The organism is Flavobacterium defluvii (assembly GCF_900129555.1).
GTDB classification, from domain to species: Bacteria; Bacteroidota; Bacteroidia; order Flavobacteriales; family Flavobacteriaceae; genus Flavobacterium; species Flavobacterium defluvii.
The window spans coordinates 57,672-173,014 of sequence record NZ_FQWC01000002.1 but is presented as its reverse complement, the minus strand read 5'-3'; the positions used below and the strand labels follow the sequence as shown (position 1 = coordinate 173,014).

Genomic DNA, 115,343 nt, shown 5'->3' with positions numbered 1-115,343 from the left:
CAGGAAGGCGACGTTGCCGGAATAAAAACCGTAACTTTAGAGTTCGAAGGCGATTATTCTTTTGGATATTTAAAAGGTGAAAACGGTGTGCATCGATTGGTGAGAATTTCACCTTTTGATAGTAATGCCAAACGTCATACATCATTCGTTTCTGTATATGTTTATCCGCTCGTAGATGACAGCATCGAAATTGACATTAATCCTGCTGATATTGAAATTACAACTTCAAGATCAAGTGGTGCCGGAGGACAAAACGTAAATAAAGTTGAAACGAAAGTACAATTGGTTCACAAACCAACCGGAATTCAGATTCAATGTTCTGAGACAAGATCCCAGCAAGATAACAGACAACGTGCCATGCAGATGCTTCGTTCTCAGTTATACGAAATTGAATTAAAGAAACAACAAGCGCAGCGTGCTGATATTGAAGCCGGAAAAATGAAAATCGAATGGGGTTCGCAAATTCGTAATTATGTAATGCAGCCTTATAAATTAGTAAAAGATGTTCGTACAGGTTACGAAACCAGTGATGTCGACGGCGTTATGAACGGAAATATTGATCCTTTCTTAAAAGCCTATCTAATGATGATGGGACAGAAAGAGGAAGAATAGTATTCTGTTTTTTTAGTGATCAGTCTCAGTTGACGGTCACAGTAAACCTGAAACCTGAACTTGAAACTTTAAAACAAAAAAGTTATGATAAAATGGGCAGATGTAATTCATTTTACAAATAAAGGAAATCCGGCTCCCGAAAAAAGAGTTGAGAAAACAGAAGAAGAATGGAAACAGCTTCTTACTCCTGAAGAATTTCAGGTAACACGTTTAAAAGGAACTGAAAGATCTTTCAGCTCTGAAATGTGCAGTTTATTCGATCCTGGAATTTACGAATGTAAATGCTGCGGAACGGTTCTTTTTGATGCAAGTGAAAAATTTGAATCAGGAACGGGCTGGCCTTCTTTTACACAGCCAATTAAAGAGAATGCCATTGCTTATCATGCTGACAGATCTTACGGAATGGTTCGTGTTGAGGTTGTATGCAATGTATGTGATGCGCATTTAGGACACGTTTTTCCTGATGGACCACCCCCAACAGGTTTACGTTACTGCATTAATGCCGTTTCATTATCAAAAATCAAAGAATAAATTATAAAAGCGATTCCTTTAAAAAGTAGAATCGCTTTTTTTTATCTTTCTATAAAAAGGCATTAACAAAAAAATGTAAGTTACTGCTTAACAATTAAATAATTTATTTTTAAAGAACAATATTTAAAATTATTTGTCGAAATATATAGCAGCGACATACAAACACATTATAAAAAAATTAAAAATTTAATAATTGAAATGTTAATTTTGTAATATTTAGACTTCTATTTTAAATATTTATTAAGAAACACGAAAAAATTATTAGGTAATTAAAACCTAATTTATTTTATTTGACAAAAAATTAATCCCCAAGTCGATAAAATTTGTCAATGAGATCCTATTCAATTCAAGAAATTAACGAAGTAATTAAAGGTGTAATTTACGGCACTACTTCACAAAGCATTACCGCTACAGAACAATTAGAAAAAGCTACAACTTCAGAGATTTCTTTTATAGGAAATAAAAAATATGAAAAATACTGGTCGACATCAAATGCATCAATTGCTGTTGTAAACGAAGATATTTCTATTGAGCCCGGAGAAAATCGAGCTTTTATTAAAGTTAAAAATGCCGATTTAGCCATGTCGCAGATTCTGGCACTTTTTGCTCCGCCTGCTCCGGTATTTCACAACAATATCCACAAAACGGCAACTATTGACGAAACTGCCATAATTGGCCAGGATGCAAAAATTGGTGCTGGCTGTTATATTGGACCAAAGGTAGAAATTGGTGCCAATGCAATTATTTATCCAAATGTTACAATTCTTGATGAATGTACAATTGGAAAAAACACAATTATCTGGTCAGGAACTGTAGTTCGTGAACGTTGCCATATCGGGAGCGATTGTATCATTCACCCAAACGCAACAATTGGAGCAGATGGTTTTGGTTTTCGTCCTTGTACTGAAAAAGGTTTGATAAAAATTCCACAAATTGGTAATGTGATTATTGGTAACGGAGTTGAAATTGGTGCAAATACATGTGTTGACCGTGGAAAATTTAGTTCGACTATTTTAGGTGATGGCTGCAAAATTGATAACTTAGTACAAATTGGACACAATAGTAAACTTGGAAAGTTCTGTATCATGGCTGGAAACAGTGGTTTAGCAGGTTCTGTAACTTTAGGAAACGGAGTGATTATTGGAGGAAGCGCTTCTATAAAAGATCACACCACAATTGGCGACGGAGCTGTTATTGGTGCAGGATCTGGCGTAACAGGAGATGTTCCTGCAGGAAAAACAATGCTGGGATATCCTGCCGTTGAAGCTCGTGATGCTTTAAAACAATGGGCGATACTAAAACGAATGGTTTGCAGTCCTAAAAAATAAATCATACACATTTTTTTTATAAAAAAACCATTCGCCGCGGTGAATGGTTTTTTCCTTTTATAAAGCTTCACATTCGAAACCAATTACTTTCATTAAAAAAATTACCTTTTCGATAATGTCATCTTTACATTCAAATCGCAGAATATTATCGCAGTCTTCAAGATCAAAATTCCATTTCGAATTGGGGAATAACTGATTCAATTTAGGCGCTGCTTTCTTGACTTTAGAAATGCTGTCAACATTAGTTTTGAATACAAAGACCATAAGTTTTTAATGATTTTGAATTTTGCTTAAAATTTTAGAATCAATATAAAAAGTACCAAACGGAATTACACAGGCCAAAAGCACCTTCCATGTTGTGTCTTTAAATTTCCAGTTCTGTTCTACTCCAACACTTATTGTATTAAAAACAAAAAGCAGAAATAAAGCCCCGTGAATTGTGCCAACAGGTTTAGTTAAAAAAGGCATTTCAAAAATATATTTCATGGGCATTGCAATAAAAAGCAGAATTAGAAGTGAAGTTCCTTCAAGAAATCCAATAATTCGTAATCTGCCGGCATTCGTACTAAGTAAATTTTTCATAATTATCTAAAATAAGGTCGGTTTGCAAGAGGTGAAAACGGCCACGGAATAGCAATAAAAATTATCATTAAAGCGATAGAAAACCATATAAGCATGGTTTTGAATTTCTGTTCGTCAGAAAGTTTTCTTTTGGACAAAGCCGAACCAATTGTAATAAAAACTATTGCTGTTAACATTAAAATGACATGAATAATTCCGAAGAAAGAAGCATCCAGATTTTGAATCGCTTCTTTAAAGTTTTTCCAGAAATATTTTACAATAGGGCTCTGGACATAAACCAATATCCCAAAAATAAGTTGAATATGAGCAATGGTAGCCGTCCAGTGCCGGATAAGATTATCTTTTTTGGTAAAAGAAAGTTTTTGAGAATAACCCTTGTAAGCAATATAAATAGAATATAACAGGCTTACTAATACGAACCATCTTATAAAAGAATGGCCTTCTAAAATAGTTTGATACATTGTTTTTTGATTAAGACAATGCAAATATATTTAAAAACATACTAATTAGTATTTTTTGAGAAAATAATTTTATTTCAAACCATTTAAATAACTTTTAAGTTCTTTTAAATAAACCAGATACGAAGAATTATCGTTTTGAAGTTTTCCAAAATTCCGGATTCCCCAATAGCCCGATAAAATAAAAAAAGCCACTTGTTCGCCAACAACATCTTTACGAATTAAACCAGATTCTTTCCCATTTTCAATTGAATTTATAATCGTGGTTTTCCATAAATCGACCAATTCTGCCAAAGCTTCACTAAACTTATTATTCCACGGTGTCATTTCCTGCGTAAGATTTCCAACCGGACAACCGTATTTTACCTGCAAAAAAGGATCTTCAAGCAATAAATACGAAATCATATTATAAAAATCCTCAACTGGATTTTGGGCAGTTTTGGTAGGTTTTATAAAATTTTCCTGCATTGTCGGTTTTAGAATTTCTTCAATAATAGCAACTCCCATTTCATCTTTGGTCTTAAAATGATAATAAAAAGCACCTTTTGTAACTTGAGTTGTTGCAATAATTTCATCAATGCTTGTGGTTTGATAGCCTTTTGTATAAATCAATTCAAATGCTTTATGAAGAATATTTAATCGGGTGTTTGCAGCTTTAGACATAAAAAATACTAATTAGTATGAAAAAGCAAAATAAAGAAAAATAATTGATTTGTGATTCCTGAAGTAGTTTTGAAAAATCTGAAAAAACATTTATAAACTTTTTTCTTAATTCGTAAAGCAACTCGTTTATTTCAATGGATTTTGTAAATTAGCCAACACTATTTTGTAAAATCAATATTATATCATGGATTTAAACTTCAATAAAAACGAAGATCACAATAAACTATTACTTTCAGAATTAAAACAAAAATTTGCCAAAATAAAACTAGGCGGCGGCGAAAAACGTATCGAAAAACTTCATGCCGAAGGAAAAATGACGGCTCGCGAACGTATCGCTTATTTATTAGACGAAAACTCAGAAAATATTGAAATTGGCGGTTTTGCCGGAGAAGGAATGTATGCTGATCACGGCGGCTGTCCTTCTGGCGGAGTTGTTATTAAAATAGGATATATAAAAGGAAAACAATGCATTGTTGTGGCAAACGACGCTACTGTAAAAGCGGGTGCATGGTTCCCTATTACAGGTAAAAAAAATCTGCGTGCTCAGGAAATTGCTATAGAAAACAGACTTCCAATCATTTATTTAGTAGACAGCGCAGGAGTTTATCTGCCAATGCAGGATGAAATTTTTCCTGATAAAGAACATTTCGGCCGAATCTTTAGAAACAACGCCCAAATGAGCAGTATGGGAATCACTCAAATTGCTGCCGTTATGGGTAGTTGTGTGGCGGGTGGTGCTTATTTACCCATTATGAGCGACGAAGCCTTAATTGTAGATAAAACCGGAAGTATCTTTCTTGCCGGAAGTTATTTAGTAAAAGCCGCAATTGGTGAAACTATTGATAATGAAACTTTAGGAGGAGCAACAACACACTGCGAAATTTCCGGAGTTACTGATTATAAAGCTAAAGATGATAAAGATGCTTTAGACAAAATCAAAAATATAGTAGATAAAATAGGTGATTTTGATAAAGCCGGTTATAGCCGAATTAAAGCACAAAAACCTGCTTTAGATCCAAAAGATATTTACGGAATTCTGCCAAAAGCCAGAACCGATCAATATGATATGATGGAAATCATAAAACGCTTGGTCGATAATTCAGAATTTGAAGCTTATAAAGACGGTTACGGGCAATCACTGATAACAGGTTATGCCAGAATTGACGGCTGGGCAGTTGGTATTGTTGCCAATCAGCGTAAAGTGGTAAAAACCAAAAAAGGAGAAATGCAGTTTGGCGGTGTTATATATTCTGACAGCGCCGATAAAGCAACTCGTTTTATTGCCAATTGTAATCAAAAGAAAATTCCTTTAGTTTTTCTTCAGGACGTTACCGGATTTATGGTTGGTTCAAAATCAGAACATGGCGGAATTATTAAAGATGGTGCCAAAATGGTAAATGCCGTAAGTAATTCTGTTGTACCAAAATTTACTGTCATTGTCGGAAATTCTTATGGTGCAGGAAATTATGCGATGTGCGGAAAGGCATATGATCCAAGATTAATATTTGCCTGGCCAAGTGCAGAACTTGCCGTAATGGGCGGAACGCAGGCAGCAAAAGTTTTAGCACAAATCGAAGCTTCTTCGCTTAAAGCAAAAGGAGAAATAGTAGATGAAACAAAAGAAACCGAACTTTTCAATAAAATAAAAGCAAGATACGACGAGCAGACTTCGCCATATTATGCTGCATCAAGATTATGGACAGATGCTATTATCGATCCGCTTGATACAAGAAAATGGATCTCAATGGGAATTGAAGCTGCGAACCACGCCCCTATTCAAAAACCATTTAATTTAGGAGTAATTCAGGTTTAATATTTTAGAAATTCCAAAAACGTGTTAAATAAATAGTAAAAAACTTATTTCCAAGCACTTAAATTACGTATATCATTAAAAATTAGTAACTTTATATATAATTTTTAATCACGTAGTATCATGGAAAATGTCAAAAGCTTAAATAAGTGGGCAAATGCACATACTTATTTACCAGTAGATTTAGTGCGTATTATATTGGGTGTGTTTTTATTTATGAAAGGAATTTCGTTTGTAACAAACGTTCAGTATTTACATGATTTAATTTCTCCTATCGATAGGTTTGGCGGCGGAATGTTTCTTCTGCATTATATAGCGCCGGCTCACATGATTGGAGGCATAATGATTGTTTTTGGGCTACTTACCCGCTGGGCAATTGCAGCTCAATTACCAATACTATTTGGTGCAGTTCTCGTTAATTTTATGGGACATATGCACTCTGAAAGCTTAGCTTTGGCAATAGTAGTTCTTTTACTTTGCATCTTCTTCTTATTTTATGGAGGAGGAAAACATTCTGCCGATTACTACTTTAAAATGCAGCAATAAATTTTGTTTATCCTCAATCATCAAATTGAGGATAAACTTTTTTAAGAAGTAATTAGCACTATAAATTTCTTTTATTGTGTTTTATGAACTAAATTCGCTGCCATGAATTGGATTCGTAAAGCCATACTTTTTATATCACTTTTGATTATAGGATTTTTTGCCGCTCAGGCAAACGAATTTCCTGTGCAAAAAATCGAAAGTCAAAAAACGGACACCAATTTTTCAAGAGAAACTCCAGATTCTTCAGCATTTATTCAGCCGCAGGGCAGTTATCAATTTGCTGCAAACATTAAAACAGATCATCTTGCTGCGCACAAATGGTTTGATTCTCTGCTTGAAGTTATTCCGCAATACAAAGCGGCAAAATTCACTTTTAACTTTACCAATAAATTTTTTACTCAGAGCAAAAAAATCTCATTATTGCTCTACGCCTTCCATTTTTTCTGGTAATTAAATAATGAAATTTTGATTTGAAGAAGAAATTCTTCATAAACCTTTAAACTGTTTCTATCCTGAAACTGTTTATCATTTCATATTTATTTACCAAATTTTAAAAACATGGAAACAAGTGTAACCATAATTGGTATTGTGATTGCGATCATAGTAGCCATTCCAATTTATTTTTCAGCACGATCGAGCGCTGCAAACAAATCAAGAATTTTAAACATCAAAAAGAAATTCAATCCAAATAATCCGGAACAATTTGATTTGACGGAATCTCAAAACAATAAAACGCTTACCATTGACCACAAAAACAGAAAATTCATTTTAATGAATTTTAATCCAAACCAGCAGGAATCTAATTATGTTGATTTAAAAAGTGTTTCATCCTGCAAATTGGTTTTAACAACCGAAGGAAGTTCTGACACTATTGTAAAAATTGATTTTGAATTTCAGGACAGAGAAACTTCGAGAAAAATAATAATTCCATTCTATGATTTTGATGATGACCGCATTAAGCAAATAAGTGCATATCAAGATCATATGTTTGCGAAAAAATGGCTTAAAATCATTCAGGATTCTATATAATTGTTAGTTATTTAATTCAGCAGAAAGAGGCTCTTTATGAGTCTCTTTTTTTTCTACATGATATTTGTCATTTTATAGCCGGTTTTGAAGAATTAATTTTGATGAAAACTAAATCCGTCTTTATGAAAATTTCATTAACCCAGAAATATAATGTTCCAGGTCCCAGATATACAAGTTATCCAACGGTCCCTTATTGGAATGAAGATAGTTTTACTATAGAAGAATGGAAATTATCTTTTGAAAAAACATTTTCAGAAAGCAATTCTCAAAACGGAATAAGTTTATACATTCATTTGCCTTTTTGCGAAAGCATGTGTACTTTCTGCGGATGCAATAAACGAATTACAAAAAATCATTCTGTTGAGGAAAAATATATTCAGGCGCTTTTAAAAGAATGGAGTTTATACTGTAACTTATTGCCCGAAAAACCAATTATTAAAGAGATCCATTTGGGCGGAGGAACGCCAACTTTTTTTTCATCTGATAATTTAGAGAATCTCATTAATGGTATCTTTAGTTTTTCAAATAAAGCAGAAAATCATGAATTTAGTTTTGAAGGACATCCAAATAATACGACTTACGAACAGCTTAAAAAATTATACAATCTAGGCTTCCGCAGGGTAAGTTTTGGTGTTCAGGATTATTCAGAAAAAGTACAAAAAGCCATCAATCGTATTCAGCCTTTTCATAATGTTGCCAAAGTAACTTTTTGGGCAAAAGAAATTGGTTATACATCTATTGGACACGATATTATATTTGGTCTTCCTTTTCAAACAATTGAAGACGTAATTGATACCGTTGAAAAAACAAATTCTTTAAAACCAGATCGGTTAGCTTTTTACAGTTACGCACATGTACCCTGGATAAAAGGAAACGGACAGCGTGGATTCAATGAAGAAAACCTGCCTAAAGATTCTGAAAAAAGAAAACTTTATGAAACCGGAAAACAATTGCTTTCTGCAAATGGTTACCACGAAATTGGAATGGATCATTTTGCTTTGAAATCTGACAGTTTATTTCTATCTGTAGAAAACAAAACACTTCATAGAAATTTTATGGGCTACAGTGCTTCTAAAACACAGCTTATGATTGGCTTAGGTGTTTCTTCTATTAGTGACAGCTGGTATGGCTTTGCCCAAAACACCAAAAATCTGGAAGATTATTATCAATTATTAGAATGGAATCAGCTGCCGGTTGTAAAAGGACATATTTTAACCGGTGAAGATCTAATTATAAGAAAACACATTTTGAACTTAACCTGCGATCTGGAAACTTCGTGGAATAATGATTTTCTATATTTTAAAGAACTTCCTGAAGTTTTAGCTTCTTTAAAAGAAATTGTAAACGATCAATTAATTGTAATTAAAGAAAATAAAATTAAAATTACTGAAGCCGGAAGACCATTTGTTCGTAACATCTGTATGGCTTTTGATTTGCATTTAAAAAGAAAATCACCAGAAACTAATTTGTTTTCGATGACGGTTTAATGACAGTTAGGAGCTCCCTGAACAAACAAACTCATATTTGAAGGAGATAAATAGGGAATTCCTAATCCTAAACCTCTTAGAATAAATAAGATTCCAATAATTACTGCAACATACGGAATAGCTTTTTGAATCTTATTTCGAAATGGCAGTTTTAATAATGAATGAACATACACTACAATTGTCATTAAAGGAATTGTTCCTAATCCGTATAATAACATATACAAAACTCCAAAGCCTGCACTTTGCATTGCAATTGCTCCAAATAAAGCAACATATACCATTCCGCAAGGTAAAAACCCGTTTAATAATCCAATTGTAAAAAGAGATTTATAGCTTTTCTTTTTAAACTGATTTCCTAAGCCTGATTTTATGTTTGCTATAATTTTATAAACAGGTTTCGAGAAATTGTATTTAGAGAATATTTTTTCGGGAATTAGAACAATTAGTATCATCGCAATTCCAATAAAAATAGACATTTTTTGCTGCATTCCGGCCAAGAAAAATCCTCTTCCTAATAATCCGAAAATCAAACCAATTGTTGAGTAAGCGATTAATCTTCCGAAATGATATGTGATAATCTGAGTTACTTTTTTAGCTTCATTTTGATGATCCACAGGAAGCATCATAGCAATAGGCCCACACATTCCAACGCAATGCAGACTGCTTATAAGACCTAATATGAGAGCTGAAAATAACATTTTTATATTTTTAATTTATCAAATTATTCATCGATATTGTATAGTCCCTACGGGACATTTTTATTTTGCCTCCTAATTTTTCTACCAATATGCTGCTCCTAACGGAACATATTATCGTTATTATAATTTATATTTTCATCAACATTCGTTTTCACCGATATGTTGCCCTAATGAAGCATTTTTATTCTAATTGAAAATTTAATTCGTTTCTATCTAAGTTACTGCTAATAAAACATTTACCAGTCATAAACATTAGCTAATATTGTTTTAGCTTATCTCGTAGAGATTAAATAACGGTAGATACAAAAACCTAAACGCTCTAATGTCCCGTAGGGACTATACGTTTTACACAAAAAAGACTAAATCAATTTACGTAGATAACTTCTTTTGTTAGATATTTTTTACCTTCATACTGCCATTCCATGTTTACATCCCAGCGTCCTTTAATTAGTTTTTTATGTGGAATAACTATTGAAGAATTAGTTAATGCGATTTGTGTATTAAAGTCAAATTTTTTATTTGAAGGTCTGTACAACAAAATATTTCCTTTAATCTTATCACTTTCAAAAGTGGCAGGAAAAGTAACTTTTACGCCTTCTTCTTCAAATTTTATTGAAGGCTTATGCTGTAAATCATGAGCATTTTGAATTCGGGCCATTTCTTCCTGAAAATGTGTATCATGTTTGTAATATTCTTCTACAACCAAATCATTGTCGTATTTGCTGTTTGATTGTACTTCAAAAACAAAATATAAAATAAAGGTCATAAACAATGCAAATGCAATGACGATTCCTGTTCCCCAATTAATTTTCATGATGTATATATTTTAATTAAAACTTCGTGGTCCTAAAAAATTTGTTTTGGTAGTTTCGAGAAGTTCATTTCCATTATAAACACCAATTTTTAAATTGGTTTTATCACTTTCTAACAAAACTTCATCTATTTCTATGAATAATGTTCCTTGAGAAATTCCTTCTTTTGTTATTTTAAAATGTTGTTTTCCAACATTCTTAATTTCTCCTTTTTGGTCGATTAGTTTAAAATGGATATCCTTGTAATCTTTCATTGTCTTGTTGACAATTTTATAGGTATAAACATTGCTGATTTTATCACCTTTATGCTGAAAAAGCTGTCCTGGTAAACGTAAAATTACAGCCTGAACATTTGTTCTTAAAAATAACATTCCAACAAAAATGCTCAACAAAATAAGTAAGACTGCAGAGTAACCTTTCATTCTTGCAGTAAACTTAAAAGGCTCTTTTTTGACAATTTCGTCTTCAGAAGCATAACGAATAAGTCCTTTTGGCAATCCTACGCTTTCCATTATATGATCACATTCGTCAATACAGGCTGTACAATTTGTGCATTCTAGCTGAGTTCCGTTTCTGATGTCAATTCCCATTGGACAGACATGAACACATTGAAGACAATCGATACAATCTCCTTTTCCGGTTAAAGCCCTGTCTTCTTTTTTATTAAATTTTGCTCTTCCCTCTTCTTTTTCTCCTCTAACAAAGTCATAAGCAACGTTAATAGATTTGTTGTCCAAAAGAACGCCTTGTAATCTTCCATAAGGACAGGCAATTATGCAAACCTGTTCACGGAACCATACAAAAACAAAGTAGAAAACCCCGGTAAAAATTAAAAGTGCAATAAAATTACTTGCCTGATTTATTGGTCCTTGTTCGATCATCAACAATAATGCATCACTACCAACTAAATAAGCTAAAAAGATATTTGCGATAGCAAAAGATATTATGAAAAAAATCGTCCATTTAATCAATCTTTTTCTAATTTTCTCGGCATTCCATTCCTGTCTTGCTAAACGTGATTGAGAACCGCGGTCTCCATCGATCCAATATTCTATTCTGCGGAAAACCATTTCTAAAAAAATGGTCTGCGGGCAGATCCATCCACAAAATATCCGGCCAAAAACAACAGTAAATAAAATGATAAATACAACGCCTACAAGCATTGAAATTACGAAGAGGTAAAAATCTTGCGGCCAAAAGGGAAATCCGAAGATATTAAAACGGCGTTCAATAATATTGAACATCATAAACTGGTTTCCGTTTACTTTAATAAACGGATTTATAAATAAAATTGCCAATAAGATGTAGCTGACAATTTTTCTGTAATCATAAAATTTACCAGACGGTTTTTTGGGAAAAATAAATTTCCTTTTACCACCTTCATCTATTGTTCCGATGGTATCTCTAAAAGCTTCGTCTGGTAAATTTGACATGATATTCTAATTATTTTTTAACTTCTGTGGTATCTTTTGCATTTGCAGCGGTATCTTTTTTGGGTGCGCTGTCATCAACCCAAATTTCACCTTCTGGCGCTTTTGGATCTTTTGGATTACTTCCTTGCAGGGACAAAATGTAACTCGCAACTTTCTGAATTTCTTTTGGTTTCATACCATTTGTTTTCCACGAAACCATCCCTTTTCCGTCACGTCCTCCATTTGTTATCGTATGGAATACATTTTTAATTCCTCCTCCTAAAATCCAATGATCATCCGTCAGATTTGGTCCAATTTGTCCTCCGGCATCAGCTCTGTGGCAAGCAGCGCAATTGTTTGCAAAAATTTCTTTTCCTTCGGCTAAACTTGGTGCATCGGTCAACAAAACAACTGTTTTTTCATCCATTAAATCCGGTGCGGTTTTTAGGTATTCTTCAACATCAATTTTTGCCTGAGCCATTTCTTTTTTCAGCTCTGTCTCCTGATTATCGCCACCAAATAATTCGTAGCGGGCTACATAGATTACTCCAAAAATGATACAGATATAGAATAAATATACCCACCATGGTGGTAAATTATTATCAAGCTCTTTAATTCCGTCATAATCATGATCCATTAATAAATCAGCTTCTTTAGACATGGGTTCAGTTTTAGTAAGTCTGTGCATTAACTCTTTGAACCATGCACTTTCTTTTATACTTAAACTATTTTCGTATTCTAATTTTGCCTTTTCTTCTGGTGACATTAATTGATACATCACTCTGTTTACAGCACTTAGCGTAACCTCAATAGCAATTAAAATAAATAAGAAAACGAACAAAAAGACAGATACCATTGGATATTTTATAAAAGCAGGTCTGTCGCCCGAGTCTATAAAAAATTCCATCAAAGCAAATACGATGAAGAAAATCAACGGTACTCTAACATATACTGGGAAAAACTTTTTCATTTTATCTATCTTTTGAAATTATACTAAGTCCTTCATCTAAAGGTATATTACTCATTTCCTTAATTTTATCTTTCTTATATGAAAAGACCCAAAAACCTAATCCGACAAAAAAGAAGAAGAAAATCAAGAGGGAAAGTATCGGGTAAATTTCTACACCCGATATCGTTTCCATATTGTGTTTTATTTGTTCAAACATAATGCTGTTATTTAGAAGTTTCTTTTACTTTAATATCAGTACCAAGTCTTTGTATATAAGCAATCAAAGCAACAATTTCTCTTTCATTCATCGGAACAAATTTTTCTCCTTTTGCAACAGCTTTTTTACGGCTTTCCTCATAACTTTTTACATAATCAGGATCATTTTCTAAGCTTTTTTCGATTTTAAGCGCCTGATTCCTTAATGTTTTTTGTGCATTTTCGACATCTTCTTTTGAGTAAGGAACTCCAAGCGAAATCATTGCGTTCATTTTCTTCTGTGTCAATGAAACATCCAAAGGTTTATTATCAAATAACCATTTGTAACCTGGCATAATTGACCCTGCTGATGTACTTTGAGGATTCCACATATGGTTAAAGTGCCAGTTGTCATTGTATTTACCACCTACTCTTAATAAATCTGGTCCGGTACGTTTTGATCCCCATAAGAATGGATGATCATAAACAAATTCTCCAGCCTTTGACTGAACTCCGTAACGTTCAACTTCACTTCTGAAAGGACGAACTGATTGTGAGTGACACCCTACGCATCCTTCTCTGATATATAAATCACGTCCTTCAAGTTCCAATGGTGTATATGGTTTTACGCTTGAAATAGTTGGGATATTTGATTTTACCATGATCGTTGGTACTATCTGAATAATCCCTCCAATTAGAATAGCAATTGTAGCCAGAATAGTTAACTGAATTGGTTTTCTTTCTAACCATGAATGAAATTTTTCTCCGCTTAATCTATTACTGCTAATTTTTTGTAAAGCCGGAGCCTGCGCTAATTCATCTTCAATTGTTTCCCCGGCTCTAACCGTCATAATGATATTATAAACCAATGTCAGCATTCCAATTAAGTACAAACTACCACCAATAGCTCTCATCCAATACATTGGCATAATAGCCGTTACAGTTTCAAGGAAGTTTCCGTAAGTTAAAGTTCCATCCGGATTAAATTGTTTCCACATTGAGGCTTGTTGAAAACCAGCTACATATAACGGAATTGTATAAATAATAATACCTAAAGTACCAATCCAGAAATGGAAATTTGCCAATTTCTTAGAAAACAAATTCGTTTTTGTCATTCGTGGAATTAACCAATAAATGATAGCAAATGACATAAATCCGTTCCAGGCCAAAGCTCCTACGTGTACGTGAGCTACGATCCAATCAGTGTAGTGCGCAATAGCATTTACGTTTTTAAGAGATAACATTGGTCCTTCAAAGGTCGCCATTCCGTAACCTGTAATTGCTACAACAAAGAATTTTAAAACTGGCTCTTCACGAACTTTATCCCAAGCACCTCTTAAAGTTAAAAGTCCGTTGATCATACCTCCCCAAGATGGAGCAATAAGCATTACTGAAAATGCAACACCTAAATTTTGTGCCCAGTTTGGCAATGCTGAATATAATAAATGGTGTGGTCCAGCCCAGATATATATAAATATTAATGACCAAAAGTGAATTATGGATAATCTATATGAATAAATTGGTCGATTTGCGATTTTAGGAACAAAGTAATACATTAACCCTAAGAATGGGGTTGTTAAGAAAAAAGCAACTGCATTGTGGCCATACCACCATTGTACCAATGCATCCTGAACACCTGCATAAACTGAGTAACTTTTTAATCCTGAAACCGGAATTTCAATATTATTAAAAATATGAAGTACAGCAACGGTAACAAACGTAGCCAGATAAAACCAAATAGCTACATACAAGTGTCGTTCTCTTCTACGAAGCATTGTACCTATCATATTGATTCCCATTACTACCCAAATTAACGCTATGGCAATATCAATCGGCCATTCTAGTTCAGCATATTCCTTTGAAGAAGTATACCCTAATGGTAATGTGATTGCAGCAGCGACAATAATTAGCTGCCAGCCCCAAAAATGCAGATTACTTAAAAAATCACTAAACATTCTTGCTTTTAGTAATCTTTGCATTGAATAATACATTCCTGCAAAAAAAGCATTCCCAACAAAGGCAAAAATAACGGCATTTGTATGCAATGGCCTTAAACGACCATAACTAAGCCATGAAATCCCGTCTGTCATATTGGGAAAAAGGTACATAACCGCTAAGGTCAGTCCCACTAACATACCCACAACTCCAAAAAGAATAGTGGCGTAAATGAATTTTTTTACAATTTTGTTGTCATAATAAAACTGTTCCATTTCCATAATTTAAACTTGTTTTTCTTCAATTGGTGAATTATTATTTTGGGAAGTAATTTTTGTCTCGTCGTCAAAGAGAATTCTGACCGAGGGTGTATAATCGTCATCGTACTGGCCTGTTTTGACAGCAGCGATAAAGGCAATAAAGAAGCATACTGCCACGAAAATACTCACTGAAATTAAAAGATAAATAACACTCATACCGTAAATTTATGTTAACAAAATTACTGGGTCGTCGGCGTTTAAAATATGATAATTATCATGGTTGTAGAAGAATGTTAAAATTAAAAAAAATAATCTTACAATTATTAAAAATTATTTTAAATTATTCTTACTTAAGTAGTTAGACATAAAAGTAACAAAACTCACAATCGTAATTGTGCTCATCGGCATGATGATCGCAGCGACTAAAGGGAGCAGATTTCCGGTAACTGCAAATGTGAGTCCTACTACGTTATAAAGTAGTGATAAACCAAAACTCATTTTAATAATCTGTATTGATTTATGAGAAAGTTTTAAGAAGTAATTTAATCTTGAAAACTCGCCTGCATCCAGAATTGCGTCGCACGCCGGAGAAAACACATTTACGTTTTCAGAAACAGAAACTCCAACATTGCTTTGTGCCAAAGCTCCGGCATCATTTAAACCGTCTCCAACCATCATAACGTTTTTTCCTGTTTGCTGCAGTCTTCTTATAAATTCTAATTTCTGTTCTGGTTTTTGATTAAAAACCAATTCTGTCCCTTTTGGCAGTATTGCTTCAAGATTTTCTCTTTCACCATCATTATCTCCAGAAAGAACTTTTATATCATAATCTTTACTCAATGCCGCAAACAATTTTTGCAAACCTTCACGATATTGATTTTGGAAAACAAATTTTCCGTAATAGATATTGTCAATTTTAATATGAAGCGAAGTTTTTTCTATTTCTGATGAATCTAAAACCGGACTTTCTACAAATGATGAAGAACCAATTTTTATTTCTTTTCCTTCGGCGAAAGCCAAAATACCTTTTCCAGTAATTTCTTGAAAATCAAATATTTTAATTCTATTGTAATCGGGTAAAAAATCATACAGCATTCGGCTTAAAGGATGGTTTGATCCTCTTAGAACACTTTTTATTAAGGCAAAATTTTCGTCTGAAAAGTTAATTCCTTCGTATGTAATATTAGATTTTTTATTGGTTGTAATTGTTCCGGTTTTATCAAAAACAACTGTATCAACCTTGGCTAATTGTTCTATAACCAATGCATTTTTTAGGTACATTTTTTGTTTTCCCATTATCCTTAGAATATTTCCAAAAGTAAATGGAGCTGTTAGAGCAAGTGCACAGGGACACGCAACAATTAAAACTGCAGTAAAAACATTAAATGCTGTATTAGCATCAATAAATATCCAATAACCAAATCCAGCAAAAGCAATAAGCAATAAAATTGGGGTAAAGTAACGGCTTATTGCGTCGGTAATTGTTTTGTGTTTTTGGTCTACTTTTTTCTGAAAAATTTCATTACTCCACAATTGTGTGAGATAACTTTGTGAAACAGAATGCAATACTTCCATTTCGATTACTTTTCCAATTTGCTTTCCTCCTGCAAAAACTTTATCTCCTGATTTTTTGGTAATTGGAACAGCTTCTCCGGTAACAAAACTATAATCGATTTCGGCTTGTTCGCTAATCAAAATTCCATCAACTGGAATTAATTCCTGATTCCTGATTAACAAACGATTACCTTTAAGAACATCGTAAATTGGCACGCTTTCTTCTGATAAATCCTGATTGATTCTTGTTACGGCAATTGGGAAATAAGATTTAAAATCTCTTTCAAAACTCAAAAAACTATATGTTTTGGTTTGAAACATTTTTCCTAAGAGCATAAAGAAAACCAAACTGACTAAACTATCAAAAAATCCCGGTCCATGATCCATTAACATATCATAAGTACTGCGAATAAACATTACGATGATTCCTAAAGCAATTGGAATATCTATGTTTAACATTTTGGTTTTAATACTGTGATATGCAGAAACATAATAACCGCTTGCAGAATATAAAAAACTTGGCAAAGCCAAAAGAAAAATCAAAATTCTAAAGAACGGTTTGTAGCTATCTAACCAAAATTCTTTTATTTCGAAATATTCAGGAAATGACAAGAGCATGATGTTTCCGAAACAGAAAAAAGCAACTCCTATTTTGTAAGTAAGGCTTCTGTCTACTTTATTTTTTCCTGTTTCATAATTTTCTAAACTTATATAAGGTTCATAACCAATTGAACTTAATAAATAAACAATTGATTTTAAAGAGACAGCATCGGAATTGAAGGTAATTCGAACTCTTTTTTGCGGAAAATTAACTTGTGATGTGCTGATTCCGGGTTGCAAACGGTTGAGGTTTTCCAGAATCCAAATACATGAACTACAATGAATATGCGGAATATTTAATGATACTATAGAAGTATTTCCTTCTTGAAATTCAAGAATTTTTGCCAGAATTGTTTCATTGTCTAAGAAGTCATATTTTCCCTGAATATCCTGTGGGGTTGCTCCAGGCGATTTTTCAAAATCATAATAGCAGATTAAATCATTAAGACTAAAAATTTCATAAACGGTTTTACAGCCTGTGCAACAAAATTTTTTCTCATCAAAATTGATTTCTTCATTTTTAGGAATGTTTAACCCGCAATGAAAACAACTCTGCTCGCTCATAATTTGTTTTTTTAATTAGCAAAATTCCAAATAAGCGGTGATTTTAAATATGATATTTATCATGTTAAATAAAATCAATTCTAATTTAATGAAATTAAAATTATCAAAGTACAATAATGGCTTTTTTAGTTATTTTTTAGACATAAAGAGTACTTTTTAACCGCAATAATTCACTAATTTTGCCTCAAATTACTCTTGCCATGAATAAATGTGATCAATGTATTGTTCGTCAGCTTTCTTCTTTAAAAGCCCTAAATAAAGATGAAGTTGTAAAATTGGCTAATAGCAAAACTACCTACACCATTAAAAAAGGTGAAGCTATTTTTGAAGAGGGCGAAGTTACTAACGGTGTTTTTTGTGTGAAAGACGGAGTTGGTAAACTTTCTAAATTAAGTGCCAACGGAAAAGATCAAATCGTTAAGCTTGTAAAATCGGGCGAACTCTTAGGACAGCGTTCTATGATTAGCAATGAACCAGCTAACTTATCTGCAAAAGCTATTGCTGATATGGAAGTCTGCTTTATTCCTAAAAGTGAAATCATTCATTTCTTTAATAACAATAATCAGTTTTCTTTGAACTTGATGCAGTCTGTTTGTGAAGATTTAAAAGAATCTGAAAATGATAAAATCGCCTTAGTTCAAAAAACAGTAAAACAGCGTCTTGCCGAAACTTTACTGCATCTGCATGAAGAGTTTGGTGAAAATCCAGACAAAACATTAAAAGTACAGCTTACAAGAGAAGAACTTGCCGGAATAATTGGAACTGCTACTGAAAGCTGTATTCGTTTATTATCTGATTTTAATAAGCTTGAATTAATTGAGTTAGTGGGAAAAAAAATTATGCTTAAAAATGTAAAAGCTTTAAAACGAATGGCTGAATAAACTATTGCTTTTTTGCTTCGTTCCAAAAAACATCCATTTCTGCCAGCGTCATATCCATTAAAGGTTTTCCTAATTCATTGGCTTTGCTTTCTAAATATTGAAAACGCTTAATAAATTTTTTATTAGTGCGTTCTAATGCATCTTCTGGATTTACATTTAAAAATCGGGCATAATTTATCATTGAGAATAAAACATCTCCAAATTCGGCTTCAATTTTATCCTGATCTCCAACTTTAACTTCTGCCTGAAGTTCTTCTAGTTCTTCCTGAACTTTATCCCAAACCTGGTGCGGTTCTTCCCAATCAAAACCAACGCCTTTTACTTTGTCCTGAATTCGACTTGCTTTTACCAGTGCCGGTAAACTTCTCGGAACTCCTTCAAGAACAGATTTTTTACCTTCCTTTAATTTTAGTTTTTCCCAGTTTTGTTTTACCTCTTCTTCATCTTTTACTACTGTATCAGAATATATATGAGGATGACGGTGAATTAGCTTATCACAGATTTCGTTGCAGACATCTGCAATATCAAAATCGTTGGTTTCAGATCCTATTTTTGCATAAAAAACAATGTGCAATAATAAATCTCCAAGTTCTTTTTTTACTTCGTTTAAATCATTATCAAGAATTGCATCACCTAGTTCATAAGTTTCTTCAATGGTTAAGTGTCTCAATGTCTGCAGGGTCTGTTTTTTATCCCACGGACATTGCTCACGCAATTCATCCATTATAATTAATAATCTTTCGAAGGCTTTAAGCTGAAGTTCTTTGCTCATTTTGGAATTATTTTTTGGATTTTGACCAGATAGTGTAAAAGTAAAAAATCCTGTCAAGAAAACATCTTAACAGGATTAATATATTTTGAATGTAGACAATTACTACTCTTCTTTTTTAGCTGAAGCCTTTTTTGCAGCCGGTGCTTTTTTAGCCGCTGGTGCTTTCTTAGGTTTTTCTGCAGCAACTGGCGCTTCTTCCGGAGTTTCAGCAGCTGCTGGAGCTAAATCAGTAACTAAACCTTTAGTTTGAAGTGTGTTATACCAGTTTAATACTTTTTTAATATCTGAAGGATAAACTCTTTCTTCATCATATTCCGGTAAAATTTCTTTAAAATAAGCACTTAAAGTTGCATTATCTTCTTTATGAGAGATTGCCTGACCTTTGTTTTCTTTAGTTGCAATTTTCTGCATAACTTCAGTCAATGGTTTTTCTCCTTCGTGTGTATAAATTGAAATTTCTGATAGTAAACTTACATTACTTTTTAAGTTAACTGTAATTTTTTTTCCGTCTAATAATGATTCTGCCACAAAACCTGTACGAGTCTGCACTTTCAATACATATAAACCTGGTTTCCCAGAAATGGCTAAAATTTTGTCTAAATTCATGTTTATTAAAATTAGTATTAAGAATTTTTTGTCTTTTGTAAATGTTCTTTAAGAACTGTTATCTGCCTTTTTTAGCAGCAGCAAATTTCATTCTGTACTCCTGAAAAGTCTTGCCTTCGGTTATGTTTTTTAATTTCTTTTGAATCAAACGCTTTTTCAAAGAAGATATTTTATCTGTAAATAAAATCCCTTCGATATGGTCGTATTCGTGTTGAATAACTCGTGCAATCAATCCGTCAAAAACTTCGGTTTTCATTATAAAGTCTTCTTCACAATATTCAATGGTAACGATTGGTTTTCTGTACACATCCTCACGAACGTCAGGAATACTCAGGCATCCTTCATTAAAACTCCACTCCTCACCTTCTTCTTTAACGATTTTAGCATTGATAAAAGTTCTTTTAAAACCTTTTAAATCTTTCTGTTCATCTTCAGGCAGATCATCATCATCACTAAAAGGAGTTGTATCAATAACAAATATGCGAATTGGCAAGCCTACCTGCGGTGCAGCCAGACCAACTCCTAAAGCATTATACATGGTTTCATACATGTTTGCTATTGTTTCTTTTAAGTTTGGATAATCTGGCGTAATTGCCGTTCCTACTTTTCTTAAAACAGGATCACCATATCCTACAATTGGTAAAATCATTTGTATTTATTTAATGTTTTATAGAACGAAAACCCTAAATTGGTTTATCATAATTCAGCTGGCAAAAATAATAAAAAATAGTCAACGATTAGTTCTAAAGCCACATTATAACATAATTTTTATATGCTTTTAAAAACTCAGCTATAATTATGCCAAAATATTTCGTACAATTCTTAACTTTGTTAATAAACCCTTTGATATGCTTGATCGAATCTCAAAATTCACAAACAGTACTTCTTTTTTAAATGCATCAAAAGTTACCATTGCTTCGGTTGTACCAGTTTTGATTTTGAATTTTTTAGGTCATTTTGAAATTGGTTTCACTATTGCGCTTGGTGCTTTTTATACATATCCCAGCGATATTGCAAGTTCTTTAAGTCATAAGATAAAAGGGCTAATCGTTGCTTCTTTAATAGTTTCGGGTGTAAATTTACTGGTAAATCTTGCTTATCCTTTCCCATTTTTGTTTTATCCGTTTTTAGGGTTTTTATTATTTTTATGTTCCATGATTTCGGTTTATGGACAGCGCGCTACTTTAGTATCGTTTTCTGCTTTATTATCCATTTCGTTATCATTTGGACATTTGCATACAGGCTGGGAAGCATTTCAATATTCCGGGTTTATTTTCATTGGAGGAATTTTATATCTGATCGTTTCGCTGGTTTTCCATTTTGTGCAGCCCTATAAATATGTAGAATTACAAATTGCGGAAGGAATAAAACTAACCGCAAAATATTTAAAATTAAGAGGCGATTTATGGAGTCCGGAAGCAAATAGGGAAAAAATTATCGAAAAACAATTAGCAATACAAGTTGATCTTAATTTAATTCATGAAGATTTACGCAAAATGCTTATTGGCAATCAAAATACATCGGGAACTACAAGCCAGAACCGAAAAATGCTTTTGGTTTTTATAACTTTAGTTGAGATTCAGGAACTGGCATTATACACTTCTTTTGATCATAGTAAACTTCATGAAAAATTTGCCAAACATCCAGAAGTATTACGTACATATCAAAATGTGGCTTATAAACTTGCTTCTACTCTTAAAAAATTATCAAAAAACGTACATCATATTGCCGTTTATGTAGATAAAAATGATTTAAAAAATGAGTTGGATGCTCTGGAGTTTGCCATTTTTGATTATGAAAAAAGTTTAGGAAAAGAAGAAGCTGCAGAAGGTGTTTTGATGCTTACCAATATGCTGAAATATGCTAAAAATCAGGTTGGAAAAATTAAAACTATTCAACGTGCTTTGTCTCTTGCCATGCAGTCTTATAAGCTGAAGGATAAAGATAAAGAATTAGAGAAATTTTTAACCCCGCAATATTATCCTATTGGAACTTTGATTGAAAATTTAAGTTATTCATCGTCTATATTCAGGCATTCGCTTCGATTAACGATTACAATTTTGATAGGTTTTATTATTGGAAAATTTCTTCCGTTTCAAAACGTTTACTGGATTTTGTTGACAATTGTCGTAATCATGCGTCCTGGCTACGGTTTAACTAAAGAAAGATCTTACAACAGAATTTTCGGAACTATTTTAGGAGGACTTTTAGCATTTGGAATTGTTTCTGTGGTTCAAAATCACGTTGCTTTGAGTATTTTCTCGATTGTCTGTATGCTTTTGGGAATTTCATTTACGCAGATCAATTATAAAGTAAGTGCAACATTTGTTACGATGTATGTAGTTTTTATTTACGGAATTTTAACACCAAATGTAGTCGAGGTTATCCAGTTTAGAATATTAGATTCGCTTGCCGGAGCTACTCTGGCTTTTATTGCCAATCAATTTTTATGGCCGGCGTGGGAATTTATAAATACGCCAATTCACATAGAAAATTCAATTAGGGCAAATAAAAATTACCTTAAAGAAATTGCCGATTTTTATAATAAAAAAGGCGAAGTGCCAACTTCTTACAGGCTGGCCAGGAAAAATGCTTTTGTTGAAATAGGAAATTTAATGACTTCTTTTCAGCGTATGATGCAGGAACCTAAATCGAAGCAAAAAACAATGCCTTTAGTCAATAAATTGGTAGTTTTAAATCATTCACTTTTATCGGCTTTAGCTTCTTTATCGACTTACATTCAATCGCATCAAACAACAGCAGCTTCAGATTCGTTCAATTATATTATAAAAACTATTTTATTAAACTTAGAACATTCTGTTTCTATTTTAAGAAATGAAACGATTATAACTGATACTTTTTTTGATAAAGAAGATGTTACACTACAGTTTGAAGAACTTAAACGTAAAAACTTTTCACGTCTTGCTTCTGATGATGAATTAGATAAAGAAACTCGTCAGGCAAAAATGCAGGAAGCTTCAATGGTTATAGAACAATTGATCTGGATGAGTAATCTTGCTGAGAAAATTTTAAAAATAACGAAAGAATTAAAAGCTGTAAAAATTGATTAAAACTTTTAATTCTTAATTACATAATTAAAGTAGATTTTGTTTTATAAAACTGGTTGTTACAACACTTGCAAATTCTTCATTTAAGCTGGCAAGCGCAGTATCATGAATTAATTCTGCTGAGAAATTTTGTCCGTCAACACCTTTTTTATTAAATGTTGCCGTTGCATCAGAAACTACAAATACTTCATAACCAAAATTTCCTGCCATTCTTGTCGTTGTCGAAACACAATGATCTGTTGTTAAACCTAAAATTACAAGTGTTTTAATTTTTGCCTGATCTAACTGTTCTTTTAAATTTGTTCCAATAAAAGCACTGTTTACGTTTTTCTTTATAACGGTTTCATCTTCATTTGGTTTAACCAAATCCTTAAATTCATTTCCCGAATTATTTTCATTCAACAATGAATTTGGATTGGAAGAACAATGCTGAATATGAAATATCGGAAAACCATTTTCTCTCCACAGTTTTAAAATTTCAGCTGCATTTTCTTCTGCATTCGGATTATTTCTTTCTCCTCCCCAATAATCAATATTATCAAATCCTTTCTGAATATCAATTAAAATTAAAGCCGGTTTGTCTGTTTTTGAAAATATCATATTGTTTTTATTATAATTAAAAAAGGACCTAGTTAATTATAAACTAAGTCCTTTGGTTTTATATTACATTCGAAATTTGAATTATTTAATTTTTAAAACTTCAGCGGTGTGTTTTCTCATTTCTGCTAATAACTCTGGTTTATCGTTTAGAGTTTTACCATAAGACGGAATCATTTTTTTCATTTTAGCTTCCCATTCCGGCGTTTTAATCTGGTTTGTAAAACATCTGCTTATTAAATCAATCATAATCGCTACAGCAGTTGATGCTCCAGGAGAAGCTCCTAATAATACTGCTAAAGTTCCATCGTGAGTGTTGATTACTTCTGTCCCAAATTCAAGAACTCCACCACCATTTTCACCTTTTTTAATAACCTGAACACGCTGTCCGGCTTTTTCTAATTTCCAGTCTTTAGAACGTGCTGTTGGCAGATATTCACGAAGCGCTTTTATTCTGTCTTTTGGAGACTGACGAACCTGCTCAATTAAATATTTCGTTAATGGAATATTGTGAAATCCGGCAGAAAGCATCGGAATTAAGTTATTTGCTTTAATCGATAATGGTAAATCTAAATAAGAACCATTTTTTAAGAAACGTGTTGAAAATCCGGCAAAAGGCCCAAAAAGAAGCGCTTTCTCTCCATCAATCACACGTGTATCAATATGCGGAACAGACATTGGAGGAGCTCCAACGCTCGCTTTTCCGTAAACTTTAGCCTGATGTTTTGCAATAACTTCCGGGTTTGTACATTTCAGCCATTGTCCGCTAACAGGGAAACCACCATAACCATGACCCTCAGGTACGCCTGCTTTTTCTAATAATGGTAATGAACCACCGCCAGCTCCAATAAATACAAATTTTGTATATGCTTTTCTTTTTTGACCTGTCGATAAATCTGTAATCTTAATTCTCCATGATTTATCCTCACGTTGTCTTAATTTTTTAACCTCGTGATTAAAATATAAAGTTACACCGTCAAGTTTTTCAAGATAATTAAACATGCTTCTGGTTAAGGCTCCAAAATTAACATCGGTACCAATTTCCATATGTGTAGCGGCAAGCTTCTCTCCTTCATCTCTGCCTTCCATAACAAGGGGCATCCATTCTTTCAGCTGATTAAAATCAGTACTAAATGTCATATCTGCAAAAATAGGATTGCTTTGCAGAGCTTCAAATCTCTTTTTTAAATATTCGACATTTTTATCTCCCCAAACAAAACTCATGTGAGGAACACTTTTAATAAAATTTTCCGGAGAAGGAACTTTATTTTCCTGTACAAGATATGACCAGAACTGGCGTGAAATTTCAAAAGATTCTGCTATACTGATTGCTTTTTTTGGATCAATACTTCCATCCGCTTTTTCAGGAGTATAATTTAATTCACAAAAGGCAGAGTGTCCGGTTCCTGCATTATTCCAGGCATCTGAGCTTTCTGCTGCTGCCACATCTAATCTTTCATAAATTTCAATTTTTATATCAGGCTGCAGCTCTTTCAAAATTAATCCTAGAGTTGCACTCATAATTCCAGCTCCAATAAGCACTACTTCACTATTGGAACGTATTGTATTGTCAGGCATAACAGTAATTTGTTTTTAAAATGCAAAGGTACTTTTTTCAATCGCAAAAAAAAACTAATTTTTATATGATAAAAGTTAGGAAATTATAATTTTTTCTAAAAAAGAAAAATTAATCCGAAATAAACTTAAAAACGTCTGGATGAAAGATAATCCTGAAGCATAATTGTGGCAGAAATTTCATCAATCAGCCCTTTATTTTGGCGCTGTTTTTTACTAAGTCCGCTGTCAATCACGGTTTGAAAAGCTATTTTTGAAGTAAAACGTTCGTCAACACGAATAACTTTCATTTCAGGAAAAATATTTGAAAAATGAGTTACAAAACCATTAATTACAGATGCACTTTCTGATGGCTGTCCATTCATTTGTTTCGGTTCGCCAATTAAAACGGCTTCTACTTTTTCTTTTGCAAAATAATCTTTTAGAAAGTCAATTAAAGTATGGGTTGGAATTGTGGTTAATCCTGATGCAATAATCTGCATTTCATCAGTAACTGCAATTCCTGTACGTTTTTGTCCGTAATCTATGGAGAGGATTCTTGGCATTTTAATTTTTTATCAAAGATAACAAGGAAATCTGTAAAACTTAAAGAGAATTTGATATTTAAAACCCAAAAGGCCCGCCCTGAATAATTCAAAACGGACCCGAACCTAAATATTTAACAACTAAAAAATTATTCTTATTTATCTATTAAACAATCTGCTAAAAAAACCTCTGTGTTCTTCTTCTCCTTGTTCTTCTTCATAATTAGCAAACTTTGCCTGATTTTTTTCATGTTCATAAATCAGTTCCTTAATATATTCAACATAACTTCTGTTTTTTTCTTCTAAGAAACCTATCAAATATTTTTCACTGAATTCAACTCCACTTGCGGCTTCAATTTGGAGCAGTTTTTTGTACAAAGGTTCGATATGCATAGCAATAACTTCTTGTGGCACAGATTGTCTTCTTCCAAAATAATTTACAATAACACCATTTTCATCTCTTGCAATATCAAAATCTGTAATTACCCAATAGTATCTTCCTGATTTTGCGAGGTTTTTTACTATTGCATGAAAGTTTTTTCCGTTTTTCAGATTTTCCCAAAGTACTTTAAAAATAACTTTTGGCATATCCGGATGACGGATAATATTATGTGGCTGTCCCATTAATTCGTAATCTTCGTAACCACAAACATCAACAAAAACTTCGTTGGCATATTCGATAATACCAAAAGCATTTGTTTTACTCATAATTACCTGAGTTTTATCCCACGTAACTTCTTTATCAATAACTGTAACTGGAGTTCGGAGTTGGTTTTCTTGATTCATGTTTTGTCAATTTAATATGTTTTGGATTGGATTATTTAATTCCGAGTTCTTCAGAATTAATTCGACAAAAGTAGAGGGAAGAAAAAGTTCAAAATCTGATATTTGTCATATTTTGATATAAAAAAAACTTTTAGTGGCTGATTTTTTCAATTAAGATTTTATTTATCAAATTAAAAACAAAAAGTTATATTTATAACACTTTCAAGTCTCTTTACTTTTTTGCATTTCTACAAATACCTTATCTTTGCCAAAAATTTAAACTATGAATTCTTTACAGACTATAATTGAACAAGCTTGGGAAAACAGAGCTTTACTACAAGAAAAAACTACAACTGATGCTATTAGAGAAGTTATCGAATTAGTTGACGCCGGAAAATTACGTGTTGCAGAACCAGTTGGTGACAAGTGGCAGGTAAACGAATGGGTAAAAAAAGCAGTTGTAATGTATTTCCCAATTCAAAAAATGGAAACATGGGAATCGGGTATTTTCGAATATCACGATAAAATGTTACTAAAAAGAAATTATGCTGAAAAAGGAATTCGTGTAGTACCAAATGCTGTTGCACGTTACGGAGCATATATTTCCAGTGGTGTTATTTTGATGCCAAGTTATGTAAACATCGGTGCTTATGTTGACGAAGGAACTATGGTTGACACTTGGGCAACTGTTGGAAGCTGTGCACAAATTGGTAAAAATGTTCACTTAAGTGGTGGTGTTGGAATTGGCGGTGTTTTAGAACCATTACAGGCTGCTCCGGTAATTATCGAAGACGGTGCTTTTATTGGTTCTCGTTGTATTGTTGTAGAAGGAGTTCACGTTGGCAAAGAAGCTGTTCTTGGTGCTAATGTTTGTTTGACTGCTTCAACAAAAATCATTGATGTTACTGGCGACGAACCAGTTGAAATAAAAGGTTTTGTTCCTGCACGTTCTGTAGTTATTCCAGGAAGCTACACTAAGAAATTTGCTGCCGGAGAATACCAAGTTCCTTGTGCCTTAATCATTGGAACTCGTAAACCATCTACAGATTTAAAAACTTCTTTAAACAATGCACTTCGCGAGTACGACGTTGCTGTGTAATTTAAAAAGTAATAAATTAAAAATCCAAATTCCGATTTAATCATTGGAATTTGGATTTTTTTTACGTCAATTTGTAATTAATTATAAGATTCCGTTTTTAAATGAAGATACTTGTTATCCAACAAAAAATGATTGGAGATGTTTTGGTGAGCAGTATTATTTGCAATAATCTGCGTGCTGCATATCCAGATGCCCAAATCGATTATTTAGTTTACGCTTCTACAACTCCGGTTTTAGAAGGGAATACAAGTATTGATAATATTATTTTATTTGAAGAAAAACATCGAAAAAGCAAAAAGGAGCTTTTGAAACTTGGTTTTCAGCTTCGAAATGAAAAATACGATCTTTTAATTGATGCTTATTCAAAACTTGAAAGCTGGATTTTAGTATTTTTAAGCAATGCAAAAAGAAAAATCTCTTATAAAAAAACTGGAAGAAATTTTCTGTATACCGATAATGTCCCTTTTGCTCCTTTTCCTAAAACTAATTTGGGCTTAGCAATCGAGAGAAGACTTTCTTTATTAGAACCTTTAGATTTAAAAATTAAAATAGATCCAATTCCGAAATTATTTGTTTCAGAAAAAGAAAATCAGGAAGCTTTAGCATTACTTGAAAAAAATAACGTTCGAAAAGACAGAAAAACTATAATGATTAGTCTTTTAGGAAGCGAAAAACTAAAAACATATCCTTTAGAATTCATGTCTAAAGTTGTAGATTTTGTTGCAGATAATGCCGATGTAAATATTCTGTTTAATTATTTCCCAAAACAGTTAGAAGATGCCAAAACAGTATTTAATACCTGCAAACCTTCAACTCAGGAAAAAATATATTTTGATTTATTGGGTGGAGATTTACGTTCGTTTATTGCTCTTATGAATCAATGTGATGCCATTATCGGAAACGATGGCGGTGCCATAAATATGGCAAAAGCTTTAGAAAAACCTTCTTTTATAATTTTTTCTCCATGGATTGAAAAGAAAATATGGGCTACTTTTGAAGATGGAATTCATCATCTTTCTGTTCATTTAAAAGATTATAGATCTGATTTATTTGAACAGAAATCTGAAAAAATGCTAAAAAAAGAAGCTTTGTCTCTATATCAAGAATTTAAACCTGAATTCTTTAAAGATAAAATCGAATCATTTATAGAAAAAAATATCAGCTAAAAATGATTTCGCAAAACCAACTTTTATCTGCTTTATTAATCACTTATAATGAAGAATCAAACATTCGTGAAGTTCTTGATAATTTGGCTTTCGCCGATGAAATAATCGTTGTAGATTCTTTTAGCATCGACAAAACTTTTGAAATAGCATCGACTTACAAAAATGTAAAAATTGTACAGCGATCTTTTGATAATTTTGCCCTTCAGCGTAATTATACTATTGATTTAGCATCAAATTCATGGATTCTTTTTATTGATGCCGACGAGAGGTTGAACACAGATCTTCAGCAGGAAATAAAAACAGTTATTAGTCAGGACAATGCTGCTTCTGCTTATTTTGTAGCACGTGATTTTATTTTTGAGAACAAAAAGCTTCGTTTTAGCGGCTGGCAGAATGATAAAATAATTCGTCTTTTTAAGAAAGAAAATGCGAGTTATAACAACAATAAAATTGTTCACGAAAAATTAATCGTAAACGGAAAAACCGGAATATTAAAAAACAAGCTAACTCATTATTCTTATTCGAATTATGAAGATTATAAGCAAAAAATGATTTTTTACGGCAAGTTAAAAGCGCAGGAAGAGTTTATAAAAAATACCAAACCTCACTTTTTCCATTTCTATATTCGTCCGGCTTATCAATTTCTAAATCAATATTTATTGAGATTGGGCTTTTTAGACGGAAAAAAAGGAGTTATAATTTGTTATTTAAATGCTTTGAGTGTAGCAGTTCGTTTTCAGGAACTTAAAAAGATTAGAGCAAATTAAGATTTCCAGAATTTTAATTTCTTTTTTAATCTTTTCTTTCTTGCAAATTCTTCCTGAAAATCAGAAGTAGCTTTCCACATTTTTTCGAAAATTTCAGTTTCTGATTTCTCGGTATAAAATTTAGAATATTCATTGCTCATAACAGCAATCATTTCTTTTTTAGGCGTTAAACGGCTAAAATTATTCATGCGCTGCTCAAAACTCATACTTTCATGAAAATTCATTCGGTTTAAATCAACTAAAAAGAAACTATAATTTGCATTTTCATTCTTTTTAATCAATGTATTTCCCGGAGAATGATCTAAAAACTCTACACCTTTTTCATGAAGATCAAATGTAAATTTCACAAACTGTCTCAAAATATTGTCGTGATCGGGATAATCCGGAATTTCAACTAATTCTCTATAAGTCAGCTCTGTAACTAGATGTTCGCTGGCATAATAACTGTCTTTTAAACCTGGAAAATTAAAATTTTCAAGAAATGCAATTGGTTCCGGAGTTCCAATTCCTTTTTCTAATAAAATCGTTGCATACTCAAACGAGCGTCTGGCTTTTGATTTTCTAAAATATCGGTAGGCAATTTTGTTAACTATATTTGGAATTTTAAAGGATTTAATATTAATCATTTTCCCATCTAAGTCAAACAATTTGATCTTGTTACGATCTCCATTTCCAAAAAGCTCCCCTGAGGTATTGAAATTTTGGATTTTGTCAAGAATTGACGAAGTTTTATTTTCGAAAGAAGGATTTACTTTAAAATTCATTAGTCGTTTGTTATAAAACGACAAAAATACATATTTAAGACTTCAAATTATTATTGTACTTTCGTAAAAAAAGAAAATAATGTCCCAAAAAAGTATTTTTCTAGAAACACATAATATAAACAACAGAGCATCAGGTTTAGGAACCTTTAATTATGAGCTAATAAAAGGATTGTCTACACTCGATTTTAATGATTACGAATTAACTTTAAACAGTTCTAAACCAGAACTTCTTAAAGAAGAATTTAAAAACAAATTCAAATATCATAAATATAGTAGTCTTTCGAGGCATCCGTTGTTTAGAATTCGAAAAAAATACGATTTATGGCATTCTGTAAATCAAAACATTAAGGTTGAGCCTTTTCATAAAAGTAATTACCTTTTAACTGTTCACGATATTCATTTTGTTGAAGAAGTTTCAGATAGTAAAAGTCCTAAATTAAAAAAGCTTTTTAGAGAAAAATTAGAAAGATCAACTGCTATTACTTACATCTCTGAATTTGCAAAAAAACACACGCACGAACATTTTAATGTACCTAATGTTCCTGAATATGTTATTTATAATGGGAATCCTATTTCAACAATTTTAGATACGTCTGCTTTTGTTTCTAATGTTCCTGTCGACAAGCCATTCTTTTATTGTATTGGGGATTTTATAGAAAGAAAAAATTATAGTTCGATTATTAATATGATGAAATTAATAAAGGATTTTAATTTGATTATTTCCGGGAATAATGATAAAAAGTATGGGGAAGAAATCAAAAAACTTATTTCTGATAATGGTTTGGAAAATCAGGTTTTTTTGACCGGAAAAGTTTCAGACGAAGGAAAACAGTTTTATATGAAAAACTGTACAGCGTTTCTTTTTCCATCAATTCGCGAAGGTTTTGGTCTTCCTCCAATCGAAGCTATGCGTTTTGGAAAACCCGTGTTTTTGTCTGATAAAACCTCATTACCAGAAATTGGCGGCGAAATCTCAAATTACTGGACCAATTTTGATCCTGAATACATGAAAGATGTACTTTTTAACGGATTATCTAATTTTGAAAGCAATAAAACCGAGATCGAAAATCAGCTTAAAAAAAGAGCTGCAAGTTTCGATTGGAAAGTTGCAGCTGCAGAATATTTTAATGTTTATAAAGAAATTCTAAAATAAAACCTCTATAAGTGTTTAAACCATTGTCCCAGATTTTTTTTCCAGATATAGAAATCTGAGGGCAAAACTTTAAAAAAATCAAGGTTATTTTTGATTTCATCAAAAGTAGATCCTTTAACAAACGCCAGTTTTTTCCATTTATGAGGTTCCATGTAAAAGAAGTTTCGCATACTTTTGTAATTGCATTCATTTACAGTTTCCCATTTATTTAAAAACTCTTCCTTATTTATATCAGTATCATGTCCCCAGTTATTAAATTTCATTTCTAGCTCTTCTTTAGTTCTGGAAATACATTCATGCAAAATTGGTCCTCTGTAGTAAATGATTCTTTTACGGGTTTGTCTTCCAATTTTATAACCAGGATAGTTTGTTGCAACCATAATTTTGGTTGGCTTTTTAACATACAGTACTCCGTTATCTACTCTTTTATAAAGATTGATAAGACATGGCGAAATCTGAACCTGATTTTTTTCAGGATTATCAAGAAAATGATTTTTAGATTTTAAAAATTTTACAAACCCTTTAAAATCTAAAAAATATTCATCGGCATCAAGCTGTATAAGCCAGTTGCCAATTCCCATTTTTTCAGCAAGTACTTTTCGTTCTAAAACTTCACACTGCATGCTTGTTAAATCTGGGTGATAAAAATTATCTTCCAGTATTTCTATTTTAGAATCTACATCAATAGACCTTATCCATTGAAAAAAATCATCTTTTATCTCAAAAGATTCTCCTTTCCAGGTCTTTCTTTCTTTATCAATTGCTAAAAAAATTGAGTCAGATTCTTTATATATTTGTGGAATTGCAATTTTGAGCAATTCATAATCATACGACACTAAAAATCCAACCTGAATTTTTTTCATTTAATTAAATTTGTTACGACAAAGATAAAAACATTCCGAAATTATCTACGAAATTTGCTTTTGAATTTTTAAGATAATTTTAACTTAAATCTTATCTTTGCCAAGTAAAACAAAAACCATGCAAATTCTTCAAAATCCTGAAATTTCTGTTATAATTCCTGTGTTTAACGCGGCTTCTTTTTTACATGAAACTATTGAAAGTATACTAAACCAATCATTCTCAGACTTTGAAGTTATAATTTTAAACGACAAATCTACTGACGAAAGTTTACACATTATTAAGAAATTTCAATCTGAAGATAATCGAATCATTATTATAGATAAAGAACACAATGTAGGTCCTGCAAATCTAAGGAATGAAGGAATAAACGCTGCAAAAGGAAAATTTATTGCATTAATGGATGCTGATGACATTGCTATGCCAAGTCGTTTTGAAAAACAGATTGAAATATTAAAAAACAATCCCGAAATAGGCGTTTGCGGTACATGGTTTACTTTCTTCGGATTAAAAAAAAACAAACTTATAAAGCATAATACAGAACCTGATGCTATAAAAGTATCTTTTTTACACAGCTGTAACATTGGGAATCCAACTGTAATGTTTAAAAAAGAAGTTTTAGGAGATTTAAAATTTGATAATGATTATGTTCCTGTTGAAGATTATGACTTATGGAGCAGATTATTGGCAAAAACTAAGTTCTATAACATTCCAGAATCACTGTTAAATTACAGACAGCACAATAACAATATCAGTAAAACTAAAATTGATAACGTTAATCGATCTGTGCGACGAGTAAAAATAAATCAATTGGCTCAACTTGAAATTAACCCTGAAGATCCAAAAATTGATTTTTACTTAAATGCTGTTTCGTTTAAAAAGAGACTTTCGCCAGAAGATATTATTGAAACAATTAATGCTTCTAAAGTCCTGATTTCGCAAAATGAAAAACTAGGATATTTTAATCAGGAAGTTTTTCAAAAACACATTACAAAAAATCTAATACGCATTATTCGAAATGCGGGTTCTTATAATCTTTCATTTTATAAACATTTAAAAAACAACGAAAGTGTATTATTTCAGAAGATAAAATGGATCGATAAAGTGATTTTGTATTTTAAATCTTTAAAAGCGAAATAACAAACTATATATTCGTTTTAATGTAGCGCCATAAATATTTCAGTTTTAAAGAAAAATTGGCTTTTTCTAAAAACTCATTTATAGCAATGTCAGCTTCTTCAATATTTTTATATTGTTCAGATTTACGCAGCTTTAAAGCTTCAAATGCTGATGCTTTTAGCAAAGTCAACATAACTTTTTTCATGTTATGGGTTCGCGCCTGCGGAATGTTTTGAAATATTTCTTTTATATTACGATAAGAAGAATAACGCTGAAAAAAAGGAGATTGCAAAGAGTAAACGCCGCCTGAATGCCATCTGTAAACTGCAGCCTGAAAATTTAAAAATGCACCTTTTCCATGACAAAGTGCTATCGAATAAAGTGTATTATCTTTTCCGTATTTGAACTTTTTGTACTCTAGCGGATCAACAGCATCTTTTCTAAAAAGACTTGTTAAGGTGTAAGTACAGTAAGGTTGAAAAAGAGTATTGAAATCAATTGTATACACATCCGGCAATGTTTCTTTAAAATCGTTTGGCACTAATTCTGTATCTTTTCGAGTAAAAAAATCAGTCCACGTAATTACATACTCTGGATTGTTTTCTAAAAAGTCAACTTGTTTTTGCAGTTTTAATTCATCAATCCAGTAATCATCTCCTTCACATAAAGCTATGTATTTTCCTTGTGCCATAGGAAAAGTTATATCACTCCAAAAATTTATTTTTTGAGAATATTGATTTTCTTTCTGTAAAACAGGTTTTATAATTAATGGATATTGTTCTGCAAAACTTTTAATTATTTCAGTAGTGCCATCTGTTGAGGCATCGTCATGAATAATAATTTCAAATGGAAATGTCGTTTTTTGTTTTAAAAAACCTTCTAATGCCTCTGTAATAAACCTTTCATGATTGTAAGCATCACATAGAATACTTACGACTGGCTGTAAATTTCCTTCCCAATTTAAAATAATATCACTTTGATTTCTCATGAAATAATTACTGTGTAGTTTTAATAAATAGAATTGATTTTAAAAATCTAACTTCTTTGCCGGAACTCCAAAAACAGTTGTATTTTCTTTTACGTTTTTGATAACCATACTGCACGCTCCTACTGTTGCGCCTTTTCGAACCACTACATGCGGAAGAACTGTAGCGCGGGTATTTAGCGTAACTTCTTCTTCAAGAATAACAAAACCTCCTGTAAAAGAGTATGAACTTAAATGAGCCCATTTATGGATTTTTGTATCGTGTCCTAAACCAACATATCCTTGTATGGTAACAAAATCTTCGATAATACAGTCGTTACTTATATTGGCATACATAAAAACCAATAATCCGGTTCCAACAACAGCATTTGTATTTAATTTTGTTGATGGATGAATTAGGTTTATAAATTTTCCTCCTTTTGCCTGAATTAATTCAGCATAATGTTTTTTCCATTTTACTGTACCTAATGCGCAGACAAAAACATCATTTTCTTGAATTTTATAATCTTCCACAGAAGAAATAATTGGCGGATAATTTTCGAAACCATCAAGCGCATCTGCTTTGTCATCAAGAAATCCTTTTATAACATATTCCAGATTAAAACCTGAACATTGTGTGGCAAGATCATAAACCTCACGTCCAAATCCTCTTGCTCCTACTATAATTAAATTTTTCATTATTCTATAATTAAGTTACAAGCTCCCCAGGAATATCCTACACCAAAACCTGCCAATACAATATTTTTAATATTAGATAGTTTTCCTTGTTTTTGAGCATCGTATAAAGCTATCGGAATTGTTGAAGAAACTGTATTACCACAGTGTTCCATAGAAATAAAAAATTTCTCTTCCGGGATTTTTATCTTTTTTCTTAAATGATTGAGCATATATTTATTTGCCTGATGAAAGACAAACAAATCAATGTCTTCCTGAGAAAGATTTGATTTTTCTAAAATTGACTTGGTAAGTTTTGGCACAAACTCTCCCGTAAAATTGAAAATTTCGGTTCCGTTCATGAACAAATTTTTATCATTTCTGATATTTCCAAATTCATCCTGAATATCTTCATTTTCATTTGAAACCGGAAAACGCATTCCGCCTTGTTTTACAATAAGGTTTTCTGCTCCTTTTCCGTCAGTTCCAAAAACAAATTTATCGAGAGAACAAAAACCTTTTTCGGCAGTTATTAAAGTTGCTGCAGCAGCATCGCCGAAAATGGTCTTATTGCTTTTGTCCTTTGGATGAATAAATTTTGAATACGTTTCTGAAGTAATCAGCAAAACATTTTTCGCCATTTCGCCGGCGATTAAACCTTTTGCTAAACTTAATCCGTAAACAAAACCTGAACATCCTAAATTAAAGTCCAAAGCTCCAATCGAAGTATTTAAACCTAATTTATCCTGAAGAATACAAGCTGTTGTTGGCAAAAAATAATCTGGACTTTGTGTACAAAACAATAAATAATCTATTGTAGAACGATCAATATTATGTTCTTCGAATAATTTTTCAGCAGCCTTTACAGCCATATCAGATGAAAACTCATCTTTTGCACTTATATGCCTGGAATTAATTCCGGTTTTGGAACTAATTTTTTCAATATCCCATTCCGGAAAATCCTGATTAATGAGATCATTTGTCAAAATTTCTTCTGGCAGATAATAAGATATGGCTTTAATATTTGCTTTCATTTTAAAATTAAATTGTAGAAGTTCTTCCTCCGTCTAAAACTAAATTTTGTCCCGTAATCCAGCTGCTTGCTTCGGATAACAAAAACACAATTGGATTTGCAACCTGAACCGGATCGCCATATCCTAAAGGATATTTTTTTTCGTCCTGCTGAATAACTTCAAGAGATAAATCTTCAATAGATTTCGAGGTAATTTCTGTTTTTACCATTCCTGGCGAAACGCAGTTTACACGCGTTTTGCTTGATGCAAATTCGTTTGCCCAAACTTTAGAAATAGCAATCAATGCGCCTTTACTTGCAGCATAAATTCCGTTTCCTTTCATTCCGAATAAACCAGCAATTGAAGAAACTAAAACAATTGAGCTTCCCTTATTGATTTTCTTCTTTTTAAAAATTAAATTAACCAGATATGCAATTGAATCAAAATTGATACTTCTCATTTCATTCATTAATTCTTCTGAATAAAATTTTACAGGCGCCAAAGAAACGATTCCTGCTGAATGTACAATTCCATCAATATTTTCGATTGTATCAACAATAGATTTAATATCTTCCATTTTAGACAAATCTGCCGTTATGAAACTATTTTCGTTTCCGCATTCTTCTATTAGTTTCTCCAAAAAATCTCTGCGCCTTGCAATTGCTATAAAACTTCCGCCTTGTCTTGCAATCGCTAAACAAGTTTCATAACCAATTCCCGAAGATGCTCCGGTAACCAAAATTTTTTTTCCTGATAAATCAAATGGATTCATTATATCTCTTTTTGTTCTTTTTGTTTATTGAAATATTCATAGAACTTTAAAATTCTAAATTCTTCATCGCCAAATATTGGAGAATGATCTTTAAAGTTTGACAGATTGGGCTGAATATTTTCTAAGATTTTTTTGTCTTCATTTAAAACCAAATCCAGAGAATCATTAGAACTATTATTTATAAAATCAATAATATTTTGTTCTGATTCGCTTAATTCTTTTTCAAATTTTGTTGAAAAATAACGCACCCTTAAATTGGTTTTTGAAGGAGATTCCGGGAACATAAATCCTAAATAAAATCCTTTCCCTTCTACTGTACTCACAAATGCATTTGGATATAGGTAAAAATGATAATATCCCTGCGTTTTAAAAGTTCTCGCTGCTAATGATTTCTCAATAATTTTATTGGGTTTTACATCTTCTCCTTTTGGAAATTCGCACCAGCTGTGAGCATCAAAAAAATCAAATTTTTCAGGCGGAACGGAACCAAATCCCATTTTGGCAAATGAATTTTCATGAACCGAAGCACAATGATAACACTCTAAAACATTCTCAACCAGGAGTTTCCAGTTGGCTTTATGTTCAATTGAATAATCGATTGTTTTTGATCCAAAATGTAAACTTAATTCTTCAAGCGGCGTAAAAATATTTCCTAAATATTCTGGTAAAGTCTTGTCGAATTTTTCATTTAATTTTAAGAAAACAAAATCACCGCAAAATGCAACTTCATATTCTTTAAGTTTTAGCTCATTTATATGATCTTTTTCAAACGAATTCCGGCACATTAAACCAACAACATTTCCTTTTTTTCCGTAAGTCCAGTTATGATATAAACATGATGAAACCCGGTTTCCAAAAGGTTCTTCGTGTATTGTATTAAATCTGTGAAGGCATACGTTTTGAAATGACTTAATTGTACCGTTAAAATTTTGAATGAAAATCTTATTTCCGTAGTACTCAAAAGTTATAAAATCGTTGTTATTTAATAGTTCATTTTTATGAGCGGCTAATATCCAGGATTCATTAAAAAACAAAGATTTTTCTTTTTGATAAACCGATTCGTCTATGTAATCAAAATTTTTTATCATATTTCAATCAAATCAGAAATCACAACATTATTCAGCTTAATTTTTGCTGTTCCCCATGATAAACCAACTCCAAAACCGCAAACTATTAAATCTTTAGAATTGTTTCTTAAACTCTCCTTCAATTCGGCAATAATTGTTAATGGAATTGTTGTTGAAGATGTATTTCCAAATTCTTTTAATGAATACGGAACTTTTTCAACTGGCAGTTTCAGTTTTTTTACGATCATTTTGTTCATCATCAAATTGGCCTGATGAAATACAAAATGATCTATTTTATCGATATCGATCTCGAATTTTTCAACCAGTTTTTTTACCGTTTTAGGCGCCTGAGAAATTCCGAAACCAAAAACATCCATTCCGTCAAGAACCAAATTGCAGGAATTTCTGCTGATTCCTTCTTCGATAGTAACAACTTTAAGCGAATCTTCGTTTATTCTGTTTCTAGATCCTCCATCCGGAATAATAATAGCTTTATAACCAGAACCATCTGTACCTAAATCAAAATCTATTTTTTCTGCATTCTCATCAAATTCAAATGCCGTTGCGCTCCCTCCGTCTCCAAATAACGGAACGGTACTTTTATCCGTTTTAGAAAGTAATTTACTGCTTGTATCTCCAGCTAAAAGCAAACCTTTTTTAAGTCCCGTCGCTTTCATCATACCGGCAATAATAGACATTCCATAAACATAACCTGAGCATCCCAGCGGAACATCAAAAGCAACACAATTTGTAGATAATCCTAATCTGTTCTGTAGTATGGCAGCAGAAACAGGTAAAATATAATCGGCAGTCTGAGAAACAAAAACCAAAATTTCGATTTCATCTTTCTGCCAATTTAAATCTTTAATTAATTTTTCAGCAGCTTCACAGCATAAATCAGAAGTACAAATATCTTTTGTCGCAATTCGTCGTTCTTCCACTCCGGTTGCTTCAACAAATTTTTGAATCTCTTCCTTTGTCAATATATCCAAATCAACATTTAGTTCCTTATTTTTAGGAACGCTGCAGGAAATACCTCTTATTGCAATATCATGTACTGAAAAAGCTGCCATTTACTTATGCTTTATTTTTAATTATTTCGAAGATGTCGTTTAATGAATTAGAAGATTTTATTTCATCTCCGGTCAATTTTACATCATATTCTTCATCTGCCATCGCAATTAATGATAATGCAGTTAATGAATTCCATTCATCTAAGTCTCTAAAAACAGTTTCCTGTGTAATTAAAGCTGCATCTGTATCGTCTAAAAGATCTGCAAAATTTTTCAAAAAGGCATTGATTTCCATAGTAATCTTAAATTTATTTTGTGTTCATTTTTCACATTAATTGTACCAAATATCAAAAAACATTCTTTTCCTTGCTTTAAAAGTACTAACTCGTTGTTTACCAACAATCTTAACTAAAAGTTTCGTTTTGTAAAATGTTATAATATTCAGTTATATCAAAAATTAAGGTTTCTTTTCCTAATTTTACCCCGCAAATATAACAATAGTTTATCCTTAAAGATAAATTTAAATCCACTAAATCAATAATTAAATGATTCCTGTAACCAAAACTTTTTTGCCCCCGCAAGAAGAATACAATTCTTATGTAAAACGTGCATGGGATAAAGTTTGGCTAACAAACAGAGGCGAACTTACAATAGAACTCGAAGAAAAACTCAAAAATTTCCTTGATGTTTCTAATATAATAATTACAAATAACGGAACGATTCCGATTCAGATTGCTTTAAAACTTTTTGGAAAAGGCGGCGAGATTATTACAACGCCATTTTCTTATGTTGCCACTTCGGCGGCGATTGTTTGGGAAAATTGTACTCCAGTATTTGTAGATATTCACCCGGATTATTTAACAATTGACGAAACCAAAATTGAGGCTGCCATAACACCAAAAACAACTGCAATTTTAGCAACTCACGTTTTTGGAAATCCATGTGATGTTGCTGCAATTGAGAAAATTGCTAAAAAACACAATCTAAAAGTTATTTACGATGCCGCACATTGTTTTGGGGTTACCTACAACAATGAATCTATTTTTAATTTTGGAGATGTGAGCACCTGCAGTTTTCATGCGACTAAATTATTTCATACCGGAGAAGGAGGCGCCATGTTTTGCAATGATGCCGATTATCACCAATTATATTACAGTCATAATTTTGGACATAATGGCCCTTTGGCTTTTCATGGTTTAGGAATTAATGCTAAAATTTCTGAGCTTCAGGCTGCGATGGGTCTGGCTATATTTCCGTACATGAACCATATTATTGACGAAAGAAAAAAAGTGGTTGATTTTTATAATAACAAATTAAATTTCAATACTGTACAAGCTTTAAAAATAAGAGAAAATACGGAATGGAATTATAGTTATTATCCGGTAATTTTAGATTCAGAAGAAACTTTACTGAAGGTTTTGGATGCTCTGGCAATTGAAAATATAATTCCTCGTCGCTATTTTTATCCTTCTTTAAATACGATTGAATATACGAAAGGAGAAAAAATGCCAATTTCAGAATCTATTGCTTCGCGAATTTTATGCTTACCTTTATACGTGGGAATTCCTGAAACTGATCTGGAAAACATTGTTCAAATTATAAATACACAAACATTACAATAAAACCATTTTATTGTTTTCTAATACATTACGTTATGAATCAAGATATTAATACTGAAGTTCACAATGCTTTTGAAGTAATCAAAGAAGGCGGAATTATTCTTTACCCAACTGATACCGTTTGGGGAATTGGATGCGACGCTACTAATCCTGAGGCTGTTGCTAAAATTTACAAACTAAAACAACGTGCCGAAACTCAAAGTATGATTGTTTTAGTAAATGGTGAAAAAATGATTTATAACGTTTTTAAAGATATTCCCGAAGTTGCCTGGCAGATTATAGATTTATCTGAAAAACCAACGACATTAATTTTAGATGATGCCCGAAATGTTGCTCCTAATGTTATTTCTGCCGATAAATCACTTGGCGTTAGATTAGTAAAAGAACCTTTTTGTTACAAATTGATGGAACGAATGAAAAAACCATTGGTTTCGACTTCGGCAAACATTTCAGGTCAGCCAACGCCGCAAAGTTTTAAAGACATTAGTCCGGAAATTATAAACGGGGTTGATTATGTGGTGAAATTAAATCAGGACAAAATCAACGGAAAATCATCTACAATTATCAAATTAACAAAAGATTCGCAGGTTAAAGTTATTCGTAAATAAATTTTAGATTTTAGAATGTAGATTTTAGATTTATAAAAACTTAGAAAATAAGTGGCTTCGACTTCGCTCAGCCTGACAGATTTATGATGTCATCCTGAGCGAAGTCGAAGGACATCGCGAAAAAAACTTAGAGTCTTAGTATCTCAGAACCTTAGCACCTTTAAAACTAAACAACTTTAAGACTCTCAATCAGCCAATCGATATCTTCTTTTGTATTATAATGACTAAATGAAATTCGGAGGTTTGGTAATTTTAAATCATCATCCGAAAGCATTTCTTTTAAAACATGCGAAGGTTTTATACTTCCGGACTGACAGGCGCTTCCTCTTGAAACTGCAATTCCTTTCATATCCAAACTAAACAAAAGCATCGAAGTTTTATCTGAAGAAAAAGGTAATGTAATATTGATAATATTATAGAAATCGTCTTTTTTTCCATTAATCCAATAACCCGGAAAATTGATATCTAATTGTTCTATAAGATATTTTTTTAAGTCAGAAATGTAATTTCTTTCCTCATTTAAATTTTCATAAGAAAGAGACAAAGCTTTTGCCATTCCAGCAATTTGATGTACAGCTTCTGTTCCTGCACGAAGTCCTTTTTCCTGCTCGCCGCCAAAAAGTAAAGGCTGCAATCCGGAATTTTTACGAATAAAAGCAAAACCTGCGCCTTTTGGTCCATGAAATTTGTGTGCACTTGCCAAAATAAAATCAACTGAAGTTTTTTGAAGATCGATTTCTGTTTTACCAACAGACTGAACAGTATCTGAATGAAACAATGCATTGTATTGTTTGCAAATAGCTCCCACTCTATCCAAATCTAAAATAGTTCCCGTTTCGTTGTTTACATGCATCAAACTCACGATAGTTTTTTTCTCTTCAGATAATAAGTTAGAAAGATGCGTTAAATCGATACTTCCGTCCTGATTCACATTTACATAATCAATCTGAACATTATAATCAGCCTGTAAAGCTAAAACACTGTATAAAACAGCATGATGCTCAATTTTTGAAGTAACAATACGTTCAACCTTCAGATCTTCAACTGCCGATCTCAAAATCCAGTTATCAGCTTCAGTTCCGCCCGAAGTGAAAATAATTTCCTGTGCCGAACAATTTAAATGTTTCGCAATACTTTTTCTGGATAGTTCTAAAACCGTTTTTGCGTTTCTGCCAAAACCATGTGTCGAAGATGGATTTCCAAAATCTTCGGTCATAATTTTAGTCATTTCCTGAATAACTTCAGGACGCATAGCTGTAGTTGAGGCGTTGTCGAGATATACTTTTTTCATCGCTGCAAAGTTATGAAATATCAATTGTCTAATCTTAAAGATCATTTGCCAAATTTTTCACTATTTTTGGCACAAATAAAATTACGATGAAAAAATATGCAAGCCTTTTGTTATTGGCGCTTTTCTTAAACGGCTGCGACGACGGCGATTTAACAGTTGATACAATCGATTTTGACTCTGTTACTCCTGTAAGCTGTACTACATTTGACGAAACCAGTACCAGTACTGATCCAACTATAATATATAAACTAAAATCTCAGGAAGCTTTAATTCTTCAATTACCAAAATCTGAAGGTCTTGTAAATGATCCGGGGGAAGTAGAATATGACATCGATAGTGATGGAAATGGACAATATCGTGTTTTATACAGAGCTTATAACGGAACCGTTGCAAAAGATAACATTTGCGGAACAATCCCGCCAAGTACACCGAATGTTACTGAGGAATGGATTGGAACTGACGGAAAGATAAGAATTGTAACAGCACAGGTTACTACAGATCCTGATGAAAACGGTGCAACCCGAATTAAAGCTTATAACCATACTATTGCATTTGAAAATATAACTTTCATGAAACCTTCGGGACCACAAGTTCAGGAGCTTTTTGAATTTGGAACTTATCAGACAACTGTTACGCCTGCAGATCTGACATTTCAAAATGCAGATACTGGCGAAGCATATATATGTGCTGACAAAACAAAAATTTACAATTATAGTGCATCATTTACATTAACTGTTGAAAATTTATCTCAAAATTTAATTGTTAATGAAGCTACGCCGGCCGGACAACCAAGAACAGCTGATATTACCGCAACTGGTAATAATAAAGTTGTTTATCGAAATTTCAGAAGCGGAACAGGAAGTATTACTTCTACCTATGATTTTTGTGCATCACAAGTTCCAACATTACCTGCACTAAATCAAACGTGGATTGGCGGAAATGATACTGTTGCCGGAACACAGGCTAAAATAGAAGTTACTACAGAAAAAGTGGGTAATAGTTTTATACATACAGTTACCCTTAAAAATGTTGTATTAACAAAAGGAGGCAGTTCTTTTAAACTTGGAAATAGTTTCCTTTTAGGAAAAATTACTACATCATAAAAACGAGAAAAAGCTTTAAAAAAAATCATTTTTTTTAAAGCTTTTATTTCCTACAAAAAAGCGTCCGTATTTCATTTGATTTTTATCGAAATCAGTATTGAAAAACGGACGTTTTTTTTATATTTAAAACTGACCAATTTTAGTCTAAAGTAACCTCCTTATTTATTATTTTGACGAATATAAACTTCGGTTGCACCTAAGCCGTATTTTTGATAATTGGCGTCCCGAAAATCAATTCCATCATAACGGCCTAATAAAAAATCTAGTTCGGCTTTTAGAATTCCTTCGCCGACACCGTGAATAAAAACAATTTTTGGGATACGGTTTTTAATCGCAAATTCAATATGTCTTTTTGCCGTTTCGGTCTGTAAAGTCAAAATATCATAATTAGACATTCCGCGTTTATTTTTCACCAGTTTTTCGATATGTAAATCAAATTCCGGAACCGCAACATCGCGTTTATCTTTCTTTTCTTTGACAAAACTTCTAGGTTTTGGCTCTGTTTTTTCTTTTGTAATTTCTTCTAAATTAATTCTTTTAATAGAATTCATTAAATTACTGGAATCTTGTATTTTAACCAATTCATTGACAAAAAATGTCATCACAAATCCGTCTTCACTTTCGATCAAAACTTCATTATTTTTTACAGAAATTACTGTTCCGTTAATTGCTTCGTCTAAAACCGAAACCTTATCTCCTTTAGTCAACATCCTGCTCTTCTTTTTCTTGATTTTTACTTGGCGTTTTTGCACTCAGCTGCATCATTCCAAACATAAAAACGGCAATTGCAATTACCATAATATAGATATTTTTATCATCTGAAACCTGCTCATAAAGTGCAACTGAAATTGCAAGAATCATAATTAAGATTTTAAAAGTTTTCATTTTCTAAAGTTTAAGAATCCAAAAGTATAAAACTTTAAAATAGAAGTTCTTCTCTTGTGAAATGTTATCGAATATTTTTTTGTAAAATTGTAAAAAATTACCCTGTGAATTTAGACAAATATATGATCCCCTGCCTGTTCAAAAAGCTGTTTGGTTTTGAGTGTTTGGGCTGTGGTTTTCAGCGATCGTTATTCTTACTTTTTCAGGGTGAATTTTCGGCTGCTTTTAAAATGTATCCGGCGGTCTATACAACGCTTTTATTTCTTGTTTTACTTTTATTTTATTTTTTCAATAAATCAAAAAATTATAAAAATATAATTTGGAAAGCAGCAGCCTTAAATATCTTTTTTATGTGCGCTGGATACTATCTCAAACACTTTTATTTTTAAAATTTTACTTCTTAACCTGATTCAAAATATCGTTCATCATTTCGATTTGAACTTTTTGAATTTCGATTAATTCCTGTTGCTGATGCATAATCAAATGATCAATTTTATCATGAATCATTCTGATTTCTAATTCAGATTTCAGGTTAATCATATAATCTTTCTTGGCACGATTTCGATCTTTTTCTTCCTGACGATTCTGGCTCATCATAATTACCGGAGCCTGAAGTGCAGCAATACAGGACAAAATCAAATTCAGTAAAATAAACGGATAAGGATCAAAACCTTTGTCGAGCAAAAAGTATACATTCGAACCAATCCAAATGACGATAAAAGCCACAAACGAAATAATAAAAGTCCAGCTTCCTCCAAAATCAGCCACCTGATCGGCTATTTTTTGGCCAAAACTTCTTTTCTCATCTTCGTCTTCGACAATACTTACAATCGATTTATCTTCTTTTAAAGATGAAATAACGTTTTTTTCAAGATCAGAAAGCGCTCCAATTTCTGTAGACAAATAATTTGAAATATAGGTTTGACGATATTCATTCAATTCCTGAACCGAAATACAATCATCATCGCAAAACGAAGGATGATCTTTTACAATGAGACTTAAAATAGGATCATGGATAGATTTACCGCAAATTTTTTCATTATCGGGAAAAGAAATATTAGAAATTGCACTTTTAAAAGTTGAATTATTTTTCATTTTGTAAATTTTATATGCTAATTTACACAATTAACTTCTTAAGAATCATATAAAATAATTGCTTTTATTAATCTTTTATTTATAACAAATACAATACTGAAAGCAAAATTTCTTTAGTTAAATCGTGTCCGTATTTACAAAAAACACCTTACTTTTAACGTTTCAAAATATCCACTCAATTTTACTATTGTGACAAAAGACAATATCATACAAAATATTAAGGCTTTAAAGAGCCATTCTAATATAAACTACGGTATAAAAACCAAAACAGAAGATTTTACCGAGAAGCTTTTTTACACTCTTTTTGATTCAAACGCAGAGCTTGATAAAAGTATTGATGAACTGGAAATCCGATTTAAAGAAATAGCAGTTTTAGCCTGCAAAAAACCTCAAAATTTATGCGAATCGATTTGGGACCGATTTGTTGAAAAACTTCCGGGCGTTCTTGAAAAATTAAATCAGGATGCCGAATATATTCTTGAAAATGATCCGGCTTCAAATAGTATCGATGAAGTTTATTTAGGATATCCGGGTTTTTATGCCATTGCAATTTACAGATTAAGCCACGAATTATACAAACTGGATTTACTATTGTTTTCTAGGTTAATGAGCGAATATGCACATAGAATTACAGGAACTGATATTCATGCCGGTGCCGATATTGCTTCGCCATTTTTCATCGATCACGCAACCGGAATTGTTATTGGCGAAACAACGGTTATCAAAAAACATGTTAAGATTTATCAGGGTGTTACTTTAGGAGCTTTAAGCGTAAGCAAAGAAATGAAAAACGCTAAAAGGCATCCAACTGTCGAAGCTAATGTTTGTATTTATGCCAATGCCACAATTTTAGGAGGAGAAACTATTATTGGAAAAAACAGCATAATTGGTGGAAACTCATGGGTAACCAAATCAATTCCCGAAGATTCTATCGTACTAAATACCACTACAACAGAAGTTAAAATAAAAGAAAAAAAATAAAATGGGTCCACAGAAGTTACTAAACCTAATTGGAAATACTCCATTAATGGAAACCGTCAATCTGGTTAAGAATAAAAACGTAAAACTTTTACTAAAACTTGAAGGAAATAATCCAGGCGGAAGTGTAAAAGACAGAGCGGCATATAATATGATTGCAGCAGCTCTTGAAAGAGGCGAAATTAAAAAAGGCGATAAACTAATTGAAGCAACAAGTGGTAACACTGGAATTGCCCTTGCCATGATTGCACAATTATTCGGAATAGAAATCGAATTAGTTTTACCCGAAGATTCAACAAAAGAAAGAACACAAACTATGCGTGCCTATGGCGCAACAGTTATTTTAACACCTGCAGAAGAAGGAATTATCGGCTCAAGGGATTATGCAGATAAAAAAGTAGAACAAGGCGGCTATATTATGCTAAATCAGTTTGCAAATGATGATAACTGGAAAGCGCATTACAAAACAACAGGTCCGGAAATCTGGAATGATACCGATGGGACTGTAACACATTTCGTATCTGCAATGGGAACTACGGGAACTATCATTGGAACATCGACGTATTTAAAAGAAAAAAATCCGGCGATACAAATCGTAGGTGCTCAGCCAAGCGACGGATCGCAGATTCCGGGAATCCGCAAATGGCCACAGGAATATTTACCCAAAATTTTCGACGCTTCAAAAGTAGATACTGTTATTGATGTAAGCGAAGAAGAAGCACGGGAAATGACAAAAAGATTAGCCCTTGAAGAAGGTGTTTTCGCCGGAATGAGCAGCGGCGGTTCTGTTGCTGTAGCTCTTAAAATCGCAGAACAATTAGAATCTGGTGTTGTCGTTGCCGTAATCTGCGACCGCGGCGATAGATATTTATCTTCGGATTTATTTGATTAAAAAAAGGTTCTAAGGTTCTAAGTCGCTAAGATTCTAAGTTTAAAAACTTAATATAAAAAGCTTAGCAACTTAAAAAAACTTAGCACCTCAGAACCTTAGTAACTTAGTACCTCAAAAGAAAAAAAATGCTCTACAGAAAACTCGGAAAAACAAACTTTAATATTTCAGAAATCTCTCTTGGTACCTGGCAGGTTGGCGGGAAATGGGGTTCCGGATTTAATAATAAAACGGCAGACGAACTTATAAATACAGCCATTGACAATGGCGTAAATTTTATTGATACTGCAGATGTTTATGAAAACGGATTAAGCGAAACTGCAGTTGGAAGAGTGATTCGTTCGCGTTCAGAACGTATTTATCTTGCCACAAAATGCGGTCGCCAGATTAATCCGCATGTGAATGAAGGCTATCAGCCAAAAGTACTTCAGAAATTTGTTGAAGACAGTTTAAAAAGAACAGGATTGGAAACTTTAGATTTGATTCAGCTGCATTGTCCTCCTACCGAAGTATATTACCGACCTGAAATCTTTGAAATGTTTGATCGTTTAAAAGATCAGGGGAAAATTTTAAATCTTGGCGTAAGTGTCGAAAAAGTTGAAGAAGCTTTAAAAGCAATCGAATATTCAAACGTAACGACGGTTCAGATTATCTTTAATTTATTTCGTCAGCGTCCTTCACAATTATTTTTTTCAGAAGCAAAAAAGAAAGACATCGGAATTATTGCCAGAGTTCCTCTTGCCAGCGGACTTTTGACAGGTAAATTTGATGCAAAAACGACATTTGACGCTCAGGATCATAGAAACTTCAACAGAAACGGGGACGCTTTTGATAAAGGCGAAACTTTTTCAGGAATCGATTATGATTTAGGATTAAAAGCTGTTGAAAAACTAAAAGCATTGTTTCCGGAAACTGAAAATCTTGCTCCTGTCGCTCTGCAATGGATTTTGAGTTTTAATGAAATAAGCTGTATCATTCCGGGAGCTTCAAAAGAAAGTCATGTACTTTCAAACTTATCTGTTTACGATTTACCTAAACTAAGCGCAGAGAAAATTTCAGAAATGAATAAAATTTATAACGAATATATAAAACCTTCTGTGCATCATCTTTGGTAAAATAACTGGTCAATATTTTCAAAAAAATCCTAAAAACTTAGCTTGTCTAAAATCCAATATTTGATAAGTTAATCAAATCTTCATCTTATGATATTACTTTTATGCCTTTAAATGGCTTTTTAGTATTATCTAAATTCTATCCTTTGCAAGAAATAATAAGCCGTAAAAATCATATTAGTTTTTACAAAAGTTTATAGTATTTATTAAAAACTATATAAATATGTCAAGACGAATATAAATAAGAGAAAAATTAAGAAGTTTTTAGTAATGATGATAAATAGTATACTGCTTCAAAAATAAGTTTTATTTTTTTTACGCAACCATTTTTATAAACAAACATCTTCATACTAAACCAAACTAAAATTCATTAACCATGGAACGATTAAATTTTATCGTAAAAATTGTATGTTTATTAATCCTTTCCCGCGAAAGAGATGATGAAGACCCGATAGAAGAAAGAACTAAAAAATAAAATTCTTAATATCTGAATATTTATAATTCAAATTCAATTTTAAATTCAGCACCTTTATTTTTTCCTTCGCTTGCAGCTGTAAGCTGCCCTCTGTTTTTCTCAATAATCTTTTTACATAAATATAGTCCAATTCCGGTTGAAGATTCATTAGCAGTTCCAAGACGGCTCATTTTGGTGAATTTTTTAAATAATTCTTCAATCTGATTTTTATCAAAGCCAATTCCTCTATCAGCAACCGTAATTACAACATTTGAATTTTCTTTGTAAATTCTCACTTTTACTACACTGTCAAAATACGAAAATTTAATAGCATTACTTATCAGATTTACCAAAACCTGAACTAGTAGTCCTTCATCAATTCTCAGTTTAGCTTCGTTGACTTCAACGCTTAAATTCAGAATTATATTTTTATCGATTAATCGCTGTTCAACCTGTTCGTTTATAAACGGCAGAATATTTTCAAAAGAAATAGTTCTGATTTCCTGATTGGTTTTTACAACCTGATCTTGTTCTTTTAATAACTTAATAAAGTTTTCGATGTATCGGAATTGTAAATTAGTCGATTCGCAAATTAAATCAGCCAAATGTTTAATCGATTCCGAAGGATTTTCACTCAAAATCAATTTGGCCAAACCCTGAGGATTTCCGGCAAAGTTTTTCAAATCATGTGAAAGCATATAAATTAAATCCTGTTTTTCGTTTATAAAACTTTCAGATTCATAAATAGATTCCTGAATATTACACATCAATAATCCGGCTTCATCTGTATAATCTGTTGGAAGAATTGATAATTTTCTATTATTTCTATAATCGTCTAATGATTTTGAAGCGATTGAAATGGGTTTTATAAGCTGATTTAAAACTAAAAGAGTTGCCCCGGTTGCTAATAATGTCATTATCAGCGAAAAAATCAAAATCGAGGTTGGAGAGATCGTATGTTCAAAAAAAAGTACAAAGAATAAGATTCCGATTAGCGGAATATGAATTCCTATAAATGCGACAAATAAAAATTTAAACGCATAACTTTTTTTCAAAAAGCTAATTTGTGAAAGATTATGATACAATTTCATAAAAACATAACAAAACTATAGGTTATATATTGTAGCTTGGGGCTTAATATCAGCGACAAAGTTAACTTTTAAAGTTTATTAAACTAGTAAATTACACAATTTGACAAAATATTATGAAAATAAAATTTGTAAAAGTTTACAAAGGCTTATTTTTGCGCTATGGGAAGAAAAAATACAGACAAAGTTGTCTTTCATCAAATTCAGGTTCTTGATGCCGGAGCAAAAGGTGTTTCAGTAGCAAAAGCTCCTGACGGAAAAGTTATCTTTATTCCGAATGTCGTTCCAGGCGATGTTGTTGATGTACAAACATTTAAAAAAAGAAAAGCATATTACGAAGGAAAAGCCGTAAAATTTCACGAATTATCTCAACATCGTGTTGATCCAATCTGCGAGCATTTTGGTGTTTGCGGTGGATGTAAATGGCAGAATATGAAATACAGCCAGCAATTGTATTTCAAACAAAACGAAGTAAAAAATCATTTACAGCGTATTGGAAAAGTTGAACTTCCGGAATTTGAAACCATTTTAGGTTCTGAAAAACAGTTTTTCTACAGAAACAAAATGGAATTTTCGTTTTCTAACAGCCGTTGGTTAACTGAAAAAGAAATTGGAAGCACAGAAGATTTAGGAAACAGAAATGCCTTAGGATTTCATATTCCGAAAATGTGGGATAAAATTCTTGATATAGAAAAATGTCATCTGCAGGAAGATCCTTCAAACGCTATTAGAAACGAAATCAGAGCTTTTGCCAACGAGCATAATTTGGCTTTTTTTAATCCGAGAGAACATTCAGGATTATTACGAACTTTAATGATTCGTACAGCTTCTACAGGCGAAATCATGGTTTTGATTCAGTTTTTTGAAGATGATAAAATTAACCGTGAATTGGTTTTGGATCATTTATACGAAAAATTTCCTCAAATTACTTCATTACAATATGTTGTAAATGCAAAACAAAATGATACCATTTACGATCAGGATATAAAACTTTACAAAGGAAGAGATTACATCTTAGAAGAAATGGAAGGTTTAAAATTTAGCATCAATGCTAAATCTTTTTATCAGACAAATTCTGATCAGGCTTACGAATTGTACAAAATAACACGTGACTTTGCCGGATTAACAGGAAATGAAACAGTTTACGATTTATATACCGGAACGGGAACTATTGCTCAGTTTGTTTCTAAAAAAGCAAAAAAAGTTATTGGTGTAGAAAGCGTTCCTGAAGCCATTTTAGACGCTAAAGCAAATGCTGAACGCAATAATATTACCAATTGCGAGTTTTTTGTTGGAGACATGAAAGTCGTATTCAACGAAGCGTTTATCGCACAGCACGGAAAACCAGACGTTATTATTACAGATCCGCCAAGAGACGGAATGCACGCTGCAGTAATTGATCAAATCCTGAAAATTGCTCCTAAAAAAGTAGTATATGTGAGCTGTAATTCTGCAACGCAAGCACGTGATTTAGCTTTAATGGACGAAAAATATAAGGTAACACGCGTAAGACCGGTTGATATGTTTCCGCAAACGCATCATGTTGAAAATGTTGTACTTTTAGAACTTCGTTAATATAAAATCGTAGATGAAAAAAATAGTTTGTCTTTTATTAATTTTTACTTTTGGATTATCCGGTTGTGAAAAAGATGATATTTGTGATGCAAATACACCTACAACTCCCCGATTAGTAATCGAATTTTATGATAATGCAGCACCTACAGTCCTTAAACCTGTTACCAATCTAAAAGTAGTTGGTGTAGGTAAAGATGATACTGATGCCATAATTTTTAATGAAGGCGGAACTTCGGTAACGAAATACTTAACCAGTGCCAGTAAAATTTCTATTCCTTTAAAAACAGATGGCACTTCTACATCTTATAAGTTTATCTTTAATGCTACAAGTACTTCACCAAATACGGATGTATTGACTTTTAATTATACAACACAAAACGTGTATGTTTCCAGAGCATGCGGTTTTAAAACCACTTTTACATTAAATCCTCGTGATAATACAGCCAATTCCGGCCTTATAAAAACAGATCCTGCTGCCGACGGAATCTGGATGCTTAATACTAATGTAGTAACTTCTAATATAGAACTTGAAAATGAAACACACCTTAAAGTATATTTTTAGCCTTTGCTTTTTGCTTTTAGTGTTTTTAGGACATGCTCAGGAAGTAAAAGATTCTACAGCAGTAAAGAAAACAATTCCTCAAAAAACACAAACTAAAACTACAAAACCAGCCGTACAGGAAGTAAAAAAAGACAGTATTGTTCCTCCAAAAACTGATCGCTACGGTTTGCGTATTGGTGTCGATTTATACAAGCTGACAAGAGCTTTTTATGATAAGGATTATAAAGGTGTTGAATTTACTGCAGACTGGCGTTTAACGAAAAGATATTATGCAGCCGCAGAACTTGGTTTTGAAGACAAAACTACCGATGATGACCGATTAAATTCTACCGCAACAGGAACATATATAAAAGCAGGTTTTGATTATAATTTGTATGATAACTGGCTGGATATGGAAAACCTTATTACGATAGGTTTAAGAGGTGGTTTTAGCACTTTTAGTCAGGATTTAAACAGTTATAAAATTTACAATCCAAATCCATATTGGGGCGAACAGCAGTCTATTAATGTTAATGAAAAACACAGTGGTTTAACTGCAGGATGGCTTGAAGTTACCGGAGGAGTTAAGGCAAAAGTTTTTAATAATATATTTGTTGGTTTTGGAGTTCAGCTGAAACTTTTAGTAATGAACAATAAACCTTCTGGATTTGATAATCTTTATATTCCAGGTTTTAACAGGACTTACGATGGAAATTTTGGAGTAGGTTTTAATTATACGGTTTCGTATTTTATCCCAATTTACAAGAAAAAAATAGTTGTGCCTGAGATTCAAAATCAAGCTCCAAAAAAGAAATAATTTTACAAAAAATAATTGAGCCGCGAATTCCGAAATATATTATAATTTCGTGAATTCGCGGCTTTTTATTTATTAGCTTAAGACAACTGAAATTCAACAGCTGCTTTTGCATGTATTAAAGTCGTATCAAAAAAAGGAACCGATAAATCTCCTTTTTTAATTACTAACGGAATTTCGGTACATCCTAAAATAATTCCTTCTGCTCCGTTTTTAATTAGTTCATTAGCAATTTCCAAATAACGCTTTTTAGTTTCATCGGTTACAATTCCTCTGCCCAATTCTTCAAAAATGGTGTAGTGAATAAAATCCTTATCATCCTGACTAATCGGAATGATGGTTTCAATTCCTTTATCTTTTAATTTGTCTTTAAAAAAATCGAGTTCCATTGTAAATTTTGTTCCCAATAAACCTACTCTTTTAAGCTGTTGTTTTTGAATTTCAATCGCAGTTTCGGCCGCGATATGAATAATTGGCAAATCAATCGCTTCCTGAAGCTTATCTGCAATTAAATGCATTGTATTAGCACATAAAATAATAGCTTCTGCCCCGCCCGATTTTAAAAATTCGCATCCTTTAAAAAGCATTTTAAAAGTAGAATCCCAGTCGTTATTATCGTTATTCTTTTTAATATCAGCATAATTAAACGAGTAAACCAAACATTCAGAAAAGTTTAAACCTCCCAATTTTTCATTTATTCCAAGGTTTATAAGTCTATAATAATCTGCAGTCGAAACCCAGCTTATTCCGCCAATAAGACCAATTTTCCTCATATTACTGATTTTAAAAAATTATCCGATTATTCTAATTCCTTTTATAAAAATCCATTTCATAAAAAGTTTTTCTCCGTCTTTTGTTTTTACAGCCTGAAATTTAGGCCCAATAATAGTTGCCACAACAAACGATGTCATTGGAATCCAAATTCCGGTTAATCCTGTATATTTTGCAATTATAAATCTTCCTAAAATAAATAGAATTGCGAAAGTTCCTAATTGATACAGGAATGCTCTTACTTGTAGTTTTGTCATTTTTTTTAAGTTGCTAAGGTTCTGAGAGACTAAGGTTCTAAGTTTTTTTCTTAGAGCTTAAATCTTGAGCCTAAAATTATATCATTATTAAATTCCTTAAGCTAAATTTTAGTACCTTAGAAACTTAGCCCCTCAGAACCTTAAACCTGAAATTTCGTTCTCTTGCTTCCTTCGTACATTTCGTATTTAACCAAACGTGCTTCAAGGCTTCCGTTATAAAGTTTGATTTTTCTTGATGGTTTTAGTCCAACGAATTTTAAAGCTTCAAGATTTGCGGTAATAAACCAGGCATTTGTTCCCGGATAATTTTTCTTTAAGGTATCACCAATATTTTGATAGAAACGTTCCATATGAATATCCAGACGCTCATCATACGGAGGATTGAAAACAATATGCAGTTTGCCTTCTACCTCTTTTTCAGTATCAAAAAAGTTGTCTTCGCGAATGGTTATATAATCTTCAAGGTTTGCATTTCTAATATTATCTTTTGCTTTACTAACAGCACTTGGCGCTTTATCAAAACCTTTTATAGTATAGTGAAACTCTCTGGTTTTCTTCATTAAACTATCAATAATAGTATCAAAAAGATCATTGTCCCAGTCTTTCCATTTTTCAAAAGCAAATTCCTTACGGTTAATATTTGCCGGAATATTGCAGGCAATCATCGCTGCTTCGGCAAGAAAAGTACCAGATCCGCACATTGGGTCCAAAAAGTGACTCTGTCCGTCCCAGCCTGATAATAAAAGAATTCCTGCTGCCAAAACTTCGTTTATAGGCGCAATATTCGTAGCCGTTCTATAGCCACGCTGATGCAGTGAATTTCCGGAAGTATCCAATGCAACCGAAACCTGATCTTTATCAATATGAACATTAATTCTTAAATCAGGATATTGTTTATCAATACTTGGCCGCTGTCCCGTTCTTTCTCTAAACTGGTCGACAATTGCATCTTTACATTTTTGAGAAACAAACTCAGAATGATTAAAATAAGTAGAATGAACCGTTGTATCAATTACAAAAGTCTGGTTAGCATTTAATAATTTCGACCAGTTTATTCCTGCAATTCCTTTATACAATGCCTGCTCGTTATTTGCTCTAAAAGAATAAATAGGTTTTAGAATTTTAAGTGCTGTTCTAAGCGACAAATTAGCTTTGTACATAAAACCTTTATCACCTTTAAAACTTACCATTCGCACACCTTTTACGACATCCTGAGCTCCAAGCGTACGCAATTCTTTCTCTAATATTTCTTCAAAGCCAAAAAAACATTTGGCTATCATTCTAAAATTTTCTTCCATCTTTATTTTTTGTTTAAAAACAACCCCAATCACAGACAGATGCGTGAAATAGTTATTTTTCGGCAAAAATACACTAAATTTGCCGGACTTTGAATTAATTGAAATAGAATAAATGTCTGACGCACCCAACTCATCAACACCAAATCAGGATAGAAATACCGAAAACTGGTTTACATCATGGTTTGATACTCCGTATTATCACATTCTTTACAAGGATAGAAATTATAGAGAGGCTCAGATTTTCATGGATAATCTGACGCATTATTTAAATCTTCCCGAAAAAGCAAAGGTGCTGGATTTGGCCTGCGGAAAAGGACGTCATTCTATTTATCTGAATCAATTAGGTTTTAATGTTTTAGGAGCCGATTTATCTGAAAACAGCATTGCCGAAGCCAATAAAAACAGCAACGAACATCTTCATTTTAAAGTACACGATATGCGTGAGCCCTTTGAAGAAAAATTCGATGCTATTTTTAATCTTTTTACCAGTTTTGGTTACTTCGAAAGTGACGATGACAACCTGACAACCCTCAAAGCCATTAAAGAAAGTTTATCTGAATATGGTTTTGCCGTTATCGATTTTATGAACGTAAATCAGGTAATTGAAACTCTGGTTCCTCAGGAAGTAAAAACCGTAGACGGAATTGATTTTCATATCAAAAGATATGTTGAAGACGGACATATTTTTAAAGAAATTGATTTTGAAGACCAGGGCAGAAAATATCATTTTACCGAAAAAGTTAAAGCCTTAACCTTAAAAGATTTTCAGGATTTAATGGACGAAGCCGGAATCTATCTTTTAGATATCTTTGGAGATTACAAGCTTAAAAAATTCCATAAAACCGAAAGCGAAAGATTAATCATGATTTTTAAATAAATTGGTTAATCGTTTAATTGTTGATTTGTTTAATCGCAAGACAAATTGACAAAAACCGATTAAACGATTAAAACGATTAAACAAAAAAACGATTAAACAAAAAATGAATTATCTACTACCCTTATTTTCTGTACTTTTAGGATATAGCGTGGCTTTGTTTTTAAAACCAAAAAACAAAACCAATTTAAAATTACTGCTGGCATTCAGTGGTTCATTTTTGTTATCGTTAACTGTAATGCATCTGCTTCCGGAAGTTTACAGTTCCCACAATCATAAAATTGGTTTATTTATAATGGTTGGGATTTTATTTCAGATCGTTTTGGAATTTTTCTCCAAAGGAGCTGAACACGGACACGTTCACGGTCATGCAAAAATGTCCCAGATTCCGTGGCTTTTATTCATTAGTTTGTGTATTCATGCCTTTTTAGAAGGCTTTCCTGTAAGTCATCATCATGATTTGGCACTTGGAATTGCGATTCATCATTTGCCAATTGCTGTTATTTTAACAACATTTTTCGTTAATGCCGATTTAAGCAAAAAAGCCATTTTTGCTTTTATGCTCACTTTCGCCATCATGACGCCGCTTGGAACCGTTGCATCTCAATATTTACAATTTTTAAACCATTATTATACCGAAATTACAGCCATTGTAATTGGTATTCTATTTCATATTTCGTCCACAATCATTTTTGAAAGCAGCGAAGGACACAAATTCAATATTGCCAAAGTTTCGATGATCGTTCTCGGAATTTTATTAGCATTCTTTTTATAATCTGGGCGTGTCAGTATTTAAGAAAAGGCCCAATCAACTTTGCGTTCATTGGGCCTTTTCTTAAATACTGCCGGGCTATCCGCGCTACTTCGGTAGCCAGCTCCTATCCCTCACGCAAAAAGTTTCAGGTTTCAAGTTTCAGGTTACAATATCAACATTAACAATTGACAATTAACAATTTATAATTCATAACTATTTCCCAGTTCGTTTTTTCTCTTCTTTATTTCCAAAATCACGTTCCTGAACTTTAATTTTCTTATTTCCAAAATTATAAGTTGCAGATAATCGCATAAATCTATTGCTTTCATTTTGGCTGTAAACCTGAGTTACACCGTTTACAATCGATTTATAATCTTTTAAATAAGATGTATTAAAAATATCATTAACCAAAAAAGTCAGCTGCAGATTGTTTTTCATAAAACTTTGTCTAATCGCAAGATTCAATCCTGCCATATAACCAATTTCATATAAACCTTTTTTAAACGGAGAACTGTAAAAATATTCCAACTGCAGTTTTGTAGTTTTGCCCAATGAAAAAGTATTTTCTGTTGTAAAATAAAGCTGTTCTGTATTTGACGAAACTGCATTAATAGTCGAAATAAACGAAGTTTTTGAACCCAAAAGATAAACCGAAGTCTGCGTTTCGAACCAGCTCGTAACTTCTGCAGAATAACTTTCGCCAATCCCAAAAGAATTTTCGTCATAATAATTTTCTCTCGTTATAACCTGCGTATTAATTTCTGGATTTGAAGTAAAAACAACTCCGTAACCATTCGTTATTCTATTGAAAAAAATATTGCTTCTTAAACTCTTTTTAAACGAATAAGTAAAATCAAAATTATTGCTAAAAGAAGGTCTTAAAAATGGATTTCCTTCTGAATAACTATTACTATTGATGTAAGAACGAAACGGATTTAACATTCCAAAACCCGGGCGATTGATACGTTTTCCGTAAGTAAAATTAAGCCCGTGATTCTCATTCAGCTGATAATCAAGATAAAAACTCGGAAACAGCTTAAAATAATCGTTTTTTACTTCCTGATTTAAAGTTTTAGAAAACCCGTTTGTCTGCGTATTTTCTAATCGAAAACCTAACTGAACCGAGAATTTATCATTAAACTTTTTATTTCCGTTAATATAAACTGCCTGATTATTCTCTTTGTATTCAAAAACATTCGACTGATTCGGATCCAGAACTTCGCTTCCAGAAATTGTGTCATAATAAAACACGTCACTGTTACTTTTTATAAAACTTACTTTTCCTCCATAAGACAAATCAAAAGACTCGGCCGGATGTTCAAAATCAGCTTTTAAACTAAAATTATCGATATTTTGATTGGAGTTATTTCGTGCAGATTGATTGGTATTTTGATACTTTCCGTCTGTTGAATACGATTTGGCAAAGAAGTTTTTATCAAATTTTGAATCGTAAGAGAAAAAATCTAAATCGACGCTGGCTTTTCTTCCAATTGAATCCAGTTTTGAAATCAAATGTGCATTATAAGTCTGGCTTCCTGAAAATTTATTATTAAAACCTTTGTTAACCAACAGCGAATCGATAGCATTTGAATTATTAAAAATCTTGATATTTGTATTTGAATTCATATCAGGATTATAACTTTCGTTTAAATATTGAAAACCAATTGTTGTTTTATCCGAAACATCATAATCCAAAGAAAAACGCCCCGAAAAACTGTTTTCTTTTTGTTTAGAAACATCTCTTAACTCCCAAAGTCCAGTTGAATAATAAATATCTAAATCTTCTATGTTATTTGTGTTTCCAACTCGTCCGTTTGTGCTAAAAGCAAATCTGAACTTGTTTTTATTATAGAAAAAACTGTTTCTGAAAGTGTAAATTCCGTATTTATTTTGATCATACGAAAATGTTGTTGCATTTTTCCAGGAATCACGAATTCCTTTTTTCATAATAATATTGATGATCCCGCCCGTTCCATTTGCATCATATTTTGCCGGAGGATTTGCAATAACTTCAATACTTTTAATATCATTTGCCGAAATTGATTTTAGAAAACTATTTAGTTCTTCGCCAGATAATTCGATCATTCTCCCGTCGATCATAACTCTCGATGCATCTTTTCCTAAAATAGTAATCGTACTATTTTGTACTACAACACCCGGTGCTGCATTTATTGCCGTAAGCGCATCTCCGGTCGCAGCCGAAATATTATTTTCGACATTGTAAATAACACGGTCTATCTTTTGTTCGACTGTTTTCTTTTTTGTGTTGATAACAACTTCGCTCAAATTTTCGGTCGTTTCTTTCAAAATAATGGTTCTTAAATTGATATCTTTTTCTAATGAAATTTCTTTTTCAAATTCTGAAAATCCCAAAAGACTGACTGCTACTTTATAAATTCCTTTTTTAAGGTTGATTTCAAAAGTTCCATCTTGTTTCGTTGTAGTTCCATCGATAAGTTTTCCTTCTGGATTTGAGATTGAAACTTCAGCCCATTCTAATGGTTTGGTTTCTGCTGTTATTTTTCCTTTTAATTTTAATGTTGATTGTGCAAAACCAAATAAAGGCAATACTAAAAAGATTAAAAGAGGTACTTTTTTCATGATTTTCTAATTTTAACTTGTTCGATTAATTTGAAGCAAAGCTCCATTAGAAAATCTCCGTACACGACCGAGAAAAAAAAGTCGAACCATTTTCTAATAAGGAAATTGGTTCGACTTTATTTGTTATGAAGTACGACTTTTTACAAAACGTTTATTTTCAACTATTTCTGTAAGCTGTTGGCGTTAAATTGGTATATTTTTTAAAAGAAGTATTAAACGAAGATTTTGAGTTAAAACCTACTTCATACAATATTTCAAGAACAGTTAAACGGCTTTTTGATTTATCTTTCAAAATACTCATTGCTTTTTGAATGCGGTATTCATTTACAAAATCAAAAAAATGCTGATCTATATGATGATTTATCAAAACCGATAAATCCCGAACCTGCATATTAATTTGATTCGCTAATTCCTGAATTGTAAGTGACGGATCAAGATAAGGTTCTTTTTCAGTCATATAATTTCTTAGCGTCTCAATTTGAGCAGTTATCATATCATTTTGAAAGTTGGCAGTTTCTGATTTTATGTCAACCTCAGGAAGAATATCTTTTGCCAGCTTTAATTTAGAATTTATTCCCCTGAAGAGTTCAGGATTATTTAAAGCTTTCATTATAAACCAACAGGTAATAAGGAGAGCGATACTTCCAACCAAAACATTGGCCCAAATAAAAGTTTCATTAAAGTCTGTATATCGTAATAAATTTTTTAATACCACAATAATATGTGCAATAAGAAAAACAGTGGTCATTTGAAAAAGCCACATATACGTAGAAAAGGCTGTATTGGCATAATTTTCTAAATAAATCTCTTTGTATTTCTTTAAAATGAAAAATACTCCCACAATATAAAACACATACTGAAACTCTACAATTGAATGAAAGATCAACATTTCAGGCATTTGATTGTGCACTTTAAAAAATTGTATTTTCTCTATTTCTTCAGCTAAATAAAACCTCGGAACAAAAATTAAGTTGACAGCCAAAAACGGAACTGCATGCCATAAATGTTTCCATTGTAATCGAAAATCAGAATAACACACGGCGAAAACAAATAAATAAAACAAAGGCATTCCTAATAGACAGGTTGTCCACCTAAAAACTTCGATATTTAATTGTCCGTCAAGAAATTCATAGAAAAAAAATCCGCTTAGATCAATGGCAGATAAAATAAAAAAGAAAGCAAATAAACGATTGGCAAGTTTATTTTGGGTTTTTACTGTAAATAAAAAGAAAGCCAGAAGCATCGAAACAAAAACAGCAATCCAGGCAATCCCATTCAAAAAACTTAATTTATCCATTTGTTTTTATTATTAAACAAATATAATATTTTAGTTCATTCAGCAAGGTTTTATCAAATTTTCAGAAGAAAGAAATCAACAAAAAAAGATTTCAATTTTACGTGAGTTTAACCCTTAATTTTTCTCAATTTGCAATAAAAAAGTTTAATTTTGGAGGATAACTATTTCGACAAAAAATGACCTTTACAAAAACAACCGAACAATCTTCAAAATACGAACATTTAGAAAAAATGTCAGTTCATGAACTGCTGACCAATATTAATAATGAAGACAAAACTGTACCGCATGCCGTAGAAAAAGCTTTACCGCAAATTGAGGCTTTGGTAAAACAGACTGTTGCCAATTTAAAATTAGGCGGACGTATTTTTTATATTGGTGCAGGAACATCGGGGCGTTTAGGTGTTGTAGATGCTTCAGAATGTCCTCCTACTTTTGGTGTTCCGTTTGATTTAGTAAACGGAATTATCGCGGGCGGCGATACAGCAATTCGACGTGCTGTAGAAAATGCAGAAGATAATGCAGAACAAGCCTGGATCGATTTAAAGGCTCACAACATTAATCAAAATGATATTGTGATTGGAATTGCAGCTTCGGGAACTACTCCTTATGTAATTGGCGGTTTAGAAACCTGCAATGAGAATAATATTGTTACAGGTTGTATTACTTGTAATGCGGGAAGTCCGCTGGCTTTAACAGCAAAATTTCCTATCGAAGTTGTCGTTGGACCTGAATTTGTTACCGGAAGTTCAAGAATGAAAGCCGGAACTGCACAAAAACTGGTCTTAAATATGATTTCTACAGCATCCATGATTCAGCTTGGAAAAGTAAAAGGAAATAAAATGGTTGATATGCAGTTGAGTAATATTAAACTGGTTGACAGAGGCGTAAAAATGATTATGGGAGAAATTCCGGTTTCGTATGAAGAAGCTTCAGAATTATTGAAAAAATACGGCAGCGTTAGGAATGCTGTTGATAATTATAATAAGTAAAAAGGTTTTCTGTAAGATAAATTAACCGCAAAGCACGCAAGTTTTGTATAAAACGCAAAGTTCTCAAAGCTTTATATAAACATTGCGAACCTTGCATAAATCTTAGCGTACTTTGCGGTTAAATTATTGAGCAAAAAAACTGAAACAAAAACAAAATGGCAACTAACAAACAATTATTAGGAAAAGGAATTAAATATTTAACAGGAGCACTGCCTTTGATGTTTATTGGTCCATCGTTGATTTATAATGCATTTATGAATCAGCATACTAATTGGCATTATTTGGTTCTGGGGATTGGAATTGTGGCTTGTTTAAGTTCGATGCTTTTGATTTTCTTAGGATTGAAAATTATAATGAAAGGGTTGTTTAATGACTAATTAGCCCAAACTAATTCTTTTTTTAATCGCTTTAATAATTTACATGGAAGAAATAATTCACATTCAAAAAACATTCGAAAAAGTAATTTATATCAACAAACGAATTAACAATCGTGAGTTTGAAGATTGTGTGTTTAAAAACTGTGATTTTTCGAATAGTAATTTTAGCTCTAATACTTTTTTAGACTGTGAATTTATTGACTGTAATCTCTCTATGACAAGTTTGGCAGCAACGAGTTTAAAAAATGTAAATTTCAGGAACTGTAAATTACTTGGAATAGGTTTTCACGAATGTGACGATTTTCTTTTTCAGGTACATTTTGAAGAGTGTACGCTCGATTATGCTATATTTTCGAATAAAAAAATGCCTAAAACTAAGTTTATTAACTCATCTTTACGTGAAGTAACTTTTGTTGGAACCAATTTAACAAGTTCTGTTTTTGACAACTGTAATTTAGATGGTGCCATTTTTAATGAAACACAATTAGCAGCTGTCGATTTTAGAACGGCTTACAATTACAAAATTGATCCTGAATATAATGCGATGCGAAAAGCACAATTCTCAACTCAGGGAATTATTGGGCTTTTAGATAAATATGATATTAAAATTGTATAGTTATGAGTGCGGATAATTCTTATCTGGAAAGCGTTAAAAAACAGTTTTTGTACTATAAAATGCTGGGCGAAAAAGCTATGGATCAACTCGAACCCGAACAGCTTTTTGTATCTATAAATGAAGATACTAACAGTATTGCTACCATTATAAAACACATTTCTGGTAATATGCTTTCACGCTGGACCGATTTTTTAACTTCTGATGGTGAGAAGAAATGGCGTAACCGTGATGCCGAATTTGAAAACGATTTAAAATCGAAAGAAGAAGTTGTCGAAGTTTGGAACAAAGGCTGGAATTGTTTGGAAAATGCCTTAGAAAGTTTAAAACCAGAACAGCTTACAGATATAATTTATATCAGAAATGAAGGTCATACGGTTATTGAAGCTATAAATCGTCAACTCGCGCATTATCCTTATCACGTAGGGCAAATTGTTTTTTATGCCAAACAATTGAAAACCAGTGAATGGAACAGTTTGTCGATTCCGAAGAACAAATCTGGAAATTACAACGCCGAAAAATTTGCTAAAGAAAAAGAAATCAAGAACTTTACTGATGATGAATTGAAAAAACTGAAATGATCGAACATCATGCAAATATGGGAGGATTTTGGTACTGGATTTTAATTAAACTGTGCCAAACAAAATTATCCGATGAACAAGCTGATAAAAACAGAATACGAAATTTATTTTTTCTTTGTTTTATTAATATCATTTTTGTGTCAATAGGAATAGTTTTTCTAATTAACTCCAAATTTTTCTAGCCCTGATGGAAGCGGCATCCTTTTGTGGTGGGGTTCACCACAAAAGATACAGCGGACAGCAGGATTAGCTCCAAAAAAAACAACTTATTCAAAATGAAAAAAATTATTTACTTATTTCCTTTTCTGGCATTGGTTTCTTGTTATAATGCCGAACATAATTGCAAAGATTTTAAAACCGGAAAATTCAAATTTGAAACCGAAGTAAACGGCGTAAAAAAAATAACTTTCTTTGAACGCAAAGACAGTATTGAAATAGAAACTTTTGAAGGAAAAACAGATACTGCTACCATTCGCTGGGTTAGCGACTGTGAATATGTTCTGCAAAAGAAACATCCAAAAAATATGGCTGAGGAAAAAGCTATCAGCATGAAAATTTTAACAACTGAAAAAGATTCTTATACTTTTGAATTTGGAATGGTCGGCTCTGAAGAAAAGCAAAGAGGAAAAGTTTACAAAGTTGATTAAGATTTTTTAAAACAATATTGAAAGCTCCTATTTTGGAGCTTTTTTTACACAATTATGTATTTCAACTTTGAGCCTTTGCCTGTCTGTAACTTTGTAACTCAAAAAACAAACGTGTTTCTTTTACATTTCTATTTTAAATAGTATTTTAGAACCTAAATCTTACCCAATGAAAAATACCATTTCGCAAAGAGTTGCAGACTTTTTAAAAAGTTATCCGCCGTTTAATTTCTTACATCAAAAAGATTTAGAAAAACTTTCTGAACAGATATCTATTATTTACAAAGAAAAAGATGCTGTAATTTTTGCCGAAAATGATAAAACGCATGATTCTTTTTACGTTGTTCATAAGGGCGCAGTTGCCCTGAAAAAAAGTACAAAAAATACTGTTTTGGACATGTGTGATGAAGGCGATATTTTTGGACTTCGTCCGCTTTTGGCACAGGAAAATTATATTATGGAAGCTGTGGCACATGAAGAAACTATTCTCTATGCGATTCCTATTGCCGTTTTTAAACCTTATGCGCTGGAAAACAGAAATGTTGGTAATTTTTTAATTGAAAGTTATGCTTCAAATACCCGAAATCCGTATTCAGATATTCATAAAGATAAATTATACGGTGATGACCAGTTAAATGAAAACCTTCATTCCAGCAATCAATCTTTTGATTTAGCACCCATAAAATATTCCAAAAAAATAGTAACCTGCAGTCCTTCAACAACGGTTAAGGATATTGCGAAAATCATGAATAAGAAAAAAGTCGGTGCTATATTGATTGTAGACGAAATGCTTCCTATTGGCATTTTGACCGATAAAGACCTTCGAAACAAAATCGTAACCGGAGATTTTCCTATTACAACAACTGCCGAAACGATAATGACCAAACCTGTTATTACATATCCAAAAAAAATGACGGTTACAGAGGCACAAATGGCTATGATGAAAAGCAATATCAGTCATTTATGCCTAACAAAAGATGGAACTGTAAACACAAAAGCAGTTGGAATTTTATCAAAACATGACGTTATGGTCGCGCTTGGAAATAATCCTGCCGTCTTGATAAAAGCACTAAAGCGTACCAAAAAAATCAAGGAAATAAAGCCTATTCGTAATCGAATAATGCAATTGCTTCAGGGTTATCTGGATCAAAATATTCCGATGACTTTGATTACCAAAATCATTACAGAACTCAATGAAGCCTGTACTAATCGTGTTATAGAAATTTGTCTGGATAAAATGAGCAGTCCGCCGCCGGTAAAATTTGCCTGGCTTGCGTTAGGAAGTCAGGGACGCGGAGAACAAATGCTGCATACGGATCAGGATAATGCAATTGTTTACGAAAATGTAAATGAGGTTTTTAGGGAAGAAACTAAAATCTACTTTTTAAAATTTGCAGGACTTGTAAATAAAGGCCTTTTTGAAATTGGCTATGATTATTGTCCAGCCGAAATGATGGCATCGAATTCAAAATGGTGTATGAGTCTGGACGAATGGAAAGCTCAGGTACATCATTGGATTACAAATCCGGGAAAAAATGAAGTTCTACTTTCATTTATTTTCTTTGATTACAGTAAAACTTATGGTGATTCTGAAATAGTAAACAAATTATCAGATTCAATATTTGAAGATGTAAAAGCCAATCCGATTTTTTATATGCATTTAGTGAGCGGTGCTTTGCAAAGCCCTTCTCCTACTGGTTTCTTCAGGCAGTTTCTGGTTGAACAAGACGGAGCTAATAAAGATAACTTTGACATTAAACGAAGAGCTTTAATGCCATTGACAGATGCAGCACGACTTTTAATTCTATCGCATTCGGTAAAAGGTATCAGCAATACGGCAGAACGTTTTGAAAAACTGGCAGAATTGGAACCTAATAACAGAGAATTGTATTTGTCTTGTTCGTATTCGTTTAAAGCATTATTAAAATTCAGAACCAAACAAGGGCTTTTACATCATGATTCTGGCCAATTTATCGAATTGGAATCTTTAACCAAAATGGAAAAAATTAAACTGAAGCGTACTTTTAAAACCATAAAAGAGCTTCAGGAACTGATTTCAGTACGTTTTAACATCTCAAATTTGGTATAATATGAGTTTATTCAATTTTTGGAAAAAGGAAGAAAACAATATATTCGATGAAAACATTACGATCGAAGAAACTCGTTTTGTGGTTTTAGATACCGAAACAACTGGATTTGATTATGATAACGATCGAATTTTATGCATTGGCGCACTAGTTCTCCAAAATGGAGTTATTTCTGTTCAGGATAGTTTTGAAATTTATCTGGAACAAGAGCATTATGATAAATCAACAGCGCAAATTCATGGTATTTTAAAAGATTTACTTATTAAACGTCCAACAGAATTAGAAGCATTACAGCAGTTTTTAGACTTTTTAGGTGATTCTATAATTATAGCTCACCATACTATTTTTGATATTACGATGATTAATAAGGCATTAGTACGAAATGAGCTTCCTCAACTAACTAACAAAACTTTGGATACTGCCTATTTATACAAAAAAACACTTATAAAATCGCATTTGTTTGAAAGAAAGGATCACTATACTTTAGACGATCTTGCCGATAAATTTGATATTTCAAAAAAAGATCGTCACACAGCTTTGGGAGATGCGTATATAACTGCAATTGCTTTTCTTAAAATTGTAAAAAAACTGAGAGAAAAGAAAGCAGTAAATTTGAATTCTCTTTTCAAGTATTAGTTTTCTAATTTTTATAAAAATCACTTTCTTTATTGTACATATAAAATTTATTATACTTTAAGCTCCTTTTTGAAAATTCTCCCAGAGAATCTGGTTTTCTGGAGATCTCTTTAGTTGAATAGCCTTTTTTTATGAATACTATTTTTATTGGTTGTTCTCTTTTTATTTTTACATTAAAATATCCTAAACTATCCGTAAGGGTTTCAACTTTATTTATAGTAACAACTACATTTTTTAAAGGACGTTCTGTGTCGTAGTCATAAATATTTCCGTTTAAATCGATCATATTACTGCAAGAGCAAAACAGCAAGAGTATAAAAATGAATTGATTCTTCATTAACCTTTGATTGTAATTCTTTTCAAAAAACAAATTTAGGCTAGTCATTAGCAATGAAAGGTCTATTATACATTATAAAAATATAACTTCAGGGTTTTCTTTAAAATAAAAAACGCTAAGATTAATTTCTTAGCGTTTTCATTTTTATTCTAAAACCAGACCTATTTGGCCATCATCATCTAATTCTGTTTCTACTGAATCATCATCTTCTGAAATTTCAGGTTTTTCCGGAACTTCTTCGACGGGTTCTTCATACGGAAGCGGGTCTAACAGATTTACTTGTTTTAATTTATCCGTTGTCAATTGATTCCCCAAAGCTTTAAAACCTTTTACGGCTATAAAGTCTTCTACATCAATATGAAGATCATCTTTTTGAACACCTTTTACTTTTGCAAAAACCAATTGCGCTACCGGACGATAATCTGTCGAAACGATTTCCAATTGCGAATTTGGGTGATCTGTAATAAAGCTTTCTTCTTTTCCTTCGTTTTCTACTAGGAAACGCTTCAAGAAGTAACGTTCTTTTTCTCCATCATAATAAATTGCAGAAATCGGTTTTTTAGGTTTCCATTTCTCCAAGACAATCATGTCTTCATCGAAATGTGTAGACAACTCTGGAATTATTACTTTTAATTTTCCTGATTGACTAATTACTAAGATTTTATCTGTAGGTTTAAATTCTCCTAACAATTCTCCTCTCGCATCAACATTTAATCGTTTTACAGTATCATCAAACCAAACTTTTCTTGGCAGTAAAGTCGAAATCCCTTTTTCTTTTAATTCGATTTTCTTAATTGGATATTTGGTCACTAAATTTCCTTTAGATCCACGTCCTTTGATTGCCAATTTCGCAAAATCAATGTCGAATTTCAGTTTTTTAATCGTTCCAACCTGACGCAGTAAAATAGTTACAACCTCAGCTTCTCCATTTGGATTATGTGAAAAATAAACCACCTGAGAACCGTTTGTTCCATTAGTTAAATCGTAAGCTTTATCACGTGTAACTCCGGTAACATTGAAACGTTTTATATATGATGGCCCCGATTTTCCATCACGGTACATCATATTATAAATAGTGCGTTTATCATTTTTATCAAAAACAGCTGCATGTATAATATCTTTTCCGATAAAAGTTTTAGCGTCTACTTTTGTGATCATCATCGTTCCGTCACGTAAAAAAACGATAACATCATCAATATCAGAACAATCACCTACGTATTCGTCTTTCTTTAAACTTGTTCCTACGAAACCTTCTTCGCGGTTTACATATAGTTTTGTATTTCTTAAAACTACTTTTGTAGCCTCAACATTATCAAATACACGGAGCTCGGTTTTACGCTCTCGTCCTTTTCCGTATTTCTCTTTTAGTTTGGTAAAATAAGCAATAGCAAAATCGGTAAGATTTTCCAGATTGTATTCTACCTCTTTCATTTCTTCTTCTAATCTCGAGATTAATTCATCTGCTTTATCAGAGTCAAAACGAGTAATACGAATCATCGGAATTTGAGTCAAACGCTGTAAATCATCATCGTTGATTTCTCTAACAAATGATTTCTTAAATGGCTCAAAACGATCGTATAAATATTTATAAAGTGATTCTCTGTCTCCGTATAATTTGAAGTCAATATACATTTCTTCTCGAATGAAGATTTTTTCCAAAGTAGAGAAATGCCACTTATTTTTTAATTCTTCTAATTGAATTTCAAGCTCTTGTTTAAGCAAATCAACCGTTCTTTCAGTTGAAATCTTCAACATTTGCGAAACACCAATAAACAACGGTTTATTATCTTCAATCACACATCCTAAAGGTGCAATAGAAGTTTCGCAAGCCGTAAATGCAAATAAAGCATCAATCGTTTTGTCTGGCGAAACACCGGGGAAAAGATGAATCAGAATCTCTACATCAGCAGCCGTGTTATCTTCAATTTTCTTGATTTTGATTTTACCTTTTTCATTGGCTTTCAAAATACTGTCAATCAAACTCGATGTATTGGTAGAAAACGGAATCTGCGTAATGACCAAGGTGTTTTTGTCTAATTGCGAAATTTTAGCACGAACACGCACACGTCCGCCACGCATTCCGTCGTTGTAATTCGAAACGTCAGCAACACCGGCTGTTGCAAAATCCGGGTAAAGAGTAAACGATTTCCCTTTTAAGATTTTAATCGAAGCGTCAATTAATTCATTAAAGTTATGAGGAAGTACTTTTGTAGAAAGTCCAACTGCAATACCTTCTGCTCCCTGCGCTAAAAGCAATGGAAATTTTACCGGAAGATTAATAGGTTCAGCTTTTCTACCGTCATAAGATAATCCCCATTCAGTAATTTTTGGAGAATATAAAACCTCCAAAGCAAATTTAGATAAACGTGCCTCAATATAACGGGGTGCTGCTGCACCGTCACCAGTTAGAATATTTCCCCAGTTTCCTTGGCAGTCAATCAATAAATCTTTTTGACCAATCTGTACCATCGCGTCACCTATACTCGCATCTCCGTGTGGGTGATACTGCATGGTGTGTCCTACTACATTGGCAACTTTGTTATAACGACCATCGTCCAGCTCTTTTAACGAGTGCATAATACGACGCTGAACAGGCTTGAATCCGTCCTCGATAGCAGGAACTGCACGCTCTAAAATTACGTATGAAGCATAATCCAGGAACCAGTCTTTGTACATTCCCGTTACCTTCGTAATAACATCTTCTCCTTCTTCTTCCTGATTTTCGTAAAAATGCGCTCCTTCAAAATGTTTTCCTTCACCATCAATCACATCATCATCACCATCCTGAATATTATCCAGATTTTCCTCTGAATTATTTTCGTCGTCGTTTGGAATTATGTTATCGTCTTCTTCGTCTTTCATATATTTTGTTCAGTATAAATACTAAAAATTCTTCTGTAATTCTTTTGTTTTAAACCTCCTCAAGCTCATCAATCTCCACCTTCAAATTCTTGATAATAAAATCTTGCCTGTCTGGCGTATTTTTCCCCATATAGAAAGATAACAACTGCTCAATCGAAGTATGTTTATCCATCATAACAGGATCAAGACGAATCGTGTCTCCAATAAAGTTTTTAAACTCGTCTGGCGAAATCTCTCCCAAACCTTTAAATCGTGTGATTTCTGGTTTCGGTTTTAATTTTTCAATCGCGTCTTTTCTTTCTTCTTCTGAATAACAGTAAATTGTCTCTTTTTTATTTCGAACCCTGAAAAGCGGTGTCTGTAAAATATACAAATGCCCTTCTTTAATTAATTCAGGAAAAAACTGCAAAAAGAACGTAATTAAAAGCAAACGAATATGCATTCCATCGACATCGGCATCGGTTGCGATTACGATGTTGTTATAACGCAATTTCTCTAATCCGTCTTCGATATCAAGTGCAGCCTGCAGTAAATTGAATTCTTCGTTTTCATACACGATCTTTTTAGACATTCCATATGAATTCAAAGGTTTACCACGCAAACTGAAAACCGCCTGCGTATTTACGTCGCGCGACTTTGTGATCGATCCGGAAGCCGAATCTCCCTCTGTAATAAAAAGCGTACTTTCTAAGTTTCTTGGGTTTTTAGTATCAGGAAGATGCGCTCGGCAGTCTCTTAATTTTTTATTGTGAAGATTGGCTTTTTTAGCACGATCTGTTGCCAGTTTTCTAATTCCAGATAATTCTTTACGCTCACGTTCTGCCTGAAGAATTTTACGCAATAAAGCTTCGGCAGTTGTTGGATTTTTATGCAGATAATTATCCAACTTGGTTTTGATAAAATCGTTTACGAAAGCACGCACAGAAACCGCTGGCGATCCATCATCAGACCCCATATCGGTAGAACCTAATTTTGTTTTAGTCTGAGACTCAAAAACCGGTTCCATCACTTTAATACTAATCGCACTCACAATCGATTTACGAACGTCTGATGCTTCGAAATTTTTGTTGTAAAACTCACGAATTGTTTTCACAACCGCTTCACGGTAAGCCGCTAAGTGCGTTCCTCCCTGCGTTGTATTCTGGCCGTTTACGAAAGAATGGTATTCTTCGCTGTACTGTGTTTTACTGTGCGTTAATGCAACCTCAATATCGTGATCTTTTAAATGGATAATTGGGTATTCTAAATCTTCTTCGCTGATCGTTTCTTCTAATAAATCACGAAGTCCGTTTTCTGAATAGTATTTTTCCCCATTGAAAATAATCGTCAAACCATTGTTCAAATAACAATAGTTTTTGACCATTTTCACTACATATTCCATACGGAATTTATAGTTTTTGAAAATCGTTTCGTCTGGAGTAAAAGTTACTTTCGTTCCTTTACGTTTAGTCGTTTCAACAATATCTTCTTCTAAAACTAAATTTCCGGCAGAAAACTCTGCTCCTTTTTGTTTATCATCACGAACAGATTCTACACGGAAATAAGTCGAAAGTGCATTTACTGCTTTTGTCCCGACACCATTTAAACCTACTGATTTCTGGAAAGCTTTTGTATCGTACTTTCCACCTGTGTTCATTTTCGAAACTACATCGACCAATTTCCCCAACGGAATACCACGTCCGTAATCACGAACTGTAACCGTTTTTTCTTTAATACTTACCTCGATAGTTTTTCCTGACCCCATAACGAACTCATCGATACAGTTGTCTAAAACCTCTTTTAGAAGAATATAAATACCGTCATCCGGAGCAGATCCGTCTCCAAGTTTTCCGATATACATTCCCGGACGCATACGGATATGTTCTTTCCAATCAAGCGAACGAATATTATCTTCGGTATATTGATTTTGCTCTAGCATATATGAATTTAGGATTTTTGGCTAATGTACCATTTCTTAACAAAAAATGAAAGCGTATTTTCTTTTTGTTATGAATAATAACAGTTTAAAATCTATTTAAACTGATTTTAAAATAAAACGGGCGATAAAATTATAAAATAAACTGCTTTTTCAGCAAAAAAACTATTTGATTCCGAGTACTTCTTTTGCCAGAGCAATCATTTCGGGCGTTCCCGTGTTTTTATTTTTTTCGTCTGAAAGTTTCACAACGCCCTGCCAATGCGTATTATCGGGTTTGGTTTCTGTCAGTTTTATAACCATATTCATGGCAGGAAGACCAACGTCGTTTGTGAAATTTGTTCCAATTCCGAATGACATTTTTATTTTATCCTGACAAAAATCGGCGATTGTTTTTACTTTATCAAAATTTAGCGAATCCGAAAAAACAATGGCTTTAGATTTCGGATCAATTCCCATTTTGGTGTAATGCGAAATTACTTTTTTTGCAAACTCTACCGGGTCGCCGCTGTCATGTCGAACGCCGTCAAAAAGTTTGGAGTATTTTTTATCAAACTGATTGAAAAATATTTCTGTAGTATAAGTATCTGTTAAAGCAATACCGAGGTCGCCGCCATAAACTTGTGTCCAATGTTCCAAGCTTATCGAATTTGCCATTTTAAAACCATACTGAGCCGCATGAAACATAAACCATTCGTGTGCATGCGTTCCCAGCGGACGTTTATTATTGACCATAGCAAAATGTACGTTGCTTGTACCAATAAAACTCTGACCTCCAAAAGCTCTTAAGGTTTCATTTACCAAATTATGAACATCATAGGAGTGTCGGCGTCTTGTGCCGAATTCTAAAATAGAAACGCCTAACTTGTTATACTTGTCAATTTTATCTTTGGTAAGATTTCTTATAGCTTCGTCATTTAAGCGGATTAAATGATTTGATTTATAAAAAAGTTCAGAAATCAAGGCCATAAGCGGCACTTCCCATAAAATTGTTCTGTACCAAAATCCTTCGACCGTAACTTTGATTTCTGAACCTTCCTGAGAAATCTGAACTTCTGACGGATCAAAACGATATCCCTGCAAAAAATCTAAATAAGTAGGATCAAGATATGGACAATAATGCGAGAGATAATTTTTTTCTTCTTTTGTTAACCGAAGGTCTGCCATTGCATCTACAGAACGACGAAGTAAATCAGCAAAACCAGCTGGAAAGACATGTTTTCCTCTGTTTATAAATCCATAACGAACCTTTGCCTTTGGAAAAAGTCTTATTACGGCATGCTGCATCGTGAATTTATAGAAATCATTGTCTAAGATCGATTTCAAAAAAGTAGTCTCCATATCGCATTCATTCAAATCCTGAATTGCTAAGATACGGCAATTAAGCAAAAGAAGAAAATTCTATCAATTACAATATAAATTTATTTTTGAACTATTTTAAAGGAAACAATACTATTAGTATCAATAAAAATAGTGATGTAATCCCCAATAGTATTATCATAAGGGATTTGAAATTCTAAACTGCCTCGTTTTTCTTTAGCGTTTTTAATTAGAACCGCCTGATTTCTTTTATTTAAATAAAAAACCTGATTTGATCTTGAGGCATTTTTAATTTCAACATCTATTTTATCTCCATATTTAGCTTCAATTATTCCCGAATTTGGAGATTTAATTTTAAAGTCGTTCTCGATTGTTTTATTGTAAATTAAAGGGCCGTTGAGAAAATCGTCTTTACTTATTCTTTCTCCCAAATAAGAACCAGAATCCGGATAATGTTTCGCAAAGAAATAATCAGGATCTGTATCAAAATACACCGGCGAAAAATCAGTTACCATTCTGCCTTTACTGCTGTCATAATAACCTTGTCCCCAGGTAACGTCAATGAGACGCCATTTTTTATTAATCAAAACGATATTCCACGCATGATTTGAAGAAGTGTTTTTTCGGCCGATATCTCTTACCGAAATTTTAGAATCTCCTCTAATGATCTCACATTTCAAATCCGATAATTCAGACAAATGTTTGTACAAAGCGGTAAATCCTTCGCAAACAGCTTTTTTAGAACTAAATGCTTTTTGAAACAATCTGTCGTTCAATTCTTTAATTTTTCGCTGTTTTTCTGCTTCTGTTGAATAACTGAATCCCTGCGATTTTGGCGGGTTTAAATAAGCATTATAATCGTATTTTATATTAAAAGCAATCCAGCTGTAAATAGCACGTGCTTTATCATAATCAGACTTAAAATCGTCATTGATTCGTTCTGCTAATTCTTCTGTCGAACTAAAGTTTTTAGGATATTTTAAAACGATTTTATCAACTTCATTATATTTCTGTGCCAACACCGAACAAGTAAAAATGATATTCAGCAGCAGGAATATAAAACCAAACCTTCTTGTTTTCATCGATTAAAAGCTTGATTTTATGATATTTTTCAATTCCTGATCTAATTCTGGATTTGAAATCTTATTTTGTTCTAAATCGAAATTGGCATTGAAAGAAGGAAGAGAAAACGATCCTTTAATTTCGCCGCCGTAACGAGGAAAAAGGTTTTGCGCAATTCCTAAAACAGAAGCTCCTCCTCTTCCGCCCGGCGAAGTTGCCAATAATAACATTGGAATATGCTGAAAAACATCTTTTTCAATTCGGGAACTCCAGTCGAAAAGATTTTTAAAAGCAGCAGAATAGTTTCCGTTATTCTCTGCCATAGAAACAACCAGAATATCGGCTTCTTTAAGTTTATTTAAAAATGCTTGTGCAATTTCATGCTGGCCGATTTCTTTTTCTAAATCAACACTAAAAAGAGGCATTGCATAATCGTTTAGATCTAAAACTTCAACATCTGCATTTTCAAACAGACTTGCAGCATATGCCGCTAAACGTTTGTTTATGGATTGCGAACTATTACTTCCTCCAAAGGCTATAATTTTCATATTGTGGTATTTATTTATTATTTGTGATGCTTTCAAAAATTAAGCCATAAATATTTTAGGCATTTTCGATTTCAAAAACTTCTTTTTGAATTTCTACTGAATAATCATTTGGTGAAATATTACCGCCAAAAGCTTTTGCATAAACCTTAGTAAATTCGGCTCCAAAATACAATATAATAGCCGAATAATATACCCAAACCAATATTATAATTATAGAACCTGCCGCTCCATAAACACTTGCAACAGTAGAATTTCCTAAATAAACCCCAATCGCAAATTTACCTATCATAAATAAAATTGCAGTACAGGAAGAACCTATAAATGCATCTTTCCATCTTATAATTCCATCAGGCAAAGTTCTGAATATGATCGCAAAAAGCAATGTTATACTACAGAAAACAATCACCAGATTAACCACATAAAAGAAATATACCGTGCTGTCCGGGAAATAAAGTTTTAATCTGGCATTTAAAACATCGAGCGTTGCATTTAGCATCAAACTAACAAGCATTAAAAATCCAACGGAAGCAATCATTGAAAAAGACATTATCCTGTTTTGAATAAATTTTCTCAATCCTCTGTTGGGTTTTGCGCGTAATCCCCAAATATAATTGATGGAACTCTGAATTTCGGCAAAAACTCCAGAAGCCCCAACCAGCAGCATTACAACCCCAAAAATGGTAACAAAAACATTACTGTCTGATAATTGTACATTTTTGATCGCTTCCTGAATCTGCACAGCTGCATTATTTCCAACCAATCTGTTTATTTGTCCGTATAATTGTCCGGTTACAGCTTCTTCTCCAAAAAAGAATCCACAGATTGTTATGATAATAATTAACAATGGAGGTAAGGCAAAAATGGTATAATAGGATAATGCCGCACTTAATTTGATGGCATTATCGTCGTTAAATTCCAGAAATGTATTTTTTAATAAATACCATGATTTCGAAAAAAAATTATGATTTTTCATTTGCTGATTTTTTGATATTCACTCAAATTTACGCAATATTGAAAAATTCTGAATTCTTGATTTTTAATGGAATTTTATATTTTTTCCATCTACCGATATGTAATTCCTAACGGAATATTTTACGTAATGACAAAACATTTTGCTACCGGTATTTTATTCCTAACGGAATATCTTGTAAAGATTTAATTATTTTTAAGGGAATATGTCGCAAAATTATTAAACACTTTGTTACAGATATTTAAGATTTTTAGCAAAAGTAATCTCGTAGAGATCTAATATCGGTAACCAAAAAAACAAATGTATCGTAATTGTTCCGTAGGAACTATACCCTATTTATAATGACAAAAAATCCCTTTATCATAAACTGTCCATAAACTTGCTTTTTGATTTGCCGCTTTTAAAGCATTGTTTGCCCAGGTATTGCAGGTATAAAAAAGACTGTAACTTCCTTTGGCTTCGTAAAAAGCATCTTTTTTTCCGTAACTGTGACCTTCAATCCATTCCGGATGAATTGGATCTCTAAAACTATCTGAAATATAATTAACTAAAAGCTGATAATTTTCTTTTGAAATCATAATACGTTTGCAGTCGTCGCCTTCTCTTAATTGTTTAAAAAAAGTGGTATGCATAGCTGAGGAACTCACACCAAATGCCGCTTTTAATGCCGTACTTGCTTTTAAATCTGACCATTCTGGCGTATCGAGATAAAAACCTTTATCGCCCCAGCCAAAAGCTATAAAATTCATTAGTGAATCCTTTGATTGCGTTTGACTAAATTGAATTTCGTTTCGCCAGTCTTTAATTTCATTTTTTATCGGAACGACAATATCGGTATGAACACCATTTGAGAGGATATAAATTGGAACAGCATTTTGTTCTTCGACCTGAACAACATCTGAATTAACGGTGATTTTAGAAATCAGATAAACTGATAAAACATAAAGAACAAGAAATCCGAAGATTCCGAAAAGTGTCCACCCTAGAAATTTGAAAGTTTTTTTTAGCATTTTAATTGGTTTATTTTAGATTAGTAATTGGTAATTTTTCTGTAACCAATTTTTAAGCCAAAAATTTCCAGCTGCTAAAATTGTATGCGGATTTTATTGATTCGCTTTCGCGAAAGCGCGGATTTAAACGGATTTTTTTTTGAAAAAGATTATCAGGCTGAGCAAAGTCGAAGCCCACGCAAAGATTGACAATACTTTATGGAGCTTACGCGGACTTCGACTTCGCTCAGCCTGACAATAGAGACTTAAATAATAAACATAAAAAAACTGCTGAATTCCTCCAGCAGTTTTAGTCTATTCTCTTGTTTCTTTCTTCTTTCCTCTAAAAAAAATTAAACGTTGAAACGGAAGTGCATTACATCACCATCTTTTACAACGTATTCTTTTCCTTCCACTCTGAATTTTCCAGCTTCTTTTGCTTTTGCCTCAGAACCGTAGTGAACATAATCATCATATGAAATTACCTCTGCACGGATAAATCCTTTTTCAAAATCAGTATGGATAACTCCTGCAGCCTGTGGTGCAGTTGCTCCAATATTAATTGTCCAGGCACGAACTTCTTTTACACCAGCTGTAAAATAAGTTTGCTGTTTTAATAATTTGTAAGCTGCACGAATTAAAACTGATGCTCCAGGCTCTTCTAATCCCATATCTTCAAGGAAAACCTGACGCTCTTCGTAGCTTTCTAACTCTGTAATATCAGCCTCTGCTCCTACTGAAAGTACAATAACTTCAGCATCTTCATCTTTTACTAATTCACGAACCTGATCTACATATTTGTTGCCGTTTACAGCAGAACTTTCGTCAACATTACAAACATATAAAACTGGTTTTGCAGTAATTAATTGAAAACTCTCCAATAAAACTTCTTCGTCCTGATTTTGAGGAACAATTGTTCTTGCAGATTTTGCCTGCAAAAGTGCTTCTCTAATTCTGTTTAGTAAAGCTTCTTCTGCCTGAGCTTCCTTATTTCCGGTTTTTGCAGCACGTTTTACTTTTTCTAAACGTTTTTCGATTGTTTCTAAATCTTTTAACTGCAACTCGATATCAATTGTTTCTTTGTCACGAATTGGATTTACGTTTCCGTCAACGTGTACAATATTATCATTGTCAAAACAACGTAAAACGTGAATAATAGCATTACACTCTCTAATGTTTCCTAAAAACTGATTTCCAAGACCTTCTCCTTTACTTGCTCCTTTTACTAAACCAGCGATATCAACAATATCAACAGTCGCCATTTGTACACGCTCTGGTTTTACTAATTCTTCTAATTTGTTAATTCTCGGATCCGGAACGTTTACAACACCAATATTTGGTTCGATTGTACAGAACGGAAAGTTTGCACTTTGCGCTTTTGCATTAGATAAACAATTAAATAATGTTGATTTTCCAACATTTGGTAATCCTACAATTCCTGCTTTCATTTGTTTGTTTCTGTTTATATTTTATCTGATGCTCAAACTCTTAGCATCATTATATTTACTATTTTTAGTAAATGATTTACTATTTACCCAATTTTTTCATTTCTGCCAAAATGATATTTTTGACTTTAAAATTTTGCAAATATAAGATTTAATACCTCGTGAGCGAAGTAAAAATGTGCATTAATATAATTTTAGGGTTATTCTTAAAAATTTTTAAACTTTTTATTAAGTTTTTGTTAAAAAATATTACTTTTATAACAATAATCAATAAAAAAGAAACCAAAAAACCAACAACCATGAAAAAGATTGCATTATTTTTATTCCTGCTGAATTCAGCATTTCTTTTTGCCCAAAAAGAAGTCTCGGGTATCGTGAAGGACAAAACAGGTACACCGCTTCCGGGCGTAAATGTTGTAGAAAAAGGAACTTCTAACGGCGTTTCTACCGATTTTGAAGGCGGTTATAAAATAAAAGTTAAAGATGGCGCTACCTTAGTATTTAGTTACGTAGGGTTTGCAACAGTTGAAAAATCAGCTTCGAGTGATAAGGTAGATGTTTATTTAGATGAAAGCGGTGGTCAGGTTTTAAGTGATGTAGTCGTTACAGGATCAAGAAGTACTAAAAGAACTGTTGTAAATTCTGCCGTTCCTATTGATGTTATTAGTGTAAAAGATGTTACAACACAAAGTGGTAAAATTGAAATTAATCAATTATTACAATACGTAGCTCCATCTTTTAATGCTAATAAACAATCAGGTTCTGATGGTGCCGACCACGTAGATCCGGCTTCGTTAAGAGGTATGGGGCCTGACCAGACTTTAGTTTTAATAAACGGAAAAAGAAGACATCAATCTTCATTAATTAACTTGTTTGGAACTCGCGGACGCGGAAATACAGGAACTGACTTAAATGCAATTCCGGCAGCTTCTATTAAAAGAATAGAAATTTTACGTGACGGTGCATCGGCTCAATACGGTTCTGATGCAATTGCAGGTGTAATTAATATTATTACAAATGACAATGTAAACGAACTTACGGGATCTGTTACTTATGGCGCATTCAATACGCATGCAAAAGGCGATTTCCTTCCGGGAACTCCAAATACAAAAGGATACAGATTAGATCAGGATGGAAACGGAAATTCATACGGAAAAGATCAGGATTTTGACGGAGGTTCTGTAAGAGTTGCTGCCAATTACGGTGTAGCCTTAGGCACAAAAGGCGGTTATGCAAACTTTACAGGTGAGTTTTTAAATAAAAATAAAACACTGAGACCTGCTTATGATTTTAGAAAAGGTTTTGGAGATGCAAGTATGCATGGCGTTAACTTATTTGCTAATTTCTCTATTCCAATTGCTGACAAAACTGAATTTTATGCTTTTGGAGGAAGTAATTTTAGAGATACAGATGCTTACGCTTTTACCAGAAATGACGGTGAAAGAGTTGTAGAATCAGTTTATCCGGGTGGATATACTCCTAGAATTACATCAAAAATTAACGATAATTCAGTTGCTGCAGGTATTAAAACCGAATCTTCTGGAGGATGGAAATTTGATTTAAGTAATACTTTCGGAAAAAATAAATTCCAATACGATATTAAAGGAACTATAAATGCTTCTCTGGAAGAAAAATCTCCACATGAATTTGATGCGGGTGGACATAGTTTACTTCAAAATACAACCAATTTTGATATTTCTAAGAGTTACGACAGTATTCTTAACGGTTTCAATATCGCTTTTGGATCGGAATTTAGAGTTGAAAAATTTGAAATTTTTGCCGGAGAAGAAGGTTCTTACACTACTTATGACACAAATGGTAAGCCAATAACAGATCCAACAACTCAAAGTGCTCCAATTGATCCTGTTTCTGGAAATCCAAGACCGGGAAGTTCTCAAGGTTTTCCAGGTTACAGTCCTGCAAATGAAGTTAACGAAAGCCGTACAAACTTCTCTCTATATGCTGATGGTGAATTAGATGTAACCAATGCTTTTATGGTAAACGCAGCGGTTCGTTTTGAAAATTACAGTGATTTTGGAAGTACAGTAAACGGAAAATTAGCATCAAGATTAAAATTAGGTAATCATTTTAACTTAAGAGGTTCGCTAAGTACAGGTTTCCGTGCTCCGTCTTTGGCTCAGATTTACTATAATTTGCGTTTCACTAACTTTAATGCAAGCGGCGCTACTGAAGTTTTACTGGCACCAAATAATAGTGAAATTACAAGAGCTTTTGGAATTGGTAAATTAAATGAAGAAAAAGCAGTTAATGGCTCATTAGGTTTTACAGCTTCTTTTGGAGACTTCACGGCAACAGTTGACGGTTATTATATTAAGGTAAAAGATCGTATCGTTCTTACCGGATATTTTGATGCAAGTTCATTAAATCTTGGTGTTTCTGAAGCACAGTTTTTTGCTAACGGAGTTGATACAAGCACTCACGGTCTTGATTTAGTTCTATCATGGAAAAAAGCGTATAACTTTGGAAATTTCGGGGCAACATTGGTTGGGAATATCAACGATATGAAAATTGATAAGGTTAAAAACGGAAATCTGGATGAAGCTACTTTCTTCGGAAAACGTGAAAAAGCCTTTTTATTGGCTTCTGCTCCGGATAATAAATTTGGCTTAAACTTAAATTATTCTTTAAAGAAATTCGATGCCGGTTTAGCATTTACACGTTTCAGTAAAGTAGTTTTAGTTGATTATGCAGATGAAGATGATGTTTATAACCCAAGATTGGTTACTGATTTAACTTTAGGTTATCAATTTACTAAAAGTTTAAAATTAAGTATTGGAAGTAATAACTTATTCAATGTTTATCCAACGAAACAGGACGAACAAGGAAATACAGAAGCTGGTGGATATTGGGATGCTGTACAAATGGGTTTCAGCGGAGCGTATTACTATGCAAGACTTGGATTTAATTTCTAAAAGGCCAACTTCGCTAAGCCTGAAAACATTTTATATAAAGAAAATCCTGAACTATTCGTTCAGGATTTTCTTTATATCTGTATTTAACAACTTTATAATTTATAATCCAAAGATGCAATAATAGCTTTTTCTTCATCTGTAGCAACAAAACCGGAAATATCCCAGTAGTTAGTCAGGATTTTATTTCTTTTATTAAAAAGCGATTTCTCTTTAAAAACATCACTCTCTTTATAAGTAAAATTTTGTCTATTGAAATGGGTTGTCGTAAAACTATTTCGAACCTGAATCTTTTTGGTTACATCTTTTAAAATAAGATTATAAGCAATTTCTTCATTTGAACCCAGCAAATAATAATCCTCACCATCAACTCTGTAACTTACGTCAATATACGATTTAGTAAGGTTTTTAGAATTAACTTCCGTTTTTTCTTCAAGCTTGTCAAGGTTTTGTGGTGTAATGTCAATTTTAAATTCTACGATTAGTTTCTTTTCAGGATCGTAAACAATTTCAAAATTATCAACCGCTTCTTTTGCTTTATCAAAAGGCGTAATATACATTACATAATAATCCTTATTTTTAGCGTGGCCTCTAATAACGAAATCATATTCTTTTTTTGCTTTTGGGTCTAAAAGCGGATCAAAATATTTAAAATCAGAATAATTCTTCATGATATTATTCAAATCATAACCTCTTAAATCAGCGCTCACGTCAGATTCCAGAAGACCATACGATCTGTTTTGTTCAACCAAAAGTGTGGTTGAAGGACTGCCCGAAAACTGAAAATTAACTAAGCCGTCGTTATAATAAGAATATTTATTATCCATTATAAAAAATTCTCTTACATAAACCTTTAATCTATAAGATGCTGCTAGTTTTTTTGATGAATTATCGACAAGTTTTTGAAGTACTTTTTGTGGAGACTGTTTACTAAGAACGATTTCATCTAGTTTGGTGTTATTACTTTTTAGATAAACAACAAATTTTTGATCTCCGTTTAAAGATGTCCAGCGTACCGTTAGAGTTTCATAATTGGTTTCTGAAACCTGTACATTAGAACCGCCGCTAAGCATAAAAGTTACTTTACCTTCTTTATTACTGGATAATATTTGTTTTGTTTTTAGAATAACAACTGTGGCATTTTCAATAGGTAGCTGTGTTTCTATATCTTTTACTACAATAGAATATTGTTCTTCCTGCGAAAAAACAGTTAAACTAAATAAAACAAATAATAAAAGTATGAATTTCCTCATAAGCTTATTAAATTTTCAACTAAAGTATTATTTTTCTAACAATTAAGCAATACCTGAAAAATAAAATATTAATTATCAACAAACTAGCTTAACAAAATACCTGACATCAGGGTAAAAAAAATCCTGAGCTTTTGCTCAGGTTTTTTAATATAAATATGCTTTTTAGAGGAATTATTCTCCGTGCAAAAACGCTTGTCTGTTTAACAAAGTCTCTTCATCTTCTACATGATTATCATCTGGCACACAACAATCAACAGGACACACAGCAGCGCATTGAGGTTCATCGTGAAAACCTTTACACTCTGTACATTTTCCAGGAACAATATAATAAATTTCGTCAGAAATTGGAGTTTGAGCATCATCAGCATCAACCTCAGTTCCGTCAGGTAAAATTATTTTTCCGGAAAGACTTGTTCCGTCTTTATATCTCCAATCATCTGCACCTTCATATATTGCTGTATTTGGGCATTCTGGTTCGCAGGCCCCACAGTTTATGCATTCGTCAGTTATAATAATTGCCATCTTTTTATTTGTCTTAAAGTTAGAAATCTAAGTCATAAAGTCAAAAAAAGTACATAAAAGACATTTCTCCTCTTTTGACTTTAAGACTTTTGCCTTTCGACTTAATTATGCTTATTTTTGTGCAAAATTACAATCAAAACAATTCATAAACAAACATTATGAGATTAGAAACAAAAAAAAGTGTTTTTGTTGAATTAGGAAAATTTCTAAGTCAGTTTTCCGAAGATGCTTCTGAAAGGAAATCTGACGTATTATATAATGATATCTTTTTTGATGATTTTGAAAGACTGATTCATTTATCACAATCTCATAATGGATGGTATACACCAGAGCAGGTTTACTTTTCAGTAAAGTCCTGGGCAGATGCTTTGACCGAAGAAAATATCGACAAATGGATTTCTAAATATGATTTTACCACTAATCAAAAAGAAAAAACCGTTGCCTTAATTCTTGCCGGAAACATTCCGCTTGTTGGGTTTCATGATTTTCTTTCTGTTTTAATTACCGGAAACAAAGCTTTGGTAAAAACGTCATCAAACGATCAGCATTTACTACCATTTTTAGCAAAATATATAATTGCTGTTGATGAAAATTTTAAAGATAAAATCACTTTCGCGGAAGGAAAACTTGAAAATTTCGATGCCGTAATCGCCACCGGAAGCAATAATACAGCCCGTTATTTTGAATATTATTTTAAAGATAAGCCTTCGATAATTCGAAAAAACAGAAATTCGGTAGCAGTTTTAAACGGAAAAGAAACGCACGAAGATTTAGAATCTCTTGGCGAAGATATTTTTAGGTACTTTGGTTTAGGATGCCGAAATGTTTCTAAACTTTTTGTTCCAAAAGGATATTCATTTGATGCTTTTTTTCAGGGCATTTTTAAATATCAGGATGTTATTAAATATGAAAAATATGCTAACAATTATGATTACAACAAAGCTGTATTCTTAATGAGCAATTTTAAATTAATAGACAACGGTTTTTTAACCTTAAAAGAAGATTCAAGTTATGCCTCTCCTATTTCGAGCGTTTTCTATGAATATTACGAAAATCCCGAAGATTTAAAATCCCGCCTTAAAGTCGATGAAGATCAAATTCAATGTATTGTGAGCAATGATTTAATCGAAAATAGTGTTGCATTTGGTCAAACCCAAAATCCTCAATTATGGGATTATGCAGATAACGTTGATACTATAACGTTTTTGTTAACAACAAAGTAAAAAAATGTTTAATTATTTCGAATTATTTATCGCTTTTTCAGCTCCTATTGCCGAAATTTGCATCTTTAAAATTTTCGACTATTAACAACAACCATGAAAAAACACAACTACAGCGCAGGACCAAGTATTTTACCTCAGGAAGTTTTTGAGAAAGCATCAAAAGCAGTTTTAAATTTTAATGATTCAGGATTATCTATCCTTGAAATCTCGCACCGAAGCAAAGATTTCGTTGCAGTTATGGAGGAAGCTCGTTCCCTTGCTTTAGAATTATTAGGACTTCAGGGAAAAGGATATCAGGCTTTATTTCTACAAGGTGGTGCAAGTACAGCTTTCTTAATGGCACCATATAACTTAATGAAAGAAAACGGAAAAGCAGCTTATTTAGATTCTGGAACGTGGGCAACCGCAGCCATTAAAGAAGCTAAACTTTTCGGTGAAACCGTTATTGTAGGTTCTTCAAAAGAAGACAATTATACATATGTTCCAAAAGGTTACGAAATACCAGCTGATGCAGATTATTTTCACTGTACAAGCAACAATACCATTTTTGGAACTCAAATGCAGGAATTCCCATCGACTAACATTCCGGTAGTATGCGATATGAGTTCTGATATTTTCTCTCGCGAATTAGATTTCTCTAAATTTGATTTAATTTATGCCGGAGCTCAAAAAAACATGGGGCCGGCAGGAACAACTCTTGTTGTGGTAAAAGAAGAAATTTTAGGTAAAAATGGAAGAACAATTCCAAGTATGTTAGATTACAGCAAACATATTAAAGCAGAAAGTATGTACAATACTCCATCTGTTTTTGCTGTATATGTTTCATTATTAACCTTACAATGGATTAAAGCTAAAGGCGGAATCGCTGCTGTTGAAAAATTAAACAACGCAAAAGCAGACTTACTTTATGCTGAAATCGACAGAAACCCATTATTTAAAGGTGCTGCAAAAATAGAAGACCGTTCTAAAATGAACGTTACTTTCTTATTAAACAATCCAGAACACACAGAAACTTTTGATGCTTTATGGAAAGCGGCAGGGATTTCAGGATTACCAGGACACCGTTCTGTTGGTGGTTACAGAGCTTCTATTTACAATGCTATGCCTATCGAAAGTGTTCAGGTTTTAGTTGATGTAATGAAAACTTTGGAAACTAAAGTTTAATCTTTTTTTTCGTTTAATCGTCAAAAAATACTTGCTTTAAAATATCAAAAAAGAAAAATCAAATAGTTGGTTTATCGATTAAACAATTAAACGATTAACCAAATAAACAATAAACACAACAATGAAAGTATTAGCAAATGATGGAATTTCTAAAAGTGGAATTCTAGCCTTAGAAAAAGGCGGATTTGAAGTTATAACTACAAAAGTAGCTCAGGAACAAGTAGCTAACTTTATCAATGAAAATAATGTAGACGTAATTTTAGTGCGTAGTGCAACTAAAGTTCGTAAAGATATTATCGACGCTTGTCCGGGTATTAAAATCATCGGACGTGGTGGTGTTGGTATGGACAACATTGATGTTGATTATGCTAAAAGTAAAGGAATTCATGTAATCAATACTCCAGCTTCTTCTTCAGAATCTGTTGCTGAATTAGTTTTCGGACACTTATTCTCTGGTGTTCGTTTTTTACATGATTCAAACAGAAATATGCCTCTTGAAGGAGATTCTAACTTTGAAGGCTTGAAAAAAGCTTATGCAAACGGAACTGAATTAAGAGGAAAAACTCTTGGAATTGTTGGTATTGGCCGTATCGGACAAGCTACTGCAAAAATGGCGCTTGGTCTTGGTATGAAAGTTATTGCTGCTGATAGTTTTATTCCTCAGGTTGATGTAAAAGTTGAATTTTTTGACGGACAGTCTATAACAACTACAATCGTTTCTCAATCTTTAGAATCTTTATTTAAAGAAGCTGATTTCATTACATTACACGTTCCGGCTCAGGATGGTTATATAATTGGCGAAAAAGAACTTGCAATTATGAAAGATGGTGTTGGAATCGTAAACTGTGCTCGTGGAGGCGTTATTGATGAAGTTGCTTTAGTAAAAGCTTTAGATTCAGGAAAAGTTGCGTTTGCAGGTTTAGACGTTTTCGAAAGCGAACCAAAACCAGAAATGGCAATTCTTATGCATTCTAAAATTTCGCTGACGCCACACATTGGGGCTGCAACTGGAGAAGCACAAGACAGAATTGGTACTGAATTAGCATCACAAATTATAACTTTATTGAGTTAGTAATTAAAAAATAGATTATCTTTAGAGGGATTTACTACTTATTTGTAGTAAATCCCTTTCTTTTTTTGTTATTTTTGGCGTATAATTTAAACTCTAAATACTATGTTTGAACAATTAACCCAATTAGTACAGCAATATGGAGGCGATGCTGTTGTAAACAATACCGCTGTCCCAAACGAACACAACGAAGCCGTAATAAACGAAACCAGCAGCTCTATTTTTGACGGTTTAAAAAAAATAGCTTCAGAAGGCGGTGGAGAACAATTAGCCGGCTTATTCAGTGGAAATTCCCCTATAGATAGTTCAAATCCTATAGTACAACAAATTACACAGCAATTATCCGGAAACCTGGGCGAAAAATTTGGTTTAAGCAGTGCTGATTCTAATGGAGTTGCTTCAAACTTAATTCCGCAAATTTTAGGATCTTTGGTAAATAAGGCAAAAGATCCAAATGACAGTAGTTTTCAAATTTCGGATATAATCAATTCGATTTCAGGAAACAGTACGCAGGCATCTGGAATTATGGATACAATTTCAAAATATGGAGTTCAATTTGGACTTGACCAAAACAACGATGGAAAACTAGACGTTGCCGATGTTCTTGTCGTTACCAAGAGCAAAGGCGGAATCGCTGGTTTTATCGGAAAATTGTTTGGGAGTAAATAGTTAACCACAAAAAGGTTCAAAGACTCAAAACTATAATGGTTTTTAAATTCTAAAACTGATTACAGAATTGTAATCAGTTTTTTTATTCTATAATCAAAAGTTAAACCTTTGTTACTTTGGACTTTTGTACCTCTGTACCTTCAAAAAAATTCGTAACTTTAGGGTTATGAAAAAATGTATTTCCATATTAATTATAGTATTAACGATAATTGCCTGCTCTACGACTTCGCAGAACATTGCAAGTACAGATGCTGCTTCAAATAAAAAATTAAGCGATACGGTTAGAATTGCAAATGATTCCCTGGAATACGAAGTAATTATTATTGACAACGGCTTTAGTACATGGCTTGCATCAAGAGCTTATCCTCGAAATTATCACTCATTAGAATATCTTGAAAATAAAAATAATCTGTACGTAACCGAATGGAATAACCGCGTTTTACAACCGCAGCGCTACAATCCAAATTTGTACGAAATGTCAATTAATTACCGTCCCGACATTCATTATGGTTACGAAGTAAACTACTTAATATACAATTATATGATTTATTTTCAAAATACTTACAAACAAAAACTTTGGGGTTATGTTCCTTCAAGATAATTACTATATTTGTAATCATTACAAATAGCAATGAACAAACTAAAGCAACGCTGGGGAATAACCTCAAACCTACAAGCCATCATTATACTTATCGTTTTTGCCATTACAGGATCTGCGTCTGCTTGGCTGTCTAAACCTTTTTGCGTTTGGCTGGGAATCACCAAAGAAGATTTTGGAGGATGGTTTACTTTAATCCGCTTATTGATTATTTTTCCAATCTATCAGGTTTTATTAGTTGCAATAGGAAGCGTTTTTGGGCAGTTTAGATTTTTTTGGAACTTCGAAAAGAAAATGCTTAAAAATATGGGATTAGGATTTTTGTTCAAAAACTAAACTTTCATTCTTTCTCCCGAAAAAAAATAAGTATAAATCCACGTAAGTGTAAAAGAAGGAATTACATCTGTAAAAGGAATTATTTCTTCAATAAAAGTTAATACGCCGGCAACTTTTCCAACTCGTCCCTTATACATTCTGGCCATAATTATAGCCGCAATTGGCGCCCAAATTACATCTGAAAATTCACCAAGAAGCGGAATGGAGAAAGAAATCATACCAATCCCGTCCAAAATTAATCCAATAATTAATTTTGACATTCTATTGTTATCAACAACTTTTAGGTCTTGCATTTTAAGTTTGATTTGAGTTTGTTCCGAAATTAAAAATAATTCATCAAATTTATTTTATTCCAGTATTAAATTTAATTTCAAAATTCCCATATCAAGAAACGAGCCGATTTATAAAATTTAGTTTATAAAGAAAGATTGCGAATTCGTAATTTAAAATATTCGAATTTGATTATAACCATAATCTTCGTTTCTTTGTAAAAACAGTTTCGATAAATGATACACGCAAAAAACATACATAAATTCTACGATAAACTTGAAGTTTTAAAAGGAGTTGATTTACATATTAAAAAAGGCGAAATTGTTTCTATAGTTGGTGCTTCCGGCGCAGGAAAAACAACATTATTACAAATTTTAGGAACTTTAGATGTCCCGGAAAGAAATCCGGAATCATCACTTACAATAAACGGAGAAAACATTTTTAAACTTCAGGATATTGAAAATGATAATTCAAAACAAGAAAAAACATTTAAAATTATTACTATAGCAAGTTCAAGTTATGTTTTCTTTTTAGCTGTTTTTTTATTGTTTTTTAGAACTAAAATCCTCGATGACACATTTAGAATAATAACAATTGCTGTTTTATTTTTACCAATCATTACAATGCTTTTTTACTACAACAGTTATTTTAAAAAGAAAAGCAAACAGGACAAAATATTATCAAATTTCAGAAACTTAAATCTTGGATTTATTTTCCAGTTTCACCAATTATTACCCGAATTCACAGCTTTGGAAAACGTTTGTATTCCCGCTTTTATGGCTAATAAACCAAAAGCAGAAACCGAAAAAGAAGCCAAAAGAATCCTGGAATATTTAGGTTTGTCACACAGAATTAACCACAAACCCAGCGAACTTTCGGGCGGAGAACAACAGCGCGTTGCCGTTGCAAGGGCTTTAATCAATAAACCCGACGTTATTTTTGCCGATGAACCATCTGGAAATTTAGACACACATTCTGCCGAAAATTTACATCAATTGTTTTTTCAGCTTCGTGATGAATTCGGACAGACATTTGTAATTGTAACCCACAACGAAGAATTAGCCAATATGGCCGACAGAAAATTAGTTATGGTCGATGGCCAGATTAGCAATTAGGCATTCAAATGAATCAAAAAGAACTTAAAGAATTTCTCGACGAAAAAGTCATTCAATATAACAATCAGGATTTTATCGAAAGCGATCCCGTTCAGATTCCGCATTTATTTTCTCAAAAAGAAGATATTGAAATTGCAGGTTTTCTAAGCGCCTCTATTGCCTGGGGAAATCGTAAAATGATTATTAAAAATTCGCATAAAATGATGGAATTAATGGGCAATACGCCTTACGATTTCGTTATGTCGCATTCTGAAGATAATTTAGCCGATTTAGAAAACTTCGTTCACCGAACCTTTAACGGAAAAGATTTTGGCGGATTTATTAAAGGTTTACAGCATATTTATAAAAACCATAACGGACTTGAAGCTGTATTTGCCAAAAATCAGGAAAAAGAAAGTTTACAAAAAAGCATTAGTGAATTCAAAAAGATCTTTTTTGAAATCGATCATTTGCCGCGAACTCAAAAACATATTTCAGATCCGCTGAATAATTCTGCCGCAAAACGCATCAACATGTATTTGCGCTGGATGGTGCGACAGGATGCCAAAGGTGTCGATTTAGGAATCTGGAAAACTATTTCACCTTCTGTATTATCTTGCCCGCTTGATGTTCATTCCGGAAATGTAGCACGCAAGCTAGGAATTCTTTCGCGAAAGCAAAACGATGCTAAAGCTTTATTAGAATTAGATACAAAACTTCGTAAAATGGACGCTTCAGATCCTGTGAAATACGATTTTGCTTTATTTGGATTGGGTGTTTTTGAAGGCTTTTAGAATTTAAAAATCGTAGATTTTATTTTAGTTTTACGCCGTCAGGCTGAGCGAAGTCCAAGCCCGCGTTCCAATTGACACGTCCCTTCGACTTCGCTCAGGGTGACAATTCATTATCAAAAAAAACAAAATCCACAAAAAGCCATCATTTTAACGTACATTTGCACAAAATTTAATGCAAATGAGCACTTTCGAAAAATTCAATCTCCCAAAATCATTACAAAAAGCTGTTGACGAATTAGGATTTGTTACGCCTACTCCAATTCAGGAAAAATCTTTTTCTGTAATCATGTCTGGACGCGATATGATGGGAATTGCACAAACCGGAACCGGTAAAACATTTGCTTATTTACTTCCTTTATTCAAATTATACAAATTTACGAATACCAATACACCAAAAATTGTAATTCTGGTTCCAACGCGTGAATTAGTTGTTCAGGTTGTTGAAGAAATTGAAAAACTGACCAAATATATGTCGGTTAAAACACTTGGAATTTACGGTGGTGTAAATATCAACACACAAAAGAAAGCTGTTTATGAAGGAGTTGACGTTTTAGTTGGTACTCCGGGGCGTACAATGGATTTGGCCCTTGACGCTGTTGTGCGTTTTGATGAAACTCAAAAACTGGTAATCGACGAATTTGATGAAATGCTGAATCTTGGTTTTAGACCTCAGTTGACATCGCTTTTAGCAATGATGAAAACCAAACGTCAGAATATATTATTCTCTGCAACGATGACTGATGAAGTGGATGAGATATTAAACGATTATTTTGATTTTCCGGAAGAAGTTACACTTGCAGCATCGGGAACTCCGCTTGAAAAAATTACTCAAATTACATACAACGTTCCGAATTTCAATACAAAAGTAAATCTGTTAAAGCATTTATTGCAAACAGACGAAAGCATGGATCGTGTTTTGGTTTTCGTAAATAATAAAAAGATTTCGGATATGCTTCATAACCGAATTGAAGAAGATTTTGAAGGTCAATTTGGTGTAATTCACTCTAATAAATCACAAAACTACCGTTTGAGTACAATGGCTGAATTTCAGGAGGGAAATCTTCGCGGATTAATTACAACAGATATCATGGCGAGAGGTCTGGATATTTCTAATATTTCACACGTAATTAACTTTGAACTTCCGGAAGAACCTGAATTATACATGCACAGAATTGGGCGTACAGGTCGAGCAGACGCAACCGGAACCGCCATTAGTTTTGTTTCACCAAGAGAAGAAGAGTTTAAAATTGAAACCGAACTTTTAATGGATCAGGAACTTGAGATTACTGATTTTCCTGAGGAAGTTGAAATTTCAACCAAATTAATCGAACCTGAAAAAGATAAACAGCCTATTAAATTTTTAATGAAAAAACCAAAACTTGAAGGTTCGGGGGCTTTTCATGAAAAATCTAAAAAGAATCAAAAAATCAATTTGGGAGGTCCATCAAAAACTAAAAAGAAAACCCATGGTTCTGTCAACAGAAATATGTTGAAGAATAGAAATAAGAAGAAGAAAGATGGCAAATAAGATACTAAGGTTCTAAGCTGCTAAGATTTTAAGTTTTTTTTCTTGCTAAATAAAAGGCTCAAAGATTAATAATCTTTGAGCCTTTTATTTTTTTTTAATCTTAGTCCCTTAGAACCTTAGCATCTTAAAAAAAATTATATTTTCGTAAATACCAGCCCAACTGGCGAACACAATTGGATTCTTTTTCCGGTATCGGTGATTTTCCCTGTTGCGATATCTCTTTTAAAAATAACGATGTCATTTGTGTATTGATGACCAACTAAAAGATAATTTCCTGTTGGATCAATAGCAAAATCTCTTGGACCTTTTCCTAAAGTGCTTTGCTGTTCTACCAATTCTATACTTCCGTTTTTAAGAATTTTATAAACTGAAATCGCGTTAACATCTACACGATCCGAAACATACAAAAAGTTACCATCTGGTGAAATTTTAATAGCTGCTGCTCCTGTTCCGCCTTTAAAATCTTTTGGAAGAATACTCGTTTCGGCAATCACTTTCAGGCTTCCGGATTTATCATAGCTAAATGTTGTTAAAGTTCCGTCTAATTCCTGAACCAGATAAACAAATTTACCATCTTTACTAAAAGTCAAATGTCTTGGCCCGCTTCCGGGTTTTACATCAACACTACCTTTTAGAGTCAGAATTTCGTTTTTAGAAGCCGGATTATATTTATAAATAAAAACTTTATCCAAACCTAAATCATTAGAAAGCACAAACTTTTTATCTGGTGAAAAAACAACCATATGAACGTGTGCTTTTTCCTGACGTGCTGCATTTGGTCCTTTTCCTTCATGCTGAATCAATTGCTGTACTTCAGAAATACTTCCGTCAGCATTTTTTTTATACACTACAATACTTCCTCCAGAATAATTTGCCGCGATTACGTTTTTATCATCATTTATTAAATGACAAGGATCTGCTCCTAAAGCATCATTTTTATTCAACTGGGTTATTTTTCCTGAAGTCGAATCATAACTAAATGCGCTCACAGAACTCTGAGTTCCGTTTTCATTTACTGCATAAATAAATTTATTATTTGCCGAAACAGATAAATAACTCGGACTTACTACGTTTTCTGAAGAATTTTTAAGCTTAAATTCGCCAGAATTCGAATTGAATTCGTAAACATAAATTCCGTTACTCTGGCATGTATTGGTGTACGTTCCTACCAATAGGTTAAACTTATTTTGAGCTTTTACAGTTGTAACTACCAAAGCAGAAAATAATATTAAGGATATTTTTTTCATAGTTTGTTTTTTTGAATACGCTAAAATAAGCAATAATATCTTTTTCATCATTACAAATAAAATCAGAAAAGTTACATTTTTAGAAATAAACCATATTAGTAATGTAAGTTCATTTTAGAATGTTTAACGTATTTTTACTTATAATCTCTTACATGAACTTATATGGTTTAATAATTTAATTTGTATTTTTGACCAGCATCTTCGCGAAAAATAAAACGTAGCGAAGTAAATCAAAGCCAGAATGCACTTTAAACATCCCGAAATTCTATACTTTCTTTTTTTATTGATTGTTCCAATTTTGGTTCATTTATTTCAATTACGCCGTTTTAAAACTTCTTATTTTACGAATGTTCGCTTCTTAAAAGAACTTGCGATTCAAACGCGCAAAAGTTCTAAGATCAAGAAAAGATTGCTGCTTGCCACTCGTCTTTTATTGCTTACATGCGTAATCATTGCTTTTGCACAGCCTTTTTTTGAGGCAAAAGACAGTAAAAATGCTTCAAACGAAATGTATATTATTTTAGATAATTCGTTTAGTATGCAGGCAAAAGGTAAAAAAGGTGAATTATTAAAACGTGCCATTCAGGAATTACTGGAAAACACACCCGAAACTGCTCAGTTTTCTTTATTGACAAATACTGAAAATTACTGGAATACGGATATAAAAACACTTAAAAGTTCTTTGCAGAATTTAAAATACAGTGCAACGCCATTTGAACTTTCGTCGATTATGGCTAAAGTTAAAGCACACAAATCAGCACATAAAAAAGATATTGTTATTATTTCTGATGCGGTTGGTTTGACTAAAAACGATTTAAAAAATATTGATTCTGAAGAAAAACCCTATTTCATAATTCCCGAAGCTGAACAAAAAAATAACGTTTCCATCGACAGCGTTTATATTAACCAGACATTGGAAAATTTCTACGAAATAAGTGTAAATTTATCTGGTTATGGAGAAGATTTCAAACCTATTTCGACTGCTTTATACAATCAAAATAAACTGATTGCCAAAACGATCCTTAATTTTGATACAAAGAAAAAGAAAATCAATTTTACGATTCCAAAAGAAGCTTTCCATGGTTATGTTTCTATAGAAGACAATGGTTTAACGTATGATAACAAATTGTTTTTCAGTATTTCAAAAAGCAAAAAAACAAACGTAATCAGCATTGGTGAACCAGAAAAAAGCAATTTTTTATCGAGAATTTATACTGTTGCAGAATTCAATTATAACAACTACGCAATTAGTTCTTTAGATTATAATAGTTTAGAAAAACAAAATACTATAATCTTAAACGAATTAGTTGAAATTCCACAGGCTTTGCAAACCACTTTAAAAGCTTTTGTTTCTAAAGGTGGAAATTTAGTTGTAATTCCTTCTGAAAAAAGCTCAGTTTCAAACTTGAACGCCTTTTTAGGAAATTTTGGAAAAGTTCAATTCAATACTCTCAAAACAGAAAGCAAACAGATTACGAAAATTAATTTTGATCATCCTTTGTTTTCTGGTGTTTTCGAAAATAAAATTACCAATTTTCAATATCCAAAAACAAACAGTTCATTTGATATTTCAAGTCCTTATCCGGCCGTTTTATCTTATGAAGATCAAAGTGCTTTTGTAACGGCCATTCAAAATCCAACAGCTGGAATTACTGTGTTTTCGGCACCGATAAATTCGGTAAATTCAAACTTTCAGCAATCGCCTTTAATTGTTCCGTTGTTTTATAAAATGGCGCAGAACAATCAAAAAACAGGTGTAAATGCCTTAACGATTGGAAATAACCAGCCATATTTTGTGGATGTTTTATTGACAAAAGATGCAATTCTGGAAGTTAAAGGAATTGAAGATTCATTTATTCCGATTCAGCAGATTTTGAATAATAAAGTCAAATTAACGTTTAATGATTTTCCGGATACTGCTGGAAATTACAGCATTTTTGATAAAAAAGAATGGGTTGAAAATTTGAGTTTTAATTACAAAAGAACCGAAAGCGATTTGAGTCAGGTAAATACAAACGTAATTTCTGATTTTAAAACTGCCGATACCATTTCAACTATTTTCAATACGCTACAAACTGAGCGAACCGACAGCCAAATTTGGAAATGGTTTGTTATCTTTGCACTGTTATTTTTAGCATTAGAAATGGCAATCATCAAATTTGTAAAATAGAATTCGCGTTTGTTTTAAAAGCATTTTACTTTTTACAAAAATCATTTTACGTCAAAAAAATATCTACATATGAAAATAATCATCAAAAGCGCCAAAATTATCGACTCAAAAAGTCCGTTTCATAACCAGACCGTTGATCTTTTAATTGCAGATGGTTTAATAGAAAAAATAGGAGTTTCTCTTCCAAACGATGATGCAGAAATCGTACGCTTTGACGATCTTCATGTTTCTCAAGGATGGTTTGACAGCAGTGTTTCTCTTGGAGAACCTGGTTACGAAGACAGAGAAACCATTGCAAACGGACTAAATGTTGCGGCAAAAAGCGGTTTTACAGCAATTGCACTACAGCCAAACTCCTTCCCGATTATCGACAATCAGTCTCAGGTAAATTTTGTAAAAAATAAAGCAAATGGTTCTGCAACAGAAATTTTCCCAATTGGAGCTTTAACAAAAGCCAGCGAGGGAAAAGATATGGCAGAACTTTTTGACATGAAAAAAGCCGGAGCGATTGCTTTTGGAGATTATAATAAAAGTATTGACAACGCTAATATTTTGAAAATCGCTTTACAATACGTTCAGGATTTTGACGGATTGGTAATTGCATATTCGCAAGATCCAAATATTAAAGGAAACGGCGTTGCCAATGAAGGAATCGTTTCAACGCGATTAGGTTTGAAAGGAATTCCGAATTTAGCCGAAGAACTTCAAATTTCAAGAAATTTGTTCTTGCTGGAATATACAGGCGGAAAGCTTCATATTCCTACTATTTCTACAGCAAAATCTGTTGAATTAATTCGGGAAGCAAAAGCAAAAGGATTACATGTAACGACAAGCGTATCAGTACATCATTTGGTTTTAACCGATGAAAAACTGGACAGTTTCGATACTCGTTATAAAGTTACGCCTCCATTAAGAACTGAAGTTGACAGACAAGCTTTATTGAACGGAATTGCGGATGGAACAATCGACATGATTACGTCAGATCATAATCCTATTGACATAGAATTTAAGAAAATGGAATTTGATACAGCAAAACATGGAACTATTGGCTTAGAAAGTGCATTTGGAGCTTTATTGACCGTTTTACCTGTAGAAACTGTTGTTGCTAAATTAACTTCTGCCAGAGCTATTTTTGGTCTTGAAAATTATACTATTCAGGAAGGTGCCAAAGCGAATCTTACTTTATTTACCCCTGAACACAAATCAATTTTTACAAAAGAAAACATTCTTTCAAAATCTAAAAATTCTGCTTTTTTAGGAACTGAAATTAAAGGTTCTGTGTATGGAATTTTCAATCAAAATCAATTAGTTACAAAATAATACAATGAGCAACAATACAATCGAAGAAGGAAAATCAATCGCCATTACGAGTTATATTCTAATAATTGGCGTTTTGATTGCAATGTCTATGAATTCTGAAAACAAAAATAGTTTTGCTTCCTTTCATATTCGCCAGGCTTTAGGTTTATCACTTACTTTCATTTCCTTTGGAGCTATTATTAGCAATTTTGACAGCTTTTTTATCACTTTTCCAATGTGGATTTGTATTTCAATTCTTTGGACTTTTGGTATTTTTAATGCTATCCAAGGCCAGACAAGACCGATTCCTTTAGTTGGAAATCTTTTTCAAAAATGGTTTAAAAGCATCGGATAAAAAATTACAATTCACAATTGACAATTTACAATTAAAAATGAATCTATCTTTAGAATATAAAATACAAGAACCAAAAGTAGTTTTAGATAAAAATCCGTTATTGCTTTTATTACACGGATACGGCAGCAATGAAGCTGATTTATTCTCGTTTGCTACCGAACTTCCTGATAATTATTATGTAATTTCGGCAAGAGCGCCTTATGATTTGCAGTATGGAGCTTACGCTTGGTACGCAATTAATTTTGATGCTGATCAGAATAAATTTTCTGACAACGAACAAGCCAAAACTTCAAGGGATTTAATTGCTTCTTTTATTGATGAATTAGTAGCAAATTATCCAATTGATGCTAATAATGTAACTTTAATTGGTTTTAGCCAAGGGTCCATTTTAAGCTACGCAACGGCACTTTCTTATCCTGAAAAAATCCAGAGAGTTGTCGCAATGAGTGGTTATTTTAATGAAGAAATCATTAAAGAAGGTTTTGAGAAAAACGATTTCAAAAACTTAAAAATATTCGCATCTCACGGAACTGTTGATCAAGTCATTCCAATTGAATGGGCCAGAAAAACACCTGCAATTTTAGAAAAATTAAATATTCCGGTTACTTACAAAGAATATCCTGTTGGTCACGGAGTTGCTCCGCAAAATTTCTTTGATTTTAAGAATTGGCTGGCTTTATAAGTTTACAGTATTAAGTCACAGTTTTCAATCTTGAAATGTATTACAATCTTAAAACTGTAAACTGCGACTGATTACTAAATTATTCCCCTGTATAAAGAATCTTCCCATCTTTTTTCAAAACATATCCTTTCCAGGGAATTAATTCTAAATTATCTTTTCTCCACGAGTCCCCTTCGGTTTTTCTTTCTAAAATGATGGATTCTTTTTGAGTATCAAGGAAAAGTTCTGCTTTGTTTGCATCAAAAATTACATAAGCAGCTGTGGTATATGTTTTTCCGTCTTCTGCATGATTTAATCTTGTGCTATTTTCAAAAACCCTAATACATTCTTTTTTAAGTGTTGACCAGGTATATCCTGCAGAAGCTTTACATCCATGAGAATCAGTATCACCTCCAACTAAAATTTCTTTTTTTGTTTCTTTTGTAGTTACATTTTCCTGAGAAACTTTTTTTGCGCAGGAAAACGCAGCAGAAACAATAATCGTCAACAAAAACATCTTTTTCATAATCCTATTTATTTAAAGGTCAAAAAAAAATAGGATTATAAAATCCTATTTTTGATATAACCAAGTTTGATTTACTTCAAAAGTAATATTTTCTTTATCGTCAACAAAGTATTTTAACAAGACTTCTCCCCATAATTCACCATTACTATAATCTGCAATGATCCAACGGTGGTTTAAGATTTTAACTTTATTAATGATAAATTTATTTGGACCAATCTGGTCTTGTCCAGTGTATGGATTTCCTTTTGGATTTGCATTAAAATCTAATAATTTCTCAGTAACAACAGGAATTAGTTTTTCATATAAAATTACTTTTCCTCCAGAAGCACTGTTATCAAAATAGTTTTGTGCGTTTTCGTTGTGTTCCAAAGAAAAATAATCGGCTTCGGCTAATTTTGCTGAAACCAAATTTATACTGTCTCTAAGCTTTTTAGTTGTTTTCTCATATCTTTCTTCGCCAAATTTTACCTCGCGGCTGTAAAACATATAAGTAAAAACATTCATTAATATCGCAAGGATAAAAAGATAAAGCATTAAGGATTTTTTCATTTTTTGTGGTATAATTAAATTGTAATTTCTAAATTATCGTAAGCCAGAAAAACATTTTCCGGAAGCTGTTTCTGTACTTCTTCGTGAAAACCTAAAACATGGCTAATGTGGGTTAAATAAGCTTTTTCAGGTTTTACCAGATTTATAAAATCAAGCGCTTCCTGAAGGTTAAAATGCGTATCGTGAGGCTCAACTCGCAATGCATTTACAACTAAAACTTTCAAGCCCTTGAGTTTATCAATTTCTGTCTGTTCAATAGTTTTTACATCTGTGAGATAAGCAAAATCATCGATTCTGTATCCAAAAACCTGTAATTCGCCGTGCATAGCGTTTATTGGAATTGCTATTTTATCACCCGTAGCAAAAGGTTCATTGTTTTTTACTTCAATGGTTTTTACACTTGGAGCACCGGGGTATTTATTTACGGTTTCAAAAACGTAATCAAACCGTTTTCTTAAATTATCTAAAACACGTTTGTGCCCGTAAATAGGAATTTCGCCCTGGCGGAAATTAAACGGACGAATATCATCTAAACCTGCAGTATGATCTGCGTGTTCGTGTGTAAATAAAATGGCATCGAGTTTACGGCACCCGCAGGAAAGCATCTGCTGTCTGAAATCAGGACCGCAATCGATTACAAACGAATGATCGTCCCACGTAATCCAGATGGATACACGAAGCCTTTTATCCTTAGCATCAGTGCTTTTACAAACAGGATGATCGATTCCGATGATCGGAATGCCTTGAGAAGTACCAGTACCTAAAAAATAGACCTTCAATTGAACTTAATTTTTTTACAAAAATAGGATTATTTCTCTTTCATTAGAACCCTAATTTACTAACTTTGTAACAAATCTATTTAAAATAAAATGGGTACAGAAATAAAACTCAAAGGTGACAGGGTCATCGAACAGATTCCTTCTATAAAAGACAAAGCATTACGCATTAATTTAAACGAAAATATTTACGGAACATTTGCTGAAATTGGCGCTGGACAAGAAACAGTTAGGCATTTTTTCAGGTCCGGAGGTTCTTCGGGAACAATTGCAAAAGCAATGTCTGCCTATGATAAAGATTTCAGTGATGCAATTTATGGCGTTGAAACTGACGGAAGATATGTTACCGAAGAGCGCCTTAAAAAAATGCTTACCCATGAAGGCCAGATTATCGAAGAGCGTCTGAGTAGAGAAAAACATCCGACAAAACTTTTTTTTAGTTATGCCAATACAGTAGCTACAATCGATTTTGCCAAACAATTTAAAGGACACGGATGGGTTGGAATCCGATACCAAATAGAACCTGACGAGGCTTATAACGAAATTATTCTTCACATTCGTTTTAGAGAAACCGACGCAAGACTGCAACAAGAAACACTGGGAATTTTAGGAGTTAACTTAATTTACGGTGCCTTTTATAAATACAATGATCCAAAACGTTTACTGCGTTATTTATACGATCACTTAGATAAAGATCAGCTTGAAATTGATACTATTAACTTTTCAGGACCTCGTTTTGCCGATGTCGACAATCGTTTAATGAGTTTACAGCTTGTTAAAAATGGAATGACAGATGCGGTTATGTTTAATCCTGAGGGAAAAAATATCCTGCCTGCTGCCATTCTTTACAAAAAGAACCTTTTAGCTTTAAGAGGAAGTTTCCGTCCGGTTACTAAAGTTAACATGGATATGTATGAGAAATCATTAGAGATGTTTCTCAAAGAAAATAAAGTTGAAAAAAACAATACTCTTGTTATTTTCGAAATAACGCTTTCTAACCTACGTTCTGATGGAGAAATTGACGAACGCGACTTTATGGACAGAGCCGAATTACTTTGCTCTCTTGGACAAACGGTTATGATTTCGAATTTCCAGGAATACTACAAAGTGGTTGAATATTTTGCAAACTATACCAAATCTCGTATGGGACTTGCAATGGGTGTAAATAACCTTGTTGATATTTTTGACGAGAAATATTATCGTCATTTAAGCGGTGGAATTCTTGAAGCTTTTGGGAAATTATTCTATCGCGATATGAAAGTTTTCTTGTATCCAATGCTTGATGAAAATGGCGTATTAATGAATTCAAACAACTTAAAAGTACATCCTAGAATGAAAGAATTGTACAAATTCTTTAAGTTTAACGGAAAAGTTGTCGACATTCAAGATTATGATCCTGATAACTTATCTGTATTCTCACGTGAAGTTTTAAAAATGATCAATCAGGGCAAAAAAGGCTGGGAACCTATGCTTCCTTCCGGTATTGCAGAACTTATAAAAGAACATCATCTTTTTGGATATCATCCGCAGAAAGAATTAGAACAAAATGCTTAATAAAAAAAGTCCCTATTTGGGACTTTTTTTATTTCAGGTTTTCTTTGTTTCAAGTTTCAGGTTGTCCTGGCGTGTAATTTTAACTCAAAGAACATTAATTTTTTATAAAGACTGCATTTAAAAAAAACTTAGCGGGCTTTGCATTAAAAAATTTTATCAAATTAAAAACTTGAAACTTGAAACAAAAAAACCTGAAACAAAAAAAACTATTTCAAAATCTGCGCTGCGTGTTCTTTTGTTTTTACATTTTCGATTACTTCTTCGATAATTCCTTTTTCGTTTATTACAAAAGTTGTTCTGTGAATTCCGTCATATTCTTTTCCCATGAATTTCTTTGGTCCCCAAACTCCAAATGCATTAATTACAGCTTTATCTTCATCTGCTAATAATGGAAATGGTAATTCATATTTTTCTTTGAATTTGATTTGTGCTTTCTGACTATCGGCGCTTACACCAAGGAGCTCATAATTATTTGCCTGAAAACGATGAAAATTATCTCTCAAGTCGCAAGCTTCGGCTGTACATCCCGGCGTGCTTGCCTTCGGATAAAAGAAAACCACTAATTTTTTGCCACTATAATCTGCCAGTTTATGTGTTTTTCCGTCCTGATCTGTTCCTGAAAAGTTTGGTGCCTTATCACCAGCTTTTAATGTTGTCATATATTTTTGATTTTAGATTGTTGAGTTTTTAGATTAACTACAAAGATAACTTATAACCAATAAATGATTATTTTTACGGCGATTAAAATTACGGAAATGAATAAAGAAGCTCGTGTACAATTTGTTATAAATACGTTAAAAGAACTATACCCAACTATACCTGTCCCACTTGACCACAAAGATCCTTATACTTTATTAATCGCTGTATTGCTTTCCGCACAATGTACTGATGTTCGTGTAAATCAGATTACACCACTTTTGTTTGCAAAGGCTGATAATCCTTATGATATGGTAAAAATGTCAATTGAGGAAATTAAAGAAATTATTCGTCCGTGTGGATTATCACCAATGAAATCTAAAGGAATTCATGGTTTGTCTGAAATTTTAATCGAAAAGCATAATGGTGAAGTTCCACAGAGTTTTGAGGCACTTGAAGCTTTGCCGGCCGTTGGCCATAAAACAGCAAGCGTGGTAATGTCACAAGCATTTGGCGTTCCGGCTTTTCCTGTTGATACACATATTCACAGATTGATGCACAGATGGAATCTTTCGAACGGAAAAAGTGTAGCCCAGACTGAAAAAGATGCTAAGCGATTATTTCCAAGAGATTTATGGAATGATCTTCATTTGCAGATTATTTGGTATGGAAGGGAATATTCGCCTGCTCGCGGATGGAATTTGGAAAAAGATATTATAACAAGAACAATTGGAAAAAAATCTATAATTGAAGAAGCTGCTAAAAAGAAAGTTTAGCAGCTTCTTTATTTTTTTATCTACTGTTTTTCAAGGCATTATATTCGTTTGTCATATCGAGTGCCCTATATACTCCTAAAAGAGACTTTATAACATCTTCGTTTTTAGGTTCGATTGTCAAAGCTTTTTGCAGATAAGGAATTGCGCTTCTGACTATTTCATCTTTTTGAGCGTTTAATTTTTCATACTCTTTTTGTTCTTTAGGAGTATTTCCAAGCTGGTCCATTTGGTTGACCAACTCTTTTTTGAGCTGCATTTTTACGTAAGTGAGGTTAATGTAGCAGTCCATACATTTTGGATTTAGCTGCAAATCACTTTCGTAGTATTTTGCTGCATTTGCGTAGTCATTTCTTTCAAGATAAGAATATGCTAAAGAAACCAAAACTTCTTCTCTTTTAGAAGGCGGGTTTACGTTTCTTGGTTTTTCATAAAGCCCAGCCTGAATATTTGACTCTCTGGCACTTACTGATATAAAAGCTTCTTCTTCTTTAGTTTTTTTGTTTGTTGCGTAGTAAATTGTTCCTTTTCCGGTGTAGTTTATTTTTCTAAGCTCTTCATAATATTTAATAGCAGAGATATAATCTTTTCCTGTCAAAGATGCTCCGGCAGCGTTAAGAAGATTAAGCGTATCTTTTTTGTCAATTAAATATACTTCATAACTTTTAGCAGCACTTTCTTTGTAATTCCCGGCTTTATAATCCTTAAAAGCGCCATCTACAAGTGTAGACTTCATGCCTTTTAAAGCTAAATTTGCTTTAAATGCATATTTGTAATTTCGGGAATCGTTTTCGTATAAAAGAATATCCTGAAACGCACTCGATGCCTGCGCAAAGTTATTTACTGCATCTATATTCTTGGCTGCCAAATCTTTGCATACATTTCCTTTTAAATAAAAGAAATCCGATTTATCTGTATCTGAAGCATTTACAATTAAATACTCTGTTTTTTTCAATACTGCTAATGCTTCCTCAGCTTTTCCCTTATCATATAAAGACTGTGCTTCTTTTATTTGATCTTTCTGGGCAAATGCTGCTACATTTATCAATAATAGAAATAATAACATCTTTAGGTTCTTTTTCATATTTCGGTTAGGTTTGATTGTTAAAATAGATTTTTTGGTTTTTGGAATGGTACAAATTGAATTGAGATTTTCAATTTGCATAATGAAAATAAACTAGAGAAAAATTGCCATAACTCTCTAAATTCATTTCAGGTTCTTAGAAGAACACTAAGAAACAATACAAACAAAACGAAATAATGCAGTGTAGTTTTTCTTCATAAATTTCTGGTTATAAGTGGAACATTATTTTTTGATTATTATACAATTTTCTTTGATTTAAATATTTTAATACGAAAAATTCTTCCATTTTAATAAATTAGTAATTATTTTTTAACTAAAATAAAATTAATTATCGAATAAAGAAATGTTTTTAATAAAAATATTGAATTTTAACAAAAACATCACTTTACTCAAATATAAATTTGTATTAATTTGAAGTAAAAAAATTATGTTCAGATAGTGAAATGAAAAAATAAAGGATTTTTATATTTTAAAAATTTAAAGACATAAAAAAACTCACTACTTATATCTGCATACAAATAGTGAGCTTTCAACCAAAACGACCATTTGGTTTTTCTTTCGAAATAAACATCCGACCAAAGCAGCGGGCTGTTTAATTAGCTATAATCTCAAAACTTTTATCTTCAATTTTCACAACTTTAAGAGCTTGTGAATAACTTAGTAAAAAAGAAACAACTTCTTTTTTAGGTTTTAAATCTTTAGAAGCTAATGCTTTTTTTGAGTAAATTTTCGCCATACTGTGTAAATGTTTTATAGTAGTATAACGGGCTAATTGTCAAAATAGTATTAGTTGGTTAAAATAATTTGATGTTTATCTATAATTTTTCTCAAATTCATTAACGCATAGCGCATTCTTCCCAGTGCAGTATTAATACTTACATCCGTTAATTCTGATATTTCTTTAAAACTCATGTCTTGGTACATTCTCATTACCAAAACTTCTTTTTGATCTTCGGGAAGTTCTTCGATTAATCTTTTTAGGTCAACCTCAACCTGATCTACGATCATTCTGCCTTCAATATTTAATGAATCATCAGACATAATTGAAAAGATCGAAAATTCTTCGGTTTCTCTATACATTGGCATTTTTTTGGTTTTGCGAAAGTGATCCACAATTAAATTATGTGAAATACGCATAACCCAAGGAAGAAATTTCCCCTCTTCGTTATAGGAATTGCTTTTTAAAGTTTTAATAACTTTAATAAATGTGTCTTGAAAAATATCATTTGAAATATCTCTATCAGCAATCTTAGAATATATAAATCCGTATATCTTAGATTCGTGCCTTTTAATTAATGTTGCAAGGGCATTTTCATTACCTTCAACATAATTTTTTACTAATAGAGCGTCTGGAATATGCAGATCAGCCATAATACTACTTTTTTTAGTTTTAATAATTTGGAGTAATTTTTCTAAAAAGTAGTTTTATTTAATAGGCGTAATCTTTTTTGAGTTATGTTAATATTGTCTGACCAAATTTAACAAATATTTATTTTAAAAAGCAAACAAAAACAATAATAATTAACATTCTTACGTTAACTTTTTTCTTCTAAAGCTATTTTTTGACAAAAAAAGTTAAAAAAACAAAGTTTTTTAAAGCTTTTAAAAACAGTTGTAAATAACTTATAATTAAATATTTAAGCTATTTACAACCTGTTCAAACTACAAAAACTCAAACATTTATTTTATTGGTAAACTCTTACATAATCGACGTAATATTTTTGCGGTAAAACCGAATCATCTACATCCGGACCACCAAAATTACCTCCAATTGCTAAATTTACTATGATATAAAAAGGTTTGTCAAAAGGCCATGTATCTTCGTTTTTAACTTCTGGATTGAAGGTATAAACTAATGTCTGATCGACAAAAAAATCAATTTTATCTTTGTTCCATTCGATTGCATATACGTGATAATCTTCTTCAATATTTGGAAATTCTGTTCTTTTGGTATTGATGGTATTTCCGTGGCTGTCTTGTGTATGCAATGTTGTATAAACCATATGAGGATCTCTTCCTATATATTCTAAAATATCGATTTCTCCTGTTTTTGGCCATTTTACTTCATCAATATTTGCTCCCAGCATCCAGAATGCCGGCCACAAACCGTGACCAATTGGAAGTTTTGCCCTTGCTTCTATTCGTCCGTATTTAAATTCCTTTTTACCTTTTGTGGTAATTTTAGTCGAAGTGTATTTAGTCCCTTCTTTTCGGGCTTCTATAATTAAATTTCCGTCTTTAATTTCGTGATTGGTTTTGGTGTAAATCTGTCTTTCATTATTACCGTAACCGCAAAGATTTGGACATCCGTCACCAATTTCAAAATTCCAGGCTTTTTCGTTTATACTTTTTTTATTAAAATTTTCTTCCCAGACCAATTTTCTTTTTGTTTCCTGCGCATACGAAAAACTGCAGATAAACAATAGTAAAATTATTTTTTTCATGACATTATTTTAAATAAGAAGGCCAGCCGAAACTGACCTTCTCAAAATTACTAATTAATTAACTCCTATTCTATTGATAGATTCTAACGTAATCAATCTGCATTGAAGACTGAGTGAAAGCACTATCAATATTACCGCCCAGATTACCTCCCATAGCAACATTTAAAATCAGGAAAAAGTCGCTGTTAAAAGGTAAAGAACCATCATTTGCTACAGAATGAAGTAAATCATCATCTACATACGTTTTTACCGATGTAGGGCTCCATATTAATTTATAAACATGAAATTCTGTTGAAACATTGGCATATGTTTTTGATGCTGTGTTACCATTTCCGCCTGAATGTCCAGGGTAATGCAGCGTACTAAGGATTACGTTTTGGTTATTTCCTACGTGTTCCATAATATCTATTTCACCACAAGCCGGCCAAGGTTTAGAAGCGTAATTTTGTCCAAGCATCCAGATTGCCGGCCATGTTCCGGCACCTGAAGGAAGTTTGGCACGAACCTCAACTTTTCCGTAAGTAAAAGCAAATTTTGCATCTGATTTTAATCTTGCCGATGAATAATCAGCTCCTCCTGAAGCTTCTTTTTTAGCTGTAATTACTAAGTTACCGCCTTCAACTTTAATGTTTGATGCTGAGTTGGTATAATTTTGCTTTTCATTATTTCCCCAGCCATTATCGCCTCTTCCTAAATCATAATTCCATTTTGCAGCGTCTGGTGCTCCGTCTGTATTAAATTCATCTGACCAAACCAGATTTGTATAATCTGTTGTTGGATTTTGATTAGGAGGTGTAGTCGTAAAGATGTGATACCAAGCTAATGCAGAGTTTCCTCCCATTACAGCTCTTACAACCATTCTGTTTGCTGTGATTGATAAGATTTCATAAGAACTTTGACCAATGTAGTAACCCATAAAGCCGCCATCAGAGAAGTTTAGCATTGTTCCTCTTGTTTGTGTTGCGTGGTTAGGGTTTTTAGTCACAACAGATTCTGATGGACTTAACGAAACGTTTTTAACTCCGCCTGTATTATATGATAAACAAGCATCGTCTGGCCCGCTTCCTCCTCCTACGCTTGCAAAAGCTGCATTGAAGAATGTTGCTCCACCATTATCTAGTTCGAATTTCAATTGTCCGTCTACTAAAGAGAACGTTAATACGTTTTCGTATAAACAGCTGCTTGTTGGAGAACCTGCTTTTTCAAAAGGTCCAGCCTGATAGTAGTTTCCGTAATAGTTTTTAGTTGCATCGCCATCGTTTTGACCAACACCTAAGTGTCCTGCTTCTGAAGCTGACCAATACCATTTTTTGGATGTTCCGCCAGTTAAGAACTGAACCGCTTCGTCATCGCTAAAGTTACTTAATACTGTAACATCAATTGTTGTGTTTGATGCTACACCACCTTTACCGTTTGCTATTACCGTAACTGTATAGGTATTCACTCCCGTTTTTGTAAAACGTTTTGTAAAGATTCCGCTTGGTGAAGTCTCAGAAGTTCCATCGCTAAAAACATATTTGAAGGAAACAGCTCCATCTGCTTTTGAAGTAAATTTTACTGTTCCGGATCCGTCTCCGTTTGGATCATCGGCAGTTTTCCCTACAATCTCAGCTGTAACCTGAATATTGGAAGGAGCCGTTAAATCGCCAAAAGAGAAATCGTCTTTTTGACAACTTATTGCTAACAGCAGAGCAAAAAGTAATACGAAGTATTTATTATATTTTTTCATTTTGTTATTTTTTATAAAATGTAAACTCATTTTAATTTCGTTGAATAAGATTTGCTCTTATTTATGGAAATAAACGTTATCAATGTAAATTGTATGACTTCCGCTTGGGTTTCCTGAATAAATAAGCTGTGCAATATGAGCTCTGGTTGTTAATCCTGTAAAATCACTTAACGGAATATCCAAACTTACCCATTGTCCCTGTGCAGGAGCTGTAACCTTAATTTCATGCTCTCTATCATCACCACCTCCATTATAAACTCCATTTGCTCCAAAATCAACTAATTTAACTCTGAATTCTGTAAAGTCTGAAGACCAAACATCTACATGGAAATGTGTCATTCCTGTTGCATCAATTGTTGTAACGGGCTCAATACCTACGAAATTTAAATCTGAATATTTTTTTACTGCATTTCCTGCAACTGCTGTTTCTTCCAGTGTTGCTGCAGACCAGTCTGTACGCCAGGTCTGAATTGGAATATTAGAATAAGCATCGCTGAATAATGAAATAACATTTGCCGCCGCTACATTTGGTGTTGGCGCAGGAGTACTTAATGTTTCAACATCTTTATAGAAATAAATATTATCGATAAATACAGTTCCTCCAGCCCAAGGTGTTCCAACAAATTTTAATTGGAAAATATCGGCTACTGTTAATCCCTGACTTGTAAATGCTGAGATTGGAATATCAATACTTGTCCATTGATTAGCTGTAAGATCTCTTGTTACCGGTTTTTCACCATTTGTTTTACTGATTAATGAAGTTTCGATTTTTTGTAAATCAGCTGTCCAAACATCCATGTGGATATAATCCATTCCAGAAACGTCTATTGTTACATTATCTGCCAAAGCAATTCCCTGGTAGCTTAATTTAATATAATTCAACATTTTGTCTCCATTAAGATCAAATTCTGTCCAGCTGCTTCCTTGTCCTGCTTGTCCCCAATCCGGGAAATAGTTTGTTCCGGCAACGTTATTGTATTTAGAACCATAAATAGAAATTACATTTCCTGCTGCTCTGTTTGGAGGCGTTGGTGCAGAAGTTGTAGGGTTCAATACTAATTTTGCTTCAAACTGTTCTGTGTGTTCAGTTGTTTTAATAGCAGCACTTTTTGAAACTACTCGAATTGTGTAAACTCCGGCTTCCTGATATGTGTATGAAACTGATTCTCCGTTGTTAGCCGAAATTGGATCCGGTTTTCCTGCTTCTCCAAAATAAACATCATAAAACAAAGCAAAATCTGCTGTTGCTTTTACCGTTACTTTTTTAGAAACTGATAAATCGTTTGTTATTACAACTACTAAATTTTCAGGTGCTCTAAACGAAACTACAACTTCCTGAGTTACTTCGGTAGTTTTTCCGTTGATTCCCATCGCAATAATTTTGCTTTGGTAAGTTCCTTCTTTATAAACGTGTGTAACGGTTCCGCCAGATGAAAAATAATCAGATTCAGGCGATCCGTCTCCAAAGTTTATTTTGTATTGTGTTACTCCTTCTCCTTTAGGTAAAAAAGTTACTTTACCTGAATTATCCTGAGTTACCGTGGTCAGAGCAGATATGTTTGCTGGTGCGCTAACACCATCCAAATCAATATTGCTGTCATCGCTGGAACAGCTAAAAAATAGCGTTAAAACGACAAGACTTAATATATAATGTAATTTTTTCATAATAGTATTTTTTTAATATCCAGGATTTTGCTGCCAGTTTCCGTTTGCGAATTGGATTTCTTCTATTGGAAGCGGGAATAATTCGTTTTTATTTGCTTTAAATCCAGGAATTGTTCCAACAGCTTTTCCTGTTCTAACTAAATCAAAGAAACGATGTCCTTCTCCCAAAAGTTCTACTCTTCTTTCTGCCCAGATAAAATCTGTAAGAGCAGCTCCAGAAGCTGTTACATTATGGTTATTATCTCCAAATGCACGTTGTCTAACAAGATTTAAATACGTTCTTGCTTTTCCATCATCGATTGCTCCTCTGTTATAAGCTTCTGCAGCCATTAAAAGAACATCTGCATAACGAATTGATCTGTAATTATTTGGATTTGTTAAGTTTAAATCTCCCTGAGCATTTGCACTTCTTTTTCTTGGAAGATATTTTCTGTTGAAGAAACCTGTATCTTCATTTCCTTTTCCGTAGCTAACTCCTTTTCCACCATCATAATTAGCATTTGCAGCAGCAAAAGCAGCGATGTCTAAAATAGCGACATCTTTACGTCTGTCTCCCACTTCAAAAGCATCTGCAGCTTCCTGAGTTGGTACATTAAAACTGTATCCAGAAGAAAAAAGCGGTCCTGAAAAATTACGTACGCCCATGAAACCTACAGCTACGTTACCTTCACTACATTGTAAACATCCAAATCCTGCACCTTCAACATCTGTGTACTGAACCTCAAAAACAGATTCTGGTCCATTTTCTCCATCCATTTCAAAGATTGAATTATAATCTGTTACTAAAGAATATTTTCCTGAAGTAATTACAGATTCAAATGCTGCCGCAGCTTGTGTAAATTTATCCTGATATAAATATGCTTTTCCTAATAATGCCTGAGCAGCACTTTTAGTTGCACGACCTTTTTGAGAAGCATTTGGAGCTAAATTAGCAGATGCGAAAATTAAATCAGCTTCGATTGAAGCGTAAACCTCCTGAACTGATGAACGCGGTATTGTTTTTTCATCTCCAATTTTAAATCTCGCATCGCCTTTCATTGGTATACCGCCAAACCATTTTACTAATTCAAACTGGTAATATGCTCTTAAAAAACGTGCCTCGGCAATAATTTGTGTCTTTTCAGGAAAATCGGTTTTATCCTTAAATTCAAGAATATAATTGGCTCTTTGAACCCCTGCAAACATCCAGTTCCAGATATCTCTTAAGTTACTGTTTACAGGTGTATGGATCATATCATCGATTTGCTGGAAACCAATAACGTCTGTTGGACTTTCTCCTCCGCATAGCGTATTATCCGAAGCAATTTCGCCTAATAAAACATTTACGTAAGATGCCTGAAGCAAATCGTAAGCGGCAATTAAGGCCTGATCATAATCGGCTTTTGAATTAAAATAGTTTTCAGAATCTATAGAATATTCTGGTTTAGGATCTACAAACTCATCCGAACATGAAATACTTATGGTCGAAAACAGAGCAAGAGTTATAACGGTTGTAAAGAAATATTTTTTCATTTTCATTAAAATTAAAAATTAATGTTAAGCCCCATTAAATAGGTTCTTGGAATTGGGTAGAATCCGTAATCGATTCCTCCTCCAATTGGTGCACCACTAGAAGCTCCCGGATCAAAACCTTTGTATTTTGTAAATGTGTATAGGTTATTTACTCCTGCATAAAGTCTTAATTTTGTGATTCCGGCTTTTTGAGCAATATTTGGATTAAGTGAATATCCTAATTGAACATTTTGAATTCTGAAATACGAAGCATCTTCTACAAAATACTCTGAGAAAACATTGTTTGCCGTTGCACCCGTTGTAACTCTTGGTGTTGAATTTGTCGACCCTTCGCCTGTCCATCTGTCTAAAACATAATTTAAACGATTCGCATCAGAAAGTGTTCTTTCGTAGTTGCGAACCATATCGTTACCAACTGAAGCAAAAGTGTAAACTGCAAAATCTAAGTTTTTATAGTTTAACTGAAGATTGAAACCCATTGTTGCATCCGGAATTGGATCTCCAATGTTTGTTTTATCTTTTGTATCGATTACGCCATCGCCATTAACATCTACATAGCGAAGATCTCCAGGCGCTGCATTTGCTCCTAAAGCTAGTTGTGATGGATGAGCATCAACTTCTGCCTGGTTTTGAAAAATTCCATCCGTTTTATATCCGTAGAAATACCCCATTGGTTTTCCAATTTCCATACGTGATGGAGCCGGCTGACCTACTCCAAAAGCACCGCCTTCTATAAATCCTGTTCGATTATTAACTTCAAGGACTTCATTTTTAAGGAAAGTAACATTATAACCTACACTAAATGAAAATGAATCTGAGAATTTATCTTTATAATCAATCGCAAACTCGACACCTTTGTTTCTAACAGATCCCGCATTTAAAGTTGGTGCACTTGCTCCCGGGGCACCTGTACCATTGATTCCTGAAACCGGAATGTTTGGTATTAATAAATCTTTTCTGGTATCGATGAAATAATCGGCAACGATGAAAACTTTATCATTTAAAACTTTTAAGTCTAAACCTACGTCAAATTTTCTAGCTTCTTCCCATTTTAAATCAGGATTCGGAACTTGTCCTGTTGCTGTTCCGTTTACTAAGTTTCCATCAAAAACATACGTTGCTTCTCCTGTTAAAAGTCCTAAATATCCATAATTTGGAATTTGGTCATTTCCTAAAGTACCGTAACTTCCTCTTAATTTCAAGAAACTAATAAATTTAGGCGTTCCAAAAAAACCTTCTTCAGAAACTACCCAACCTGCAGTAAATGAAGGAAAGTAACCCACTTTGTTTCCTGGACCAAATTTGGTAGAAGAATCACGACGAAGCATTCCTGATAATAAATACTTTCCTTTATAATCGTACTGAAGTCTTCCAAAATAAGATAATCTTCTTTGGTCGTAAACATATGAACTGTTTGTTAAAGTAGCTGAAACTCCTTTTGTTAAAGAAATATCGGCAAACTCCCAAGAGTTATTTGGAACATCAAAACCTGTTGCATAAAGCCCATTACCCCATTCTTTAAAAATAGTTGTACCAAGAGTTCCAGTAATATTATGAGAATCTGCAATTTTAGTATTGTAAGTTCCAAAAAGGTCAAATGAATAGTTATTATCATTTACAGCTCCCTGAGTAACTGAACTTCTTTGAACATCAAATACTTTCCCGCCGTAGCTAATTTGTTTTCCAAAAGTTTTAGATTCGCTGTTTGAAGTATTAAAACCAATAGAACTTGAAAGCGTGAATCCTTTGAAAATTTTATAATCTAAACCAAAATTTCCGTTCAGTTTTTTGTAATTGTAGTCATTATAAGTGTTTGCAATCTGTGCAAGCGGATTGATGATTTCTGTTCCTAAACCTGTTGTACTTGGCACTAAAGTAAATTCGCCATTTGCATCGTAAGGTTTTAAAGTCGCCGGAACGTTAAGTGCATTAAACAATACAGAACCCAATCCGTTTTCGTTTAATGTTTTTCTAGTGAAATACGTATAAATAACATTCGTTTTTAATTTGAATTTATCACTTAAATCTGCACTTAAACCAAGTCTTGCTGTATTTCTTAAAAAACCTGATTTATCTCCGCCAACAATACCTTCCTGATCTAAATGAGATCCACTGATAGAATAGGTAAGTTTATCTGATCCTCCGGAAATTGTCAAATCATTATTAATGATTGGCGCTTTTTGAAAAACCTCTTTCTGCCAGTCTGTTCCGGAACCTAGACCAGAAACATTTGGATAAGGAAGTGGTTTTCCGCCATTAGCATAACTTTCATTTAATAAAAGTGCATATTCTGTAGCGTTTAGAGTTGGTAATTTTCTTGAAGTTTCCTGAAAACCTGCATAACTATTAAACGAAACTCTTGTTTTAGAATTCTTTTTACCCATTTTAGTCGTTACCAAAATGATTCCGTTTGCTCCAATTGTTCCATAAATTGCAGCCTGAGCATCTTTTAAAACGGTAATAGTTTCGATATCATTTGGGTTTAAAATACCTAAGTCTCCAACATAGCCATCGATAATAACTGTTGGTCTGTTTTCACCATTTGTGGCTATACCACGAATACGAATATCCAGTGGTGCTCCCGGCGCTCCTGACTGCGTCGTAACGTTTACCCCTGAGATGGTTCCCTGCAAAGCCGTCTCGATTCTTGCTGGTTTCAAAATATCAAGTGTTTTGCTGTCTACTACAGACACAGCTCCGGTAACTTCTCTTTTCTTTTGGGTACCGTAACCAATAACAACGACTTCATCAAGAGATTTGGCGTCGTCGGCCATTTTTACAGTCATTTTAGTTCCAGAAATCACAACTTCCTGTGTTCTGTATCCTATATAACTAAAAATAACAGAAGAACCTTTTGGAACTCCAGATAACTTAAAAGATCCGTCAAAATCAGTGGTTGTGTTTTGAGACGAACTTTTAACTTTTACATTAACGCCAGGTAATGCTAATCCTGACCCATCTACTACCGTACCATTTACATCTATAGATTGCGCAAACGCAAAAGATGTACACAGTGATAGTACAATTAGTAATAACTTAGATTTCATAATTAGTTAGTTTTTATTGAAAGCTAAATTTATCTGTTCCCGTTATGAAAACGATAAAATTAACCTCAACAAAAAACATACATCATAAAAAAATCTAGTATTAATTTAGGATATCATAAAATATACCGCTGTATAACTATAATTTCGGAATGTTAATTTCTTTAACACTTATGCATTAAATTCACAAGAAAAGCATAATGTTGTGGTAATGTATAGTTTTTTTTAGCTGTTTTCTCAAATACTATACAGCCAAAATATATTCAACTAAACCGATTTCGTGCTGCAAATCCATTTTTTTACGCAAACGATACCTTTTTATCTCAACACTTCTAACCGAAATATTAAACATAGGAGCAATCTCTTTTGAAGATAGATTTAATCGAAGATAAGCACATAAACGCAGGTCATTTGGAGTTAATGCGGGATGCATTTGTTTAATTCTTTTTAAGAAATCCTTATCGGCATTGTCAAAAGCTTCTTTAAATACATTCCAAGAATCTTCCTCGGTAATGTTTTTATTGATGGTGCTAATTACAGATTTAATATTTGAACTGTCGTTTTGGGCTGTTTTCTTTAAATCTTCTTTGATAAAGGCCAATAATTCGTTTTTACTATTCAAACTCATTGTCGAGACTGCAAGTTCACGATTTTTATTATCAACATCCTGAGAAAGCTGCTCATTTCGTAATCGCATTAATTCCTGCTCATTTTCAAGTTCTTTAATTTCTAAGAGAAGATTGTTTTCTTCGATAAGCTTTTCTTTTTGCTTTTGATAATAGTTACGATAAGCTTTATTAATAAAATATCCGAGTGCTATCATTAAAAGTAAATAGATAAAGCATGCCAGATTTGTGAGATACCAGGGTTTCAAAACCACAAATGTATAAACGGCTGTATTTGGCAGAATGGTATTGGCATATTTTGCCCTTACTTTAAAAGTATATTTTCCCGGAGGCAGGTTTTTAAAATTTGCCGTTGCTTTTGTACTCCATTCGCTCCATTCGTTTTGAAAACCTTCTAATAAATATTGATATTCTGAATTTATATATTTATTGTATTCTGGAACTGTGTAATTGAGCGTAATGTTATTTTCATCATAACGAAAACTTCCTTCACTTGTAATACCTACATTTTTAAAGTTTTCGTTTTGTTTATTTATGGCGATATCAGTAATAAAAACGCTGTAGTTTTTAAAACTCAAATCATCAATATTTAAAGTATAATAACCATCAGTAGTTCCAATTAAATACGTTGATTTTGAAATTTGTGTAATATTTTCATAACCTAACATTGAATTGGTTAGCGAAGACGGAATCGGAATTATATTCTGTTTTAACTGAT

The 115,343-nt window shown here is 32.8% G+C and carries 114 protein-coding genes (2 of these 114 cut by a window edge); 50 read left to right on the top strand and 64 right to left on the bottom strand.

What is annotated here, in order from left to right:
• The 3 genes from prfB to lpxD all read left to right on the top strand — a co-directional run.
• The gene (prfB, locus tag BUC29_RS04900; RefSeq protein WP_139260409.1) for a peptide chain release factor 2 occupies window positions 1–612 on the top strand; it begins 487 nt to the left of the window's first position. Within the gene, window positions 1–612 belong to an annotated coding region that runs on past the window's edge; the region does not span the whole gene.
• Between the two features lie 84 nt (window positions 613–696).
• Window positions 697–1,143 (top strand): peptide-methionine (R)-S-oxide reductase MsrB, encoded by a 447-nt coding sequence (gene msrB / locus BUC29_RS04895; RefSeq protein WP_073413926.1) that lies wholly within the window; start codon window positions 697–699, stop codon window positions 1,141–1,143.
• A 329-nt stretch (window positions 1,144–1,472) separates the two neighbouring features.
• Window positions 1,473–2,471, top strand: coding sequence for a UDP-3-O-(3-hydroxymyristoyl)glucosamine N-acyltransferase (lpxD, locus tag BUC29_RS04890; protein WP_073413925.1), 999 nt, complete (start codon window positions 1,473–1,475; stop codon window positions 2,469–2,471).
• Between the two features lie 57 nt (window positions 2,472–2,528).
• On the opposite strand, the gene BUC29_RS04885 is transcribed toward lpxD, so the two are convergent.
• The 4 genes from BUC29_RS04885 to BUC29_RS04870 form a co-directional block, all read right to left on the bottom strand.
• Entirely contained in the window at window positions 2,529–2,735 is a 207-nt protein-coding gene (locus BUC29_RS04885) for a hypothetical protein (RefSeq protein WP_073413924.1), read from the bottom strand.
• A 6-nt stretch (window positions 2,736–2,741) separates the two neighbouring features.
• Window positions 2,742–3,053 carry a DUF3817 domain-containing protein gene (locus tag BUC29_RS04880; RefSeq protein WP_073413923.1) on the bottom strand — a complete coding sequence of 104 codons (312 nt, stop codon included), beginning with the start codon at window positions 3,051–3,053 and terminating at the stop codon, window positions 2,742–2,744.
• Between the two features lie 2 nt (window positions 3,054–3,055).
• Window positions 3,056–3,514 carry a hypothetical protein gene (locus tag BUC29_RS04875; protein ID WP_073413922.1) on the bottom strand — a complete coding sequence of 153 codons (459 nt, stop codon included), beginning with the start codon at window positions 3,512–3,514 and terminating at the stop codon, window positions 3,056–3,058.
• Window positions 3,515–3,583: 69 nt separating this feature from the next.
• The gene (locus BUC29_RS04870) at window positions 3,584–4,174 is read right to left on the bottom strand and encodes a TetR/AcrR family transcriptional regulator (RefSeq protein WP_073413921.1); all 591 of its coding nucleotides are present in this window, start codon (window positions 4,172–4,174) and stop codon (window positions 3,584–3,586) included.
• Window positions 4,175–4,358: 184 nt separating this feature from the next.
• Here BUC29_RS04870 and BUC29_RS04865 point away from each other — a divergent pair, with 184 nt between their 5' ends.
• From BUC29_RS04865 to hemN, 5 genes are all read left to right on the top strand, one after another.
• Window positions 4,359–5,987, top strand: a complete 1,629-nt coding sequence (locus BUC29_RS04865; RefSeq protein WP_073413920.1) for an acyl-CoA carboxylase subunit beta — start codon at window positions 4,359–4,361, stop codon at window positions 5,985–5,987.
• A gap of 120 nt (window positions 5,988–6,107) precedes the next feature.
• Entirely contained in the window at window positions 6,108–6,530 is a 423-nt protein-coding gene (locus BUC29_RS04860) for a DoxX family protein (RefSeq protein ID WP_073413919.1), read from the top strand.
• 102 nt (window positions 6,531–6,632) lie between these two features.
• Window positions 6,633–6,980: a hypothetical protein gene (locus tag BUC29_RS04855; RefSeq protein ID WP_073413918.1), complete on the top strand. Its 348-nt coding sequence runs from the start codon at window positions 6,633–6,635 to the stop codon at window positions 6,978–6,980.
• Between the two features lie 108 nt (window positions 6,981–7,088).
• Window positions 7,089–7,559 carry a hypothetical protein gene (locus tag BUC29_RS04850; protein ID WP_073413917.1) on the top strand — a complete coding sequence of 157 codons (471 nt, stop codon included), beginning with the start codon at window positions 7,089–7,091 and terminating at the stop codon, window positions 7,557–7,559.
• Window positions 7,560–7,681: 122 nt separating this feature from the next.
• Window positions 7,682–9,046: an oxygen-independent coproporphyrinogen III oxidase gene (gene hemN / locus BUC29_RS04845; protein ID WP_073413916.1), complete on the top strand. Its 1,365-nt coding sequence runs from the start codon at window positions 7,682–7,684 to the stop codon at window positions 9,044–9,046.
• Here the strand turns inward: hemN and BUC29_RS04840 are convergent.
• From BUC29_RS04840 to BUC29_RS04805, 8 genes are all read right to left on the bottom strand, one after another.
• Complete coding sequence (locus tag BUC29_RS04840) at window positions 9,043–9,744, bottom strand: sulfite exporter TauE/SafE family protein (protein WP_073413915.1); 702 nt, start codon at window positions 9,742–9,744, stop codon at window positions 9,043–9,045. The genes hemN and BUC29_RS04840 overlap by 4 nt on opposite strands.
• Window positions 9,745–10,108: 364 nt before the next feature.
• On the bottom strand, window positions 10,109–10,558 hold the full coding sequence (locus tag BUC29_RS04835) for a FixH family protein (RefSeq protein WP_073413914.1): 450 nt from the start codon (window positions 10,556–10,558) through the stop codon (window positions 10,109–10,111).
• Between the two features lie 12 nt (window positions 10,559–10,570).
• Window positions 10,571–11,989 carry a cytochrome c oxidase accessory protein CcoG gene (gene ccoG / locus BUC29_RS04830; protein ID WP_073413912.1) on the bottom strand — a complete coding sequence of 473 codons (1,419 nt, stop codon included), beginning with the start codon at window positions 11,987–11,989 and terminating at the stop codon, window positions 10,571–10,573.
• A 10-nt stretch (window positions 11,990–11,999) separates the two neighbouring features.
• A complete protein-coding gene (locus BUC29_RS04825; protein ID WP_073413910.1) occupies window positions 12,000–12,938 on the bottom strand; it encodes a cbb3-type cytochrome c oxidase N-terminal domain-containing protein in 939 nt (312 codons plus the stop codon).
• Between the two features lies 1 nt (window position 12,939).
• Entirely contained in the window at window positions 12,940–13,134 is a 195-nt protein-coding gene (locus tag BUC29_RS04820; RefSeq protein WP_073413908.1) for a CcoQ/FixQ family Cbb3-type cytochrome c oxidase assembly chaperone, read from the bottom strand.
• A gap of 7 nt (window positions 13,135–13,141) precedes the next feature.
• Complete coding sequence (gene ccoN / locus BUC29_RS04815; protein ID WP_073413906.1) at window positions 13,142–15,328, bottom strand: cytochrome-c oxidase, cbb3-type subunit I; 2,187 nt, start codon at window positions 15,326–15,328, stop codon at window positions 13,142–13,144.
• Window positions 15,329–15,331: 3 nt separating this feature from the next.
• Window positions 15,332–15,523 (bottom strand): cbb3-type cytochrome oxidase assembly protein CcoS, encoded by a 192-nt coding sequence (gene ccoS, locus BUC29_RS04810; protein WP_073413904.1) that lies wholly within the window; start codon window positions 15,521–15,523, stop codon window positions 15,332–15,334.
• A gap of 114 nt (window positions 15,524–15,637) precedes the next feature.
• Complete coding sequence (locus BUC29_RS04805; protein ID WP_073413902.1) at window positions 15,638–18,025, bottom strand: heavy metal translocating P-type ATPase; 2,388 nt, start codon at window positions 18,023–18,025, stop codon at window positions 15,638–15,640.
• A gap of 200 nt (window positions 18,026–18,225) precedes the next feature.
• Here BUC29_RS04805 and BUC29_RS04800 point away from each other — a divergent pair, with 200 nt between their 5' ends.
• Window positions 18,226–18,906, top strand: a complete 681-nt coding sequence (locus tag BUC29_RS04800; protein ID WP_073413900.1) for a Crp/Fnr family transcriptional regulator — start codon at window positions 18,226–18,228, stop codon at window positions 18,904–18,906.
• Between the two features lies 1 nt (window position 18,907).
• Here the strand turns inward: BUC29_RS04800 and mazG are convergent, their stop codons facing one another.
• The 3 genes from mazG to def all read right to left on the bottom strand — a co-directional run bounded on the left by mazG (window position 18,908) and on the right by def (window position 20,933).
• On the bottom strand, window positions 18,908–19,678 hold the full coding sequence (gene mazG, locus BUC29_RS04795; RefSeq protein WP_073413898.1) for a nucleoside triphosphate pyrophosphohydrolase: 771 nt from the start codon (window positions 19,676–19,678) through the stop codon (window positions 18,908–18,910).
• Window positions 19,679–19,780: 102 nt separating this feature from the next.
• Entirely contained in the window at window positions 19,781–20,284 is a 504-nt protein-coding gene (locus tag BUC29_RS04790) for a DUF5606 family protein (protein ID WP_073413895.1), read from the bottom strand.
• Window positions 20,285–20,342: 58 nt separating this feature from the next.
• On the bottom strand, window positions 20,343–20,933 hold the full coding sequence (def, locus tag BUC29_RS04785) for a peptide deformylase (RefSeq protein WP_073413893.1): 591 nt from the start codon (window positions 20,931–20,933) through the stop codon (window positions 20,343–20,345).
• 199 nt (window positions 20,934–21,132) lie between these two features.
• Between def and BUC29_RS04780 the strand changes: the two genes are divergently transcribed.
• The gene (locus BUC29_RS04780) at window positions 21,133–23,355 is read left to right on the top strand and encodes an FUSC family protein (protein WP_073413891.1); all 2,223 of its coding nucleotides are present in this window, start codon (window positions 21,133–21,135) and stop codon (window positions 23,353–23,355) included.
• Between the two features lie 24 nt (window positions 23,356–23,379).
• Here BUC29_RS04780 and BUC29_RS04775 read toward each other — a convergent pair whose 3' ends face one another.
• The 4 genes from BUC29_RS04775 to BUC29_RS04760 all read right to left on the bottom strand — a co-directional run bounded on the left by BUC29_RS04775 (window position 23,380) and on the right by BUC29_RS04760 (window position 26,834).
• A complete protein-coding gene (locus BUC29_RS04775) occupies window positions 23,380–23,952 on the bottom strand; it encodes a cysteine hydrolase family protein (RefSeq protein ID WP_073413889.1) in 573 nt (190 codons plus the stop codon).
• A gap of 81 nt (window positions 23,953–24,033) precedes the next feature.
• Complete coding sequence (locus tag BUC29_RS04770) at window positions 24,034–25,527, bottom strand: malate:quinone oxidoreductase (RefSeq protein ID WP_073413887.1); 1,494 nt, start codon at window positions 25,525–25,527, stop codon at window positions 24,034–24,036.
• Window positions 25,528–25,652: 125 nt separating this feature from the next.
• Window positions 25,653–26,069, bottom strand: a complete 417-nt coding sequence (gene ruvX, locus BUC29_RS04765) for a Holliday junction resolvase RuvX (protein WP_073413885.1) — start codon at window positions 26,067–26,069, stop codon at window positions 25,653–25,655.
• Between the two features lie 138 nt (window positions 26,070–26,207).
• Window positions 26,208–26,834, bottom strand: coding sequence for a PAS domain-containing protein (locus BUC29_RS04760; protein ID WP_073413883.1), 627 nt, complete (start codon window positions 26,832–26,834; stop codon window positions 26,208–26,210).
• Between the two features lie 262 nt (window positions 26,835–27,096).
• On the opposite strand from BUC29_RS04760, the gene BUC29_RS04755 reads away from it, so the two are divergent.
• The 3 genes from BUC29_RS04755 (at window position 27,097) to BUC29_RS04745 (ending at window position 29,845) form a co-directional block, all read left to right on the top strand.
• Window positions 27,097–27,912, top strand: coding sequence for a 2,3,4,5-tetrahydropyridine-2,6-dicarboxylate N-succinyltransferase (locus tag BUC29_RS04755; RefSeq protein WP_073413881.1), 816 nt, complete (start codon window positions 27,097–27,099; stop codon window positions 27,910–27,912).
• Between the two features lie 101 nt (window positions 27,913–28,013).
• Window positions 28,014–29,078 carry a glycosyltransferase family 9 protein gene (locus BUC29_RS04750; protein WP_073413878.1) on the top strand — a complete coding sequence of 355 codons (1,065 nt, stop codon included), beginning with the start codon at window positions 28,014–28,016 and terminating at the stop codon, window positions 29,076–29,078.
• A gap of 2 nt (window positions 29,079–29,080) precedes the next feature.
• Complete coding sequence (locus tag BUC29_RS04745) at window positions 29,081–29,845, top strand: glycosyltransferase family 2 protein (RefSeq protein WP_073413876.1); 765 nt, start codon at window positions 29,081–29,083, stop codon at window positions 29,843–29,845.
• Here the strand turns inward: BUC29_RS04745 and BUC29_RS04740 are convergent.
• A complete protein-coding gene (locus BUC29_RS04740; protein WP_073413873.1) occupies window positions 29,842–30,609 on the bottom strand; it encodes a Kdo domain containing protein in 768 nt (255 codons plus the stop codon). The two genes, BUC29_RS04745 and BUC29_RS04740, sit on opposite strands and share 4 nt — an antisense overlap.
• Window positions 30,610–30,688: 79 nt before the next feature.
• Here BUC29_RS04740 and BUC29_RS04735 point away from each other — a divergent pair, with 79 nt between their 5' ends.
• Window positions 30,689–31,762: a glycosyltransferase family 4 protein gene (locus BUC29_RS04735; protein WP_073413871.1), complete on the top strand. Its 1,074-nt coding sequence runs from the start codon at window positions 30,689–30,691 to the stop codon at window positions 31,760–31,762.
• Between the two features lie 5 nt (window positions 31,763–31,767).
• Here the strand turns inward: BUC29_RS04735 and BUC29_RS04730 are convergent, their stop codons facing one another.
• Entirely contained in the window at window positions 31,768–32,625 is an 858-nt protein-coding gene (locus tag BUC29_RS04730) for a hypothetical protein (RefSeq protein ID WP_073413868.1), read from the bottom strand.
• Window positions 32,626–32,743: 118 nt separating this feature from the next.
• Here BUC29_RS04730 and BUC29_RS04725 point away from each other — a divergent pair, with 118 nt between their 5' ends.
• Window positions 32,744–33,763, top strand: a complete 1,020-nt coding sequence (locus BUC29_RS04725) for a glycosyltransferase family 2 protein (protein ID WP_073413866.1) — start codon at window positions 32,744–32,746, stop codon at window positions 33,761–33,763.
• A gap of 4 nt (window positions 33,764–33,767) precedes the next feature.
• Here the strand turns inward: BUC29_RS04725 and BUC29_RS04720 are convergent, their stop codons facing one another.
• Genes BUC29_RS04720 through BUC29_RS04690 form a run of 7 tightly spaced genes read right to left on the bottom strand, consistent with a single transcriptional unit; the run spans window position 33,768 to window position 39,541 of the window.
• The gene (locus tag BUC29_RS04720) at window positions 33,768–34,730 is read right to left on the bottom strand and encodes a glycosyltransferase family 2 protein (protein WP_073413863.1); all 963 of its coding nucleotides are present in this window, start codon (window positions 34,728–34,730) and stop codon (window positions 33,768–33,770) included.
• Window positions 34,731–34,769: 39 nt separating this feature from the next.
• Window positions 34,770–35,405 carry an acetyltransferase gene (locus BUC29_RS04715; protein ID WP_073413861.1) on the bottom strand — a complete coding sequence of 212 codons (636 nt, stop codon included), beginning with the start codon at window positions 35,403–35,405 and terminating at the stop codon, window positions 34,770–34,772.
• A complete protein-coding gene (locus tag BUC29_RS04710; RefSeq protein ID WP_073413859.1) occupies window positions 35,405–36,415 on the bottom strand; it encodes a 3-oxoacyl-ACP synthase III family protein in 1,011 nt (336 codons plus the stop codon). The genes BUC29_RS04715 and BUC29_RS04710 overlap by 1 nt, the downstream gene beginning before the upstream one ends.
• A 7-nt stretch (window positions 36,416–36,422) precedes the next feature.
• Window positions 36,423–37,166, bottom strand: a complete 744-nt coding sequence (locus BUC29_RS04705) for an SDR family NAD(P)-dependent oxidoreductase (protein WP_073413857.1) — start codon at window positions 37,164–37,166, stop codon at window positions 36,423–36,425.
• The gene (locus tag BUC29_RS04700) at window positions 37,166–38,254 is read right to left on the bottom strand and encodes an aromatic ring-hydroxylating oxygenase subunit alpha (RefSeq protein ID WP_073413855.1); all 1,089 of its coding nucleotides are present in this window, start codon (window positions 38,252–38,254) and stop codon (window positions 37,166–37,168) included. The genes BUC29_RS04705 and BUC29_RS04700 overlap by 1 nt, the downstream gene beginning before the upstream one ends.
• Window positions 38,251–39,306 (bottom strand): 3-oxoacyl-ACP synthase III family protein, encoded by a 1,056-nt coding sequence (locus tag BUC29_RS04695; RefSeq protein WP_073413853.1) that lies wholly within the window; start codon window positions 39,304–39,306, stop codon window positions 38,251–38,253. The genes BUC29_RS04700 and BUC29_RS04695 overlap by 4 nt, the downstream gene beginning before the upstream one ends.
• Window positions 39,307–39,310: 4 nt before the next feature.
• The gene (locus BUC29_RS04690) at window positions 39,311–39,541 is read right to left on the bottom strand and encodes a phosphopantetheine-binding protein (protein WP_073413851.1); all 231 of its coding nucleotides are present in this window, start codon (window positions 39,539–39,541) and stop codon (window positions 39,311–39,313) included.
• A 250-nt stretch (window positions 39,542–39,791) separates the two neighbouring features.
• Between BUC29_RS04690 and BUC29_RS04685 the strand changes: the two genes are divergently transcribed.
• Entirely contained in the window at window positions 39,792–40,868 is a 1,077-nt protein-coding gene (locus tag BUC29_RS04685) for a DegT/DnrJ/EryC1/StrS family aminotransferase (protein ID WP_073413849.1), read from the top strand.
• A 32-nt stretch (window positions 40,869–40,900) separates the two neighbouring features.
• A complete protein-coding gene (locus tag BUC29_RS04680; protein WP_073413847.1) occupies window positions 40,901–41,473 on the top strand; it encodes an L-threonylcarbamoyladenylate synthase in 573 nt (190 codons plus the stop codon).
• Between the two features lie 166 nt (window positions 41,474–41,639).
• Here the strand turns inward: BUC29_RS04680 and BUC29_RS04675 are convergent, their stop codons facing one another.
• A complete protein-coding gene (locus BUC29_RS04675) occupies window positions 41,640–42,764 on the bottom strand; it encodes a cysteine desulfurase family protein (RefSeq protein WP_073413845.1) in 1,125 nt (374 codons plus the stop codon).
• A gap of 86 nt (window positions 42,765–42,850) precedes the next feature.
• Between BUC29_RS04675 and BUC29_RS04670 the strand changes: the two genes are divergently transcribed.
• Window positions 42,851–43,867: a hypothetical protein gene (locus BUC29_RS04670; protein ID WP_073413843.1), complete on the top strand. Its 1,017-nt coding sequence runs from the start codon at window positions 42,851–42,853 to the stop codon at window positions 43,865–43,867.
• A 158-nt stretch (window positions 43,868–44,025) separates the two neighbouring features.
• Here BUC29_RS04670 and BUC29_RS04665 read toward each other — a convergent pair whose 3' ends face one another.
• Both BUC29_RS04665 and BUC29_RS04660 read right to left on the bottom strand, forming a co-directional pair.
• Window positions 44,026–44,577 carry a Smr/MutS family protein gene (locus tag BUC29_RS04665; protein WP_073413841.1) on the bottom strand — a complete coding sequence of 184 codons (552 nt, stop codon included), beginning with the start codon at window positions 44,575–44,577 and terminating at the stop codon, window positions 44,026–44,028.
• Window positions 44,567–44,752 carry a hypothetical protein gene (locus BUC29_RS04660; protein WP_073413839.1) on the bottom strand — a complete coding sequence of 62 codons (186 nt, stop codon included), beginning with the start codon at window positions 44,750–44,752 and terminating at the stop codon, window positions 44,567–44,569. The genes BUC29_RS04665 and BUC29_RS04660 overlap by 11 nt, the downstream gene beginning before the upstream one ends.
• A gap of 122 nt (window positions 44,753–44,874) precedes the next feature.
• On the opposite strand from BUC29_RS04660, the gene BUC29_RS04655 reads away from it, so the two are divergent.
• Window positions 44,875–45,141: a DUF2752 domain-containing protein gene (locus BUC29_RS04655; protein WP_317043477.1), complete on the top strand. Its 267-nt coding sequence runs from the start codon at window positions 44,875–44,877 to the stop codon at window positions 45,139–45,141.
• Window positions 45,142–45,145: 4 nt separating this feature from the next.
• On the opposite strand, the gene BUC29_RS04650 is transcribed toward BUC29_RS04655, so the two are convergent.
• Window positions 45,146–45,847, bottom strand: coding sequence for a DUF1003 domain-containing protein (locus BUC29_RS04650; RefSeq protein WP_073413835.1), 702 nt, complete (start codon window positions 45,845–45,847; stop codon window positions 45,146–45,148).
• Window positions 45,848–46,036: 189 nt separating this feature from the next.
• Between BUC29_RS04650 and epsC the strand changes: the two genes are divergently transcribed.
• The 3 genes from epsC (at window position 46,037) to BUC29_RS04635 (ending at window position 48,829) form a co-directional block, all read left to right on the top strand.
• Entirely contained in the window at window positions 46,037–46,828 is a 792-nt protein-coding gene (gene epsC, locus BUC29_RS04645; RefSeq protein WP_073413833.1) for a serine O-acetyltransferase EpsC, read from the top strand.
• A 1-nt stretch (window position 46,829) separates the two neighbouring features.
• Window positions 46,830–47,717, top strand: a complete 888-nt coding sequence (gene cysM, locus BUC29_RS04640; protein ID WP_073413832.1) for a cysteine synthase CysM — start codon at window positions 46,830–46,832, stop codon at window positions 47,715–47,717.
• A gap of 125 nt (window positions 47,718–47,842) precedes the next feature.
• On the top strand, window positions 47,843–48,829 hold the full coding sequence (locus BUC29_RS04635) for an aldo/keto reductase (protein WP_073413831.1): 987 nt from the start codon (window positions 47,843–47,845) through the stop codon (window positions 48,827–48,829).
• A gap of 492 nt (window positions 48,830–49,321) precedes the next feature.
• Here BUC29_RS04635 and BUC29_RS04630 read toward each other — a convergent pair whose 3' ends face one another.
• Window positions 49,322–50,335 carry a sensor histidine kinase gene (locus BUC29_RS04630; protein WP_244160769.1) on the bottom strand — a complete coding sequence of 338 codons (1,014 nt, stop codon included), beginning with the start codon at window positions 50,333–50,335 and terminating at the stop codon, window positions 49,322–49,324.
• A 195-nt stretch (window positions 50,336–50,530) separates the two neighbouring features.
• On the opposite strand from BUC29_RS04630, the gene rlmD reads away from it, so the two are divergent.
• From rlmD to BUC29_RS04615, 3 genes are read left to right on the top strand one after another with little or no spacing between them, the layout of a single operon-like run.
• A complete protein-coding gene (gene rlmD, locus BUC29_RS04625) occupies window positions 50,531–51,943 on the top strand; it encodes a 23S rRNA (uracil(1939)-C(5))-methyltransferase RlmD (protein ID WP_073413826.1) in 1,413 nt (470 codons plus the stop codon).
• A gap of 13 nt (window positions 51,944–51,956) precedes the next feature.
• Window positions 51,957–52,505, top strand: a complete 549-nt coding sequence (locus tag BUC29_RS04620) for a DUF6452 family protein (protein WP_073413824.1) — start codon at window positions 51,957–51,959, stop codon at window positions 52,503–52,505.
• Complete coding sequence (locus BUC29_RS04615) at window positions 52,477–53,301, top strand: DUF6048 family protein (protein WP_073413822.1); 825 nt, start codon at window positions 52,477–52,479, stop codon at window positions 53,299–53,301. The genes BUC29_RS04620 and BUC29_RS04615 overlap by 29 nt, the downstream gene beginning before the upstream one ends.
• Before the next feature lie 77 nt (window positions 53,302–53,378).
• On the opposite strand, the gene BUC29_RS04610 is transcribed toward BUC29_RS04615, so the two are convergent.
• The 3 genes from BUC29_RS04610 to BUC29_RS04600 all read right to left on the bottom strand — a co-directional run bounded on the left by BUC29_RS04610 (window position 53,379) and on the right by BUC29_RS04600 (window position 55,624).
• Entirely contained in the window at window positions 53,379–54,071 is a 693-nt protein-coding gene (locus BUC29_RS04610) for an aspartate/glutamate racemase family protein (RefSeq protein ID WP_073413819.1), read from the bottom strand.
• Window positions 54,072–54,089: 18 nt separating this feature from the next.
• Entirely contained in the window at window positions 54,090–54,326 is a 237-nt protein-coding gene (locus BUC29_RS04605) for a hypothetical protein (protein WP_073413817.1), read from the bottom strand.
• A 140-nt stretch (window positions 54,327–54,466) separates the two neighbouring features.
• Window positions 54,467–55,624 carry a THUMP domain-containing class I SAM-dependent RNA methyltransferase gene (locus BUC29_RS04600; protein ID WP_073414883.1) on the bottom strand — a complete coding sequence of 386 codons (1,158 nt, stop codon included), beginning with the start codon at window positions 55,622–55,624 and terminating at the stop codon, window positions 54,467–54,469.
• A gap of 112 nt (window positions 55,625–55,736) precedes the next feature.
• Between BUC29_RS04600 and BUC29_RS04595 the strand changes: the two genes are divergently transcribed.
• A complete protein-coding gene (locus BUC29_RS04595; RefSeq protein ID WP_073413815.1) occupies window positions 55,737–56,501 on the top strand; it encodes a class I SAM-dependent methyltransferase in 765 nt (254 codons plus the stop codon).
• 103 nt (window positions 56,502–56,604) lie between these two features.
• A complete protein-coding gene (locus BUC29_RS04590; protein WP_073413813.1) occupies window positions 56,605–57,273 on the top strand; it encodes a ZIP family metal transporter in 669 nt (222 codons plus the stop codon).
• Between the two features lie 192 nt (window positions 57,274–57,465).
• On the opposite strand, the gene BUC29_RS04585 is transcribed toward BUC29_RS04590, so the two are convergent.
• Both BUC29_RS04585 and BUC29_RS04580 read right to left on the bottom strand, forming a co-directional pair.
• Window positions 57,466–59,853 (bottom strand): TonB-dependent receptor, encoded by a 2,388-nt coding sequence (locus BUC29_RS04585; protein ID WP_073413811.1) that lies wholly within the window; start codon window positions 59,851–59,853, stop codon window positions 57,466–57,468.
• Between the two features lie 157 nt (window positions 59,854–60,010).
• Entirely contained in the window at window positions 60,011–61,150 is a 1,140-nt protein-coding gene (locus BUC29_RS04580; RefSeq protein WP_073413809.1) for a helix-turn-helix domain-containing protein, read from the bottom strand.
• Window positions 61,151–61,326: 176 nt separating this feature from the next.
• Between BUC29_RS04580 and murQ the strand changes: the two genes are divergently transcribed.
• The 7 genes from murQ to BUC29_RS04540 all read left to right on the top strand — a co-directional run bounded on the left by murQ (window position 61,327) and on the right by BUC29_RS04540 (window position 67,077).
• A complete protein-coding gene (gene murQ / locus BUC29_RS04575) occupies window positions 61,327–62,139 on the top strand; it encodes an N-acetylmuramic acid 6-phosphate etherase (protein ID WP_073413807.1) in 813 nt (270 codons plus the stop codon).
• Window positions 62,140–62,294: 155 nt separating this feature from the next.
• Entirely contained in the window at window positions 62,295–62,516 is a 222-nt protein-coding gene (locus BUC29_RS04570; RefSeq protein WP_073413805.1) for a DUF6095 family protein, read from the top strand.
• Window positions 62,517–62,559: 43 nt separating this feature from the next.
• Window positions 62,560–63,132: a pentapeptide repeat-containing protein gene (locus BUC29_RS04565; RefSeq protein ID WP_073413803.1), complete on the top strand. Its 573-nt coding sequence runs from the start codon at window positions 62,560–62,562 to the stop codon at window positions 63,130–63,132.
• A gap of 2 nt (window positions 63,133–63,134) precedes the next feature.
• Complete coding sequence (locus BUC29_RS04560; protein ID WP_073413801.1) at window positions 63,135–63,710, top strand: DUF1572 family protein; 576 nt, start codon at window positions 63,135–63,137, stop codon at window positions 63,708–63,710.
• Window positions 63,711–63,985: 275 nt separating this feature from the next.
• Entirely contained in the window at window positions 63,986–64,357 is a 372-nt protein-coding gene (locus tag BUC29_RS04550) for a DNA topoisomerase IV (RefSeq protein WP_073413797.1), read from the top strand.
• Window positions 64,358–64,523: 166 nt separating this feature from the next.
• Window positions 64,524–66,443, top strand: coding sequence for a DUF294 nucleotidyltransferase-like domain-containing protein (locus tag BUC29_RS04545; RefSeq protein ID WP_073413795.1), 1,920 nt, complete (start codon window positions 64,524–64,526; stop codon window positions 66,441–66,443).
• A gap of 1 nt (window position 66,444) precedes the next feature.
• The gene (locus BUC29_RS04540) at window positions 66,445–67,077 is read left to right on the top strand and encodes a 3'-5' exonuclease (RefSeq protein ID WP_073413793.1); all 633 of its coding nucleotides are present in this window, start codon (window positions 66,445–66,447) and stop codon (window positions 67,075–67,077) included.
• A 4-nt stretch (window positions 67,078–67,081) separates the two neighbouring features.
• On the opposite strand, the gene BUC29_RS04535 is transcribed toward BUC29_RS04540, so the two are convergent.
• The 9 genes from BUC29_RS04535 to ychF form a co-directional block, all read right to left on the bottom strand.
• On the bottom strand, window positions 67,082–67,414 hold the full coding sequence (locus tag BUC29_RS04535; RefSeq protein WP_139260407.1) for a hypothetical protein: 333 nt from the start codon (window positions 67,412–67,414) through the stop codon (window positions 67,082–67,084).
• A 144-nt stretch (window positions 67,415–67,558) separates the two neighbouring features.
• A complete protein-coding gene (locus BUC29_RS04530) occupies window positions 67,559–70,276 on the bottom strand; it encodes a DNA gyrase/topoisomerase IV subunit A (RefSeq protein ID WP_073413788.1) in 2,718 nt (905 codons plus the stop codon).
• Between the two features lie 49 nt (window positions 70,277–70,325).
• The gene (locus BUC29_RS04525) at window positions 70,326–72,194 is read right to left on the bottom strand and encodes a DNA topoisomerase IV subunit B (protein WP_073413786.1); all 1,869 of its coding nucleotides are present in this window, start codon (window positions 72,192–72,194) and stop codon (window positions 70,326–70,328) included.
• A gap of 162 nt (window positions 72,195–72,356) precedes the next feature.
• The gene (gene pncB / locus BUC29_RS04520) at window positions 72,357–73,532 is read right to left on the bottom strand and encodes a nicotinate phosphoribosyltransferase (RefSeq protein WP_073413784.1); all 1,176 of its coding nucleotides are present in this window, start codon (window positions 73,530–73,532) and stop codon (window positions 72,357–72,359) included.
• Window positions 73,533–73,612: 80 nt separating this feature from the next.
• Window positions 73,613–74,593: a transglutaminase domain-containing protein gene (locus BUC29_RS04515; protein ID WP_073413782.1), complete on the bottom strand. Its 981-nt coding sequence runs from the start codon at window positions 74,591–74,593 to the stop codon at window positions 73,613–73,615.
• A 3-nt stretch (window positions 74,594–74,596) separates the two neighbouring features.
• A complete protein-coding gene (locus BUC29_RS04510) occupies window positions 74,597–75,121 on the bottom strand; it encodes an NADPH-dependent FMN reductase (RefSeq protein ID WP_073413780.1) in 525 nt (174 codons plus the stop codon).
• A gap of 55 nt (window positions 75,122–75,176) precedes the next feature.
• Window positions 75,177–76,094 (bottom strand): YihY/virulence factor BrkB family protein, encoded by a 918-nt coding sequence (locus tag BUC29_RS04505; protein ID WP_073413778.1) that lies wholly within the window; start codon window positions 76,092–76,094, stop codon window positions 75,177–75,179.
• Window positions 76,095–76,423: 329 nt separating this feature from the next.
• Entirely contained in the window at window positions 76,424–77,101 is a 678-nt protein-coding gene (locus BUC29_RS04500; protein ID WP_073413776.1) for a TIGR02117 family protein, read from the bottom strand.
• Between the two features lie 332 nt (window positions 77,102–77,433).
• On the bottom strand, window positions 77,434–78,528 hold the full coding sequence (gene ychF / locus BUC29_RS04495) for a redox-regulated ATPase YchF (protein ID WP_073413774.1): 1,095 nt from the start codon (window positions 78,526–78,528) through the stop codon (window positions 77,434–77,436).
• A gap of 296 nt (window positions 78,529–78,824) precedes the next feature.
• On the opposite strand from ychF, the gene BUC29_RS04490 reads away from it, so the two are divergent.
• On the top strand, window positions 78,825–81,458 hold the full coding sequence (locus BUC29_RS04490) for a TonB-dependent receptor (protein ID WP_073414880.1): 2,634 nt from the start codon (window positions 78,825–78,827) through the stop codon (window positions 81,456–81,458).
• A 92-nt stretch (window positions 81,459–81,550) separates the two neighbouring features.
• Here BUC29_RS04490 and BUC29_RS04485 read toward each other — a convergent pair whose 3' ends face one another.
• Window positions 81,551–82,708, bottom strand: a complete 1,158-nt coding sequence (locus tag BUC29_RS04485; RefSeq protein ID WP_073413772.1) for a peptidase associated/transthyretin-like domain-containing protein — start codon at window positions 82,706–82,708, stop codon at window positions 81,551–81,553.
• Window positions 82,709–82,879: 171 nt separating this feature from the next.
• Window positions 82,880–83,230 (bottom strand): 4Fe-4S dicluster domain-containing protein, encoded by a 351-nt coding sequence (locus BUC29_RS04480; protein ID WP_073413770.1) that lies wholly within the window; start codon window positions 83,228–83,230, stop codon window positions 82,880–82,882.
• A gap of 158 nt (window positions 83,231–83,388) precedes the next feature.
• Between BUC29_RS04480 and BUC29_RS04475 the strand changes: the two genes are divergently transcribed.
• From BUC29_RS04475 to BUC29_RS04450, 6 genes are all read left to right on the top strand, one after another.
• Window positions 83,389–84,453 carry an acyl-CoA reductase gene (locus tag BUC29_RS04475; RefSeq protein WP_073413768.1) on the top strand — a complete coding sequence of 355 codons (1,065 nt, stop codon included), beginning with the start codon at window positions 83,389–83,391 and terminating at the stop codon, window positions 84,451–84,453.
• 93 nt (window positions 84,454–84,546) lie between these two features.
• A complete protein-coding gene (serC, locus tag BUC29_RS04470; protein WP_073413765.1) occupies window positions 84,547–85,617 on the top strand; it encodes a 3-phosphoserine/phosphohydroxythreonine transaminase in 1,071 nt (356 codons plus the stop codon).
• Window positions 85,618–85,738: 121 nt separating this feature from the next.
• Window positions 85,739–86,689, top strand: a complete 951-nt coding sequence (locus BUC29_RS04465; protein ID WP_073413763.1) for a D-2-hydroxyacid dehydrogenase — start codon at window positions 85,739–85,741, stop codon at window positions 86,687–86,689.
• 102 nt (window positions 86,690–86,791) lie between these two features.
• The gene (locus BUC29_RS04460) at window positions 86,792–87,355 is read left to right on the top strand and encodes a tautomerase family protein (RefSeq protein WP_073413761.1); all 564 of its coding nucleotides are present in this window, start codon (window positions 86,792–86,794) and stop codon (window positions 87,353–87,355) included.
• 166 nt (window positions 87,356–87,521) lie between these two features.
• Complete coding sequence (locus BUC29_RS04455) at window positions 87,522–87,956, top strand: DUF6146 family protein (RefSeq protein ID WP_073413759.1); 435 nt, start codon at window positions 87,522–87,524, stop codon at window positions 87,954–87,956.
• Between the two features lie 30 nt (window positions 87,957–87,986).
• Window positions 87,987–88,289 carry a DUF6787 family protein gene (locus tag BUC29_RS04450; RefSeq protein WP_073413757.1) on the top strand — a complete coding sequence of 101 codons (303 nt, stop codon included), beginning with the start codon at window positions 87,987–87,989 and terminating at the stop codon, window positions 88,287–88,289.
• Here BUC29_RS04450 and BUC29_RS04445 read toward each other — a convergent pair.
• Entirely contained in the window at window positions 88,286–88,582 is a 297-nt protein-coding gene (locus BUC29_RS04445) for a hypothetical protein (RefSeq protein ID WP_073413755.1), read from the bottom strand. The genes BUC29_RS04450 and BUC29_RS04445 overlap by 4 nt on opposite strands.
• A gap of 213 nt (window positions 88,583–88,795) precedes the next feature.
• Between BUC29_RS04445 and BUC29_RS21815 the strand changes: the two genes are divergently transcribed.
• The 3 genes from BUC29_RS21815 (at window position 88,796) to BUC29_RS04430 (ending at window position 91,975) form a co-directional block, all read left to right on the top strand.
• Window positions 88,796–89,674 carry an ABC transporter ATP-binding protein gene (locus tag BUC29_RS21815; RefSeq protein ID WP_073413752.1) on the top strand — a complete coding sequence of 293 codons (879 nt, stop codon included), beginning with the start codon at window positions 88,796–88,798 and terminating at the stop codon, window positions 89,672–89,674.
• An 8-nt stretch (window positions 89,675–89,682) separates the two neighbouring features.
• Window positions 89,683–90,447 (top strand): TIGR02757 family protein, encoded by a 765-nt coding sequence (locus BUC29_RS04435; RefSeq protein WP_073413750.1) that lies wholly within the window; start codon window positions 89,683–89,685, stop codon window positions 90,445–90,447.
• 178 nt (window positions 90,448–90,625) lie between these two features.
• On the top strand, window positions 90,626–91,975 hold the full coding sequence (locus BUC29_RS04430; RefSeq protein ID WP_073413748.1) for a DEAD/DEAH box helicase: 1,350 nt from the start codon (window positions 90,626–90,628) through the stop codon (window positions 91,973–91,975).
• Window positions 91,976–92,109: 134 nt separating this feature from the next.
• On the opposite strand, the gene BUC29_RS04425 is transcribed toward BUC29_RS04430, so the two are convergent.
• Window positions 92,110–93,222, bottom strand: coding sequence for a lactonase family protein (locus tag BUC29_RS04425; RefSeq protein WP_073414878.1), 1,113 nt, complete (start codon window positions 93,220–93,222; stop codon window positions 92,110–92,112).
• Between the two features lie 241 nt (window positions 93,223–93,463).
• Between BUC29_RS04425 and BUC29_RS04420 the strand changes: the two genes are divergently transcribed.
• The 4 genes from BUC29_RS04420 (at window position 93,464) to BUC29_RS04405 (ending at window position 97,728) form a co-directional block, all read left to right on the top strand.
• Window positions 93,464–95,392 (top strand): vWA domain-containing protein, encoded by a 1,929-nt coding sequence (locus tag BUC29_RS04420; RefSeq protein ID WP_073413746.1) that lies wholly within the window; start codon window positions 93,464–93,466, stop codon window positions 95,390–95,392.
• A 69-nt stretch (window positions 95,393–95,461) separates the two neighbouring features.
• Window positions 95,462–96,712: a dihydroorotase gene (locus BUC29_RS04415; protein WP_073413744.1), complete on the top strand. Its 1,251-nt coding sequence runs from the start codon at window positions 95,462–95,464 to the stop codon at window positions 96,710–96,712.
• A 4-nt stretch (window positions 96,713–96,716) separates the two neighbouring features.
• The gene (locus tag BUC29_RS04410; protein ID WP_073413742.1) at window positions 96,717–97,046 is read left to right on the top strand and encodes a hypothetical protein; all 330 of its coding nucleotides are present in this window, start codon (window positions 96,717–96,719) and stop codon (window positions 97,044–97,046) included.
• A 37-nt stretch (window positions 97,047–97,083) separates the two neighbouring features.
• Window positions 97,084–97,728 (top strand): alpha/beta hydrolase, encoded by a 645-nt coding sequence (locus BUC29_RS04405; protein ID WP_073414877.1) that lies wholly within the window; start codon window positions 97,084–97,086, stop codon window positions 97,726–97,728.
• Window positions 97,729–97,807: 79 nt separating this feature from the next.
• Here the strand turns inward: BUC29_RS04405 and BUC29_RS04400 are convergent, their stop codons facing one another.
• The 3 genes from BUC29_RS04400 to BUC29_RS04390 are packed head-to-tail and all read right to left on the bottom strand — an operon-like array spanning window position 97,808 to window position 99,561.
• A complete protein-coding gene (locus BUC29_RS04400; RefSeq protein WP_244160767.1) occupies window positions 97,808–98,233 on the bottom strand; it encodes a hypothetical protein in 426 nt (141 codons plus the stop codon).
• Between the two features lie 45 nt (window positions 98,234–98,278).
• A complete protein-coding gene (locus BUC29_RS04395; RefSeq protein WP_073413738.1) occupies window positions 98,279–98,782 on the bottom strand; it encodes a hypothetical protein in 504 nt (167 codons plus the stop codon).
• 14 nt (window positions 98,783–98,796) lie between these two features.
• Window positions 98,797–99,561: an MBL fold metallo-hydrolase gene (locus BUC29_RS04390; protein WP_073413736.1), complete on the bottom strand. Its 765-nt coding sequence runs from the start codon at window positions 99,559–99,561 to the stop codon at window positions 98,797–98,799.
• Between the two features lie 90 nt (window positions 99,562–99,651).
• On the opposite strand from BUC29_RS04390, the gene BUC29_RS04385 reads away from it, so the two are divergent.
• A complete protein-coding gene (locus BUC29_RS04385; protein WP_073413734.1) occupies window positions 99,652–101,112 on the top strand; it encodes a TonB-dependent receptor in 1,461 nt (486 codons plus the stop codon).
• A gap of 206 nt (window positions 101,113–101,318) precedes the next feature.
• Here BUC29_RS04385 and bcp read toward each other — a convergent pair whose 3' ends face one another.
• Window positions 101,319–101,771 (bottom strand): thioredoxin-dependent thiol peroxidase, encoded by a 453-nt coding sequence (bcp, locus tag BUC29_RS04380; protein WP_073413732.1) that lies wholly within the window; start codon window positions 101,769–101,771, stop codon window positions 101,319–101,321.
• A 96-nt stretch (window positions 101,772–101,867) separates the two neighbouring features.
• On the opposite strand from bcp, the gene BUC29_RS04375 reads away from it, so the two are divergent.
• The gene (locus BUC29_RS04375; RefSeq protein WP_073414876.1) at window positions 101,868–102,524 is read left to right on the top strand and encodes an endonuclease III domain-containing protein; all 657 of its coding nucleotides are present in this window, start codon (window positions 101,868–101,870) and stop codon (window positions 102,522–102,524) included.
• A gap of 16 nt (window positions 102,525–102,540) precedes the next feature.
• Here the strand turns inward: BUC29_RS04375 and BUC29_RS04370 are convergent, their stop codons facing one another.
• The 9 genes from BUC29_RS04370 to BUC29_RS04335 all read right to left on the bottom strand — a co-directional run.
• Entirely contained in the window at window positions 102,541–103,605 is a 1,065-nt protein-coding gene (locus BUC29_RS04370; protein ID WP_073414875.1) for a hypothetical protein, read from the bottom strand.
• 592 nt (window positions 103,606–104,197) lie between these two features.
• The gene (locus BUC29_RS21460; RefSeq protein WP_165608771.1) at window positions 104,198–104,341 is read right to left on the bottom strand and encodes a hypothetical protein; all 144 of its coding nucleotides are present in this window, start codon (window positions 104,339–104,341) and stop codon (window positions 104,198–104,200) included.
• Between the two features lie 50 nt (window positions 104,342–104,391).
• Window positions 104,392–104,976 carry an RNA polymerase sigma factor gene (locus tag BUC29_RS04365; protein WP_073413730.1) on the bottom strand — a complete coding sequence of 195 codons (585 nt, stop codon included), beginning with the start codon at window positions 104,974–104,976 and terminating at the stop codon, window positions 104,392–104,394.
• Between the two features lie 314 nt (window positions 104,977–105,290).
• On the bottom strand, window positions 105,291–106,049 hold the full coding sequence (locus BUC29_RS04360) for a glycoside hydrolase family 16 protein (RefSeq protein ID WP_073413728.1): 759 nt from the start codon (window positions 106,047–106,049) through the stop codon (window positions 105,291–105,293).
• Window positions 106,050–106,119: 70 nt separating this feature from the next.
• Window positions 106,120–107,778, bottom strand: a complete 1,659-nt coding sequence (locus tag BUC29_RS04355; protein ID WP_073413726.1) for a family 16 glycosylhydrolase — start codon at window positions 107,776–107,778, stop codon at window positions 106,120–106,122.
• A gap of 57 nt (window positions 107,779–107,835) precedes the next feature.
• Window positions 107,836–109,443 (bottom strand): PKD domain-containing protein, encoded by a 1,608-nt coding sequence (locus BUC29_RS04350; protein ID WP_244160766.1) that lies wholly within the window; start codon window positions 109,441–109,443, stop codon window positions 107,836–107,838.
• Between the two features lie 12 nt (window positions 109,444–109,455).
• Window positions 109,456–110,955: a RagB/SusD family nutrient uptake outer membrane protein gene (locus tag BUC29_RS04345; protein ID WP_073414874.1), complete on the bottom strand. Its 1,500-nt coding sequence runs from the start codon at window positions 110,953–110,955 to the stop codon at window positions 109,456–109,458.
• An 11-nt stretch (window positions 110,956–110,966) separates the two neighbouring features.
• Entirely contained in the window at window positions 110,967–114,002 is a 3,036-nt protein-coding gene (locus BUC29_RS04340) for a SusC/RagA family TonB-linked outer membrane protein (protein WP_073413724.1), read from the bottom strand.
• Window positions 114,003–114,243: 241 nt separating this feature from the next.
• A protein-coding gene (locus tag BUC29_RS04335; protein ID WP_317043474.1) for a triple tyrosine motif-containing protein crosses the window boundary here: on the bottom strand, window positions 114,244–115,343 show its 3' end. The gene runs 1,702 nt beyond the window's last position; 1,100 of the gene's 2,802 nt are visible here — the last part of the coding sequence; the start codon falls outside the window, past its right edge; its stop codon occupies window positions 114,244–114,246.

Bases quoted from the DNA above. Each gene is read 5' to 3' on its own strand.
- BUC29_RS04885 (WP_073413924.1), bottom strand. From the start codon at position 2,735: ATGGTCTTTGTATTCAAAACTAATGTTGACAGCATTTCTAAAGTCAAG.
- hemN (WP_073413916.1), top strand. From the start codon at position 7,682: ATGAAAATTTCATTAACCCAGAAATATAATGTTCCAGGTCCCAGATAT.
- BUC29_RS04565 (WP_073413803.1), top strand. From the start codon at position 62,560: ATGGAAGAAATAATTCACATTCAAAAAACATTCGAAAAAGTAATTTAT.
- pncB (WP_073413784.1), bottom strand. From the start codon at position 73,532: ATGGAGACTACTTTTTTGAAATCGATCTTAGACAATGATTTCTATAAA.
- BUC29_RS04510 (WP_073413780.1), bottom strand. From the start codon at position 75,121: ATGAAAATTATAGCCTTTGGAGGAAGTAATAGTTCGCAATCCATAAAC.
- BUC29_RS04835 (WP_073413914.1), bottom strand. From the start codon at position 10,558: ATGAAAATTAATTGGGGAACAGGAATCGTCATTGCATTTGCATTGTTT.
- BUC29_RS04545 (WP_073413795.1), top strand. From the start codon at position 64,524: ATGAAAAATACCATTTCGCAAAGAGTTGCAGACTTTTTAAAAAGTTAT.
- BUC29_RS04485 (WP_073413772.1), bottom strand. From the start codon at position 82,708: ATGAGGAAATTCATACTTTTATTATTTGTTTTATTTAGTTTAACTGTT.
- BUC29_RS04750 (WP_073413878.1), top strand. From the start codon at position 28,014: ATGAAGATACTTGTTATCCAACAAAAAATGATTGGAGATGTTTTGGTG.
- BUC29_RS04525 (WP_073413786.1), bottom strand. From the start codon at position 72,194: ATGCTAGAGCAAAATCAATATACCGAAGATAATATTCGTTCGCTTGAT.
- BUC29_RS04415 (WP_073413744.1), top strand. From the start codon at position 95,462: ATGAAAATAATCATCAAAAGCGCCAAAATTATCGACTCAAAAAGTCCG.
- BUC29_RS04720 (WP_073413863.1), bottom strand. From the start codon at position 34,730: ATGAGAAATCAAAGTGATATTATTTTAAATTGGGAAGGAAATTTACAG.
- lpxD (WP_073413925.1), top strand. From the start codon at position 1,473: ATGAGATCCTATTCAATTCAAGAAATTAACGAAGTAATTAAAGGTGTA.
- BUC29_RS04595 (WP_073413815.1), top strand. From the start codon at position 55,737: ATGTCTGACGCACCCAACTCATCAACACCAAATCAGGATAGAAATACC.
- BUC29_RS04615 (WP_073413822.1), top strand. From the start codon at position 52,477: ATGAAACACACCTTAAAGTATATTTTTAGCCTTTGCTTTTTGCTTTTA.
- BUC29_RS04705 (WP_073413857.1), bottom strand. From the start codon at position 37,166: ATGAATCCATTTGATTTATCAGGAAAAAAAATTTTGGTTACCGGAGCA.
- BUC29_RS21460 (WP_165608771.1), bottom strand. From the start codon at position 104,341: ATGGCGAAAATTTACTCAAAAAAAGCATTAGCTTCTAAAGATTTAAAA.
- BUC29_RS04660 (WP_073413839.1), bottom strand. From the start codon at position 44,752: ATGAAAACTTTTAAAATCTTAATTATGATTCTTGCAATTTCAGTTGCA.
- BUC29_RS04375 (WP_073414876.1), top strand. From the start codon at position 101,868: ATGAATAAAGAAGCTCGTGTACAATTTGTTATAAATACGTTAAAAGAA.
- BUC29_RS04855 (WP_073413918.1), top strand. From the start codon at position 6,633: ATGAATTGGATTCGTAAAGCCATACTTTTTATATCACTTTTGATTATA.
- BUC29_RS04590 (WP_073413813.1), top strand. From the start codon at position 56,605: ATGAATTATCTACTACCCTTATTTTCTGTACTTTTAGGATATAGCGTG.
- BUC29_RS04655 (WP_317043477.1), top strand. From the start codon at position 44,875: ATGATCCCCTGCCTGTTCAAAAAGCTGTTTGGTTTTGAGTGTTTGGGC.
- BUC29_RS04445 (WP_073413755.1), bottom strand. From the start codon at position 88,582: ATGCAAGACCTAAAAGTTGTTGATAACAATAGAATGTCAAAATTAATT.
- BUC29_RS04780 (WP_073413891.1), top strand. From the start codon at position 21,133: ATGCTTGATCGAATCTCAAAATTCACAAACAGTACTTCTTTTTTAAAT.
- BUC29_RS04825 (WP_073413910.1), bottom strand. From the start codon at position 12,938: ATGAAAAAGTTTTTCCCAGTATATGTTAGAGTACCGTTGATTTTCTTC.
- rlmD (WP_073413826.1), top strand. From the start codon at position 50,531: ATGGGAAGAAAAAATACAGACAAAGTTGTCTTTCATCAAATTCAGGTT.
- BUC29_RS04690 (WP_073413851.1), bottom strand. From the start codon at position 39,541: ATGGAAATCAATGCCTTTTTGAAAAATTTTGCAGATCTTTTAGACGAT.
- BUC29_RS04385 (WP_073413734.1), top strand. From the start codon at position 99,652: ATGGGTACAGAAATAAAACTCAAAGGTGACAGGGTCATCGAACAGATT.
- BUC29_RS04480 (WP_073413770.1), bottom strand. From the start codon at position 83,230: ATGGCAATTATTATAACTGACGAATGCATAAACTGTGGGGCCTGCGAA.
- BUC29_RS04585 (WP_073413811.1), bottom strand. From the start codon at position 59,853: ATGAAAAAAGTACCTCTTTTAATCTTTTTAGTATTGCCTTTATTTGGT.
- BUC29_RS04610 (WP_073413819.1), bottom strand. From the start codon at position 54,071: ATGAGGAAAATTGGTCTTATTGGCGGAATAAGCTGGGTTTCGACTGCA.
- BUC29_RS04450 (WP_073413757.1), top strand. From the start codon at position 87,987: ATGAACAAACTAAAGCAACGCTGGGGAATAACCTCAAACCTACAAGCC.
- BUC29_RS04650 (WP_073413835.1), bottom strand. From the start codon at position 45,847: ATGAAAAATAATTCAACTTTTAAAAGTGCAATTTCTAATATTTCTTTT.
- BUC29_RS04370 (WP_073414875.1), bottom strand. From the start codon at position 103,605: ATGAAAAAGAACCTAAAGATGTTATTATTTCTATTATTGATAAATGTA.
- BUC29_RS04505 (WP_073413778.1), bottom strand. From the start codon at position 76,094: ATGAAAAATCATAATTTTTTTTCGAAATCATGGTATTTATTAAAAAAT.
- BUC29_RS04340 (WP_073413724.1), bottom strand. From the start codon at position 114,002: ATGAAATCTAAGTTATTACTAATTGTACTATCACTGTGTACATCTTTT.
- BUC29_RS04840 (WP_073413915.1), bottom strand. From the start codon at position 9,744: ATGTTATTTTCAGCTCTCATATTAGGTCTTATAAGCAGTCTGCATTGC.
- BUC29_RS04775 (WP_073413889.1), bottom strand. From the start codon at position 23,952: ATGATATTTTCAAAAACAGACAAACCGGCTTTAATTTTAATTGATATT.
- BUC29_RS04365 (WP_073413730.1), bottom strand. From the start codon at position 104,976: ATGGCTGATCTGCATATTCCAGACGCTCTATTAGTAAAAAATTATGTT.
- BUC29_RS04870 (WP_073413921.1), bottom strand. From the start codon at position 4,174: ATGTCTAAAGCTGCAAACACCCGATTAAATATTCTTCATAAAGCATTT.
- BUC29_RS04710 (WP_073413859.1), bottom strand. From the start codon at position 36,415: ATGAAAGCAAATATTAAAGCCATATCTTATTATCTGCCAGAAGAAATT.
- ychF (WP_073413774.1), bottom strand. From the start codon at position 78,528: ATGAAAGCAGGAATTGTAGGATTACCAAATGTTGGAAAATCAACATTA.
- BUC29_RS04400 (WP_244160767.1), bottom strand. From the start codon at position 98,233: ATGAAAAAGATGTTTTTGTTGACGATTATTGTTTCTGCTGCGTTTTCC.
- BUC29_RS04475 (WP_073413768.1), top strand. From the start codon at position 83,389: ATGAGATTAGAAACAAAAAAAAGTGTTTTTGTTGAATTAGGAAAATTT.
- BUC29_RS04550 (WP_073413797.1), top strand. From the start codon at position 63,986: ATGAAAAAAATTATTTACTTATTTCCTTTTCTGGCATTGGTTTCTTGT.
- BUC29_RS04725 (WP_073413866.1), top strand. From the start codon at position 32,744: ATGCAAATTCTTCAAAATCCTGAAATTTCTGTTATAATTCCTGTGTTT.
- BUC29_RS04800 (WP_073413900.1), top strand. From the start codon at position 18,226: ATGAATAAATGTGATCAATGTATTGTTCGTCAGCTTTCTTCTTTAAAA.
- BUC29_RS04350 (WP_244160766.1), bottom strand. From the start codon at position 109,443: ATGAAAAAATTACATTATATATTAAGTCTTGTCGTTTTAACGCTATTT.
- BUC29_RS04875 (WP_073413922.1), bottom strand. From the start codon at position 3,514: ATGTATCAAACTATTTTAGAAGGCCATTCTTTTATAAGATGGTTCGTA.
- BUC29_RS04880 (WP_073413923.1), bottom strand. From the start codon at position 3,053: ATGAAAAATTTACTTAGTACGAATGCCGGCAGATTACGAATTATTGGA.
- BUC29_RS04345 (WP_073414874.1), bottom strand. From the start codon at position 110,955: ATGAAAAAATATTTCTTTACAACCGTTATAACTCTTGCTCTGTTTTCG.
- murQ (WP_073413807.1), top strand. From the start codon at position 61,327: ATGACCTTTACAAAAACAACCGAACAATCTTCAAAATACGAACATTTA.
- BUC29_RS04755 (WP_073413881.1), top strand. From the start codon at position 27,097: ATGAATTCTTTACAGACTATAATTGAACAAGCTTGGGAAAACAGAGCT.
- BUC29_RS04740 (WP_073413873.1), bottom strand. From the start codon at position 30,609: ATGAATTTTAAAGTAAATCCTTCTTTCGAAAATAAAACTTCGTCAATT.
- BUC29_RS04670 (WP_073413843.1), top strand. From the start codon at position 42,851: ATGAAAAAATATGCAAGCCTTTTGTTATTGGCGCTTTTCTTAAACGGC.
- BUC29_RS04460 (WP_073413761.1), top strand. From the start codon at position 86,792: ATGTTTGAACAATTAACCCAATTAGTACAGCAATATGGAGGCGATGCT.
- BUC29_RS04455 (WP_073413759.1), top strand. From the start codon at position 87,522: ATGAAAAAATGTATTTCCATATTAATTATAGTATTAACGATAATTGCC.
- BUC29_RS04770 (WP_073413887.1), bottom strand. From the start codon at position 25,527: ATGCCTGACAATACAATACGTTCCAATAGTGAAGTAGTGCTTATTGGA.
- BUC29_RS04395 (WP_073413738.1), bottom strand. From the start codon at position 98,782: ATGAAAAAATCCTTAATGCTTTATCTTTTTATCCTTGCGATATTAATG.
- BUC29_RS04735 (WP_073413871.1), top strand. From the start codon at position 30,689: ATGTCCCAAAAAAGTATTTTTCTAGAAACACATAATATAAACAACAGA.
- BUC29_RS04535 (WP_139260407.1), bottom strand. From the start codon at position 67,414: ATGAAGAATCAATTCATTTTTATACTCTTGCTGTTTTGCTCTTGCAGT.
- BUC29_RS04700 (WP_073413855.1), bottom strand. From the start codon at position 38,254: ATGATAAAAAATTTTGATTACATAGACGAATCGGTTTATCAAAAAGAA.
- BUC29_RS04715 (WP_073413861.1), bottom strand. From the start codon at position 35,405: ATGAAAAATTTAATTATAGTAGGAGCAAGAGGATTTGGACGTGAGGTT.
- BUC29_RS04435 (WP_073413750.1), top strand. From the start codon at position 89,683: ATGAATCAAAAAGAACTTAAAGAATTTCTCGACGAAAAAGTCATTCAA.
- BUC29_RS04805 (WP_073413902.1), bottom strand. From the start codon at position 18,025: ATGAGCGAGCAGAGTTGTTTTCATTGCGGGTTAAACATTCCTAAAAAT.
- ccoN (WP_073413906.1), bottom strand. From the start codon at position 15,328: ATGGAAATGGAACAGTTTTATTATGACAACAAAATTGTAAAAAAATTC.
- BUC29_RS04730 (WP_073413868.1), bottom strand. From the start codon at position 32,625: ATGAAAAAAATTCAGGTTGGATTTTTAGTGTCGTATGATTATGAATTG.
- BUC29_RS04850 (WP_073413917.1), top strand. From the start codon at position 7,089: ATGGAAACAAGTGTAACCATAATTGGTATTGTGATTGCGATCATAGTA.
- BUC29_RS04570 (WP_073413805.1), top strand. From the start codon at position 62,295: ATGGCAACTAACAAACAATTATTAGGAAAAGGAATTAAATATTTAACA.
- BUC29_RS04360 (WP_073413728.1), bottom strand. From the start codon at position 106,049: ATGAAAAAAATAATTTTACTATTGTTTATCTGCAGTTTTTCGTATGCG.
- BUC29_RS04420 (WP_073413746.1), top strand. From the start codon at position 93,464: ATGCACTTTAAACATCCCGAAATTCTATACTTTCTTTTTTTATTGATT.
- BUC29_RS04515 (WP_073413782.1), bottom strand. From the start codon at position 74,593: ATGAAAACAAGAAGGTTTGGTTTTATATTCCTGCTGCTGAATATCATT.
- BUC29_RS04680 (WP_073413847.1), top strand. From the start codon at position 40,901: ATGAATCAAGATATTAATACTGAAGTTCACAATGCTTTTGAAGTAATC.
- BUC29_RS04355 (WP_073413726.1), bottom strand. From the start codon at position 107,778: ATGAAAAAATATAATAAATACTTCGTATTACTTTTTGCTCTGCTGTTA.
- BUC29_RS04760 (WP_073413883.1), bottom strand. From the start codon at position 26,834: ATGAATCAAGAAAACCAACTCCGAACTCCAGTTACAGTTATTGATAAA.
- bcp (WP_073413732.1), bottom strand. From the start codon at position 101,771: ATGACAACATTAAAAGCTGGTGATAAGGCACCAAACTTTTCAGGAACA.
- BUC29_RS04860 (WP_073413919.1), top strand. From the start codon at position 6,108: ATGGAAAATGTCAAAAGCTTAAATAAGTGGGCAAATGCACATACTTAT.
- msrB (WP_073413926.1), top strand. From the start codon at position 697: ATGATAAAATGGGCAGATGTAATTCATTTTACAAATAAAGGAAATCCG.
- BUC29_RS04405 (WP_073414877.1), top strand. From the start codon at position 97,084: ATGAATCTATCTTTAGAATATAAAATACAAGAACCAAAAGTAGTTTTA.
- ccoS (WP_073413904.1), bottom strand. From the start codon at position 15,523: ATGAGTGTTATTTATCTTTTAATTTCAGTGAGTATTTTCGTGGCAGTA.
- ccoG (WP_073413912.1), bottom strand. From the start codon at position 11,989: ATGTCAAATTTACCAGACGAAGCTTTTAGAGATACCATCGGAACAATA.
- BUC29_RS04685 (WP_073413849.1), top strand. From the start codon at position 39,792: ATGATTCCTGTAACCAAAACTTTTTTGCCCCCGCAAGAAGAATACAAT.
- def (WP_073413893.1), bottom strand. From the start codon at position 20,933: ATGATTTTACCAATTGTAGGATATGGTGATCCTGTTTTAAGAAAAGTA.
- BUC29_RS04580 (WP_073413809.1), bottom strand. From the start codon at position 61,150: ATGGATAAATTAAGTTTTTTGAATGGGATTGCCTGGATTGCTGTTTTT.
- mazG (WP_073413898.1), bottom strand. From the start codon at position 19,678: ATGAGCAAAGAACTTCAGCTTAAAGCCTTCGAAAGATTATTAATTATA.
- BUC29_RS04605 (WP_073413817.1), bottom strand. From the start codon at position 54,326: ATGACAAAACTACAAGTAAGAGCATTCCTGTATCAATTAGGAACTTTC.
- BUC29_RS04540 (WP_073413793.1), top strand. From the start codon at position 66,445: ATGAGTTTATTCAATTTTTGGAAAAAGGAAGAAAACAATATATTCGAT.
- BUC29_RS21815 (WP_073413752.1), top strand. From the start codon at position 88,796: ATGATACACGCAAAAAACATACATAAATTCTACGATAAACTTGAAGTT.
- BUC29_RS04600 (WP_073414883.1), bottom strand. From the start codon at position 55,624: ATGGAAGAAAATTTTAGAATGATAGCCAAATGTTTTTTTGGCTTTGAA.
- BUC29_RS04465 (WP_073413763.1), top strand. From the start codon at position 85,739: ATGAAAGTATTAGCAAATGATGGAATTTCTAAAAGTGGAATTCTAGCC.
- serC (WP_073413765.1), top strand. From the start codon at position 84,547: ATGAAAAAACACAACTACAGCGCAGGACCAAGTATTTTACCTCAGGAA.
- BUC29_RS04425 (WP_073414878.1), bottom strand. From the start codon at position 93,222: ATGAAAAAAATATCCTTAATATTATTTTCTGCTTTGGTAGTTACAACT.
- BUC29_RS04745 (WP_073413876.1), top strand. From the start codon at position 29,081: ATGATTTCGCAAAACCAACTTTTATCTGCTTTATTAATCACTTATAAT.
- BUC29_RS04790 (WP_073413895.1), bottom strand. From the start codon at position 20,284: ATGAATTTAGACAAAATTTTAGCCATTTCTGGGAAACCAGGTTTATAT.
- BUC29_RS04865 (WP_073413920.1), top strand. From the start codon at position 4,359: ATGGATTTAAACTTCAATAAAAACGAAGATCACAATAAACTATTACTT.
- BUC29_RS04695 (WP_073413853.1), bottom strand. From the start codon at position 39,306: ATGGCAGCTTTTTCAGTACATGATATTGCAATAAGAGGTATTTCCTGC.
- BUC29_RS04620 (WP_073413824.1), top strand. From the start codon at position 51,957: ATGAAAAAAATAGTTTGTCTTTTATTAATTTTTACTTTTGGATTATCC.
- BUC29_RS04530 (WP_073413788.1), bottom strand. From the start codon at position 70,276: ATGAAAGACGAAGAAGACGATAACATAATTCCAAACGACGACGAAAAT.
- BUC29_RS04675 (WP_073413845.1), bottom strand. From the start codon at position 42,764: ATGAAAAAAGTATATCTCGACAACGCCTCAACTACAGCTATGCGTCCT.
- BUC29_RS04410 (WP_073413742.1), top strand. From the start codon at position 96,717: ATGAGCAACAATACAATCGAAGAAGGAAAATCAATCGCCATTACGAGT.
- BUC29_RS04430 (WP_073413748.1), top strand. From the start codon at position 90,626: ATGAGCACTTTCGAAAAATTCAATCTCCCAAAATCATTACAAAAAGCT.
- BUC29_RS04500 (WP_073413776.1), bottom strand. From the start codon at position 77,101: ATGCTAAAAAAAACTTTCAAATTTCTAGGGTGGACACTTTTCGGAATC.
- BUC29_RS04490 (WP_073414880.1), top strand. From the start codon at position 78,825: ATGAAAAAGATTGCATTATTTTTATTCCTGCTGAATTCAGCATTTCTT.
- cysM (WP_073413832.1), top strand. From the start codon at position 46,830: ATGGGTCCACAGAAGTTACTAAACCTAATTGGAAATACTCCATTAATG.
- BUC29_RS04820 (WP_073413908.1), bottom strand. From the start codon at position 13,134: ATGTTTGAACAAATAAAACACAATATGGAAACGATATCGGGTGTAGAA.
- BUC29_RS04635 (WP_073413831.1), top strand. From the start codon at position 47,843: ATGCTCTACAGAAAACTCGGAAAAACAAACTTTAATATTTCAGAAATC.
- BUC29_RS04665 (WP_073413841.1), bottom strand. From the start codon at position 44,577: ATGTTGACTAAAGGAGATAAGGTTTCGGTTTTAGACGAAGCAATTAAC.
- ruvX (WP_073413885.1), bottom strand. From the start codon at position 26,069: ATGCCAAGAATCCTCTCCATAGATTACGGACAAAAACGTACAGGAATT.
- BUC29_RS04560 (WP_073413801.1), top strand. From the start codon at position 63,135: ATGAGTGCGGATAATTCTTATCTGGAAAGCGTTAAAAAACAGTTTTTG.